This window comes from Pseudoalteromonas simplex, assembly GCF_015278155.1.
In the GTDB taxonomy this organism is placed as follows: domain Bacteria; phylum Pseudomonadota; class Gammaproteobacteria; order Enterobacterales; family Alteromonadaceae; genus Pseudoalteromonas; species Pseudoalteromonas simplex.
In genome coordinates, this window is sequence record NZ_JADILN010000002.1 from 576,714 (window position 1) to 692,056 (window position 115,343).

105 protein-coding genes, 1 tRNA gene and 1 other RNA gene (2 of these 107 cut by a window edge) are annotated in these 115,343 nt (G+C 41.5%); 55 read left to right on the forward strand and 52 right to left on the reverse strand.

Annotation, left to right across the window (positions count from 1 at the left end):
- Positions 1-866, reverse strand: partial view of an FAD-dependent oxidoreductase gene (locus IRQ78_RS06525; protein WP_194441635.1) — the 5' portion only. It extends 304 nt beyond the left edge of the window; the window shows 866 of its 1,170 coding nt (coding positions 1-866); its start codon is at positions 864-866; the stop codon falls past the left edge of the window.
- Between the two features lie 258 nt (positions 867-1,124).
- Between IRQ78_RS06525 and miaB the strand changes: the two genes are divergently transcribed.
- Genes miaB through lnt form a run of 5 tightly spaced genes read left to right on the forward strand, consistent with a single transcriptional unit; the run spans position 1,125 to position 6,559 of the window.
- Positions 1,125-2,570, forward strand: a complete 1,446-nt coding sequence (gene miaB / locus IRQ78_RS06530; protein WP_054551657.1) for a tRNA (N6-isopentenyl adenosine(37)-C2)-methylthiotransferase MiaB — start codon at positions 1,125-1,127, stop codon at positions 2,568-2,570.
- Positions 2,571-2,619: 49 nt separating this feature from the next.
- Complete coding sequence (locus IRQ78_RS06535) at positions 2,620-3,672, forward strand: PhoH family protein (protein ID WP_054551658.1); 1,053 nt, start codon at positions 2,620-2,622, stop codon at positions 3,670-3,672.
- A complete protein-coding gene (ybeY, locus tag IRQ78_RS06540; RefSeq protein WP_054551659.1) occupies positions 3,669-4,124 on the forward strand; it encodes an rRNA maturation RNase YbeY in 456 nt (151 codons plus the stop codon). The genes IRQ78_RS06535 and ybeY overlap by 4 nt, the downstream gene beginning before the upstream one ends.
- A 22-nt stretch (positions 4,125-4,146) precedes the next feature.
- Complete coding sequence (gene corC / locus IRQ78_RS06545) at positions 4,147-5,031, forward strand: CNNM family magnesium/cobalt transport protein CorC (protein WP_054551660.1); 885 nt, start codon at positions 4,147-4,149, stop codon at positions 5,029-5,031.
- A complete protein-coding gene (lnt, locus tag IRQ78_RS06550; protein ID WP_194441636.1) occupies positions 5,012-6,559 on the forward strand; it encodes an apolipoprotein N-acyltransferase in 1,548 nt (515 codons plus the stop codon). The genes corC and lnt overlap by 20 nt, the downstream gene beginning before the upstream one ends.
- 37 nt (positions 6,560-6,596) lie before the next feature.
- Here the strand turns inward: lnt and IRQ78_RS06555 are convergent, their stop codons facing one another.
- The 3 genes from IRQ78_RS06555 to IRQ78_RS06565 all read right to left on the reverse strand — a co-directional run bounded on the left by IRQ78_RS06555 (position 6,597) and on the right by IRQ78_RS06565 (position 10,000).
- Entirely contained in the window at positions 6,597-7,073 is a 477-nt protein-coding gene (locus IRQ78_RS06555; RefSeq protein ID WP_054551662.1) for an FKBP-type peptidyl-prolyl cis-trans isomerase, read from the reverse strand.
- The gene (locus tag IRQ78_RS06560; protein ID WP_054551663.1) at positions 7,070-9,472 is read right to left on the reverse strand and encodes a Lon protease family protein; all 2,403 of its coding nucleotides are present in this window, start codon (positions 9,470-9,472) and stop codon (positions 7,070-7,072) included. Before IRQ78_RS06560 ends, IRQ78_RS06555 begins: the two co-directional genes overlap by 4 nt.
- A gap of 69 nt (positions 9,473-9,541) precedes the next feature.
- A complete protein-coding gene (locus IRQ78_RS06565) occupies positions 9,542-10,000 on the reverse strand; it encodes a zinc ribbon-containing protein (protein WP_194441637.1) in 459 nt (152 codons plus the stop codon).
- A 186-nt stretch (positions 10,001-10,186) separates the two neighbouring features.
- On the opposite strand from IRQ78_RS06565, the gene leuS reads away from it, so the two are divergent.
- The 13 genes from leuS to lipA all read left to right on the forward strand — a co-directional run bounded on the left by leuS (position 10,187) and on the right by lipA (position 22,896).
- Positions 10,187-12,775 (forward strand): leucine--tRNA ligase, encoded by a 2,589-nt coding sequence (gene leuS, locus IRQ78_RS06570; RefSeq protein WP_194441638.1) that lies wholly within the window; start codon positions 10,187-10,189, stop codon positions 12,773-12,775.
- Between the two features lies 1 nt (position 12,776).
- Complete coding sequence (locus tag IRQ78_RS06575; RefSeq protein WP_055196911.1) at positions 12,777-13,265, forward strand: LPS-assembly lipoprotein LptE; 489 nt, start codon at positions 12,777-12,779, stop codon at positions 13,263-13,265.
- Positions 13,265-14,305 (forward strand): DNA polymerase III subunit delta, encoded by a 1,041-nt coding sequence (holA, locus tag IRQ78_RS06580; RefSeq protein ID WP_194441639.1) that lies wholly within the window; start codon positions 13,265-13,267, stop codon positions 14,303-14,305. Before IRQ78_RS06575 ends, holA begins: the two co-directional genes overlap by 1 nt.
- Positions 14,306-14,317: 12 nt before the next feature.
- Complete coding sequence (gene nadD, locus IRQ78_RS06585) at positions 14,318-14,953, forward strand: nicotinate-nucleotide adenylyltransferase (RefSeq protein WP_194441732.1); 636 nt, start codon at positions 14,318-14,320, stop codon at positions 14,951-14,953.
- Between the two features lie 56 nt (positions 14,954-15,009).
- A complete protein-coding gene (gene rsfS, locus IRQ78_RS06590; protein ID WP_054551669.1) occupies positions 15,010-15,327 on the forward strand; it encodes a ribosome silencing factor in 318 nt (105 codons plus the stop codon).
- Positions 15,328-15,354: 27 nt separating this feature from the next.
- A complete protein-coding gene (rlmH, locus tag IRQ78_RS06595; protein WP_036967350.1) occupies positions 15,355-15,825 on the forward strand; it encodes a 23S rRNA (pseudouridine(1915)-N(3))-methyltransferase RlmH in 471 nt (156 codons plus the stop codon).
- Positions 15,826-15,833: 8 nt separating this feature from the next.
- The gene (mrdA, locus tag IRQ78_RS06600) at positions 15,834-17,714 is read left to right on the forward strand and encodes a penicillin-binding protein 2 (protein ID WP_138602636.1); all 1,881 of its coding nucleotides are present in this window, start codon (positions 15,834-15,836) and stop codon (positions 17,712-17,714) included.
- Positions 17,711-18,817 (forward strand): rod shape-determining protein RodA, encoded by a 1,107-nt coding sequence (rodA, locus tag IRQ78_RS06605; protein ID WP_054551671.1) that lies wholly within the window; start codon positions 17,711-17,713, stop codon positions 18,815-18,817. The genes mrdA and rodA overlap by 4 nt, the downstream gene beginning before the upstream one ends.
- Entirely contained in the window at positions 18,817-19,584 is a 768-nt protein-coding gene (locus IRQ78_RS06610) for a septal ring lytic transglycosylase RlpA family protein (RefSeq protein WP_194441640.1), read from the forward strand. The genes rodA and IRQ78_RS06610 overlap by 1 nt, the downstream gene beginning before the upstream one ends.
- Before the next feature lie 54 nt (positions 19,585-19,638).
- Positions 19,639-20,799, forward strand: a complete 1,161-nt coding sequence (locus IRQ78_RS06615; RefSeq protein ID WP_054551673.1) for a serine hydrolase — start codon at positions 19,639-19,641, stop codon at positions 20,797-20,799.
- A 183-nt stretch (positions 20,800-20,982) separates the two neighbouring features.
- Positions 20,983-21,261, forward strand: a complete 279-nt coding sequence (gene ybeD / locus IRQ78_RS06620; protein ID WP_194441641.1) for a DUF493 family protein YbeD — start codon at positions 20,983-20,985, stop codon at positions 21,259-21,261.
- Between the two features lie 19 nt (positions 21,262-21,280).
- The gene (gene lipB, locus IRQ78_RS06625) at positions 21,281-21,934 is read left to right on the forward strand and encodes a lipoyl(octanoyl) transferase LipB (protein WP_082389180.1); all 654 of its coding nucleotides are present in this window, start codon (positions 21,281-21,283) and stop codon (positions 21,932-21,934) included.
- Positions 21,931-22,896, forward strand: coding sequence for a lipoyl synthase (gene lipA, locus IRQ78_RS06630; protein WP_054551675.1), 966 nt, complete (start codon positions 21,931-21,933; stop codon positions 22,894-22,896). Before lipB ends, lipA begins: the two co-directional genes overlap by 4 nt.
- A 57-nt stretch (positions 22,897-22,953) precedes the next feature.
- Here the strand turns inward: lipA and IRQ78_RS06635 are convergent, their stop codons facing one another.
- Positions 22,954-23,547: a TetR/AcrR family transcriptional regulator gene (locus IRQ78_RS06635; protein ID WP_062564346.1), complete on the reverse strand. Its 594-nt coding sequence runs from the start codon at positions 23,545-23,547 to the stop codon at positions 22,954-22,956.
- Between the two features lie 175 nt (positions 23,548-23,722).
- Here IRQ78_RS06635 and IRQ78_RS06640 point away from each other — a divergent pair, with 175 nt between their 5' ends.
- Positions 23,723-24,742: an MBL fold metallo-hydrolase gene (locus IRQ78_RS06640; protein WP_228482534.1), complete on the forward strand. Its 1,020-nt coding sequence runs from the start codon at positions 23,723-23,725 to the stop codon at positions 24,740-24,742.
- Positions 24,743-24,810: 68 nt separating this feature from the next.
- On the opposite strand, the gene IRQ78_RS06645 is transcribed toward IRQ78_RS06640, so the two are convergent.
- The gene (locus tag IRQ78_RS06645; protein WP_194441642.1) at positions 24,811-25,437 is read right to left on the reverse strand and encodes a lysozyme family protein; all 627 of its coding nucleotides are present in this window, start codon (positions 25,435-25,437) and stop codon (positions 24,811-24,813) included.
- A gap of 14 nt (positions 25,438-25,451) precedes the next feature.
- Positions 25,452-25,865 (reverse strand): lysozyme inhibitor LprI family protein, encoded by a 414-nt coding sequence (locus tag IRQ78_RS06650; protein WP_194441643.1) that lies wholly within the window; start codon positions 25,863-25,865, stop codon positions 25,452-25,454.
- Between the two features lie 243 nt (positions 25,866-26,108).
- On the opposite strand from IRQ78_RS06650, the gene IRQ78_RS06655 reads away from it, so the two are divergent.
- Positions 26,109-27,734: a M28 family metallopeptidase gene (locus tag IRQ78_RS06655; RefSeq protein WP_194441733.1), complete on the forward strand. Its 1,626-nt coding sequence runs from the start codon at positions 26,109-26,111 to the stop codon at positions 27,732-27,734.
- 69 nt (positions 27,735-27,803) lie between these two features.
- Here the strand turns inward: IRQ78_RS06655 and IRQ78_RS06660 are convergent, their stop codons facing one another.
- The 4 genes from IRQ78_RS06660 to fabB all read right to left on the reverse strand — a co-directional run bounded on the left by IRQ78_RS06660 (position 27,804) and on the right by fabB (position 35,968).
- Complete coding sequence (locus IRQ78_RS06660; RefSeq protein WP_194441644.1) at positions 27,804-32,129, reverse strand: FimV/HubP family polar landmark protein; 4,326 nt, start codon at positions 32,127-32,129, stop codon at positions 27,804-27,806.
- 321 nt (positions 32,130-32,450) lie between these two features.
- Complete coding sequence (locus IRQ78_RS06665) at positions 32,451-33,467, reverse strand: aspartate-semialdehyde dehydrogenase (RefSeq protein ID WP_054551679.1); 1,017 nt, start codon at positions 33,465-33,467, stop codon at positions 32,451-32,453.
- Positions 33,468-33,499: 32 nt separating this feature from the next.
- A complete protein-coding gene (locus tag IRQ78_RS06670; protein ID WP_194441645.1) occupies positions 33,500-34,621 on the reverse strand; it encodes a 4-phosphoerythronate dehydrogenase in 1,122 nt (373 codons plus the stop codon).
- Positions 34,622-34,753: 132 nt separating this feature from the next.
- Complete coding sequence (gene fabB / locus IRQ78_RS06675; protein ID WP_194441646.1) at positions 34,754-35,968, reverse strand: beta-ketoacyl-ACP synthase I; 1,215 nt, start codon at positions 35,966-35,968, stop codon at positions 34,754-34,756.
- 179 nt (positions 35,969-36,147) lie between these two features.
- Between fabB and mnmC the strand changes: the two genes are divergently transcribed.
- Positions 36,148-38,196 carry a bifunctional tRNA (5-methylaminomethyl-2-thiouridine)(34)-methyltransferase MnmD/FAD-dependent 5-carboxymethylaminomethyl-2-thiouridine(34) oxidoreductase MnmC gene (gene mnmC, locus IRQ78_RS06680; protein WP_194441647.1) on the forward strand — a complete coding sequence of 683 codons (2,049 nt, stop codon included), beginning with the start codon at positions 36,148-36,150 and terminating at the stop codon, positions 38,194-38,196.
- Between the two features lie 22 nt (positions 38,197-38,218).
- Here mnmC and IRQ78_RS06685 read toward each other — a convergent pair whose 3' ends face one another.
- Positions 38,219-39,676, reverse strand: coding sequence for an OmpA family protein (locus IRQ78_RS06685; protein ID WP_194441648.1), 1,458 nt, complete (start codon positions 39,674-39,676; stop codon positions 38,219-38,221).
- A 142-nt stretch (positions 39,677-39,818) separates the two neighbouring features.
- Here IRQ78_RS06685 and IRQ78_RS06690 point away from each other — a divergent pair, with 142 nt between their 5' ends.
- The 3 genes from IRQ78_RS06690 (at position 39,819) to IRQ78_RS06700 (ending at position 43,026) form a co-directional block, all read left to right on the forward strand.
- The gene (locus tag IRQ78_RS06690; RefSeq protein WP_194441649.1) at positions 39,819-40,454 is read left to right on the forward strand and encodes an SDR family oxidoreductase; all 636 of its coding nucleotides are present in this window, start codon (positions 39,819-39,821) and stop codon (positions 40,452-40,454) included.
- 249 nt (positions 40,455-40,703) lie between these two features.
- On the forward strand, positions 40,704-41,540 hold the full coding sequence (locus IRQ78_RS06695) for a substrate-binding periplasmic protein (RefSeq protein WP_194441650.1): 837 nt from the start codon (positions 40,704-40,706) through the stop codon (positions 41,538-41,540).
- 7 nt (positions 41,541-41,547) lie between these two features.
- On the forward strand, positions 41,548-43,026 hold the full coding sequence (locus IRQ78_RS06700; protein ID WP_194441651.1) for a methyl-accepting chemotaxis protein: 1,479 nt from the start codon (positions 41,548-41,550) through the stop codon (positions 43,024-43,026).
- Here IRQ78_RS06700 and IRQ78_RS06705 read toward each other — a convergent pair.
- Positions 43,016-43,789: a sulfite exporter TauE/SafE family protein gene (locus IRQ78_RS06705; protein ID WP_194441652.1), complete on the reverse strand. Its 774-nt coding sequence runs from the start codon at positions 43,787-43,789 to the stop codon at positions 43,016-43,018. The genes IRQ78_RS06700 and IRQ78_RS06705 overlap by 11 nt on opposite strands.
- Before the next feature lie 205 nt (positions 43,790-43,994).
- Between IRQ78_RS06705 and IRQ78_RS06710 the strand changes: the two genes are divergently transcribed.
- Positions 43,995-44,711 (forward strand): enoyl-CoA hydratase/isomerase family protein, encoded by a 717-nt coding sequence (locus tag IRQ78_RS06710; protein ID WP_194441653.1) that lies wholly within the window; start codon positions 43,995-43,997, stop codon positions 44,709-44,711.
- A gap of 87 nt (positions 44,712-44,798) precedes the next feature.
- On the opposite strand, the gene ssrA is transcribed toward IRQ78_RS06710, so the two are convergent.
- Positions 44,799-45,157: a transfer-messenger RNA gene (gene ssrA / locus IRQ78_RS06715) on the reverse strand.
- 277 nt (positions 45,158-45,434) lie between these two features.
- On the opposite strand from ssrA, the gene IRQ78_RS06720 reads away from it, so the two are divergent.
- Entirely contained in the window at positions 45,435-47,060 is a 1,626-nt protein-coding gene (locus IRQ78_RS06720; RefSeq protein ID WP_194441654.1) for a FapA family protein, read from the forward strand.
- On the opposite strand, the gene rnt is transcribed toward IRQ78_RS06720, so the two are convergent.
- Entirely contained in the window at positions 47,044-47,724 is a 681-nt protein-coding gene (gene rnt / locus IRQ78_RS06725; protein WP_138601594.1) for a ribonuclease T, read from the reverse strand. The two genes, IRQ78_RS06720 and rnt, sit on opposite strands and share 17 nt — an antisense overlap.
- Positions 47,725-47,940: 216 nt before the next feature.
- On the opposite strand from rnt, the gene IRQ78_RS06730 reads away from it, so the two are divergent.
- Entirely contained in the window at positions 47,941-48,819 is an 879-nt protein-coding gene (locus tag IRQ78_RS06730; protein ID WP_194441734.1) for a flagellar protein MotY, read from the forward strand.
- Positions 48,820-48,840: 21 nt separating this feature from the next.
- On the opposite strand, the gene IRQ78_RS06735 is transcribed toward IRQ78_RS06730, so the two are convergent.
- Positions 48,841-49,746 carry a DMT family transporter gene (locus tag IRQ78_RS06735; RefSeq protein WP_194441655.1) on the reverse strand — a complete coding sequence of 302 codons (906 nt, stop codon included), beginning with the start codon at positions 49,744-49,746 and terminating at the stop codon, positions 48,841-48,843.
- Between the two features lie 405 nt (positions 49,747-50,151).
- Here IRQ78_RS06735 and IRQ78_RS06740 point away from each other — a divergent pair, with 405 nt between their 5' ends.
- The gene (locus IRQ78_RS06740) at positions 50,152-51,354 is read left to right on the forward strand and encodes an aromatic amino acid transport family protein (protein WP_194441656.1); all 1,203 of its coding nucleotides are present in this window, start codon (positions 50,152-50,154) and stop codon (positions 51,352-51,354) included.
- Between the two features lie 223 nt (positions 51,355-51,577).
- On the opposite strand, the gene ggt is transcribed toward IRQ78_RS06740, so the two are convergent.
- Together ggt and IRQ78_RS06750 are read right to left on the reverse strand one after the other, a co-directional pair.
- Positions 51,578-53,236 carry a gamma-glutamyltransferase gene (gene ggt / locus IRQ78_RS06745; RefSeq protein ID WP_194441657.1) on the reverse strand — a complete coding sequence of 553 codons (1,659 nt, stop codon included), beginning with the start codon at positions 53,234-53,236 and terminating at the stop codon, positions 51,578-51,580.
- Positions 53,237-53,312: 76 nt separating this feature from the next.
- Entirely contained in the window at positions 53,313-53,858 is a 546-nt protein-coding gene (locus IRQ78_RS06750) for a GNAT family N-acetyltransferase (protein WP_194441658.1), read from the reverse strand.
- Between the two features lie 49 nt (positions 53,859-53,907).
- Here IRQ78_RS06750 and IRQ78_RS06755 point away from each other — a divergent pair, with 49 nt between their 5' ends.
- Positions 53,908-54,276 (forward strand): hypothetical protein, encoded by a 369-nt coding sequence (locus tag IRQ78_RS06755; protein ID WP_054551695.1) that lies wholly within the window; start codon positions 53,908-53,910, stop codon positions 54,274-54,276.
- Between the two features lie 41 nt (positions 54,277-54,317).
- Here IRQ78_RS06755 and IRQ78_RS06760 read toward each other — a convergent pair whose 3' ends face one another.
- Complete coding sequence (locus IRQ78_RS06760; protein ID WP_138601584.1) at positions 54,318-56,540, reverse strand: TonB-dependent receptor; 2,223 nt, start codon at positions 56,538-56,540, stop codon at positions 54,318-54,320.
- Positions 56,541-56,929: 389 nt separating this feature from the next.
- Here IRQ78_RS06760 and IRQ78_RS06765 point away from each other — a divergent pair, with 389 nt between their 5' ends.
- Positions 56,930-57,772, forward strand: coding sequence for a VOC family protein (locus IRQ78_RS06765; protein ID WP_194441659.1), 843 nt, complete (start codon positions 56,930-56,932; stop codon positions 57,770-57,772).
- Positions 57,772-57,924 carry a hypothetical protein gene (locus tag IRQ78_RS06770; RefSeq protein ID WP_194441660.1) on the forward strand — a complete coding sequence of 51 codons (153 nt, stop codon included), beginning with the start codon at positions 57,772-57,774 and terminating at the stop codon, positions 57,922-57,924. Before IRQ78_RS06765 ends, IRQ78_RS06770 begins: the two co-directional genes overlap by 1 nt.
- A 42-nt stretch (positions 57,925-57,966) precedes the next feature.
- Here the strand turns inward: IRQ78_RS06770 and IRQ78_RS06775 are convergent, their stop codons facing one another.
- From IRQ78_RS06775 to rlmE, 8 genes are all read right to left on the reverse strand, one after another.
- Complete coding sequence (locus tag IRQ78_RS06775; RefSeq protein ID WP_194441661.1) at positions 57,967-58,911, reverse strand: general glycosylation pathway protein; 945 nt, start codon at positions 58,909-58,911, stop codon at positions 57,967-57,969.
- A 197-nt stretch (positions 58,912-59,108) separates the two neighbouring features.
- Positions 59,109-59,193: transfer RNA gene (locus IRQ78_RS06780), tRNA-Leu, on the reverse strand.
- Positions 59,194-59,269: 76 nt separating this feature from the next.
- Entirely contained in the window at positions 59,270-59,617 is a 348-nt protein-coding gene (secG, locus tag IRQ78_RS06785; RefSeq protein WP_054551698.1) for a preprotein translocase subunit SecG, read from the reverse strand.
- A gap of 1 nt (position 59,618) precedes the next feature.
- On the reverse strand, positions 59,619-60,368 hold the full coding sequence (tpiA, locus tag IRQ78_RS06790) for a triose-phosphate isomerase (RefSeq protein ID WP_054551699.1): 750 nt from the start codon (positions 60,366-60,368) through the stop codon (positions 59,619-59,621).
- 69 nt (positions 60,369-60,437) lie between these two features.
- The gene (gene glmM / locus IRQ78_RS06795) at positions 60,438-61,793 is read right to left on the reverse strand and encodes a phosphoglucosamine mutase (protein ID WP_054551700.1); all 1,356 of its coding nucleotides are present in this window, start codon (positions 61,791-61,793) and stop codon (positions 60,438-60,440) included.
- Positions 61,786-62,634, reverse strand: a complete 849-nt coding sequence (folP, locus tag IRQ78_RS06800; RefSeq protein ID WP_194441662.1) for a dihydropteroate synthase — start codon at positions 62,632-62,634, stop codon at positions 61,786-61,788. Before folP ends, glmM begins: the two co-directional genes overlap by 8 nt.
- 114 nt (positions 62,635-62,748) lie before the next feature.
- On the reverse strand, positions 62,749-64,686 hold the full coding sequence (gene ftsH / locus IRQ78_RS06805; protein ID WP_054551702.1) for an ATP-dependent zinc metalloprotease FtsH: 1,938 nt from the start codon (positions 64,684-64,686) through the stop codon (positions 62,749-62,751).
- Between the two features lie 66 nt (positions 64,687-64,752).
- Complete coding sequence (gene rlmE / locus IRQ78_RS06810) at positions 64,753-65,382, reverse strand: 23S rRNA (uridine(2552)-2'-O)-methyltransferase RlmE (RefSeq protein WP_054551703.1); 630 nt, start codon at positions 65,380-65,382, stop codon at positions 64,753-64,755.
- 89 nt (positions 65,383-65,471) lie between these two features.
- On the opposite strand from rlmE, the gene yhbY reads away from it, so the two are divergent.
- Positions 65,472-65,768: a ribosome assembly RNA-binding protein YhbY gene (gene yhbY, locus IRQ78_RS06815; RefSeq protein WP_054551950.1), complete on the forward strand. Its 297-nt coding sequence runs from the start codon at positions 65,472-65,474 to the stop codon at positions 65,766-65,768.
- Positions 65,769-65,874: 106 nt separating this feature from the next.
- Here the strand turns inward: yhbY and IRQ78_RS06820 are convergent, their stop codons facing one another.
- Positions 65,875-67,023: a serine hydrolase domain-containing protein gene (locus tag IRQ78_RS06820; RefSeq protein WP_194441663.1), complete on the reverse strand. Its 1,149-nt coding sequence runs from the start codon at positions 67,021-67,023 to the stop codon at positions 65,875-65,877.
- 115 nt (positions 67,024-67,138) lie between these two features.
- Between IRQ78_RS06820 and IRQ78_RS06825 the strand changes: the two genes are divergently transcribed.
- From IRQ78_RS06825 to IRQ78_RS06850, 6 genes are all read left to right on the forward strand, one after another.
- Entirely contained in the window at positions 67,139-67,945 is an 807-nt protein-coding gene (locus tag IRQ78_RS06825; protein WP_166338987.1) for a hypothetical protein, read from the forward strand.
- Positions 67,946-68,108: 163 nt separating this feature from the next.
- Positions 68,109-68,948: a MipA/OmpV family protein gene (locus IRQ78_RS06830; protein ID WP_194441664.1), complete on the forward strand. Its 840-nt coding sequence runs from the start codon at positions 68,109-68,111 to the stop codon at positions 68,946-68,948.
- Positions 68,938-69,327, forward strand: a complete 390-nt coding sequence (locus IRQ78_RS06835; RefSeq protein WP_194441665.1) for a DUF3019 domain-containing protein — start codon at positions 68,938-68,940, stop codon at positions 69,325-69,327. The genes IRQ78_RS06830 and IRQ78_RS06835 overlap by 11 nt, the downstream gene beginning before the upstream one ends.
- Positions 69,328-69,340: 13 nt before the next feature.
- Positions 69,341-70,048: a response regulator transcription factor gene (locus tag IRQ78_RS06840; protein ID WP_054551708.1), complete on the forward strand. Its 708-nt coding sequence runs from the start codon at positions 69,341-69,343 to the stop codon at positions 70,046-70,048.
- A 12-nt stretch (positions 70,049-70,060) separates the two neighbouring features.
- Entirely contained in the window at positions 70,061-71,371 is a 1,311-nt protein-coding gene (locus IRQ78_RS06845) for a sensor histidine kinase (protein WP_194441666.1), read from the forward strand.
- A gap of 187 nt (positions 71,372-71,558) precedes the next feature.
- Entirely contained in the window at positions 71,559-72,911 is a 1,353-nt protein-coding gene (locus IRQ78_RS06850; RefSeq protein ID WP_194441667.1) for a sodium-dependent transporter, read from the forward strand.
- A gap of 31 nt (positions 72,912-72,942) precedes the next feature.
- Here IRQ78_RS06850 and IRQ78_RS06855 read toward each other — a convergent pair whose 3' ends face one another.
- On the reverse strand, positions 72,943-73,383 hold the full coding sequence (locus IRQ78_RS06855; RefSeq protein WP_054551951.1) for a GNAT family N-acetyltransferase: 441 nt from the start codon (positions 73,381-73,383) through the stop codon (positions 72,943-72,945).
- A gap of 66 nt (positions 73,384-73,449) precedes the next feature.
- Positions 73,450-74,193: a sporulation protein gene (locus IRQ78_RS06860; protein WP_054551711.1), complete on the reverse strand. Its 744-nt coding sequence runs from the start codon at positions 74,191-74,193 to the stop codon at positions 73,450-73,452.
- A 221-nt stretch (positions 74,194-74,414) separates the two neighbouring features.
- On the opposite strand from IRQ78_RS06860, the gene IRQ78_RS06865 reads away from it, so the two are divergent.
- The 3 genes from IRQ78_RS06865 to IRQ78_RS06875 all read left to right on the forward strand — a co-directional run bounded on the left by IRQ78_RS06865 (position 74,415) and on the right by IRQ78_RS06875 (position 76,908).
- The gene (locus IRQ78_RS06865; RefSeq protein ID WP_054551712.1) at positions 74,415-75,986 is read left to right on the forward strand and encodes a cation:proton antiporter family protein; all 1,572 of its coding nucleotides are present in this window, start codon (positions 74,415-74,417) and stop codon (positions 75,984-75,986) included.
- Positions 75,987-76,269: 283 nt separating this feature from the next.
- Entirely contained in the window at positions 76,270-76,551 is a 282-nt protein-coding gene (locus IRQ78_RS06870) for a hypothetical protein (RefSeq protein ID WP_054551713.1), read from the forward strand.
- 138 nt (positions 76,552-76,689) lie between these two features.
- The gene (locus IRQ78_RS06875; protein WP_054551714.1) at positions 76,690-76,908 is read left to right on the forward strand and encodes a DUF3820 family protein; all 219 of its coding nucleotides are present in this window, start codon (positions 76,690-76,692) and stop codon (positions 76,906-76,908) included.
- Positions 76,909-77,016: 108 nt separating this feature from the next.
- Here IRQ78_RS06875 and IRQ78_RS06880 read toward each other — a convergent pair whose 3' ends face one another.
- The 6 genes from IRQ78_RS06880 to ilvY all read right to left on the reverse strand — a co-directional run bounded on the left by IRQ78_RS06880 (position 77,017) and on the right by ilvY (position 82,502).
- Positions 77,017-78,264 carry an ATP-binding protein gene (locus IRQ78_RS06880; protein WP_054551715.1) on the reverse strand — a complete coding sequence of 416 codons (1,248 nt, stop codon included), beginning with the start codon at positions 78,262-78,264 and terminating at the stop codon, positions 77,017-77,019.
- 6 nt (positions 78,265-78,270) lie between these two features.
- Positions 78,271-78,963, reverse strand: a complete 693-nt coding sequence (locus IRQ78_RS06885) for a response regulator (protein WP_054551952.1) — start codon at positions 78,961-78,963, stop codon at positions 78,271-78,273.
- A gap of 14 nt (positions 78,964-78,977) precedes the next feature.
- Positions 78,978-79,364 carry a DUF3019 domain-containing protein gene (locus IRQ78_RS06890; RefSeq protein WP_054551716.1) on the reverse strand — a complete coding sequence of 129 codons (387 nt, stop codon included), beginning with the start codon at positions 79,362-79,364 and terminating at the stop codon, positions 78,978-78,980.
- 1 nt (position 79,365) lies between these two features.
- Entirely contained in the window at positions 79,366-80,145 is a 780-nt protein-coding gene (locus IRQ78_RS06895; protein ID WP_194441735.1) for a MipA/OmpV family protein, read from the reverse strand.
- Positions 80,146-80,370: 225 nt separating this feature from the next.
- Positions 80,371-81,420 (reverse strand): GGDEF domain-containing protein, encoded by a 1,050-nt coding sequence (locus tag IRQ78_RS06900; RefSeq protein ID WP_054551717.1) that lies wholly within the window; start codon positions 81,418-81,420, stop codon positions 80,371-80,373.
- Positions 81,421-81,599: 179 nt separating this feature from the next.
- A complete protein-coding gene (gene ilvY / locus IRQ78_RS06905; RefSeq protein WP_138601560.1) occupies positions 81,600-82,502 on the reverse strand; it encodes an HTH-type transcriptional activator IlvY in 903 nt (300 codons plus the stop codon).
- A gap of 146 nt (positions 82,503-82,648) precedes the next feature.
- On the opposite strand from ilvY, the gene ilvC reads away from it, so the two are divergent.
- From ilvC to IRQ78_RS06925, 4 genes are all read left to right on the forward strand, one after another.
- Positions 82,649-84,121 carry a ketol-acid reductoisomerase gene (gene ilvC, locus IRQ78_RS06910; protein WP_194441668.1) on the forward strand — a complete coding sequence of 491 codons (1,473 nt, stop codon included), beginning with the start codon at positions 82,649-82,651 and terminating at the stop codon, positions 84,119-84,121.
- A 144-nt stretch (positions 84,122-84,265) separates the two neighbouring features.
- Entirely contained in the window at positions 84,266-86,179 is a 1,914-nt protein-coding gene (locus IRQ78_RS06915; protein WP_194441669.1) for a methyl-accepting chemotaxis protein, read from the forward strand.
- 84 nt (positions 86,180-86,263) lie between these two features.
- A complete protein-coding gene (locus IRQ78_RS06920; RefSeq protein ID WP_194441670.1) occupies positions 86,264-87,448 on the forward strand; it encodes a tetratricopeptide repeat protein in 1,185 nt (394 codons plus the stop codon).
- Positions 87,435-88,301, forward strand: a complete 867-nt coding sequence (locus IRQ78_RS06925; protein ID WP_194441671.1) for a M20/M25/M40 family metallo-hydrolase — start codon at positions 87,435-87,437, stop codon at positions 88,299-88,301. The genes IRQ78_RS06920 and IRQ78_RS06925 overlap by 14 nt, the downstream gene beginning before the upstream one ends.
- Here the strand turns inward: IRQ78_RS06925 and IRQ78_RS06930 are convergent, their stop codons facing one another.
- The gene (locus tag IRQ78_RS06930) at positions 88,302-88,619 is read right to left on the reverse strand and encodes a GIY-YIG nuclease family protein (protein WP_054551723.1); all 318 of its coding nucleotides are present in this window, start codon (positions 88,617-88,619) and stop codon (positions 88,302-88,304) included.
- 117 nt (positions 88,620-88,736) lie between these two features.
- On the opposite strand from IRQ78_RS06930, the gene IRQ78_RS06935 reads away from it, so the two are divergent.
- A complete protein-coding gene (locus tag IRQ78_RS06935) occupies positions 88,737-89,099 on the forward strand; it encodes an outer membrane protein assembly factor BamE (RefSeq protein WP_054551724.1) in 363 nt (120 codons plus the stop codon).
- 41 nt (positions 89,100-89,140) lie between these two features.
- On the opposite strand, the gene IRQ78_RS06940 is transcribed toward IRQ78_RS06935, so the two are convergent.
- Entirely contained in the window at positions 89,141-89,467 is a 327-nt protein-coding gene (locus IRQ78_RS06940; RefSeq protein ID WP_054551725.1) for an RnfH family protein, read from the reverse strand.
- Entirely contained in the window at positions 89,464-89,904 is a 441-nt protein-coding gene (locus tag IRQ78_RS06945) for a type II toxin-antitoxin system RatA family toxin (RefSeq protein ID WP_054551726.1), read from the reverse strand. The genes IRQ78_RS06940 and IRQ78_RS06945 overlap by 4 nt, the downstream gene beginning before the upstream one ends.
- A gap of 133 nt (positions 89,905-90,037) precedes the next feature.
- Between IRQ78_RS06945 and smpB the strand changes: the two genes are divergently transcribed.
- Positions 90,038-90,517 carry an SsrA-binding protein SmpB gene (gene smpB, locus IRQ78_RS06950; RefSeq protein ID WP_054551727.1) on the forward strand — a complete coding sequence of 160 codons (480 nt, stop codon included), beginning with the start codon at positions 90,038-90,040 and terminating at the stop codon, positions 90,515-90,517.
- A gap of 265 nt (positions 90,518-90,782) precedes the next feature.
- A complete protein-coding gene (locus IRQ78_RS06955; RefSeq protein WP_228482563.1) occupies positions 90,783-93,308 on the forward strand; it encodes a TonB-dependent receptor in 2,526 nt (841 codons plus the stop codon).
- A gap of 68 nt (positions 93,309-93,376) precedes the next feature.
- On the opposite strand, the gene IRQ78_RS06960 is transcribed toward IRQ78_RS06955, so the two are convergent.
- Complete coding sequence (locus IRQ78_RS06960) at positions 93,377-93,982, reverse strand: peroxiredoxin C (protein WP_054551729.1); 606 nt, start codon at positions 93,980-93,982, stop codon at positions 93,377-93,379.
- 279 nt (positions 93,983-94,261) lie between these two features.
- On the opposite strand from IRQ78_RS06960, the gene IRQ78_RS06965 reads away from it, so the two are divergent.
- Positions 94,262-95,143, forward strand: a complete 882-nt coding sequence (locus IRQ78_RS06965) for an NAD-dependent epimerase/dehydratase family protein (protein WP_166339233.1) — start codon at positions 94,262-94,264, stop codon at positions 95,141-95,143.
- Positions 95,144-95,195: 52 nt separating this feature from the next.
- On the opposite strand, the gene fadR is transcribed toward IRQ78_RS06965, so the two are convergent.
- Positions 95,196-95,909 carry a fatty acid metabolism transcriptional regulator FadR gene (fadR, locus tag IRQ78_RS06970; protein ID WP_054561887.1) on the reverse strand — a complete coding sequence of 238 codons (714 nt, stop codon included), beginning with the start codon at positions 95,907-95,909 and terminating at the stop codon, positions 95,196-95,198.
- Between the two features lie 232 nt (positions 95,910-96,141).
- Here fadR and nhaB point away from each other — a divergent pair, with 232 nt between their 5' ends.
- Positions 96,142-97,722: a sodium/proton antiporter NhaB gene (nhaB, locus tag IRQ78_RS06975; RefSeq protein ID WP_054551954.1), complete on the forward strand. Its 1,581-nt coding sequence runs from the start codon at positions 96,142-96,144 to the stop codon at positions 97,720-97,722.
- Positions 97,723-97,811: 89 nt separating this feature from the next.
- Here nhaB and tyrA read toward each other — a convergent pair whose 3' ends face one another.
- From tyrA to ffh, 6 genes are all read right to left on the reverse strand, one after another.
- Positions 97,812-98,945, reverse strand: a complete 1,134-nt coding sequence (gene tyrA / locus IRQ78_RS06980) for a bifunctional chorismate mutase/prephenate dehydrogenase (RefSeq protein ID WP_194441672.1) — start codon at positions 98,943-98,945, stop codon at positions 97,812-97,814.
- Between the two features lie 268 nt (positions 98,946-99,213).
- Complete coding sequence (rplS, locus tag IRQ78_RS06985) at positions 99,214-99,573, reverse strand: 50S ribosomal protein L19 (protein WP_054551733.1); 360 nt, start codon at positions 99,571-99,573, stop codon at positions 99,214-99,216.
- A gap of 33 nt (positions 99,574-99,606) precedes the next feature.
- Positions 99,607-100,374 (reverse strand): tRNA (guanosine(37)-N1)-methyltransferase TrmD, encoded by a 768-nt coding sequence (gene trmD / locus IRQ78_RS06990; protein WP_054551734.1) that lies wholly within the window; start codon positions 100,372-100,374, stop codon positions 99,607-99,609.
- Positions 100,374-100,907, reverse strand: coding sequence for a ribosome maturation factor RimM (rimM, locus tag IRQ78_RS06995; RefSeq protein WP_054551735.1), 534 nt, complete (start codon positions 100,905-100,907; stop codon positions 100,374-100,376). Before rimM ends, trmD begins: the two co-directional genes overlap by 1 nt.
- 17 nt (positions 100,908-100,924) lie before the next feature.
- Positions 100,925-101,173, reverse strand: a complete 249-nt coding sequence (rpsP, locus tag IRQ78_RS07000; RefSeq protein WP_054551736.1) for a 30S ribosomal protein S16 — start codon at positions 101,171-101,173, stop codon at positions 100,925-100,927.
- A 240-nt stretch (positions 101,174-101,413) separates the two neighbouring features.
- Positions 101,414-102,790: a signal recognition particle protein gene (gene ffh / locus IRQ78_RS07005; protein ID WP_054551737.1), complete on the reverse strand. Its 1,377-nt coding sequence runs from the start codon at positions 102,788-102,790 to the stop codon at positions 101,414-101,416.
- 243 nt (positions 102,791-103,033) lie between these two features.
- On the opposite strand from ffh, the gene IRQ78_RS07010 reads away from it, so the two are divergent.
- The 3 genes from IRQ78_RS07010 (at position 103,034) to IRQ78_RS07020 (ending at position 106,171) form a co-directional block, all read left to right on the forward strand.
- A complete protein-coding gene (locus IRQ78_RS07010) occupies positions 103,034-103,837 on the forward strand; it encodes a cytochrome C assembly family protein (protein WP_054551738.1) in 804 nt (267 codons plus the stop codon).
- A gap of 61 nt (positions 103,838-103,898) precedes the next feature.
- Positions 103,899-105,167, forward strand: a complete 1,269-nt coding sequence (locus IRQ78_RS07015) for an HlyC/CorC family transporter (RefSeq protein ID WP_138601544.1) — start codon at positions 103,899-103,901, stop codon at positions 105,165-105,167.
- A 164-nt stretch (positions 105,168-105,331) separates the two neighbouring features.
- Complete coding sequence (locus IRQ78_RS07020) at positions 105,332-106,171, forward strand: mechanosensitive ion channel family protein (protein ID WP_194441673.1); 840 nt, start codon at positions 105,332-105,334, stop codon at positions 106,169-106,171.
- A 44-nt stretch (positions 106,172-106,215) separates the two neighbouring features.
- Here the strand turns inward: IRQ78_RS07020 and IRQ78_RS07025 are convergent, their stop codons facing one another.
- On the reverse strand, positions 106,216-106,824 hold the full coding sequence (locus IRQ78_RS07025) for a transglycosylase SLT domain-containing protein (protein WP_054551741.1): 609 nt from the start codon (positions 106,822-106,824) through the stop codon (positions 106,216-106,218).
- Between the two features lie 136 nt (positions 106,825-106,960).
- The gene (gshA, locus tag IRQ78_RS07030) at positions 106,961-108,535 is read right to left on the reverse strand and encodes a glutamate--cysteine ligase (RefSeq protein WP_054551742.1); all 1,575 of its coding nucleotides are present in this window, start codon (positions 108,533-108,535) and stop codon (positions 106,961-106,963) included.
- A gap of 386 nt (positions 108,536-108,921) precedes the next feature.
- Between gshA and IRQ78_RS07035 the strand changes: the two genes are divergently transcribed.
- Entirely contained in the window at positions 108,922-110,469 is a 1,548-nt protein-coding gene (locus tag IRQ78_RS07035; protein ID WP_194441674.1) for a PAS domain-containing methyl-accepting chemotaxis protein, read from the forward strand.
- Positions 110,470-110,528: 59 nt separating this feature from the next.
- Here the strand turns inward: IRQ78_RS07035 and clpB are convergent, their stop codons facing one another.
- The 3 genes from clpB to rluD form a co-directional block, all read right to left on the reverse strand.
- The gene (gene clpB / locus IRQ78_RS07040; protein ID WP_138616967.1) at positions 110,529-113,105 is read right to left on the reverse strand and encodes an ATP-dependent chaperone ClpB; all 2,577 of its coding nucleotides are present in this window, start codon (positions 113,103-113,105) and stop codon (positions 110,529-110,531) included.
- A gap of 108 nt (positions 113,106-113,213) precedes the next feature.
- On the reverse strand, positions 113,214-113,936 hold the full coding sequence (pgeF, locus tag IRQ78_RS07045; RefSeq protein WP_194441675.1) for a peptidoglycan editing factor PgeF: 723 nt from the start codon (positions 113,934-113,936) through the stop codon (positions 113,214-113,216).
- Positions 113,937-113,941: 5 nt separating this feature from the next.
- A complete protein-coding gene (gene rluD / locus IRQ78_RS07050; RefSeq protein WP_054551746.1) occupies positions 113,942-114,919 on the reverse strand; it encodes a 23S rRNA pseudouridine(1911/1915/1917) synthase RluD in 978 nt (325 codons plus the stop codon).
- Between the two features lie 129 nt (positions 114,920-115,048).
- Here rluD and IRQ78_RS07055 point away from each other — a divergent pair, with 129 nt between their 5' ends.
- Positions 115,049-115,343, forward strand: the beginning of a protein-coding gene (locus IRQ78_RS07055) for an outer membrane protein assembly factor BamD (RefSeq protein ID WP_054551747.1). The gene runs 464 nt beyond the window's last position; only the first 295 of its 759 coding nucleotides appear in the window; it begins with the start codon at positions 115,049-115,051; the stop codon falls past the right edge of the window.

The following is a 115,343-nucleotide window of genomic DNA, read 5'->3' on the forward strand; positions in this document are numbered from 1 at the left end:
GCCGAATCACCCACTAAAACTAAACGTCCGTGCGAGTAATCATTGGCATGTTGGCGTGCAAGTGGAAAAACAGCATGCTCAAGCAACTCAAAGTCGCCCGGTAATTCAGGAAAGTGTTCAATGAGTTTTGCTTTAAGTTGCTCATTCGACATTGTTTGCCACTGCTTTAAAACCGCAGCATCGTGATAACAAATTAAATTAGCATAAGGCGCTTGCATCGGTAGAAACGCTACGGGTCCGGTTGGCGTAAATTGTTGCCACGTTTTTACCTGCTGCGGGGCATCTAATTTGATTAACACGCCCATGCAATGCTGGCCATATTGCCAACCCGTTACACCTAAACCAGCTTTAGTTCGCAATTGTGACTGTCCGCCATCTGCAGCAACAACTAAATCAGCGGTATATTGAGTATCGCCATAATGTAAGGTGATTGAATCAGCCGTTTGAGTAATATCCGTAATGGCTGATAGTTGCTCTATCACTTCGATGTTGTACTTGGCGAATTGCTGCCAAAGACTTGCTTGAATTAATTTATTTTCGATTAAATGACCTAAATGCGTTTCGCCAATTTCATGGCAATCAAACAATAAATTCTCGCCTTGTTGCTGGTAGGCCTCTAGTTGTTGATAAGGTGCGATACGATTTTGTCTTAGTAGCGGCATTGCACCAAGCTCATCAAGTAAATTCTCTGAAAAACGATTAATAGCCGAAATGCGAATATCTACCTTATCTGAGCTTAAAATGTGATCAGCATCGATAAGGTGCTTTTCGATAACGGTGACATCCCTACCCTGCTTGGCCAGTTTTACAGCAGTAGCAGCACCTACCATGCCGCCACCGACAACAATTACCTTATTTTTATTCATTTAATATTCGCTCATTGGGCTATTTAAATACGGGATAAATTGTAACGTAATTCAATATTGCGTGTCAGTGCATTTACTGCTTATGAATTTCAAAACAGTGACTTGTTTGATTTCACACCACAAAGATAAAAACTATACTTGGATCTGTGCGGGTATCCAGCTAAAATACGCGTCCTTTAAGTCGGCATACTTGCCACTTAATCCTGTTTCTAACACATTTTTGTGTCACTACCGAATTGAAAACGAGGCTATATTTCAATGAGTAAAAAGCTGCATATTAAAACCTGGGGTTGTCAGATGAACGAGTACGACTCTCAGAAAATGGCTGATCTACTAGATGCGACTAACGGCTATCAGTTAACTGAAGAAGCTGAAGACGCTGACGTGATCTTACTCAATACCTGTTCAATCCGTGAAAAGGCACAAGAGAAAGTATTCCATCAGCTAGGCCGTTGGAAACTATTAAAAGACGACAAACCAGAGTTAATCATTGGTGTTGGTGGCTGTGTTGCATCACAAGAAGGTGACTCAATTCGTCAACGTGCACCGTTTGTTGATGTAATCTTTGGCCCGCAAACATTACACCGCTTACCAGAAATGATTAAGCAAGTGCAAAGTGGCGACAGCAGCTCGGTAGTTGACGTTTCATTCCCTGAGATTGAAAAGTTCGACCGTTTACCTGAGCCAAAAGCGGAAGGCCCAACTGCATTCGTATCAATTATGGAAGGTTGCTCTAAATACTGTACATTCTGCGTAGTACCTTATACGCGTGGTGAAGAAGTAAGCCGCCCACTTGATGACGTATTACTTGAAGTTGCCCAACTTGCAGAGCAAGGTGTTCGCGAAGTAAACCTACTTGGTCAAAACGTAAATGCGTATCGTGGTGAAACTCACGACGGTGAAATTTGTTACTTCTCTGATTTATTACGTTATGTCGCTGCGATTGACGGTATTGACCGCATTCGTTATACCACATCGCACCCAGTAGAATTTACGCCAGATATCATTGATGCGTACGCAGACGTACCTGAACTTGTTGACCACCTACACTTACCAGTGCAAAGTGGTTCAGACCGTGTTCTTAACCTTATGAAACGTGGTCACACTGCACTCGAGTACAAATCTACGATTCGTAAGTTACGTAAAATTCGCCCTAACCTAAGCATGTCTTCAGACTTCATCATTGGTTTCCCAGGCGAAAGCAAAGCGGACTTTGAAGCAACTATGAACCTTATCAATGACATTGGTTTTGATATGAGCTTTAGCTTCATCTACAGTGCGCGCCCTGGTACGCCTGCTGCTGATTTACCAGATGACGTAACAGAGCAAGAGAAAAAAGAACGTTTATACATTCTGCAAAACCGTATCACGCAAATGGCGCAGCAAATCAGCCGCCAAATGTTTGATACCGAACAGCGTATCCTCGTTGAAGGTCCTTCTAAGAAGAACCCAATGGAATTACGTGGCCGTACTGAGAACAACCGAGTGGTTAACTTTGAAGGCCCTCACTCAGTGATCGGTCAATTCGTTGATGTACGTATTACAGAAGCATTGCCAAACTCTTTACGTGGTGAATTAATTCGTACAGAATCAGAAATGAACTTACGCCGTGATGTGGCACCTTCAGCTATTTTAAACAAAGCTGCTGAAGCTGAGGCCGCTACGGCCCCTAACGAAATTGGCGTTGCTACTTTCGTACCTTAGGGTGACACTTGGTGCAGGCACAGCCTGCACCCATCAATAGGAAGCAATTTTGAGTAATCAGTTAAAAACATTAGAGATTTATTTAGAACCCGCCGACAACAAACGCCTATCATCTTTATGTGGTCCGTTTGACGAAAACATTAAGCAAATTGAACGCCGCCTTGGTGTTGAGATTGCACACCGTGATAATTTCTTCAGAGTAACTGGTAAACTGCACCTTGCAGCAGCGGCTGTTGAGATACTAAAAAACCTCTATATTGAAACTCAACCTATTCGCGGCCTGATTGGCGAAATTGAACCTGAAGCCGTACACTTGGCAATTAGCGAATCAAATGCGCTAGAGCAAGATGAAAACCCAGGTGTATATGGCAAAGACATGGTGATTAAAACTCGCCGTGGCGTTATTAAACCGCGCAATGATAATCAAGGCGTGTATGTTGCAAATATTTTGCATCACGATATTACCTTTGGTATTGGCCCAGCCGGTACAGGTAAAACTTATTTAGCGGTTGCTGCAGCTGTTGATGCCTTAGAGCGTCAAGAAATTCGCCGTATTTTATTAACTCGTCCTGCGGTTGAAGCTGGTGAAAAGCTAGGCTTTTTACCTGGTGACTTAAGCCAAAAAATCGACCCGTATTTACGCCCTTTATACGATGCATTATTTGAAATGCTGGGTTTTGAGCGTGTAGAAAAGCTAATTGAGAAAAACGTGATTGAAGTTGCGCCCCTTGCTTACATGCGTGGTCGTACGCTAAATGACGCGTTTATTATTCTCGATGAAAGCCAAAACACCACAGCAGAACAAATGAAAATGTTCTTAACCCGTATTGGTTTTAATTCAAAAGCGGTGATCACCGGTGATATTACACAAGTCGATTTACCGCGCGGTGCCCGCTCAGGCCTACGTCATGCCATCGAAGTATTAAACGGTGTCGATGAAATTAGCTTTAACTTCTTCCAATCACACGATGTGGTTCGCCACCCGGTTGTTGCTCGTATCGTTGAAGCTTATGAGCGAAACGATGAAGCAGAACGTTTAAAACGTGCAGAGAAACAACGTGCGAAAGAAGCGCAAGCAAACCAACAAGAAGCAAACTCGTGACCGAATTAGATTTACAAATAGCCTGTGAGTTTGACGACTTACCAAGCTTTGAACAATTCCAGCTATGGGCTGACAAAGCCCTTAGCAACTACCGTGAAGATGCAGAGCTGACTATAGTGATCAGCGATGAAGCACAAAGCCAGCAGCTCAACAATGATTACCGTGGCAAAGATAAACCGACTAATGTCTTATCTTTTCCATTTGAAGCACCACCGGGCATTGAGTTACCTTTAGTAGGTGATTTAATCATTTGTCCGGCTATTGTTTTAGCCGAATCAATTGAGCAAGAAAAAACCTTTCACGACCATTTTGCCCATATGGTTATCCATGGATGCTTGCATTTACTTGGATTTGACCATATAAAGGACGAAGATGCACTTGAAATGGAAAGCATAGAAAAGCAATTACTTGCCGATCTGAACATCGCTGACCCATATCGAGACGATATTTAAATTAACGGAGCAATTAGACGCAATGAGCGACGACAACTCGCAAACTAGCCAGGGTTCTTCTGGCAAAACGTGGCTGGGCCGCATAGCCCAAATGTTGCAAGGGGAACCCCAGAATAGAGAAGAGCTGGTAGAAGTAATTGCCGATGCGCAAGAACGCGACCTTATCGACCCTGAAACCAAAGATATGATTGAAGGGGTGCTAGGTGTATCAGAGCTGAAAGTGCGGGACATCATGATCCCACGCTCGCAAATGGTAACCTTAGAGGTTGATACACCATTAGAAGAGCTATTACCTATGATGGTTGATTCAACACATTCACGTTTTCCTGTGGTATGTGAAGACAAAGACCATGTTGAAGGTATTTTATTAGCAAAAGATTTATTACCACTGATCATCAACAAAGATGAGCAACTGCCTTCTTTACGTGAATATTTGCGTCCTGCAGTTGTAGTGCCTGAAAGTAAACGTGTAGACACTCTGCTTAATGAGTTCCGTCAACAACGTTACCACATGGCGATTGTTATTGATGAGTATGGTGGCGTGTCTGGTCTTGTGACCATCGAAGATATTCTTGAAATCATCGTGGGTGAAATCGAAGACGAGCACGATGAAAGTGAAGACCTACAAGATATTCGCCAAGTTGCAAAACACGTTTACGCTGTGCAAGCGTTGACTGAAGTTGATGACTTTAATGAGTATTTTAAAACCGGTTACAGCACCTCAGATGCTGACACCATAGGTGGTATTGTTTTACATGCATTTGGCCACATGCCAAGCCGTGGTGAAACAATCGAGGTAGAAGGCTTACAATTTAAAGTCACTAACGCAGATAACCGCCGTATCTTACAATTGCAAGTCACCATTCCAAAGGCTGATGATAACGACAGTGAAGAAACTGCTAACTAACCTAAGTCACCTTGCAAAAGATAAAAAAGCCTGGCTCGCACTTGTTGCGGGCCTCTTTTTAACCTTAAGTTACGCACCCTATAACCTATGGTTTATAACTTTTCTTTCCCTTGGTGCTCTACTCTACTGCATTAACCCTCTCGCAAACGGTAAATTAGCCGCTAAACAAAGTGCTAAATATGGCTTTATATTTGGTTTAGGTTGGTTTGGTGCAGGTATAAGCTGGGTACATGTATCAATAGCGACCTTTGGTGGTATGCCATTAATCGCATCACTTTCGTTAATGGTGCTGCTTTGTGCTTATTTAGCCCTTTATCCCGCATTAGCTACATGGCTGGCAACTCGCCTTGCTACAGGCCCATATAGCTTTATATGTTGGTTACTCGCCGCTATCGCAACCACAGAATACTTACGTGGCACATTGTTAACGGGCTTTCCGTGGCTGAGTTTTGGTTACACGCAAACAGACAGCCCACTTAATTTTTTAGCCCCAGTGATTGGTGAGTTTGGGATTACGCTTGTATGTATGTTAATTGCGTTTGCTTTATATCGCCTAGCTAGCAAAGATGGCAAACCACTTATCGCCTCTGTAGCCCTATTAGCTGGCTTATATACGATTGCAAGCAGCAACCAGCTACACTACCAAGATAAAACCATTAAAACTGTACTGGTGCAGGGTAATATTAAACAGCATCTTCGTTTTGAGCCGTCTGAGTTTTGGACGACTATGAGCAAATACCAAGATATGACTCGCCTGCATTGGAATGCTGATTTAATTGTTTGGCCAGAAGCTGCTGTGCCTGAGCTTGAAGCATTATCAACCGAGTATTTAACAGGCCTTGATAGTGCTGCAACGTTTAATGACACCGCGCTTATTACCGGTATCGTTGATTACCAATACGACACGCGTAACATTTTTAATACCTTAATAGTGCTTGGTAAAAAAGAACACGATGACAGTGAAGGCCACTATCAATATTTAGGTAAAAACCGCTACCAAAAGCATCAGTTATTACCCATTGGTGAGTTTGTGCCGTTTCAGGACTTCTTGCGCCCAATTGCGCCACTGTTTGATTTGCCTATGTCCTCCTTTACCCGTGGAGATGAAGTGCAAAACAATTTACGCGCAAATGGCTTAAACATTTTACCGGCTATTTGCTATGAAATTGCCTTTTCTGAGTTGGTTCGTGGTAATTATCGCAGTGACTCCGACATTTTATTCACGGTGAGTAACGATGCATGGTTCGGTGACTCACATGGCCCGCATCAGCACATGCAAATAGCGCGTATGCGCGCCTTAGAGTTACAGCGCCCGCTAATTCGCGTGACCAACAATGGTATTAGCGCCGTTTACGACCCTATCGCTAAATCACAATTAGCTATGCCACAATTTAAAGCGGATGTACTCGAAGCCAATATCACGTTAATTAAAGGCGATAGCATTTATAGTCAATATGGCAATTGGCCAGTATGGGCGGTAGTGATATTACTGAGCGCTGTGGGTGTATTTGTAAGGATTAAGAAATAACAATTAAAAAAGGCTTCATAATGAAGCCTTTTTACATTTAAGATTCTATCTTTATCAACTCTACATCAAATATAAGTAGCGAGCCTGCAGGAATGCTGCCGACGCGTTTACGGCCGTAAGCAAGCTGAGGCGGGATATAAAAGGTAAATTTATCTCCTTCGCTCATGAGTTGTAAGCCTTCGGTCCAGCCTGCAATGACTTGGTTTAAACCAAAGCTAATTGGTGAGTTTCTTACCACTGAACTGTCAAAAACACTGCCATCCATAAGCGTACCGTGATAGTGAACCTTTACTTTACTGGTTGCACTTGGCTTTGTGTCATTACCAGAACTTTGCTCAATTTTGTATTGCAGCCCAGATGCGGTTTCATGAATATCGTCGGCTTTACTATTATTCGCTAAAAAGTCCGCGGCGAGTTTTTCATTTTCAAGGGCTTGTAGCTTCGCTTTTTTACTATTTTTAAAGATTAAAAAACAAAAAATACCAATGATCAGTAAAAGTATTAAATTAATCATTCTGCGTCCTTCTCATCGTCATTGTCGCCATTTACGATATCTGCAATATTGGCAAGCCTTGCTAAGGCTAGCGCGTTAATAGAGCCTTCAGGGTAACCTTCTGCGGTCATTTCACCAGCGTCTTTATCCATTAATAAGCTCAGAGCTTGATCAACCGTTTCAACGGCATAAATATTAAAGCGCCCTTTTTCAACGGCATCGAGTACTTCGTCATCAAGCACTAAATTAACTTGGTTTGATTTAGGAATAATCACCCCTTGCTCACCGGTTAAGCCTCGCATTTTGCAAAGTTTGAAGAAGCCTTCTATTTTCTCGTTTACGCCACCAATTGATTGCACATCACCATGCTGGTTAATTGACCCTGTCAGTGCAATAGATTGGCTAATAGGTAAGTTCGTAATGGCTGATATAAGCGCGCACAGCTCTGCTAATGAGGCGCTATCACCGTCGATGTAGCCATAGCTTTGCTCTATTGCGATATTGGCACTGAGCGTTAGGCTAAATTGCTGAGCATACTTATTACCTAAGTAACCGGTTAACAGCATCACCCCTTTTGAGTGAATGGCTTTACCCAGCTCGGCTTCACGTTCAACGTCAATTACGCCATCTGCACCTGCGTATACAGTGGCTGTTATGCGTGCAGGTGTACCAAATGAGGTATCGCCAATATGCAGCACAGTTAAGCCATTTACTTTGCCCACTGCGTGACCTTCGGTTGCAATTAAAATTTGCCCCTCTTTGATATCACTCAGCATGGTTTCTGAAATTTGCCCTGTGCGGTATTGCTTACCAACAATGGCTTCATCTATGTGATGAGCATCAATCACTGTTTGGCCATCTTGTTTGGCATAAAAACTGGCTTCTGCCACTAACTCTAATACATCAGCAAAACGAGCTGAGAGTTTGTTATGGTGCTCAGCTTGGCGATAACTAAACTTTAGTAATCTTGCCATTGCAGCTTCATTTACGGTGCAATTAAGTGTTTGCTGACAATATTCAGTCACCTTGGTAATGAACTGATATTGCAGTTTATCGCTACTTGGTAAGTAATAATCAAAGTCAGCAAGTACACGGAATAACTCTGCAAACTCTTCGTCATATTCACCAATGGTGTAATAAAGGTCGCGAGAGCCTAGCAGCACTATTTTTACATCAAGAGGAATAAGCTGCGGACGTAACGTAAAGCTACTTCCCACAGAGCTGTCTTGATAGGGTAAGTCGTTTTTGATTTGATGCGTTTTTAGAGAAAGCTTAAGGCCATCCCACACTTGTGGGTTCGCCATGACTTTTTCAGCATCCATAATCAAATAGCCACCATTAGCACGGTGCAGTGCACCTGGCTGAATTGAACGGTAACTGGTGATAAGCGAGCCTTGTGAGGTCGCATATTCAATTTTGCCGAAAATATTGCCAAAGGTCGGGTTTGGCTCATACACCACAGGGGCTGCATCGCCCTCTTTGTATTCGACTAGAATATTTGGCGCAAAGAAGTCTGTGAGCATCCCTTTACGGTCAAAGTCTTCTTTATTTTCGTCGTTTTCATCATCGTCGAGCCATTCAAGTACCGCATCAATGATTTCTTCACGAATATCTTTTAAATAACGCAACACACCGATGTGCGTCGCGTATTTATGTTCAAGGGCTTTAATGAGTGGCTTAGTGGCAAGCTCAGCAGTTGATTTTTTAAGGTTACGCAGTTTTTCAGATGACTCTCGCTTCCAACGAGGAAGCTCAATTAATGCTTCGATTAACGCATCTTCAAGCTTTTCGATAACCTCATAAAATTCGATACGCAGTGGCTCATCAAGGGCTGAAAATTCACTGTCGCTCAGTTGTTTACCATTCACTAAAGGCGCAAATCCCACAACACCATTTTCTTCAATCAGTGCCACACTTTGCTCAAGTGCTGCAATTTCAACAGCAGTAATTGCCGCATCGTAAGTATCGGTAAACTCACGGTCGATTGACTTTTTCTTGCGTTGATAACCTGGGTTATCAAAAGCCGCTGGGAATGTATCGAGTACTTCGTCGATAAATGAATCTATATCGTCAGCTAACTGCTTTGATTGGCCTGCTTGCATAAATAACGCGATTGGCTCGCGGTGGTCATCATAGTTGTTAACATACAACCACTCATTAGGCGTTGGGCGGTCTTTTGAATGGGCTGTGAGTTTGTCTTTTACTAAGGTGTAACGACCATGAGCCGCTTCACCCATGACATAAACATTGTAACCCGGTAATTCCATTCCAAGTGAAAAGTCAAGGGCACTTTGTGCACGTTGCTGACCAATAAATGGCAACGCTTCTGGATATGGGTTTTGCATACAAGTCGCAACATGACTTGCTGCAATCTCAGGTGCTAACGCAGAAACAGGTAGTGGGATTAGTTTTTTTGTCATTCTAACTTCTTATTTCCCAGTCTTGACTGGGCATTATAGGTAACGCCCAGCACAAGCCTGCGTCACTGATTAAGGTTGTAATGCCTTACGGCGAAAATAAATACCGCCACATTCAGTACAAGGAGTAATTTGCGTAGCATGGTAAACATCGTAACTATGCTGACAATTTTTACATACTAATGTGCCCATGGCTATCCATTCTCCCTCTTGATAAACACCATTATGTTGAAAATCTTGATTTAAGGCTTGCCATTCGAGCTGGGTTTTATCTTCAATGTGCGATAACTCGTACCAAAGCGACTCTTTAAGCTCGAGCCATGCGAGTGAATCATAGTGACTGTCGTTTTCTTTAATGTGGTCGATATCGCGTTGTAGATAGTCACGATACTGATTGAGCTTTTCTTGTCCTAAGTCTTTAAGTGCTTGCTCTGATTCAACAAATTTTTCCATTGCATCTTTTATCTCATGATCTTTTACATCTTTGAGCCATGCACTTAAATCGCTAAGCCAAGATTTATAATCTGCCATCGTTTACTCCTTCAAAAATGATGAAAAATCAACCGTTATTCTAGTTGAGTATAGGTTAACCTGCCCTGAAAATATATTTCCTTGGAAAAATAACAAAAGCGCCTATTTGCCGCTGTGATTAGCATGTATTTTGGGTTATCCTTATCGACAATTTTTTATTAATTTGCAAGAAGTCTGGAATCGTAGATGCAAGAGCAATATAACCCGCAAGACATTGAGTCAAAAGTACAAGCCTATTGGGAAGAAAACCAAGTATTTAAAGTCACTGAAGATGAGAGCAAAGAAAAGTATTACTGCCTATCGATGTTCCCATACCCAAGCGGCCGACTCCACATGGGTCACGTTCGTAACTACACCATTGGTGACGTAGTATCACGCTTCCAACGCTTGCAAGGCAAAAACGTAATGCAACCTATGGGTTGGGATGCGTTTGGTCTACCAGCTGAAAATGCGGCAATCAAAAACAACACGGCCCCTGCTAAGTGGACTTACGAAAACATCGATTACATGCGTAACCAGTTAAAGCAACTAGGCTTTGGTTATGATTGGGATCGTGAAATCGCGACATGTCACCCAGAATACTACAAGTGGGAACAATGGTTCTTCACTAAGCTTTATGAAAAAGGCTTAGTTTACAAAAAGATGTCAACAGTTAACTGGGATCCAGTTGACCAAACTGTACTCGCTAACGAACAAGTTATTGATGGTCGTGGTTGGCGTTCAGGTGCCATTGTTGAGCAAAAAGAAATTCCACAATGGTTCATCAAAATCACTGATTACGCACAAGAGCTACTAGACGATTTAGATAAACTTGATCACTGGCCTGAGCAAGTTAAAACCATGCAGCGCAACTGGATTGGTCGTTCAGAAGGCTTAGAAATTGAATTTAAGCGTGCTGATAACGAAGATACATTCAGTGTTTATACAACGCGCCCAGATACCTTCATGGGTGTGACGTACGTAGCAGTTGCTGCCGGTCACCCAATTGCACAAGAAGCTGCTAAAAACAGCGACGCTGTAGCTATGTTTGTTGATGAGTGTAAAAACACGAAAATCGCAGAAGCAGACATGGCGACCATGGACAAAAAAGGCATTGCAACAGGCTTTTATGCAATTCACCCATTAACAGGTAAGCAAGTACCAATTTGGGTCGCTAACTTCGTATTAATGGATTACGGCTCAGGCGCTGTTATGGCTGTTCCTGCGCACGACCAACGTGACTACGAGTTTGCAACAGCGTATGGCCTTGAGATTGCTCAAGTTATCGCGCCAGCTGCAGGTTCTGAAGAAACGGTTGATTTAGACAACCAAGCATTCACTGAAAAAGGCGTGTTAGTTAACTCGGGTGAGTTCGATGGCCTTGAATTTGAAGCAGCGTTTAATGCCGTTGCAGACAAACTAGAAGCGCTGGGTGTAGGTGAGCGTAAAGTTAATTTCCGTCTACGTGACTGGGGTGTTAGCCGTCAGCGTTACTGGGGCTCTCCAATCCCAATGCTTAGCGACGAAAATGGTGATGAGCTTGCAGCAACAGAAGACATGCTTCCGGTTCGCTTACCAGAAGACGTAGTAATGAATGGTGTGACTTCACCAATCAAAGCTGATCCTGAGTGGGCTAAAACAACGGTAAATGGCGCGCCTGCATTCCACGAAACAGATACCTTCGATACCTTCATGGAATCGTCTTGGTACTACGCTCGTTACTGTAGCCCACGTTTTGACGAAGGCATGATCGAGCCAGGCGCTGCCAATTACTGGTTACCAGTAAACCAATACATTGGTGGTATTGAGCATGCAATCTTGCACTTACTTTACTCGCGTTTCTTCCACAAACTATTACGTGACTTTGGTTTAGTAAACTCAGATGAGCCATTTGAGCGCTTATTATGTCAAGGCATGGTACTAGCTGATACTTTCTATCGTAAAGATGAGAAAGGCGGTGATATCTGGATTTCACCAACAGACGTTCAAACTGAAACAGACGACAAAGGTCGTGTTGTTAAAGCGTGGCACAAAGAAGATGGCGAGCCGGTATTCTCTGCGGGCATGAGCAAAATGTCGAAATCGAAAAACAACGGTATCGACCCACAGCAAGTTATCGCCCAGTACGGTGCAGATACAGTGCGTTTATTCATGATGTTCACTGCACCACCAGAGCAAACTCTTGAATGGTCTGATTCAGGTGTTGAAGGTGCAATGCGTTTCTTAAAACGTATTTGGAAATACGCTGTTGATGTTGAAACAGTAGGTTATCAAGCGCTTGATAAATCAGCATTAAACAACGACCAAAAAGTTCTTCGTCGTGAACTTCATAAAGCAATTGCAAAAGTGACTGATGACGTTGAACGTCGTCAAACGTTCAACACTGCAATCGCTGCAATCATGGAAATTTCGAACAAGTTACTTAAAGCTCCACTTGCTGATAAACAAGATGTGGCAATTGCTAACGAAGCACTTGAAGCATTACTTATCATGCTTGCGCCTATCACACCGCACATGTGTCACCAGTTATGGCAAGACCTTGGCAAAGAAGGCGACATCTTAGATGCAGCATGGCCAACAGTTGATGAGTCAGCACTTGTTGAAGATGAGAAGCTAATCATTGTACAAGTTAACGGTAAGCTACGTGCTAAGTTAACAGTGCCTGCAGATGCAACCAAAGAGCAAGTTGAAGCATTAGCATTTGCTGAAGAAAACGTGACTAAGTTCACTGAAGGCGCGACTATCCGTAAAGTAATTTACGTACCTGGCAAACTACTTAACGTGGTTGCTAACTAAGATGGCAGCGCTTCAAGCACTGAAAAACGGACTAGCCCTTGCGCTAGTCTGTTTACTGCTGACAAGTTGTGGCTTTCACTTAAAGAAAGCCTCTAACTTGCCTGACGACTTGAAAGTAATCACCCTTGTTGGTGATGATGAAAAGTCAGCCTTATTCGAATTAGTCGAAAAAGAACTGATTGCGAGTAAAGTTGAGCTTAACCAAGTTGGTAAACATCCTGAGTTAAAGATTCATAAAGACCGCTTAGAGCGTCAAATTCTGTCATTGTTTGATAATGGTCAGGTTGCTGAATATGAACTTGCCTACAGCGTAAGCTATACACTGAAGCGCCCTGGACAAAAAGCGATTAATCAAAGCTTTGAATTGTATCGTAACTACCAAGACGACCCAGACAATGCCCTTGCAAAAGCAAAAGAGCTTGATTTGCTATTAGGCGAAATTCGTAAGCAAGCGAGTCGTCGTATTGTTCGTGAGTTATCACAACTGTAATGCGTTGTTATGCAAACCAGCTTCCTAGCCAGTTAAAAAAAGGCCTCGCGCCTTTTTACATGGTGTTTGGTGAAGAGCCTTATCAAATTGCGCAGTGCATCATGCAAATTCGCCAAGCAGCTAAACAGCAAGGCTTTGACGAGGTAATCAAATTTACCTTAATGCCGGGTTTTGATTGGCAAGAAATTGTTGCTCAATACCAAAGTATGTCACTGTTCAGCGCTCGTACCCTCATTGAGTTTGATTTAAACGAGCAAAAACCAGGTTCGCAAGGCAGCCAAATCTTTAAGCAGCTTGTTGAGCTTGCTAACCCCGATACTATTTTGGTTTTAAAAGGTGCCAAAGCCAGCCAAGATATTCAACGCAGTGCTTGGTTTAAAGCCCTCGATAAGCAAGGCTTATTTGTTCCTTGTTACCCATTAACAGGTAATCACCTGAGCCGCTGGTTAGATGAGCAATGCTACCGTTTAAACTTAAACCTTCATAACAACGCGAAACAAAGCTTAATTGATGCCACTGAAGGAAATTTACTTGCCTGTCATCAAGAGTTAGAAAAACTGTCTTTGCTTTATGGTAGTGAGCTAATTGACCAACAAGCTGTGATGCAAGGGCTACTAAATCAGTCAAAATTTGATATTTTTGATTTGAGTGATGCTTTATTAAATGGCCACGCCGAACAAGCAGTTAAAGTAATGACTAAGCTGGCTGCCGATAACACTGAAGCCATGAGTATTTTTTGGGCCATCAATAAAGAAGCAGCTAACTTACTGGCAATGCAACACGGGCGCTTGAATGGTGCCAATATGGCTGATTTATACAAAAAGTATAATATTTGGAAAAACCAACAAGCTGTTGTACAACAGGCCTTAAACCGCTTGAACATCCAAGTACTCGAACAAATTATCAAACAATTAGCTCAGTTTGATGCCGCATATAAACAAGGCAACCTTGTAGCCCCCTACCAAGCATTAATGCAAATATGCTTAGTGTTTTGCCAACCTGTGGCGATACCTTTACCTTGCCACCCGGTCTTTAACTAAGAGTAACAATTGATGATTGCTATTTTTGGTGGCACCTTTGATCCAATTCACTTAGGTCATATTAATATGGCCCAGCAGTGTGTTCAGCAGTGCCAACTCGATACCCTTTACTTCATGCCTTGTGCTATTCCTGCTCACAAAGCCAAGCCAGGAATAAGTGATGAGCATCGTATAAACATGCTAAAACTTGCGATTGACGACAATCCGCATTTTGCCATCGATTACCGTGAGCTAAACCGAGAAGGTGCGTCTTATTCTTTGCTGAGTTTAGAAGAGCTTCGTGCAGAAAACCCAGCCGAGCCGATTATGTTTTTAATCGGCATGGACTCATTCAATAGCCTAGATAAATGGTTTAAATGGCAAGAAGTTGTCAAACTTTGTCATATTGTGGTGTACCAGCGTCCGGGGCAGCACTGCCAAGTATCTGGTGAACTTGCAGCTTATAAAGAGAATGCCGTAACAGAGCAACTTAGCCAGCTACAACAAGCCCCTGCAGGTAAGTTATTCTTTTTAAATGGCTTACAAGTTAATGCCGCCTCAAGCGAAATAAGAAAAAAGCTGCATTTAAATAATGATATAGCGGAACTTTTACCTACCAATGTAAGTCACTATATTGCGCAGCATCATCTTTACCAAACAGATGAATAAATACTGCCTGCGTGATAAAATAACAAATTAAGATTATTTATTTTTGAGAAAACACTTTGGATTCTAAACAACTACTCGCATTTGCCCTTGATAAAGTCGACGATATGAAAGCCCGTGATGTGGTACAGCTTGATGTTCGTGGTAAGTCTGACATTACTGATTACATGTTAGTGTGCTCAGGTAACTCTAAACGCCATGTACAATCTATTGCTGATCATGTTGCTAAAGAAGCACGCCATGCTGGTGAAGAACCTCTCGGTTACGAAGGCCAAAACGAAGGTGAATGGGTGCTTGTAGACCTAGGTGATGTGGTTGTGCATGTTATGCAAGACCAAACTCGCGACTTCTATGATCTAGAGAAACTTTGGGGCTAACCCTTAGCAAGGACATAGGTAACCATTTTGAAAATACAATTGATTGCTGTTGGCACCAAAATGCCAGCATGGGTTGAAACCGGATTCACAGAATATCAACGTCGCTTCCCGCGTGATATGCCTCTTGAGCTAATTGAAATCCCCGCAGGTAAACGTGGTAAAAATGCGGATATCAAACGTATTTTACAACTTGAAGGCGAAAAGACCCTAGCTGCGATCCCTAAAGGTAACCGCATTGTAACGCTAGAGGTGACGGGTAAACCAATGGATACCCATCAGCTGGCAAAAAGTATGGAAAAGTGGCAGCTTGATGGTCGCGATGTTAGCTTATTGATTGGTGGACCTGAAGGCTTAGCACCTGAGTGTATTGCAGCGTCTGAGCAAAAGTGGTCATTATCAAACCTGACACTACCGCACCCGCTAGTGCGCATCATTGTTGCAGAAAGCCTATACCGAGGCTGGAGCTTGAATAACAACCACCCTTATCATCGCGAGTAGTAAAGCCAATGCGAAAACACAGACCCACGATTCGAGACCACTCGGCTGAAGCAAACTTGTTTGCTCGCCGAGCATTTGTGGGTTTTGTGTTTGTTACACTGTTAATTGGTGTGTTGTTATCTAACCTATACAACATCCAAGTTATCGAACATCAAGATTATCAAACACGTTCGAACGATAACCGCATCAAAGTTATTCCAATTGCCCCTAACCGTGGGCTTATTTACGACAGAAATGGCGTATTACTGGCTGAAAACAAACCAGTTTATAATTTAGAAGTAATACCCGAGGAAGTTGATAACCTTGAAGAGGCACTGAGCGAAGTTGAAAAAGTTATTAAAATAACTGAGCAACAAAAAGCTGACTTTCTAGATGACATTAAGCACAATCGCCGCTTTAAAAGCCAAGTATTAAAAGCCCGTTTAGACGAAACCGAAGTTGCAAAGTTCTCGGTTAATCAGCATAAGTTTCCTGGCTTTAGTATCGAAGCGCGTTTAGCTCGCTATTACCCTTATGGTGATACCCTTACCCATGCCCTAGGTTATGTTGCCAAACTCAACAAAAAAGAACTCACCAAACTGGAAGCAGAAGACCAAGCAACGAACTACCGTGCAACGCACGACATTGGTAAGCTGGGTATCGAAAAGTATTACGAAGAACTTCTTCATGGTGTGGTTGGTTCGCAGCGCGTTGAAGTGAATAACCGTGGCCGAGTTATCCGCACTTTAAGCCTCACGCCACCTGAGCCTGGTCACGACTTAGTACTTACTTTGGATATTGGCCTGCAACAAATTGCTCAACATGCCTTAAAAGATATGCGTGGTGCCATTGTAGTGCTTGATGCTAAAGATGGCGGCGTTTTAGCACTTTACTCCAACCCAAGTTATGACCCGAATTTATTTGTCCATGGTATCAGCAGCACAGATTACAAAAAGTTGTTAAACCCAGACCGACCGCTAATTAACCGAACCACGCAAGGCCGTTATGCACCTGCCTCAACGGTTAAGCCTCATATGTCAATTCTTGCCCTTGAAGAAGGACTGGTAACCGAGCAAACACAAATTTGGGATCCGGGCTTTTTCCAAATTCCTAACGTGGAGCACAAATGGCGAGACTGGAAACGTTGGGGCCATGGTCATGTTGATGTTTATCGTGCTATTGAAGAGTCATGCGATACCTATTTTTACGATGTTGCTTACCGTTTAGGGATCACCAAAATCAGCGACTTTATGACGCAGTTTGGCTTTGGCGAACTCTCTGGAATCGATATTCATGAAGAAACATCTGCCATTATGCCATCGCGAGAATGGAAAGAAGCCCGCTTTAGAGAATCATGGTGGCGCGGCGACACCATTTCAGTGGGTATCGGGCAAGGTTATTGGACCGCAACACCGATGCAAATAGCTAATGCAACCAACATCTTAGTGAACCGTGGACTCGATCATCCTCCGCACCTTGTACAAGTCGCTAAAAAAGAAAACGAAGTAACGCAAATTAATAATGATGAAAAGCCACCTGTAGTATTAAAAAATCCTCATCATTGGCAAATTGCGCTAGATGCGATGCACAACACCGTACATAAAGTCACAGGTACGGCGCATAAAGCTTTTAAAGGGGCGAATTACGACCCAGCTGGTAAAACAGGTACTGCTCAGGTTGTGAGTATTGCTCAAGGTGAGCGTTACGACGCAAAATCACTTAAAGAGCGCCAACGTGATAACGCTATCTATGTTGGTTTTGCACCCTATAACGATCCACAAATTGTGGTCTCTGTGGTGGTTGAAAACACCGGTGGTGGTAGTACAGTTGGTGCGCCTATTGCGCGTCAATTAATGGATTACTACTTTTCAGCGAACCCGATTCAAATAGCCCAAAGTGACGCGCCATGATCCCATTAAATAAAAAACGCTCAATTTGGCAGCGCCTACACCTCGATTTACCACTCCTTATCGCCCTTATGACGATGATGGTAGCCAGCCTTGCTATCGTTTACAGCGCTAGCGGCCAAGACTCTGCAATGATGATACGCCACGCAACACGTATGTTTGGCGCTATCCTAGGTATGTTTATACTCGCCCAGTTTTCGCCTAACACATTAAAGAGTATGGTTATTCCGCTCTACTGCGTGGGGCTTTTAATGCTGGTTGGGGTGTTGTTATTTGGGGTTAGTTCAAAAGGTGCACAGCGTTGGCTTGATTTAGGAGTGACCCGCTTCCAGCCGTCAGAGTTAATGAAAATAGCCGTGCCAATGATGGTTGCATGGTATATCGGGCGTAACCATTTACCGCCAAGAATCATTCATTTAATTATTGGCTTTGCGATTGTAATGGTGCCAACCATTTTAATTAAAGAACAACCCGACTTAGGCACCTCTATTTTGATTGCCAGTTCAGGGATATTTGTATTGTTTTTATCTGGGCTAAGTTGGCGTCTTATTGGCTTTTTATCTGCTACTGTTGGTTTGGCAGCATGGCCGTTTTGGCATTACGTAATGCTTGATTATCAAAAACAACGGGTACTGACCTTTTTAGATCCTGAAAGCGACCCGCTTGGCTCGGGTTACCACATTATTCAATCGAAAATTGCGATAGGTTCTGGCGGCATTGAAGGTAAAGGCTGGCTACAAGGCACCCAATCACAATTAGAGTTTTTACCTGAGCGTCATACCGATTTTATCTTTTCTGTACTGAGCGAAGAGTTTGGCCTGTTTGGGGTTTGTTTATTACTTTGTATGTACTTGTTTATTATTGGCCGTGGCTTATATATTGCGGTCAATGCGCAAGATGCGTTTGGTAAACTGCTTGCTGGCGCATTAACACTGACCTTCTTTGTTTATGTATTTGTAAATATTGGCATGGTTTCGGGCTTACTGCCTGTAGTAGGTGTTCCGTTACCTCTAATAAGCTATGGTGGCACCTCAATGGTGACCTTGATGGCCGGATTTGGCATTATCATGTCTATCGCCACCGATAAAAGGATGCTTTTAAAATAATGACACAGCGAGTCAATTACTTACTTATAACGTTATTTTCTGTGCTGCTAGCAGCATGTAGCTCTTCATCTCAGCAAGGCCGTTATGCTATGGAGCATGATGCAGCCCCGCTTCGAAAACCAACCGAACTTGAAATGCAAGATGCCATAGTCACCCCGGTTGTTAAAAGTGCAAGCGCTAGTCGCCCTTACGAAGTCCGTGGTAAACGCTACACGCCGATGTTAGATGAAACTGGCTACTCTGAAGAAGGCATTGCTTCGTGGTATGGTCGAAAGTTTCACAATTATCACACCTCAAACGGCGAAGTGTACGATATGTTTGCGATGACAGCAGCTCATAAAACGCTGCCGCTACCGAGCTTTGCCAGAGTAACAAATTTAGATAACGGAAAATCAGTAATTGTTCGCGTAAACGACCGAGGCCCATTTCATGATGACCGGATAATCGATTTATCTTATTCTGCGGCCTATAAATTAGGTTATTACCGACAAGGTACAGCCCGTGTTAAGGTTGAGGCTGTTACCCTTGCAAATTCTGCCCCTCGTTTAAGCTACATTCAGGTTGCAGCGGGAAGTACTCTTGCTAATGTTGAAGCGCTCGCGTTTCAACTTCGTCAGCAATATCATGTGCCAACAAACATTGTTGAAAAAGATGGAATCTATCGGTTACGTCTTGGTCCAATAAAAGATGCCGCAGAAGCACAAGCAGTTTTAGAAAAGCTAAAACAAAACCAATTTCAGAACGCGTTCTTGCTTTACAGTGAGTAAGACCTTTAGAATAGGTCAACGCAACATGTTTAACTTTAACCATTAATGAGTACGATGAAATCTATAAAATATAAAATCTTAAGTGGCGTTTGTGGCCTTGTTTGCACTGCTAGCGTATTTTCTGCAACAGCCCAAATTATCCCTGCCCCACCTCAAGTTAATGCGAAAGGTTATTTCTTGGTTGATTTCACCACAGGTAAAGTGATTGCCGAAGGCGAAGCAGATACAAAATTAGCACCGGCTAGTTTAACCAAAATGATGACCAGTTATGTAATTGGTACTGAAATCAAAGCAGGTAATATTGCACCAACTGATATGGTTACCGTCAGTGAAAAAGCCTGGGCAAAGAATTTCCCTGAATCATCAAAAATGTTTATCGAAGTCGGTAAGCAGATCAGCGTTGATGACTTAAACCACGGTATCATTATTCAATCGGGTAACGATGCCTGTGTAGCCATGGCTGAACACATTGCTGGTAGCGAAAGCGCATTTGCTGATTTAATGAATGCCCACGCTGAAAAACTTGGCATGACTAACAGCCACTTCGTAAATAGCCATGGTTTAGATACTAACGAACACTTCACGACACCACGTGATATGGCAACTTTAGGTGCTGCACTTATTCGCGATGTACCAGATGAGTACGAAGTATACGCGAAAAAATCATTCACTTTTAACGGCATCAAGCAATACAACCGTAACTCATTGTTATGGGATGAAAGCATGAACGTTGACGGTATTAAAACTGGCCATACATCAGAAGCGGGTTATAGCTTAGTAACTTCTGCAACTAAAGATGATATGCGTTTAATCGCGGTAGTAATGGGCACAGAAAGCGAACGTGCTCGTAAAGTTGAAAGCAAAAAACTATTGAACTACGGTTTCCGCTTTTTCGAAACAATCACGCCATATAAAGCAGGCGACAGCTTTGCTGAGCAACGTATTTGGATGGGTAACAAAGAAAACGTATCGTTAGGTATCTTAGAAGACACACCTATTACGATTCCACGTGGTCAGCGTAAAAACTTAAAAGCGAACTTCGAACTTGATAAAACATTAGAAGCACCGCTTGCTAAAGGCACTAAAGTAGGCACGCTATTCTTACAGCTTGAAGGTGAAGAAATTGCACAATATCCACTAGTTACACTTGAAGAAGTGGAAGAAGGCAGCTTCTTTAGCAAGATCTACGATTACCTACGTTTACAAATTCAGTAATCTGGTCATAAAGTTTATAAACGCCTTGCACCGCAAGGCGTTTTTTTTTGTCTGAAAAATGATAGAATGCGCCCCATATCAGTCGCGCTGGGTCGAGTGCGTCGTAATCTAAGTTTGCTTAACGCCAAGAAATGGCAGAGAACACCTCTATTAAGCACACTCACTGTTTGAGGAGTCACCGTCGTGGTTCAACCTGTAAAAAATACTAAGTTTGACGAGTATTTAGATTTCCCATGCCCATTCACATTTAAAATCATGGGCTTAGCTAACGTAAATCTAACAGATCAGATCCTAGAAAAGCTGCAACCAATTGCACCTGGCGATTATACGCCAAAGGTAAAACCAAGCAGCAAAGGTAATTACGAATCTGTAACGCTTGTCGCAACCGTTACAAGTAAAGAGCACATTGAAGAAATTTATAACGTGATCAGCAACATCGATGACGTACGTCACATGCTATAGGCCGATTACGGAGTAACTCGTGAGCGAAAGAGAATTAATCGTTCGTCAATTAGGTCGTCAGCGTTACATGCCAATTTGGCAAAAAATGCAATCTTTTACCGACACCCGTGATGAGCACACAGCAGATGAAATTTGGCTTGTAGAGCATGAGCCTGTATTTACGCAAGGCCAAGCAGGCAAAGCTGAGCACTTATTAAATACCGGTGATATCGAAGTGATCCAAGTGGATCGTGGTGGTCAAGTTACCTATCACGGACCAGGCCAACAAATGATGTATGTGCTATTCAACTTACGTCGTTTAAACATTGGTGTAAGGGAGCTAGTAACCTGGCTTGAAGAGTGCATTATTGATACGTTAAAAGACTACGACATTGATGCCTACGCGAAAGCGGACGCACCCGGTGTTTACGTTAACGACAGCAAAGTTGCCTCATTAGGCCTTCGCGTTCGCCGCGGTTGCTCTTTCCACGGTTTAGCACTAAATGTAAGTATGGATCTAAGTCCATTCTTACGTATTAATCCATGCGGCTATGCTGGTATGAACATGGTGCAAACTACCGATCTTAACGGTCCGCAAAACCTCGAGCAAGCAGGTGCAGGGCTTGTAAAACACATGATTAAAAAGCTTAATGCTACTGTGGTTAAGCACACTGAAGGGTTTGAAAACGAATGAATAAACCAGTCAAAATGGAACCAGGCGTAAAACTGCGTGATGCAGAAAAAATGGCTCTGATCCCAGTTAAAGTTTTACCGACTGAAAAAAATGAAATGCTGCGTAAGCCAGAGTGGCTAAAAATTCGCTTACCAAAATCAACTGAACGTATTGATGGTATTAAACAAGCGATGCGTAAACATGGTTTACACTCAGTGTGTGAAGAGGCTTCGTGCCCTAACCTATCTGAATGTTTCAACCATGGTACCGCGACTTTCATGATCTTAGGTGCTATTTGTACTCGTCGTTGTCCGTTCTGTGATGTTGCCCATGGCCGTCCATTAAAGCCAGACGCAGCTGAGCCAGAAAAGCTAGCGCTGACTATTAAAGACATGAAGCTAAGCTATGTTGTAATCACGTCAGTAGACCGTGATGATTTACGTGATGGTGGTGCACAGCACTTTGCTGACTGTATTCGTGAAATTCGTAAGCACAACCCAGAAATCACGATTGAAATTCTAGTACCTGACTTCCGTGGTCGTATGGACAGAGCCCTTGATATCTTAATCGAGACGCCGCCAGATGTATTTAACCACAACCTAGAAACAGCACCGCGTTTATACAAATTAGCGCGTCCAGGTGCTGACTATAAATGGTCACTTGAGTTGTTACGCCGCTTTAAAGAAGCACATCCAGATGTGAAAACTAAATCTGGTTTGATGGTAGGTTTAGGTGAAGAAATTAGCGAAATCGAAGAAGTATTACGTGATTTACGCGAGCATAACGTTGATATGCTAACGGTAGGTCAATACCTACAACCTTCTAAGCACCACTTACCGGTTAAACGCTATGTGCCGCCAGCAGAGTTTGATGCTTTAAAAGATTATGCAGACGAAATTGGCTTTACACATGCGGCCTGTGGTCCATTTGTTCGCTCAAGCTACCATGCTGACCAACAAGCAGCTGGTAAAGAAGTGAAGTAATACTTTTACAACTATTTAAAAGCCCGCATTAAGCGGGCTTTTTTATGTTCCAAAATATCAGCGCCCATAACGCGCTAAGAACATTTTTACAGTTTCGCTTATTACTTTGTTATCGGAGTCGCCTTCTTGGCGCTCAAAGCCATACAGCAACGGATAGAAGATCAGCGACTTTAACTGATACACAAACTGTTTTGCTGCAAACTCAACATCATCAATCGTTAAAACCTGTGCTTGCACACCTGCTTCTAAAAACGCCACCAGATCTTGCATACAGCCCATGTTATTACTGGCTAATGATTTTGCTAAATCAGGCTGCTGTAACATCTGCATGAAAGCGACTTTCGCTACTTTTAAAAACTCTTCAGAGGTCAAAAGTGCCACTTCTTGTTCAGCAATGCGTGTTAACTGCTGTGCAATTGGCACAGCGGCATCAAATACAACCGCTTGCTCTTGGCGGACTTTTTCAAACATAAACACTAGAATTGCTTGAAACAACACATCTTTATTTTCAAAGTGATTGTAGACGGTACGTTTTGAGGCACCCGCTAAGCTTGCAACCTGATCCATACTTGTATGCTCAACGCCCTGCTGAAAAAACAATGTTTCAGCTGCATTCAAAATATCTAATCGTTTTCTCTGTGATAATTTCATGGACCCCTCCGATAAGGGTTACTAGTGTAACGCAAAAATAAAAAATGCACTAGATAGTTTACTTTTATAGCAAACCATGAAAAACTACACCGTGTAGTTTACTTATGGTGACGATATGAAATTTCTAAAATGGCTCGCAATCGCCACTCTATGCATCGTGATAGGAGTGTTTATTATGAATAATCAATTAGCCGCTGAAGGCGTGAGTGATAACAGCCACTCTGCGCAGTTATCTGATGGCAAGTTCCACAATACTGCTGAGGTAGAAAGACCCAGCTTTAAGAAAACGCTAGGTATCTTCAAACGCTTTATTACTGAAAAGAAAATTGATGCAGAGCCAACAGGTGAACTGCCTATGCATTCTGTTTCTCATGCTCAGCTTGAGCGTTTATCTAATGACACAGTGCATTTTGTAAAATTAGGTCACTCCTCTATTTTAGCGAAAGTGTATGGCGAATACTGGCTATTTGATCCGGTATTTTCAGAGCGCGCTTCGCCTTTTTCATTCATGGGGCCAAAGCGCTTTCAGCCAACACCTATCAGCATTAAAGAGTTACCAAACATTGCCAAGGTATTTATTTCGCACAACCATTATGATCACTTAGATAAAGCGGCGATTAAACAGCTTGTTGATAAAACAGATTCTTTTTATGTGCCATTAGGAGTCGAAAACGACCTGAAAAAATGGGGAGTTGATGAACAAAAAGTCCATAGTTTTGATTGGTGGCAAGAGCAAAATATGGCAAATAGCCAAATTGTATTTACACCAACCCAGCACTTTTCTGGCCGAGGTTTAACAGATGGCAATAAAACTCTTTGGGGCTCTTGGGCTATTAAAGTAAATGACAAGCGCTTTTATTTTAGCGGTGACTCTGGTTATTTTGCTGGCTTTAAAGAAATTGGTAATCGCTATGGGCCATTTGATATCACTTTTATTGAAACCGGTGCTTACGACAAAGATTGGGCTGACATTCACATGACACCAGAACAATCAGTACAAGCTCACCTCGACTTACAAGGTGATGTGATGGTGCCAGTGCATAATGGAACATTCGATCTGGCCTTTCATGCTTGGTATGACCCACTTAAACGTGTCGCTAAAAAAGCAGGACAAGAGCAAGTATCACTGAGTACTCCGTTAGTTGGTGAGGTATTTAAAATTCAAGATACCGCCATTGAAAAAGCGTGGTGGTAATTACCTTCAATAAAAGCTGAGAATTAACTCAGCTTTTATTGAATAGTAGTTGAATATATAATTCCAGTTTAAGGCTTAAATACTGCGTTATTTTTAAAATACGAAATTCTTCTTTGAAACCTATCAGTAGGTACTCTTTGACTAATCCAGTGGTTTGGGTTTGCAAGAACTGATAAGAAGCCTTTAGTGTCATTATTTACAATGTATTTTTGGAGAAATTTTCGTGTTTTACCTGTGTAATCCCCCCTAAATTTAAGGTCAATTAGAATTTCTTTTAGAGCAGAGTCTAACTTCGACCACTCACATTTTCCGTATTTAGCGACTACATCTGCTTTTGTACAAATTCTTTTTGTTTCAGACAATTCTTCTAAATAGCTGATTTGAAATAAGTTAACCTGTTGCTGCTGAGAAATTTCAAAAGTGGAGAGTTTATTAGAAGATATGAAAAGCTTAGCTGAAGGCCCTATTAAACCCGAAGCTTTGGCTAACAAATTAGCATCAGTAACTTTTAATCCTGCTTTGATTAAATCTTGTTGAATTTGTAAAGCTGTCTTCATCTTCATATCATAACCACGCCCAATCGTTAATCCTGAGTTAGCGCTAGGAACATGCAGGACTCTGCTATGAAATGGCCCTTTTTCAGTTCCCTCTGATTCAAACGTGACTTTACCTAAGATTGGCTGTAGTGCACTCATGTTTTCTCCTTAAATTAAAGATTACTTGCTAACCACCGCAAATAACTTATCCTTTCATTCATTTTCATTTCGATACAAGAACTTAGTATTGAATGGTATCCACTTCCCTCTATTGAATCATATGCTTCAAGTTGACACTCAATTGTATGTGATTCTTCCCATAAAGTTTGTGATTTTTTAAATTTACCAGATAGCTCTGGTGATAATTCTGCGAAACGGGTATGTATCGTTTCGACCATCGACTCCATTGTCTTTTTAGCCGTTAATAAATTCCTATCCCCACATTTATCCATATCTTGTTGAGTTTTTTCACTCAAACAATTTAGACTGAAATATGGTTTATGGAGCTCCTCATAATTAACTTCTTGAGACCCGTTAACGTTGGAAGTGAAGCATGGTAAAAAAGCAAATAAAAATATGTATTTCATAGTCCCTCATTTGAAAACATTACTCAGGCTCAATTCTAGCAAATAATATTCTGTTTACTAGAGGCTTATGTGGCTATTACTTTATAATAAATAAGGAAAGTAGTTGTAGAATGAAACTTATCAAGAGAGTGTTCTGCATTATTACCCTTTCATCCTGAATAATTAGTTATTTGTAGACTCTTTCTGGACAGCCTCCCTTCGCGTCCCATATAGTGAAACCCTGTGCAATCAACCAGAAAAACTATGACAACTCACCTTAAGTATGCAAGCTTGGCACTTGCAATTGGTTTATTTGGCTGCTCTGAGCAACCAACAACAAGCACTGATAAACCAAACGCTGAAAGCAATGAAGCCGTAAACATTGCCAATGTACGCTCACATATTAAAACCCTCGCCTCTGATGAATTCTTAGGTCGTGGCCCTTTAACTGAAGGCGAAACGCTCACTATTAACTATTTAGCCGATGAATATAAAAAACTCGGCTTAAGCGGTAGTTTTAATGGCGAGTATTTACAGGCAGTTACTATGGCAAAACTCACCCCAGATCAAAACATGACCTTACAAGTGGGTGATTTAAGCTTTAATGCTGGCAGTGATTTTACCGCCCGTACCCAACAAATTAACCCTGAAATCAACATCGATGGCTCTGATGTTGTGTTTGTTGGCTATGGTATCAATGCACCTGAATATAATTGGGATGACTTTACAGATATTGATGTAAAAGACAAAACAATTATCGTGCTTGTTAATGATCCTGGTTTTGCCACCCAAGACGACGCGCTTTTCACCGGTAATGCTATGACCTACTACGGTCGTTGGACTTACAAATATGAAGAAGGTGCTCGCCAAGGTGCAAAAGCAGTATTTATCGTTCACGAAACTGCTCCTGCCGCATACCCTTGGGGCGTTGTAGAAAGCTCGAACACGGGTAGCAAATACACATTAATCGACCAAGATAAGAATGCTTCTGATATCCCTGTAATGGGTTGGATTGATGAGCAAGCGGCAAATGAAATTTTTGCTCAAGCAGGCCTTGATTATCAAACTGAAAAAGCCAACGCACTAAAAGCTGACTTTAAACCTGTCGACTTAAAAGCGAAAGCAGCGCTGACACTGAAAAGTGATATCTCTCAAGCGCAATCGCATAATGTTGTTGCAACGCTTAAAGGTAGCGAAACTCCTGATGAGTACATTGTAATTGGTGCGCACTGGGATCACTTTGGCATCAAGCAAACTGATGACGGCGTGAAAATCTACAATGGTGCTGTTGATAACGCATCAGGTAGCGCAGCAACGGTTGAAATAGCCCGTATTCTTACTGAAATGCATAAGAAAAAACCATTTAAACGCTCTATTATCTTTGCCAACTTTACGGCTGAAGAAACAGGGCTTATTGGCTCAGAGCAATTCGCAACTGGCGAGATTGTACCAACCAAGCAAATGGTCGCGCTGCTTAATATTGATGGTATGAACGTGCTAGACGGTGTTGACTACATATTACAATACGGTAAAGGCATGTCTGAAATGGAAGACTACCTTGCAGATGCAGCGAAAGCACAAGGTCGTCATGTAAAAATGGACCCGCGTCCTCAAAATGGTTTGTTCTTCCGCTCTGATCACTTCTCTCTAGCTAAGCAAGGGGTTCCTAGCTTATTGTTTATGAGTTTAGGTGATACAGATCCAGATTACATCGCGCACAAATATCATAAAGAAGCTGACGACTATTCAGCAGATTGGTCTATGGGTGGTGTTGAGCAAGATATCGAACTGATAGTTGATATTGCTGCCAAACTTGCTGATAACGGCGACTGGCCTAAGTGGAAAGCCGAGTCTGATTTCAAAACTCGTCGCTTACAAGACAAGCAATAACCTTCGCTTAGATACAAAAAACCGAGCTAGTTGAAGTTAGCTCGGTTTATTATTGGTTAGTTTTACTTATTACTCGCTAATTTTAGCTTTAAGTGATTGTGCTTCTTCTTGCACTTCCTCTGGGCCATTGGCAATAACATCTTCAATGGCTTGGAGCGCTGCATCAAAGTCGTCTATTTCGATATATGCCCGAGCTAAGTCCAGTTTTGCTGAGTAACCACCACTTTCGGCATCAACATCAGTTGGGTTATCACCTGCTAGTAAGTCATTAAAATCACTCAGCCCTACATCCATATCAACCTCATCATAAGGTTCGTGGTCGAGTGCTTCATCGTCACTTTGTTCAAGTAATGAATCGATATCTACAAACTCATCCGTTGAAGTAGTTTGCTCCTCAGTATCTAATGCCTGTACTTCAGGTGCAACTGGCTGTTCGCTTTCATCCTGTAAGTCTTCATTTAATAGCGCATTAAAATCAACATCGAACTCACTGGCATCAGCAATATCAGCTTCGTCTGGCTCTGCTAGTTCATTTAACAGCGCATCAAAGTCTGTTTGAGTAAGGTCAGCCATAAAATCATCATCGATTTCATCGTCTGACAGCTCACTTAAATCAACCTCGTCAGCTAAATTAGACTCGATATCAGCTAATGTTTGCTCAGCTTCTCGGGCATCATCAAGTTCAACATCGTCCAATTCGAATTCAGGGAACTCTTCTAATTCGTCTTGGCTATCAGCCACCTCATCGTCAATTAGCGCTTCGCTCGTTAACTCTGTTGTGCCTTCACTCTGTGATTGATCCGATAAGTCGTCCTCAGGGTCAAGAATGTCATCTTCTGTAAATTCATTATCAAGCAAGATCTCATCATCAAAATCATCGTCTAGCTGATCAAGCTCATTACCCGTTGCTAATGAGTTAGCAAGGTCTTGCTCTGCCTGACTTAACTGTAATGGTGCATCTTCATCTAACTCACCAGAAGTGTCTTCATCCAATTCAAAACCGGCTTCATCTAGCTCAAGCTCTGGATACTCTTCCAACTCTTGGCTAGGAGTCACCGTATCTTGCTGTAATGGCTCTTCGTCGGCGGTTAAATCAAATTCATCAGTTAGGTCTTCATCTGCTAGCGGATCATCGCCTAAATCAATTTCAACTTCTTCTATGTCTTGCTCTGGTTCATCAATTGACCAGTCTGGTGCTTCAACATAGTCATCTTCTTCACCAATTTCATTTAATAACTCATCGACACTTTTCAGTGACGGATCATCAAATTCGTCAAGACTATCATCTTCATCTAATAGCTCATCGCTATCTTCATTAAACTCTTGATTAAGCGCCTCATCGATATCAACTTCGTCACTATCATCCGCATCATCAACCAACTCAGATGCAATCGATTCAACATTCATGTCATCAACCGCTTGATCAGCATCGGCTAAATCTTCTAGCGACTCTTGTAGGTTCTCATCATGCTCTGCACTGTCACTCTGTTCATGACTTAAATCTGAGATCTGCGCTTCAGTGTCTTGCTTCAGCTCATTTGTTTGCTGAATAAGCTCTTCAAGCTCATCATCAACGTCAGAGTCCTGCTCATCACTAGCATCTTCATCAAGTAATGAGTCGATGTCATCGACATCTAAATCATGATCAAGCTCATCTTCGTCAATTAAGTCGTCTACACTAGGTTCTTCAATTGACTCTTCAACCAACTCTTCAGATTCAGGCTCTTCTTGAGCTTCATCTAATAGTGAGTCGATGTCATCGACATCTAGGGCATCATCAAGCTCATCTTCATCGATTAAATCGTCTGCACTTGGTTCTTCAATTGACTCTTCAACCAGCTCTTCAGGTTCAGGCTCTTCTTGAGCTTCATCTAATAGTGAGTCGATGTCATCGACATCTAGGGCTTCATCAAGCTCATCTTCATCGATTAAATCGTCTGCACTTGGTTCTTCTACAAGCTCTTCATGCTGCTCTTCAACAAGCTCTGCTTCAGGCTCTGTCTGAGCTTCATCTAATAATGAATCAATGTCATCGACATCTAAATCATCATCGAGCTCGTCTTCGTCGATTAAGTCATCTGCGCTTGGTTCTTCTGTAAGCTCTTCTGGCTGCTCCTCAACAAGCTCTGCTTCAGGCTCTGCTTGTGTCTCATCTAGCAATGAATCAATGTCATCAACATCGAGGGCATCATCAAGCTCGTCTTCGTCGATTAAATCGTCTGCGCTAGGTTCTTCTGCTAATTCTTCAGTTAACTCTTCAGGTTCCTGTATTTCTTCAGGCTGTTGCTCATCTTGAGCTTCATCTAATAATGAATCAATGTCATCAACATCTAAGTCATCATTAAGCTCATCTTCGTCGATTAAATCGTCTGCGCTAGGCTCTTCAATAAGCTCTTCAGGCTCTTGCTCTGCTTGTGCTTCATCTAGTAATGAATCAATGTCATCAACATCGAGAGCATCATCAAGCTCATCTTCATCGATTAAATCGTCTGCGCTAGGTTCTTCTGCTGGCGCTTCTTCTTGAACTTCATCTAATAGTGAGTCAATGTCATCAACATCTAGCGCATCATCAAGATCATCGTTTTCTAATGCATCGTTAGCTTCAGCGGCTGGCTCTTCTGTTTGTGCTTCATCGATTAAGCTGTCGATATCGAAATCATCTTCATCGATGAGTTCATCCGCGCTTGGTTCTTCGGCTGGCGCTTCTTCTTGAGCTTCATCTAATAGCGAGTCAATGTCATCAACATCCAGCGCATCATCAAGATCGTCGTTTTCTAATGCATCGTTAGCTTCGGCTGCTGGCTCGTCTGTTTGCGTTTCATCAATTAGGCTGTCGATATCGAAATCATCTTCATCGATGAGTTCTGCTTCTACGTTAGTTGTTGAGGCATCATTATTTTCATCGAGTAAGTCATCAATATCGTCTAGGTTTACGTCTTGATTAGAATCCGTGTTGTTTTGTTCATCAATTAAGCTATCAATGTCAAAATCATCTTCAGCGTCATCTTCTGCGAGCTCTTCACTAAGCGCTGCCATTTCATCATTAGCGTTATCTAACGAGTCACCTTCATCAGTATCAAATAGGTCATCAATGTCATCAGCACTTAAAATATCACCCGATGAATCTGCTGGAGACTGTTCACTATCTAGGTCTATTTCATCACCTAAACTGTCGTCATCGGTTTGATCGAAATCTTGCTGTAAAAATGCATCTAAATCATTATCGTCAGCGCTATTAGATGAATCATCGCTAAACTCAATATCATCACTTAAAAGCCCTTCTAGCTCATCTTGATTTAAAACACTGTCATCTTCATCGAAACTATCATCAATGCTGTCGTCAAAAATGATGTCATCATCTGGCAGCATGTCTTGGTCTAAGTCGTCATCTAAACGCACACTCAAGTCATCATTGTCTTCGACTGGATCAGGAACTAGTGGATCAGTTTCTATAATTGGTTCTAAATCATCATCAGCATTATAACTTGGGCTTTGAGGTAAAAATTCATCGTCATCGCTGGCATCTGTATCATCATTGGCGCTGTTGCGTTTTTTCAAAAACATCACAACGGCAGCAATGATCAGTAATGCCGGAATAAACATTAATGCACCGAGAACAAATGGGTTGCTCAGTAAACTCGAAAAACTAAACCCACTGTCCTCTTCAATCTTTTTTGCTCTTTGCTGCTCTATGATTTCATTTTGTTTAGTGATCAGTTCTTTCAGCTGCTTTTGAATTTCACTGTCTTGACCAAGCTGATCGCGAACGGTTTCAAGCTCTTTAGAAATACCACTCAGTTGTTTTTTGAGTTTGTTGTTCTCAGCTAAGATTTCTTCAACATTTTCAACCGACGATTTAAACTGCTTTTGAAGCTCGACTAGCTGCGTACCCTGCTCAGTTTTAATGGTGTTGATTTCTTGCTTAAGCTCTTGCTTTGCTTCGTCTACATCAACTTTACGGGCTTGGGTTACTTTCTTTTGCGATTCATTAATTTCAGCAGTAGTCAGCGTGCCGTTTTTCTTTTTCTCCCATAGCTCATCATCTTGTTCAGAACGCGCTTTTGCTAACGTTGGATTGACCGCGCGCATTTCTGCAATGGTTGGGATTTTTAGGTATGCGCCATCGCGCATATGGTTAAGGTTTTGGTCTAAAAATGACGATGGGTTTTTGTCATACAGAGCTTGCATGACCTGATAAATACTTACAGAGTTGTCAGGGCGAATTTTAGCGGCAATGCGCCACAGTGTATCGGTCGGTTTAATTGGACCAATAGAGCGCCCCTGCGCACCATAATCGACACCTTTAGGGCCTTTAAGTGTGGTGCCTTCATCAGAGTATGTCGGTGTTACCACCAATGCAGACGCTAATATGAAGAGTGTTGCTAAACCGCGCATGCTGATCCTTTATGTTTTAAATGTTAACGCAGCAACCTTGGTTGCTTAAACATCAAGTAATTCTTGCAGAATTGATTCTTAATTATGTTTTCTTGCAAGCTCTATTCCAGCTGCAAACTATAGCTTAGTTGCCTTGCAATATCTATTGCAACACCTTGATAGTAAATAGCTTAAATATTAGCGGCTGAGAGACTTTTTTATTGTTATCGTTAAGTTTATACGCTTTTACAACGTATGCGGCAATAATTTGGCAGTGAATTCACAAAAAAAGCGGCAAATTGCCGCTTTCTGTCAAATTTAGCTCAGCCTAAATCATCAGATTTATAAATAATTTGCGATAAGCTCTTCAGCAATCTGCACACTATTTGTTGCTGCACCTTTGCGCGTATTATCACTTACAACCCACATATTTAAACCATGTGGATGCGAAATATCAGCACGTAAACGCCCTACGTATACTGTATCGTTACCACTTGCATCAGACACAGCTGTTGGGTAATCAGCTAAGTCTTCAATAAACTCTACACCTGGTGCATCGTTTAATAGCTGCTTCACATGTTCGATATCTACTGGCATACGCGTTTCAATATTGATCGCTTCACTGTGACCAAAGAACACGGGAACACGAACACAGGTCGGGTTAACCACAACACTGTTATCACCTAAGATCTTTTGTGTTTCGTTAACCATTTTCATTTCTTCGCGGGTATAACCGTTATCTTCAAAACTGTCTATTTGTGGGATCACGTTAAAAGCAATTTGTTTAGGGAAAACGGCATTATCCATCGGACGCGCATTCATTAAGTTTGCTGTTTGCTTGGCTAGTTCATCAACGGCTTCTTTACCCGCCCCCGATACAGCTTGATAAGTTGATACGTTAATACGGTCAATGCCATAAGCATCATAAATTGGTTTTAACGCCACCAGCATTTGAATCGTTGAGCAGTTAGGGTTTGCAATGATGTTGCGATTTCTGAAATCCGCTAAGCTTGATGCATTCACTTCAGGAATAATGAGTGGCACATCGTAGTCATTACGAAAGTGTGAGGTATTATCAATTACCACACAGCCTGCGTCCGCCGCAATCGGTGCGTATTTTTCAGAGACACTGCCGCCTGCTGAAAATAAACCAATGTGAGCTTGGCTAAAATCAAACTCTTCAACATCGATTACTTCAATGCTCTCACCGCGAAATTGAATTTCTTCACCAGCACTACGGCTGCTTGCGAGTAAAAATAACTGGTCTACCGGAAACTTACGATCTTCTAACGTTTCGATAATCTGACGACCCACTAAACCTGTGGCACCTAATACGGCTACATTAAATTTTTGCGACATGTATTTTCCTCTTTTGAATAAAGCAAATGGCTTTATTCGTTAATTCTAAATCCCAGTGCAGCTAATGCGCCTTCGCATGCACTGTTGGCAGCCACCGACAACGTACTAAACTCGCGTCGTGGCGGGTAATTCTTACGTAAACTATCAAAGCCTTCGCTTGCTAATTTACTGCGTAAAATGCCATCGTCGCGTCGCACATCATAAATTAAGTGCACCAAGCGACCTATATCGTCTAGGTTAAAGGTTTCACCTAGCGTGACAGAATGGCTAATTGGCTCTGGTAAAAAATCGTCCAGAGACTTAAGCGCTGCGATGCCTTCAAGCTCACATACTTGCTGATACAGCATTTGTGTACCGCGGGCTTTGCCTTCAAGTGTATGCCCTGCAATATGTACGCTGGCATAACGTACATAATCAAGCAGAGGTGTCAGTATATTGGGTTCGTTTTCCCAAACATCAAGCACACAATCTAATTTTGCGCCTTGCTCAAACAATGCTAGCAATGCTTGGTTATCAATCACATCACCACGGCTTGCATTGATAATCGTCATGCCCGGCTTAAGTGCTTTTAAGCGTGTTTCGTCTAGCATGTGCAAGGTTTTATGTGGCCCTTGTTTAACCAATGGCACGTGAAAAGTCACAATATCAGCTTGGGCTAGTAATGTGTCTAACTCAATATGCTCTGCAAGCTCACCGGCTTCATGTTTTGGTGGATCACATAACAATACATTCATGCCTAGCAAGCTTAACTTATCACGTAAACAGCTACCTATACTGCCAACACCCACTATGCCGATGGTTTTGCCTTGTAACGAGCTGGCATTTTCTTGGCTCAAGGCATACAAGCAGCTAATAACATACTCAGCAACCGCCACAGCATTACAACCTGGTGCGCTGCTAAATGCGATATTTCGCTCAGCAAGTAACTCGGTATCAATGTGATCAACACCTATGGTTGCTGTGCCCACAAATTTTAATTTATCTGCTTGAGTGAGTAAGGCTTTATCTACATTGGTAACAGAGCGGGTTAACAAGAAATCGACCCCGACTAGCTGCTCGGGTTGAAGATTACGGCCATCAAATCGCTCAACATCACCAAAATCGGCAAAGTACTGCTCAACCAATGGCATATTTTGATCTGCAAGAATTTTCATTTGTGTGTCCGAGAGGCAGAAAGTGGCGCTATTGTAGCGAATTTATCAGTATTCGGATAGGTAACAACTAATACTTTATAACAAATGAAAAAGCCGAGCTATTGCTCGGCTTTAAGCAAATACTGGAGAGGTTTAACCTTTATATTTGCTCATTACTAATGTGGCGTTAGTGCCACCGAAACCGAAGCTGTTAGACATAACTGTATTTAGTTCAACGTCTTTACGCTCAGTTACAATATTTAGACCTTCAGCTTGCTCATCTAGTTCATCAATGTTGATAGATGGAGCAACAAAGTTATTCTCAAGCATTAATAGCGAGAAGATTGCTTCATGAACGCCTGCTGCACCTAGAGCGTGACCTGTCATCGCTTTGGTTGCACTGATCATTGGCGAGTTACCACCAAATACTTCTTGAATAGCGCCAAGCTCTTTCACATCACCAACAGGTGTTGAAGTACCGTGAGTATTTAAGTAATCAATACCGCCTTCAAGATCTTGCATTGCTTGCTTCATACAACGTACAGCGCCTTCACCTGATGGAGCTACCATGTCGTAGCCGTCAGACGTTGCACCGTAACCAGTGATTTCTGCATAAATGTGCGCACCACGAGCAAGTGCATGCTCAAGCTCTTCAACAACAACGATACCGCCACCACCAGAGATAACGAAACCGTCACGGTTTGCATCGTATGTACGTGATGCTTTCTCTGGTGTTTCATTGTACTTAGTAGACAATGCACCCATTGCATCGAATTCCATTGCTAGCGTCCAGTGAAGCTCTTCACCACCACCTGCAAAGATGACGTCTTGCTTACCTAATTGAATTTGCTCAACCGCATGACCGATACAGTGTGCAGATGTCGCACATGCAGAGCTTAGTGAGTAGTTAACACCTTTAATTTTAAATGGTGTTGCAAGACACGCCGAAGTCGTACTCGCCATAGTACGTGGTACCATGTAAGGACCAACACGTTTTACGCCTTTTTCACGTAAAATGTCAGCCGCTTCAACTTGCCATTTAGATGAACCACCACCTGAACCCACTAATAAACCAGTGCGCTCGCTTGAAACTTGATCTTCACTAAGGCCTGCATCTGCAATCGCTTGTGCCATAGAGATATAAGCGTATGCAGCAGCATCGCCCATAAAGCGCATTGCTTTACGATCAACAAACTCTTTAACATCAATATCGATTTTGCCAGATACGTTACTACGTAGGTTGTAGTCAGCAAACTCTTGGTTGAACGCGATACCACTACGGCCTTGTTTTAATGATTCTAATACTTCTTCTTTGTTGTTACCGATGCTTGAAACAACACCGATGCCCGTAATAACGGCTCTTCTCATGGGTAATTACCTTAGCTCTATACTAAATTGTGTTCTATTTTACGCTGAAATTACTTTCGAAGTGGTCAGCTTTCTAGCGTACACATGTACTCTGAATGTCTAGCTTATAAATAACGCCAGACTATTTCAAAGAAAACACGTAAAATAATGAAAAAAGTTTGTAGTTAATTAGTTAAACCATGATCAAAAACGCACATATTCATTTTAATCACCTTGGTACCCCTGTCGCCGATCAGTTTGACGATGTTTATTTCTCTAATGACGATGGCTTAGCCGAATCACATTATGTGTTTTATCAACAAAACCATATCCCGCAACGATTACAAAATCATGACCGTAACCACTTTGCAATTGCTGAAACAGGCTTTGGTACGGGGCTTAACTTTTTAAATACATGGCAGCACTTTGCTGCTCACCTTGATAGGCAGCATGCAGAGCAAGAAGTTCAAAATCAACCCGACCATAGTGGTAAAAAAAGTGTTACCCGCTTGCACTTTATCTCTTTTGAAAAGTTTCCAATTAAGCGTGATGACCTTGCTCAAGCACTCAAAGCTTGGCCTAGTTTAAGCAAGTATAGTGAGCAACTAATTGCTCAATACCCAATTAATTTAGCCGGCTGTCATCGCCTAGAATTTGCAGGCGGAAAACTAATACTCGACCTTTACTTTGGTGACGTGCAAGACAGCATTGACGCCATGAGCTACCCAAGCGAAGGAATTGTTGATGCTTGGTATTTAGATGGCTTTGCACCAAGTAAAAACCCAGATATGTGGCAACAGAGTTTGTTCAACAAGATGCGTGCTATCTCAAGATCAAATGCCACACTCGCCACTTTCACTGCCGCAGGCTTTGTCAGAAGAGGACTCATCGAAGCTGGCTTTAGCATGAGTAAAGCAAAAGGCTATGGTAAAAAACGCGAAATGCTAATTGGCGAGCTCACTGAGCCTAATGAGCAACAGTCAGGGCCAGCGTATTTTGCACATCAGCAAAGTGAACTGAGTAATGTGGCTGTTATTGGGGGTGGTATTGCCAGTAGCAGTGTACTGTATTCACTAGCAAAAAGAGGCCTAAAAGCCACGCTTTTTTGCCAAGATGAAGCACTTGCCATGGGCGCTTCTCACAATGTACAAGGGGCTGTTTATCCGCATTTGCAAGCGAAGAACTCACCGCACAGTGAAATGTTTGCTCATAGTTTTTTATATGCGATGCGTCTTTACCAACAATTACTTAATGATGGTTTTGACTACCCTCATAAGTGGTGTGGTGTATTACAGCACGCGGTTAAACAAGGTCTAGCTGATAAACATCAAAACCTTGCCGATAAAGAACTTTGGCCAGCTGAATTAATGCGTAATGTAAGCGCTGAAGAAGGCGACGAAATTGCCGGTGTAGAAACGGGCTACTCAGGCGTATTCTTTGCAAAAGGCGGCTGGGTAAATCCACCAGCCCTGGTTACAGCACTCTTTAATGCGGCAAATTCGTTAACTGCCACTACCAATAATAAAATGGACTGTCACTTTAATTGCCATATTGAAAAGCTCGAAAAAACCGCTGACGGCTGGTTACTACACAGCAAAGAGCAAACATTCGGGCCATTTAGCGATGTGATTAATTGTGCAGGTGAACACAGTGACCAGTTTAGCCAAACTCAAGCTCTACCTGTTGTTGGTGTGCGCGGCCAAGTCTCGCATGTGCAAGCAAGCGAGCAGTCAAAACGCTTAAAGACCGTGCTTTGCCATAAGGGCTATTTTACTCCTGAATATCAGGGCCATCATTGCATGGGCGCGACCTTTGAAAAAAACTCAAAAAGCCGTGAAGTTAAAGAGCAAGACAACCACATCAATCGCGAACAACTGTTAAGTTTTTACACAGACAGCGAGTTTGCAACGACCTTAGGTGAGATAACAGCCGCGAAAGCAGCTGTAAGGTGTACCTTCATTGACCATTTACCTATGGCTGGTGAATGGGCTGAACAAAGTGATTATGTAAGCGCGTTTGCTAATCTTCGCTTAGGCAAGCGTTATCAGTACCAAACGTTAACAAAACCTCAGCAAGGCTTGCATGTACTCACAGGCTTTGGTGCAAGAGGCCTGTGCAGTGCCCCCCTTTGTGCTGAACATTTAATTGCTTGTTTAAATAATGAACCAAGACCATTTAGCGAACGCGTGAGTCAAGCTATTCACCCCGCCCGCTTTATTGTTCGTGACCTAATTCGTAATAAAATTTAAGGGGCTAAAAAGCCCCTTTTGATTAATTACTTAATCGCTCAACTAGCTCTACGCGCCGATTTAACTGACGACCCAAATCGTTTTTATTATTGGCAGCTGGCGCATAAGGGCCTACACCATAACCAATTAAGCGCGACTCTTTAATGCCATATTGACTCACGAGCGCTTTAACAACCGCTTTTGCTCGTTTAGATGACAACCCTAAATTATATTCTGGGCTTCCTTTATCATCAGTATGACCAACAACGTACAAGTTTAAGCTGTTATTTTTATTTAAAACATCCGCAATCACTTTTAATGACTCGGCTGACTCAGGTTTAATGTCTGATTTATCATGGTCAAAGTAAATGCCATAAATGGCTGCTTTACCTTTTTGCTCTAGTTGCTTTAACACCTGATCCGGATTGGTTTTAACTAAATCTCCTTGTAAAGGCTCTGTTCGAATTATAACAAGTTGCACTCGCGTAGTGCCTTGGTAATTACCCACAAAAAATGCGACAAAGGTTGTTTGATTTTCTATGGTGTTTTTCATTAACTGATAACGCGGCTGACGATAATAGTTATAAACTTGTTTTACCGACAAGTGATCACCAAGTGCTTGTATTGCCTTACGGTCGTCACCACATGCTTGACGTTCGCAACTAAAAACCGTTTCAAAGCCTTCTTTTGTTAAGGCAGACACATAGTTATGAAAAACCTTAAGGGTTGATACTTTTCTAATTTCATAAGTAATACGAGTGATATCGCCTGTCACATCTTCGGCAGGTAGCGCTTTGTTTTTACCGTTGAATATTCCTGTTGGTAGTGAAAATTCTTCGTAATCAATTTGCTCGTAGTCTTCAATAAAACTACCAGGATATCGGCTAAGTAATGGATGATCGCTTGAGCCTCTAATATCGTCTTTAGGTGCTTTGGTAACTGGATTTGATTGCTGTTTTGCAAAAGCAGCTGTATTGGCTTGTATCAGACCTGTTTCAAGCTCCTTAATCGCAATTGAGCTACTCATAACACGCGTTTTACTGTTGTACTGGCCAACAAATAACGACACTGCAAACTCAGGCTTTTCACCTTTAGTGGCAAGCAGATAATAAGGCTTACGATGATAATTATAGAGCTGAAAGTAACCGACTTCCTCTGCAAAATCACTGCTGTCACCGCAAGCATCTAGCTGACAAGAGTAAACAATATTAAAGCCATCTGTGAGTAGAGCGTGTTTATAGTTTTCAAATACTTTGAGAGTGGCAACATTGTTTATTTCGTACAATGTGTGGTTTACATCGCCAATAAAGTCTGTGTAACTAAATCGCTCTGACGACTTTTTACTGTCATCAAACTGGCTCATTAATTTTGTCTGTTCGCCACTGAGTTTAACCGATTTTTCAACATCACTATTTGGGTAAGGCGATAGCCATTGATTAGCAGATACCGCATTGCAAAATGCTAATGTTATCACCACCAAAAGATTAAAATATATTTTCACTTTAAGTCCTTTTAATTGAGTTTGTACCTAATTCAATACTATGTCAAATAATACTTTTTTATTCAAAGTTTGCTTGTACCCCTTTAAAAATAAATCCACACCCCAAGGTCTTTAGTTACACAGCAATTAGAAGGAGTTTGATATGAAAACCTTAATCATTGGCGCAACGGGCCAAATAGGTAAAATGACCACCGAAAAAATGCTGGCAAGTGGCCATGACGTAGTGGCTCTGGTTAGAGACAAAAGCAAACTGACTGCGCTTGAAAGTAATCATTTAACGATTGTAGAGCAAGACCTCGAAAACGATTTTAGTCGTGCCTTCGAAGGGGTTGAACAAGTAATTTTTAGTGCTGGATCTGGTGGTGCAACAGGTGCAGATAAAACCTTACTGATAGATTTATGGGCCGCAGTTAAAGCGATTAATTATGCGGTAGATGCCAAGGTTAAGCACTTTATTATGGTGAGCTCAATCGGTGCTGATGCCCCAGACAACATTGAAAGCAGTATAAAACCGTATTTAGTTGCAAAGCACATGGCTGACCAACATTTAATCAATAGCGAATTAAATTACAGCATTGTCAGACCGGGCACGCTATTAGATGATGCAGCCACGGGGCGATTAACCACCACGCGCCCTGCAACGCGCCAAGATGCGGTTATCAACCGTGAAGATGTAGCAAATACCCTGCTATACCTTGCTGAACATACACCGAAAAAACCACAAGTGTTTGAATTGTTTAATGGTGATAAGTCAATCTATGACTTACTGGATGCCTAATTTAAACTATAAACCTTAGCTGGATAAAGTTAACTTTATCCAGCTCCCTCCTTAAATACCCACCCAAAAAATTAATTTTTTGTAAGTCGCAATGAATAAAAACTTTATATTTCAATGCTCTAATTATTTTTATTTTAAATTAGCTTACAAATAAGCATTGCTGTGCCCTATTTAATGATAAAGCAGTAATGACATGAAACGCCATATGGAATTAATATATTATTTACAAAAACACAACAATGATGTCCAATGCATTACACCCTCATTATTCTATGTCTGGCCTTTGCTTCTGTAAGTTATTCTCAAGAAGTTAAGATACAAAGTAATAGTAGTAACACTTCTTTACCCTATAAATTGTTAACCCAAGCAATTGAGCGAGCGGGTTTAAGCTACTCGCATCCATATAATAACTTTAAAGATATTACCGATGCTCGAATGTTAAACGACTTACAAAATAAGCAGCTTGACGTTATCTGGAGCATGACTTCAAGACAATTAGAGGAAGATTACCAAGCCGTTTATATTCCTTTGTTTCGTGGCTTACTTGGCATGCGAGTAGCATTAGTGAAAGCACAAAATCGCGAGCTGTTTAGCTCGGTAACTAGCTTGCAAGATTTAAAGCACTACACCGCAGGGCAAGGTAAAACCTGGCCAGACACTAAAATATTAAAAGCGAACCAACTGCCCGTTGTTACTACATTAAAATACCCTAACTTATTCCCAATGCTTGAGGGTGAGCGCTTTGATTATTTCCCACGTGGTGTAAATGAACCTTGGGATGAAATTGCCAATCATTCGGAGCTTGACCTCATTGTTGAGCCGCACTTGATCATAAAGTACACCGCACCTCTTTACTTTTTCGTCAATAAAAACAACCTTACACTACACCAACAACTAAGCGATGCCCTTAACGAGATGATCGATGATGGCACTTTTAACGCGATGTTTTTGGCAGACAGCCAAGTACAAACTGTTTTATCAAAAGCCAACTTGAGCTCGCGTCGCGTCATTGAGCTTGAAAACCCAACGTTATCGTCGAACACACCAAATAAAAATAGCCCTTTGTGGTTTAACCCATTTCAATGAGCGCATAATGAAATCACTAAAATATAAAATGACCTTAGCACTATCTTTGTGCCTTTTCTTAAGCATGATCTTCGTGATCAGCGCAAACTATCTGCTCGCAAAGTCGAGTCAAACACAACAATGGCAAGACGACATCACAGCCCTTAATGAGCAACTGCAGGTTATTTTAGCTGAGCCGGTATTCTCTTATGATGAGCCGTTAATCAATCAGATTATTAAAGCCTTTTCGCAAAACAAACATATACATAGCATTTCAGTGACAGACCATCGTAATAAGCTTCTTGCCTCAATCATCAAACAAACTAACAGCGCATCGGTTAGCAAAACTATTGATTTGCACTATTTAGATAATTTAATTGGCCACATTAAAATTGGTTATTCACAACAAGCGCTGCATAGCACCATTGCTAATTCGACACGCACTATGTTTATTACCCTGCTGGTCTCATTTATCACCCTAGGTACCGTGATTATTTATATCGTGCGGCTTTTAGTGATAAAACCAATCGATAGCGTAAACAGCCTTGTTGATGAAATTGTCAAAGGTGAAGGCGACCTTACAAAACGTATTAGCTATCAATCTAATGATGAAATTGGTTACTTGGTTAATGGCTTCAACCGATTTATAGCGCAAGTACAAGAAATAATTACAGAGTTAGGCAGCACTGCCAGCGAACTTGAAATGATTGCCAGCACAGTAAACGAAGCATCTGTTCGCTCAAAAAATGAGGCCGAACTTGGATACAACCGCACTGATTCAGCAACCAATGCGCTTAGTCAGTTAAGTGAAGCAACCAAAGAAATTGCTCAAGGAGCCAACCAAACCGCGCAGCAAACAACCGATGTACATCGCTTATGCCAACAAGGCGAACAAAACATGAATGCCAATGGCAATATTGTTGATGAGTTAACTGCACAACTAGACCACACTTCAAATGTAGTTAAACAATTAAACGCCAGCAGCAATGAAATTAGCCAAGTGCTCGATGTTATAAAAAGCATTGCCGAGCAAACCAATTTGCTGGCTCTAAATGCTGCTATTGAAGCGGCTCGTGCTGGTGAATCTGGTCGAGGCTTTACCGTGGTCGCCGATGAAGTAAGAGCGCTTGCTAGTAAAACCTATGATTCAACATCTGAGATTGAGTCGATTATTGTATCGCTACACAATAATACTTCTGATTGTGTAACCGCAACGGAGCAAAGTAAGTCACTGAGTGATAAAGTAAGCCAAGCGAATCAAAAAAGCCAAGCAGTGTTTAAAGATATTGCTAAACAAATCAATACCATTAATCAAATGAACGAGAGCGTGGCAGCAAGTTCTGAAGAGCAAACCAGTGTCACCGCTGATATATTAAATACTATGCAGCTTATTAACCAAGGCGCTAAGAGCCTATCACAAGAAGCTCAGCACCTTGATAACACCATAGGCCAGCTCAATGAATTAGAACGCGGCATCGTTGCTAAATTGGGTTTGTTTAAATACTAAAAGCCATGATCCCCTGCCACGCAAGTTGCAGGGAAAGCACCGATAACACTAAACGAAAAATTTTTTTAAATTTATCTGACGAAATGCGGTGCAATAACTTAAGGCCAAGCCAAGTACCTAAAGCACCGCTCAATATCATGAGCATAACCAGCGGCAACCACTGCCAAAATGCAAACCCCACAGCCCCATATAAAATCGCTTTTAAGGTATGTTGTACTGTCATGCAGCTTGAGAAAGTGGCGGTAAATTTAAGCTTATTATAATTATTGACATATAAGCAGCTGCCAACCAAAGGCCCACTTGCCCCTACAAACATCGAAATAAACGTGGTCCAAAGCCCTGCGAGAACACGCCATAACTTTGAAGTTTCTCTGAGTTTTGGCGTCACACCCCACAGTAAATAAAGCACAAAGGCAGCGACCACTATTTTCATTAATTCAAGGGGAATTGATGTGACAATCGTTGAGGCAACCAGCGCTCCTATGACTCCCCCTAAAGAGAAGTACACAAACATAGCACCATCAATATGTTTAAACGTGAACAAAAAGCGGTTTGCATTAGAGCCTAACTGCACTAACCCATGAACAGGAATAACCACACTCATAGGAAGCATGGATGCCATGATCACTAGCAGCATTAAGCCGCCACCCGCACCAAAAGCTGCTGAAATCATTGAAGTAAAGCCCGCAACCACAATGAGCATTATAGTGCTGATCGGGCTTAATAAATCTCCACCCAAAAACTGCCAACTGATCAAATCCATTGTTACGCTTTAAATAGTGTGTTTGAGCTAACGCTATCATGACTCACCACTATTAGCGATATATTGGAAAATAGTTTCGACTAAAAGACCATATCAACCAAAAGAGAAGTGCCCCTAAATTCACAACTGGTCAGACTTGTTGTTTATTTTGTTAAACCTATGGGTTATAACTATGCCCACAACACAATAAAATTGAAGGCACAGCATGACACTGATGAATGTAAGTACACAAGGATCTGTTGCTATCTTAACTATGACAACAGCTGAAAATCGCCATAATCCTGCTTTTGCAGAGGCTTTTTTAACTTGCCTTGACGAAATCGAACATAATCCTGAACACAAAGCACTCGTGATCACTTCAAGCAGCGAAAAATCATGGAGTTTGGGCATAGATACCGATTGGCTAATGCTGGCATTAAAAACACAAAAATTTGCAGAAGTAAGTGGCTTTATGCACTCGATGGATGCGGTATTTAAACGCCTATTACTCTTCCCAATGCCAGTAATTGCAGCAATTAATGGTCACGCGTTTGGTAATGGCGCCATTTTATCGTGTGCTTGCGATTTTAGGTTTATGCAAAGCGACCGTGGTTTCTTCTGCTTTCCAGAAGTTGACTTATCAATCCCGTTTTTACCGGGCATGCTCGCCTTTATTAAAAAAGCCATTCCAGACTATCGTTTTAACGAGATGATGCTAACTGGCCGCCGCGTTACCGCAGGCGAACTTGCCACGGATCATGTTATTGAACAAGCTTGCCCAGACAACGAAGCTTTATTTAATACCGCCCTCGAATTTGCCAGCCAGTTCGATAAAAAACGCGCGATTTTCGCCGAGCACAAAAAGCGCCTACACAAACACATCATCGACACCATTGATATAGAAAACAAACCGATTATTGATGCTGTTCAGTTGGTTGTTTGATTCTAGACTCTGGACTTCTTTAGAGGAGCTTTAGAAAAAAGTTTTAGCAATAAAAAAGGCCGCTCTGAGAGCAGCCTTTTTCATATTTGGTGGAGCTGGGGGGATTTGAACCCCCGTCCGAAAAGCCTCGACCTTTGGTACTACATGCTTAGTATCGTCTTTTAGTTAACCTTATACAGCTCGGACGAACACGATCTGCAAAGGCGAGGCCGCTTAATTTTAGCCCTTCAACCCCGGCCAGGGTTTCCGTAGCGAGTCCGTGTAGGGTGACACTTCAGAACCGGGTCCACAGACATACACCGGAGAAGTGCTAGCGGGCTATTATGCCGCTAGAGCGTAGTTATCGTCGTTTGCGATTACTTTAAATTGCGGCTTTTTTACGAGGCCAACCGCACCTCGACATGCACCTCGGGCGTCTTGAATTCCGTCGAATCCTAATCAGCCCCTGAATTTGGTATCTCATTCAGAGTGTTCGTGCAGTATAACTGAGTAGCCTGTTCAGACTCAAGGCATTAATCGGGAAATTTTTGCTAAGTGCCTTTGACTGCTGAAATTTCAAGCAGGAAAAGTCAGTTTTATACATATTTTCACATTTTAATCATACAAATCCTTAACATAGTACAAAAGTTGTGCTGAAATAGGAAACGTTGTTACCCTTCTCCAAAAATAACCTGTAACAACACATAACTATAATAACAGGCAGTTTTTTACAGGGCTTTTCAGATGTCGATGTTTTCATTCGATGAACAAAGTGGCTATGTCTCTTTGTGTGAGCATCCTAGGGATGCGGGTTTTCCTACTACGAGTTCTCAATTAATTGAATTACTTGAGCAGTCGCCTTATGCCAACTACGAATATATTGATGCCAATATAGGTAAGCTGTTCATCCCTAGCAGCCAATATCAAAGCCAATCGTTAGTGGTTGCTAAAGCCGTTGATGCTCAGCTTGAAGTAAAAGTCGATGCTAAAAACATGGTGGTTGAAGCAAGCCTAACAACAGCCCGTGGCGGTAAAATTGTTAGCATGGATATGGCGCAAGAGGTGCTTGCAGAGGCGGGAGTGATTAAAGGCATTAGTTTACGTGCCCTTGATACTTTTTTAGGCCAACAATTTAAGCAACCACCCGGCGCCCATTACAGCGCAATTGTTGCCCATGGCAGAATGCCTAAAGAAGGCACTGATGCTAAATTCGTGCGCTTATGCTCAACAGCACAAGACCGCGTTCTTAGCCCGCAAGCGACCTCAGGCGGTAAAGTCGACATGCGTAATTTAGGTGCCATTATTACCGTTAAACCCGGCACGCCATTAATGCAACGAGTGCCTGCAACACCTGGTGAAGATGGCTTTACGGTGTTTGGTGATGTGATGCCAGCTAAGTCCGGTAAAGACTTACCTCTTGAGCCATTTGAAGGAACGCGTATCGATCCAAACAATAGCAATATGTTAATTGCCGATGCTAAAGGCGTGCCTGTTGCCCTACCCCGCGGTATGCGCGTGGACGATGTATTGTGCTTTCATCATGTTGATGTAAGTACGGGCCATGTCGAATTTGATGGCAGTGTCATTATCAGTGGTGATGTAAAAGATGGAATGCGCGTCAAAGCAACGGGGGATATCACTGTATTAGGCTTTGTTGAATCAGCCACAATTGAAAGTAAAAGTGAAGTCACCGTGATGCTTGGGGCTGTTGGCAGAAAGCGTGAAAACGTTGAAAACTTTACCTGTAACATCACGGCTTCGCGCACTATCTCTGTTGGTTATGCTCAGTACTGCCATATAAAAACAGAGCAAGATTTATTCATTGAACGCCAAGCTTTGCATTGTGATTTAAGCGCTCGTCGCCTTATTCGCGTTGGCAAAGCCAATAACCCGCGAGGCAAAATTATTGGTGGCAATATTTTAGATGCGATGCGAATTGAAACCGGCGAGCTTGGTGCGCCATCAGGCACTAAAACACGGGTTTTCATTGCTCAGTACTGGCATGATTTACGCCAAAAGCAGCAGCAAATTAATGACTTTGAAAAGTTATTAGCAACAAAAGCAGCAGCTTTACAGCAAGCACGCAAAAAGGCCAATAAAATACCCGACCCAGCTCAACGGGCGCATTATATTAAAAAGATCACTGCCAGCGAGCAGCAGATTAAAATTAAAACAGCCAACACTAAGAAAAAGAAACACTTAGTGAAAATTAAGATTGCGCGCTTATTAGCAACAAGTCGCTTAAAAGTGAATGAATTAATGCATCCAGGGGTGGAGCTTAAGATAGCGCAAGAGAGTAAACAGTTTTCACGTATTTACCCTCCTAACATGGTGCGTTTTTTTGAAGGTAAGATCACTCAGTCGTTTTAACGGCTGAGTCTTGCTCCTCTTCTGTCGCTTCAGTTTCAGGCAATGGCCAACCGCCGAGTTGTTGCCAGCGATTAACGATTAAACAAAACAGTTCTGCTGTGCGTTCGGTATCATAAAGTGCTGAGTGAGCTTGTTTATTATCAAACTCAATCCCTGCCGCCCTACACGCTTTAGCTAATACTGTTTGCCCTAGTGCAAGGCCTGCCAATGATGTGGTATCAAAGCTAACAAATGGATGAAATGGCGTGCGCTTAATTTTACAACGCTCAATGGCGGCATTTAAAAAGCCGTGATCAAACGCTGCATTGTGTGCTACTACCACTGAACGCTGACAACCCGCTGCTTTTTGTGCCTTGCGCACAACCTTACAGATTTCTTTAATCGCTTCTTCTTCAGGCACTGCACCACGCAGCGCAGAAAAAGGATCAATACCATTAAACTCAATGGCCGCTTGTTCAATATTCGCGCCTTCAAATGGCTCAACATGAAAATGCACCGTATGATCAATACTTAACACGCCGTCGTCATCCATTTTAAGTACAGATGCAGCAATTTCTAATAACGCATCGGTCTCTTTGTTAAAACCTGCGGTTTCAACATCAATCACAACAGGAAAAAAGCCACGAAAGCGTTTTGCGAAAAGAGTTTGTTCAGTATTTTCCATAGTCTTCTTGGTTTGCCAGTGTAAGCTGGCTATTATGTCAAAAACCACGGCTACTCTGCTAGAGTAAATAGTGTGAAATCGCAGATTCTTACTTAGTTTTTAGGCATATTACTTGCTTTATATTAATCAGCTAGCCCTGTGTTTAGTATGCTGAAGCAATTAAACACAAAAATTGCCAATTATTTGGCATTGATGATTTGTTGGAGAATTACCGTGATGAAGCTTTCATTACTTCCTTTAAGCCTAGGCCTATTAACCTCAGTTGCAAGTATAAATGCGCATGCAGCCATGCGTGAGTATACCGCTAATGCTGATATGTCGAACTGGCAAATGGTTAAAACTTCTCGCTTAGAATGCCAATTAAATCATGAAGTTCCTTACTATGGTGAAGCAATTTTCAGTACCACTGCCAGTAAAAATAAAGACGTAAACTTTAACCTTGATATGGTCGTACGCCCAGACAACTACAGTATTGCTGGTCTAAAAGCCGTACCACCTAGTTGGCGTGCAGGTATGCCTGCTCGCGACTTAGCAAACATGAAGCTATTACGTAAGTTTGACGGCGAGCTTGGTAACAAAACTGCTTGGGAAATGCTGACCGAACTAGAAAAAGGTTACCAACCGACATTTTATTACCAAGACTGGCAAAACAGTGCCGATAAAATTGCCGTTGGTTTATCGAGTGTCAACTTTAAGCAAGCCTATTGGGCGTTTTTACAGTGCCGAGATGCAATGCTGCCATACAGCTTTGAAGATATTTCGTTCACAGTGATGAACTATGAGCCTAATACCAGCAAACTGACTAAATCATCACAAAAACGCTTAGATAAAATTGGCGAATACTTAAAGTACGACACCAACATCGAATCTATTTCAATATCTTCTTACACCGATAGCTACGGTGGTCGCTGGAATAACCTCGAATTATCAAAAAAACGTGCTAAAGCGATTAAGGATTACATTGTTAGCTTAGGGGTCGATGAAAGCAAAGTAGATTCCGATGGTTACGGTGAAAAGCGCCATGTTGCTAGCAACTACAACATTTTAGACCGAAACAAAAACCGTCGTTTAGTCATTCAAATTGCAAAAATGTAGCCGCCGAAGCGGCTACTAGCTTTAACTCATTTCTACCGACTTCACACGCTTAAAGCGCTTAAGCCACTTATCACCAAACTGAAAAAATGCGAGGCTAATCATAATGATGGTCGCGCCAACAATCAGAGCTTGGTCAATAGGCTCATCATTAAGCAAACCACCAATCGCAATTGCAAAACTTGGTGTGATCAGGGTTGTTAATGCGACCGTGCTGGCGTTCAACTTCTGCAATACATGAAAATACGCCAGCGCACCAATTAGTGAGCCAAACACGCCTAAGTAAACAATTGAGTACAGTGATTTTGAACTCCACATCTGGCTATTAAGTTGGCCATCTACCAGCAACCAAGTAATAAAAAACAGCGGGGTTACAAAAACCAACGCGCCAAATGTGGTGGCCATTGGATGAATAGCAATTCTTACCCGTTTGATCATCACACCGCTCAAACTAAAAAAGCACACTGCCATAAATACATATAACAGGCCACTAAGCTGCTCTACTCCCCCTTGAATATGGCGCTGGCTTACTAAAAATAAACCAATTAAGGCACAGCCAAGTGCGCCAAGCTTAATGGCGCTGAACTTAGGTTCGTTCAAGATCTTTTGCGCAAGTAAGCCCGATAAAATTGGCGCAAGACCAAACATCAATGATATTAACCCTGAAGGCACTGTTTTAGCGGCCATGTAGCTTAATAACATACCGCCAAAAATACCTATGCTTGAATAGCCATAAAGGAATAAAGCACGGCGATGCCAGGGCACTCGGATATTGGCAACAGCAACGACAAACGAAGCCAACACCAGCCCCACCAGCATGCGTAAAAACACAGCCAGGGTTGGTGCTACCGTTTCACTACTCCAAACAATACCCAGTGGTGTTGTTGACCAAATCACCACCATTAAAAAATATGAGGCTTTAACAGGCACTAGCTTATTCCTTTAAAAAGGCGAAAAAAGCGGAAGAAAATTTAAAAGGGAAATAACCAACCGCTTAGAACGCGGTTAGTAAAACTTACTTAATTAACCGCAGCAAATAACAGACCATACGACTGATGAGGTCAGGCGCATACAATTGTTTGTTGGTCGTTGGTTTAGCTGCATCATGGTATTTAATAAAGTAAGTTGAAGAAGCTTAAGAATCCGCCTAAATGGTGATTTTGTCAACACGAATACTCATGCTATTTGGCAAAAAGTTATTTGCTGATTTCAACTGCCTGTTTGCACATGTAAATCATAGGTTACATTTAATTTCTTTGATTTATAACAAAACTATTTAAGTTTTGTTAAACAAGTTATATCTTGCTTGCCTCTCACGAAGTTTAAGGGGCAAAAGTGCTTAAAAATAAAACAATAGGTAGCATGTTAATTGTTGCTGGCACCACCATAGGTGCAGGGATGCTGGCATTGCCTATCGCCTCCGCGGGGCTTGGTTTCACAACAGCGTTATCACTTATCTTACTTACATGGGTTTTAATGACCTACACAGCATTACTGATGCTAGAGCTACATCAATATGCCGACAGAGATGCAACCCTCAATACGTTAGCTAAGTCATGGTTAGGTAAACGTGGGCAATGGGTCGCTAACTTTTCAGTGATGTTTTTGTTTTACGCATTATGCGCTGCCTATATCGCAGGTGGTGGTGCGCAATTACAAGAAAAGCTCAACAATAGTTTATCGCTTTCTTTAGCGCCGCAAGTTGGCTCAGTTATTCTGGCTGTTGTGATTGGTACTGTGGTGACACTCGGTACCAGCAAAGTCGATAAGCTTAACCGCGTACTGTTCACGATTAAAGTATGCGCACTAGCCAGCTTATTTTATATGCTTACACCTTATGTTCACGGTCAACACTTACTTGAAATGCCGATTGAACAAGGTCTGATTTTATCTGCAATCCCGGTGGTGTTTACCTCGTTTGGTTTTCATGGCTCTATTCCGTCGATAGTGAAATACGTGGGTTTAGATATCAAAACACTTCGTAAAGTAATGGTGGCCGGTGCAGCTCTGCCTTTAGTGATTTACATTTTTTGGCAATTACTTAGCCAAGGCATGATGAGTCAAAGCGACTTACTACAAAGCCAAGGGTTACCCGGTTTTGTAAGCAGTGTTGCTAGCATTGCTCACAGCCCACATGTTGCCACCGCTGTGAACATTTTTGCTGATTTAGCATTAGCCACGTCTTTCTTAGGGGTGAGTTTAGGTTTGTTCGACTTTTTTGCTGATGCATTTAAAAAAGGTGATGGCAGTAAAGATCGTATCAAAACAGCCTTGATCACCTTTATTCCACCGCTAGGCTTTGCGCTATTCTATCCACAAGGGTTTATTATGGCACTTGGCTACGCCGCCATTGCGCTGGTTATTTTAGCGGTATTTTTACCGGTTGCTATGGTCTATAAGCAACGAAGCAGCAAACCTGATGTGGGTTACCAAGTTAAAGGCGGTAATATTGGCTTAGCACTGGCCGCCCTGTTTGGTGTGCTTATTATTAGTGCTCAAGGTTTACAAATGGCGGGGCTTATTCCAGCGATTGGTTAAACAGCCCATCAAAAAAAGCACCCTCGGGTGCTTTTTTTTGTACCTGTGTTTAAGGTGTAATGCCAATTCGCTTAATTAAGTAGTCTATTTTGAGGCAAGAAAACCTTGTTGATAACAAGGCAAAAATTTCGTTATTTAGTTGTTCTAAATGAGAAATTTTTAACGCAGGTAGCGACAGGTTTAATCCCTCAAAATGATTAAATATTATTGCGGATTGGTATAATTAAAACACCATCGCCTTACCTCGGCCTGATGCTTCAGAAGCTGCATCTAATTTACCGTCTTTATTGATGATCACATGCATATCACCAAAATGGCGTTCATCAAGTGTATAACCCATCTTCTCAAGCGCTGTAACAACCTTTGGTTCAAGACCTGTGTGGTATCTAATCACATTTTTAGGCCATAACTGGTGATGGAAGCGTGGGCTGTCTACCACTTGCTCTGCAGTCATATCAAATTCAACCGCATTTAAAATTGACTCATACACAGAGCTAATAATCGTGGTACCACCCGGAGAGCCAGTTACCATTTTAACTTTGTTATCCTGAAGTAGAATGGTGGGTGTCATTGAGCTCAACATGCGTTTATGAGGTTGGATTTCGTTAGCTTTACCACCAATTGCACCAAATACATTCATCACACCGGGTTTGGCACTAAAGTCATCCATTTCATCATTCAAAATGAACCCTGCGCCCGATACAACCACGCCGCTACCGAAGCTTAAGTTGATGGTCGTGGTATTCGCAACGGCATTGCCCCACTTATCTAGAATAGAAAAATGCGTTGTTTGCTCACTTTCGTGTAAACCAGGTTTGATGTTCTCGGTAGTTGAAATGGCATCTGGGCGAATTGTACTTGCACGATTACTAAGATAATCATCTGCAAGTAGAGCTGTTTTTGGCACCTCATAAAAATCTGGGTCACCTAAATATTCAGCTCTGTCGGCAAATACGCGTTTACCAACTTCAGCCAAAATATGAACATAGGTGGTTGAGTTGTGCTCAAGCGTTCCTTCTGGCTTTGCCAAGTCGTACATTTTTAGCCACTGTAAAATAGCAATACCACCTGAACTTGGCGGTGGTGATGTGAGCACTTCGTAACCGCGCCAATTACCTTTAATCGGTGTACGCGATTTAGCTTGATAAGCTTTTAAGTCTTGCTCAGTAATAATGCCGCCGTGTTGCTTCATAAACGTCGCAATGATCTTCGCTGTCTCACCTTCGTAGAAACCTGCTTTACCTTGATCGCGAATACGTTTCAGTGTGGCGGCAAGTTCCGGCTGCTTAAATACCTTATTTGCTTTGGCTTCAGCAAAGTAATCAGCAAAGTTAATGTTTACCGATTTTTTAGCCATTCGCGCAATGTAACGCTCGATACTCGCAGCTAACTTAGGGTGCACAATAAAGCCCTGTTCAGCTAATTTAACTGAAGGTTCTAGCAGAGTCTTCCACTCTAAGCTGCCGTGCTTTTGATGGGCAAGCCACATTCCAGCAACACTGCCCGGTACACCACTTGCATGAATACCATACACAGACATGTTATCAATAACATCGCCTTTATCATCAAGGTACATATCGCGATGAGCTGCAGCAGGGGCTGTTTCGCGGTAATCAATAAAATCACCTTTGCCATCTTTTTGTATAAGCATAAAACCGCCACCACCAATGTTACCGGCTTCTGGTAAAGTAACCGCTAATACAAACTGTGCTGCAATTGCCGCATCAACGGCGTTGCCGCCTTGCTCTAAAATAGCGCGCGCCGTATCACTGCTGTAGCTATCTGGCATAGCGACGGCCGCTTGCTTTGCAAAGCTTGATGGATGAAAAGATATCGCGGTAACGATCAACAAATGTGCCGCGTATTTGACTAAACTTGCCATGGTACTTCCTTTTTCTTGATGTTATTTTAACCATTTAGACATGTGAAACCCATAAGGTCAATTAGTTACGATTAACTTAGCTAAGCTGCTCTTTAGGACATGAATAAAGTACTGCAGGTAATTCACCTTGCTCATCTTGATGGGTATAGTTTTTTACAAACTTAAGGCCTAGTTTTTCCATCACCTTTATTGAGCCTGGGTTAGCTTTAAGTGCTGTGGCACTGAGCGACTTTATTTCTTTTGGCTCGCTTACGGCTTTAGCAATGGCAAGTGCCGCCTCAGACGCATAGCCTTTGCCCCAGCTCATTCTTTTAAAGCGCCAGCCAATTTCTAAATCACTAAAATCAGGCTGTTCAAAAAAGCCCATAGGCCTGACTAATACCCAGCCTATAAAAGTATTGCTCTCTATGATGTTTACTTGCCAAAGCCCCCAGCCTTTTTGCTCATTTCGATACGCATTCAAGCGTGGAATAAACACCTCTTTAATGGTCTGCATAGTGGATACTTTGCCGCGAGTGAGATGTTTCATTACCTCAGGGTCGTTATCGAGCTCATAAAGTAGCTCGGCATCATTTTCATCCATTAACCGAAAACTTAATCGTGCTGTTCTAGCTATATTCATTTTTTATTGCTTATACTGCTTAATAGTTAATTAACCATTAGAGAAAAATATGAACAAATTAGCAAGCTTAGTTTTATTAGGCTGTATTGCCTTAACAGGTTGTGATGACGCAGAGCAAGCCAAGAAAGATGCCAGCGAAGCAAAAGAGGAAGTAAAGCAAGCGCTAAATGATGCTTGGAGCGACGTAAAAGACGCCACCAATGAGTTTAACGACGACTCACTGCAAGAGTTACTCGAAGAAAGTAAAAAGATGGGCTTAAGCATGTATGATGACGGTAAAGAAATTGCCTTAGATGCATGGATTGAGAGTAAAGAAGCGGCTGGTGAGCTTTCTGAAAAAACCAAACAAAAAGCAAAAGAACTGGCTGAAGAATTAAGAGAAGCGCGCGAAAAACGCGAGCAAGAGAAAAATAATTAAAAAGAAAGGGCAAGTATTTACTTGCCCTTTTTTGTTAGTAATTAAAGCTCAAATTCTTTTTTGAATTTTAAGCCAAATTCACTGCGGTCGTTGCTGCGCATTACGCCAACAAAACCAGATTGTTGTAAACGACCCACATCGTATACTTCGTTTAACACGTTCTCACCGTAAAAAGTCACTTCAAAGTCACCGTTCGGGTTTAAGTAAGAGATGTTAAAGCCAACTAATTCACGAGAATCAATGTGTTCACTTTGGTTGTAAACTGATTGACCTTGCATATCGCTACGGTATGAGTAGTTAGCGTTTACTGCCACTGTGCCACCGTTACTTAAATCGATGAAATAAGAAGGTGCGACCATCACAGTCCAACGTGGTGTTAGTGCTGGTGAGTCGCCTTTACCAATACCTAATACACCGTCATCTACTTCTGTGATTTCTGAATCTAGGTAACCAATTGCGCTACGAAGCGTAAAGTCATCTGTAAATGCAATTGTTGTTTCAAGCTCGATACCTTGTGCTTTAGACTCACCCGCATTTTCTACGATAGTAACGAAACCGCCACCTGCAGTTGGATCTGAGAATGGTAATGCTAGGTCTGTGTAGTCAGTAACAAACACCGCAAGCATCATAGATACGTCTTCATGTACTTGACCTTTAAGGCCTAGCTCGTAGTTAATTGCTTTTGTTTCATCGAAAGAAACAAATTGATCAGGACCACCAAATGGACGCGGTGGGAAACCACCTGTTTGATAACCTTTTTGGATTTGGCCATACACGTTCATGTTATTGCTAAGCTGGTACGACGCATTTAAATCCCATGTTACCGCATCAAAATCAGCACTTACGTATTTACGTGTCGCAAACGTTGGGAATAAGGCATCGGCTTCTTTTTTATCTTTCGAATAACGAAGACCACCGCCCACAGTTAAATCGTCGCTTAGATCATAGCTTGCATTGATATAAGCTGCGTATGAGTTAGTTTCTTGGTTGATATCAAAGTAACCGTAATCACCAAAAGACGCTGTAGTACCATCATTCAGAAGACCATCAGGTGTGTTGAATGGGCTAAATACAAACGGACCAGAACTTGTGAAGCCATCTTCATTAAAGAAGTATAAGCCAGACACAAAGTCCATATTATCGAAGCTACCATTTAACTGGATTTCGAATGAATATTGATCTGCACCGCCTTCTTCAGGGAACTCTGATAAGTTAAGGGCAACAGCGTCATCATCAAGACCCCCTTCGTATTCTGAGCTACGGTAGCTTGTGATAAACTTAGCTGTATAGGTGTTATTGATATCCCAATCAGCTGTTAATGAAGTACCCCAGCCTGAGTAAGCCGTCGACTCAATACCCGCTACCGTCGTTGCTAAATCATCAGGATCGCTCGGTAACATGTCTTCTGTAAGTAATGGGAAATCACCATTGAATGGGTCATTCGGGTCAAGTGGCGCCGTTAGCTCAATTGTGTATGGTGATTGGCCTGATTCGTTATCAACACCATCAATTGAGAACACAAAAGATAAGTCGCTGTTTGCTTGCCATTTAAGCGCCATACGACCACTTAACTCTTGCTCTTCACCAATTTCTTTCTCTGGGTTAGCAAGGTTAATCGCTTCACCTACACCATCGCGTTGTTTATAAGACACGCTTGCCGACATGCTTACAGTGTCTGTAAGGCTGTTATTAAAGTAAACGTCACCGGCTAAACGACCACGGCTACCTACTTTTGCATTTGTAGTCACAATGCCTTCATCACCCGGTTGCTTAGTAATAATATTTACTGCACCACCTAATGTGTTGCGACCGTACAAAGTACCTTGTGGACCACGTAATACCTCTACACGCTCAACATTTGGTAATGATAAGTTAGAGCCCATTTGGCGACCAAGGTAAACGCCATCTAAGTAAACACCTACACCCGGATCAGTTGTGATCACATGGTCTTGTAAACCAATACCACGAATGAATACAGATGCATGTGCCGCATTACCTACACCGTAACGAGTGATGTTTAGGTTAGGTACGTATTTGCCAATGTCTTCTAGGTTACTCATGTTCGCTTTATCAATCAGGTTTTCACCGATTGATGTCACTGCTGTTGGCGACTCAAAAATGCTTTCTGTACGCTTACGCGCTGTTACTTCGATTTTTTCGAAAGCATCTTGTTTAGCAGTGGTTTTTTCTTGCTCAGCAAAGGCTGAAGTAGATAATGCAGCAACAATAGCTACAGTTAACTGTGAGAGGTGACGTAATTTCAATTAAAACTCCAAAGGATACCGTGTGTGTGTATTTTTACCCGTAAATTTCAGGCATAAAAAAAGACGCTTAGGTGTAAGCATCTTTCCTCTGGAGGGGTATTATATGTCAGTTTTGTGAAAATATGTATAATTTTTTTAATTTAATGCTGATTATATTAATTTAAACAATTAAATGTATGACAATTTGAATAATCTCTTCAATTAAATGACTATTGCAATTAAAATTATTGCACAAATTCAAAGAGTAACATAACAGCAGTATAAATTTATCCTATTCCCACGCATTTAGTAGTAGTTAGATTATTCTATCGTAACACTTCAATTTGATTGAATTTCAAACAAGTAATAGTCTATGCTTTTATTTGATCCCATTTTGCAAGGAGCAAATTTTGAAATTACTCACCCCCTTACGTGCTGCAATTTTAATAGCAGTCGCTGCGGTCTCATTGACCGGATGCCAGCTTACTTCAAGCGAACTACCCGCAATCAGTGATTCAGGAACAAAAAACTCAGGTCACGTAGTATGGCATGATTTGATCACACCAAATTTGTCACAATCGAAAGCATTTTATAGCAGTGTGTTTGGTTGGCAGTTTCAAGCCGTTAACGACAGCTATACGCTGGCATCATTAGACGGAAAATTAATTGCAGGTATGGCAGAACTTGATAATAAACAAAATGCCAGCCACTGGCTGAGCTTAATCAGTAGTAAAGACATCGCTGCCGTTAGTGAAAAAACTATCAAAGCCGGAGGAAAAGTCTTAGTAAGTAGTACCGAAATTAAAGGCCGTGGCACTATTGCTGTATTAGAAGATCCTCAAGGGGCTGTTTTTTCACTGATCAATACCGTTAATGGTGACCCTGAAACTCGTCAAACCGATAACGGCTGGATTTGGCAAGAAGTATGGAGTGATAACCCAGAGCAGAGCAAAGCCTTTTACCAATCACTTGGTAATTATTCAGCACAAAATAAACCGCTTAATAATGGCAATTACAGTTACTTAGCTTTAAATGGCACACCTGCGATTGGCTTTGTAAAAAAACCAGATGCCGAGATAGGCAACACATGGGTGAACTACATTAAAGTAGCCGATGTTGACGCGACCCTATTAAAAGTAACCGCCGCAGGCGGCATCGTATTGATGGCACCAAGTGACAAAGTACGAAGTGGCAGTGTCGCAATTATTCGTGATCCAGCCGGTGCTGGTATTGTTATTCAGGAGCAAATGTAATGAATAAAAAAATAATTCGCCTAGCTGCTCTTGCAGCTGCAATATTAACTTTAAATGCCTGCACCCCCTATGCAAGCCTAGATATTAATGCGCCATTTAAAGTAGGTCCTGTGTACGTTAACCCAAGTATTGGCATTGGCGGTACACTTTAATCAATTTCAGGGCGCTGCGTTTTAAACAAAGCGCCCTATTCATTAGTGTTTTACTTTTAAGCGTTGCACCTGGGTCAGCACATCTTCAGCTTTGGCGCCTAGGTAAACGTAAATTGCCAGTGCAATCAACAGACCTACCACAGCAAACATCATCAATACAGCAGGTATAACATACTCAGTTTGCCCGAGTGCTGCTTTAAACATGGTTAGTAAGGCTTCTATCGATACTGCAATCAAAATTGTTGAGATAAAGCGTGTGATCGTACGTCTTGTTGAGCTGTGGCGAAAAATATCCTTATGCATGAGGATTTCTTCTTCTAGAATTGTTTTACCTAAATCAAAAATAACCAACGCTAAAGTAACAAAGATAATAATAGTAAATGGTTTAAGCGGGTCTGACTGGGTGTCTTCGCTAATCACTAAGTCCACCATTCCAGCAAACACTTTATATAACAGATAGAACACCAAGCAAAACAAACAAGTGACAATCAAGCCATAACCTACCTTAAAGTAAGGTGTCATTCTGGCTCGTTTGGTGTCTCCCATAATAAATTCAATCAGTTCTGTTAAACACACATCGATAACCAAAAACTGCTGTTTATCGTTGCCTGAAGGGATTGTTTTGATCACTGAGATACAAAGATGCTTAGTCGCAGTCGAAATATACGGCGAAGTAAAATGCGGCACAAGTGTTGACGAAGCGAGTAAAAAATAAGGCCGAGCACTTAAGTCCTGTCCTGCTCCAATATGACCCAGTTTCTTGCTGTATTGACGCTTAAAGCAGACATTATCACCTTGCTGAATGCCTTGTTCATTCAAGCAATATTGCAATTCTAGAAATGGATATTGATTGACGAGCTGTTGATAGGCATGCTTGTTAGTCAACGATGCCTGAACGCTGGCAAGTATAGAAAGAAGCAGTTCATGAATAAGCTGTTGTTGCTCTTCATATCGTTCTATAGCACTTAAATAACTCATTCTGGCCATCTTGCTTCCTCAAAGTAGTGATATCAACTCTAGTTAAGCAAGGAAGACTCCAATTTTTATTTCAATTAATAATCAATTAGTTAATTTCGTGCACGGGAATGACATTAGAATAAAAGCACTATAAAGGTGCGCATTTTATTTTATGAAGCACTAAAACGAAAAAAGCTGTAACTCAGTGAGTTACAGCTTTTTAATTTTGGTGCGGATGGGGGGACTTGAACCCCCACGGCCGAAGCCACCACCCCCTCAAGATGGCGTGTCTACCAATTCCACCACATCCGCATACAATTCTGTATGTTGTTAAGCTTTAAGTTTACTTGAGGAATGAAAACTGCTTAACGCTAATTAGCAAAGCTAATTAGTTAGGTACGTCAGACGTTTTATCTTCTGTCGCAGGCACATCAGATTGTGCTGGCGTTACAGTTTCAACAGCTGGCGCAGCTTCTAGGTTTTCCCACTCATCAGTCTTTTTGATTTGACCTGCAGTAAGGTTACCTAGAACAATACTTAGTACGAAGAAGATCGTCGCTAAGATTGTTGTTGTTTTAGTCATGAAGTTACCAGCACCTGATGAGCCAAACACGGTACCAGAAGCGCCAGCACCAAATGATGAACCCATATCTGCGCCTTTACCTTGTTGGATTAAAACCATACCAACTAATGCTAAAGCAACAATTAAATAAACTACTAATAAAATTTCGTACATCTTATACGGTCCCTTTTGCACTTTCACAGATAGCAGTAAATGAATCTGCTTTAAGACTCGCGCCTCCAATAAGGCCGCCGTCTATATCTGGTTGTGCAAATAATAATTCGCTATTTTTTTCATTTACGCTACCACCATATAAGATGGTTAACTGCTGTGCTACATCGCTATCCGAAGAAGCAATCTTCTCACGGATAAATTTGTGCACAGCTTGCGCTTGCTCAGGAGAGGCAGTCTTACCTGTGCCAATGGCCCAAACGGGCTCGTATGCTACCACAGAATTCTTCAGTGCTGCTACACCTAATTTGCTAATTACAGCATCAATTTGAGCTGCAACCACTAATTCAGTTTCGTTTGCTTCACGTTGCTGCTCGCTTTCACCCACACATAGGATAGGAGTTAAGCCAACTTGCTGCGCTCGCGCAAACTTATCTGCAACAACGTCATCTGACTCACCGTAAATGCTACGACGCTCAGAATGGCCAACTAACGTATAAGCTGCGCCTAGGTCTTTGACTAGCTGAGCATCTACTTCACCCGTAAATGCGCCTGCTTGATTTTCAGAGACTGTTTGCGAACCAAACGTGACGTTTTGTTGCTGCAAAGAACTCAACAATGGGAATGGTGGAAACACCACTATATCCAGTTCATCCGTTTGAACATTTTTAATAGCAGTTGATAACTGTTCAACAAGCTCTAAAGAGCCGTTCATTTTCCAATTACCTGCGACCATCGGCTTACGTGTTGCCATTATTCCACTCCACATTTGAAAGCGGGCAAGATACTAACTCGACTTGCCCGAAGTTACAAGAGGTTATTGTTATGCCTCGGTTTGTTTGCTCACAGTTTCGACAACTTCAGCTATTTTGCGAGCACTATCAAGTACAACTTTTTCTTGCTCAGCTTCAACCATTACTCGAACAACAGGCTCTGTACCTGATTTTCGAAGTAATACTCGGCCTGTATCACCTAATTGCTCTTCAACATGCGCTACCATCTCAACTACAGCTTGATCTTGCGTTGGATCGGTACCTTGTGGGTAACGAACATTGATCATTTTCATTGGGTACTTTGTAAAACCTGCCCCTAAGTCTTGCAACGTTTTATTCTGTGCAACCATTGCCGCTAACACTTGCAAGCTTGAGATAATGCCGTCACCCGTGCTGATTAAATCAAGATTTAATACATGGCCTGAGCTCTCACCACCGATTTTCCAGCCATTTTCTTGCAGTAGTTCCATCACGTAGCGGTCGCCTACTTTACTACGAGCAAAGCCAATACCGCGCGCTTTTAATGCATTTTCAAGGCCCATGTTAGACATAACAGTGCCAACAACACCCCCACCTAAAATATCGTCATTAGCGGCTTGGCAAGCAATGATATAAACAATGTCATCACCATCAAATACACGACCATTGTGGTCAACCATCATTACTCGGTCACCATCACCATCGTAGGCAATACCAACATCAGCATTGTGTTCTAATACTTTGCGTTTAAGCGTTTCAACATGGGTTGCACCACACTCTAGGTTGATATTTACCCCGTTTGGCTCACAAGCATGACAGATAACGTCAGCACCTAACTCACGCATTACTGACGGTGCAATGTGGTATGTAGCACCATTTGCGCAATCGAGTACAATTTTTAAACCTTCAAGCGATAAGCCTTGTGGGAATTGGCTTTTACAAAATTCAATGTAACGACCATCAGCCGTTTCTAAACGACGCGCTTTACCAAGTTTGTCAGAGGCAACGCAGGTCATTGGCTCATCCATCATGGCTTCAATTTCAAGCTCAACATCATCTGGTAATTTTAAGCCTCTGCTTGAAAAGAATTTAATTCCGTTATCATGGTAGGGGTTATGAGATGCACTAATTACAATACCCGCTTCAGCACGGAACGTTTGCGTAAGATATGCAACCGCCGGCGTTGGCATTGGGCCTAACAAAACAACATCGATACCAGCGGCGATTAAGCCAGCTTCAAGTGATGTTTCAAGCATATAGCCAGAAATACGGGTGTCTTTACCAATAATGACTTTTTTGGTACCAATTTTTGATAAAACGCGACCTGCAGCCCAACCAAGCTTAAGCGCAAACTCTGGAGTGATTGGGAATTCACCCACCATGCCACGTACACCGTCCGTGCCAAAATATTTTCTTGTTTTACTCATTTGTAATTCCTTTAGTACATGCTTGCCAAACGCTAAGCACATCAACTGTTTCTTGTACGTCATGAACGCGAATGATTTTTGCACCGTTTTGTGCTGCTATCAGCGCGCCTGCAAGGCTTCCCGCTAAGCGTTCATTGGTATCTCTATTTAATAAGTTACCGATCATTGATTTACGAGATAATCCCGCAAGAACCGGTAATTTGAATTGGTTAAATACATCAAACTTATTTAAGATTTGGTAATTATGAGCCAGTGTTTTACCAAAGCCAAAACCTGGATCTAAAATAATACGTTCAGACTGAATGCCCGCTTGCTCACACACGGCTAAACGCTCTGCAAAGAATTCGTTAATATCAGCAAATAAATCATCATAATGTGGGTTACTTTGCATCGTACGAGGCTGACCTTGCATATGCATTAAACAAATTGCCACCTCAGGGTATTGTGCTAATACCTCTATTGCCCCTGGCTCTTGCAAAGATCTGACATCATTAATGATATCAGCCCCTGCAATTATCGCTTGGCGCATTACCTCACTTTTGCTGGTATCAATAGAAATAATACAGTCGCTGGATGCTCTTAGCGCTTTAACTAAAGGGATAACGCGTTCAAGCTCATCCTCAAGAGATACATCAGGTGCCCCAGGGCGGGTTGACTCACCACCTATATCAATTATTTTTGCGCCTTGATTTAATAACGTTTTAGCTTGTTTGACAGCGCTGTCGAGTTGACAATAACTACCACCATCAGAGAATGAATCAGGAGTGACATTTAAAATCCCCATAACAACAGGGGAATCGAGGCGTAAAATGCGACCTCGCGGTAATTTAAGAGCGGTCATTTTTACTTAAACTTCCATGCGTTTGCTTCACTGGACTCCACTGGAATAGTGAGCCAATTTTATGCTACAAAAAAGCCCCGGCATCCGGGGCTTTTGCTTTTTATATTCTAGCGATTATTCAGCTTTGTCATCAAGGCTTGTTTCATCCTTTTTTACTGAATCATCAGATTTAGTTTCATTAACTACAGGCTCAGCTTTCGCACTCGGCTTTTTATCGTCTGAACGGCGGTCATGAACATCACGTGGCTCACGTACAGGCTGACGTGCCATTAAGTCATCAATTTGACCCGCATCGATCGTCTCATACTTCATGAGTGCATCTTTCATCGCATGTAAGATATCAATGTTATCTTTAAGGATTTGCTCTGCACGTTGATAGTTACGGTCTGAGAATAAACGAACTTCGCTGTCGATAACTTTTGCTGTTTCATCAGACATGCTCATAGCACGGCTACCGCCGCCACCCATGTACATTTCGTTTTGATCTTCAGCGTAAAGTAACGGACCAAGTTTTTCACTGAGACCCCACTGGGTAACCATTTTACGAGCAATATCAGTTGCACGTTCAATATCGTTACTTGCACCGGTTGTCACTTTATCTTCACCGTAGATAAGTGCTTCAGCGATACGACCACCGTAAAGACTCGAGATCATTGACTCTAATAGCTCTTTTGAATGGCTTACACGATCTTGCTCTGGCAGGTACATAGTGACACCTAAAGCACGACCACGAGGAATGATAGACACTTTATAAACTGGATCATGTTCAGGCACCATGCGACCAACAATCGCGTGACCTGCTTCATGGTAAGCAGTCATTTCTTTTTCCTGCTCACTCATCACCATGGTCTTGCGCTCTGCACCCATCATGATTTTATCTTTTGCAGCGTCAAACTCTGCCATGCTTACAACGCGTTTGTTACCACGAGCTGCATATAACGCGGCTTCGTTAACTAAGTTTGCAAGGTCAGCACCAGAGAAACCAGGTGTACCACGTGCAATTACCGCAGCTTCAACGTTGTCACCTAATGGCACTTTACGCATGTGAACTTTAAGGATTTGTTCACGGCCTCGAATATCAGGAAGACCAACAACAACTTGACGGTCAAAACGGCCAGGACGTAATAACGCAGGGTCTAATACATCAGGGCGGTTCGTTGCAGCGATAACGATAATACCTTCATTACCTTCAAAGCCGTCCATTTCTACAAGCATCTGGTTTAGCGTTTGCTCACGCTCATCGTGACCACCACCCATGCCAGCGCCACGTTTACGGCCTACTGCATCGATTTCATCAATAAAGATGATACAAGGTGCTGCTTTTTTAGCTTGCTCGAACATGTCACGTACACGTGATGCACCAACACCAACAAACATTTCTACGAAATCAGAACCTGAAATTGTGAAAAACGGCACTTTAGCTTCACCAGCTACTGCTTTAGCTAGTAACGTTTTACCTGTACCAGGAGGACCAACCATCAACACACCTTTCGGGATGCTACCACCTAGCTTTTGGAATTTTGATGGGTCACGTAAAAAGTCTACAAGTTCAGTGACATCTTCTTTCGCTTCGTCACAACCAGCAACATCAGCAAACGTTGTTTTAACTTGGTCTTCACTCATCAGGCGCGCTTTACTCTTACCGAAAGACATCGCGCCTTTACCGCCACCGCCTTGCATTTGACGCATGAAGAAAATCCACACACCAATAAGCAGTAACATCGGGAACCAAGAGATTAAAATGCTGGCGAGGAATGACTGCTCTTCTGGCTTAACGCCTTTGACATTAACGTTGCTTTTTAAAAGATCATTCAAGATGTCTTTATCATACATAGGCATGATGGTTTGAAAGCGCTCACCATTTGTTTTAGTACCAGTAATCGTACCTGTGGTGCTTTCAATTGAGACTTCTTGGATAGCGCCACTGCGAGCGTCGCTAACAAATTGAGTGTAACTTGTTTGGCGATCTGCCTGATCACCACCATTAAAGCTCTGGAACACTGACATTAGCACTACTGCAATGACCAGCCAGAGTATTAGATTTTTCGCCATATCGCTCAAGGAGTTAACCTCTTGTATCCAATTAATTTAAATTCAACTTAACGCAGCACAACTGTACTACAGTTTGTAACCTGTCGCCACTATATATACTTCCCGAGAGCGGGCACGTGACGCATCGGGCTTTCTAATTTTCACTGCTTTAAAGCTATTACGTACTTCTTGTAAGTATTGATCAAATCCTTCACCTTGGAAGACTTTGACACAAAACGCACCATTTTTCTTTAAAACTTGGTGGCACATATCTAATGCTAATTCGACTAAATACATACTACCCGCTTGGTCCACTGATGTATTACCACTCATATTGGGTGCCATATCAGAAAAAACTACATCAACATTTTTTCCGTCAATACGTGTTAATAGTGCATCAAGTACCGCTTCTTCACGAAAGTCACCTTGCAAGAAATCAACACCTGCTAAGGAATCCATAGGCAAGATATCACAAGCAATAACCTGACCTTTATCACCAACCTTTTCAGCTAAATACTGTGACCAACTTCCTGGCGCAGCACCTAAATCAACCACCGTCATCGATGGTTTGATTAATTTATCTTTGTTTTGAATTTCGTCTAATTTGAATACCGCACGAGAGCGCCAACCTTTCTTTTGCGCTTCGTGAACATAAGGATCGTCGAAATGTTCCTTCAGCCAACGCTTAGAACTGGCTGAATGTTTTTTATTTGCCATAAAATTAATACGTAACTAATTAGTAATATTCTCTAGATGGCGTTAGAATACCCTTAATTCAAGCCATATTCAGCAAAATTTGTAACATGATGAAATTATCGAACAAACAAAAGCAGTTTTTAAAAGGCCAAGCGCACAGTTTAAAACCTGTTGTATTACTTGGTGCAAACGGATTAACCGAAGGCGTTTTAGTTGAAATCGAAAGCGCTCTAGAAATTCATGAGTTAATCAAAGTTAAAGTTCCTACAGATGAACGTGAAACTAAAACATTGATTTTTGATGCAATTGTTCGCGAGACAGGCGCAACAAAACTACAAACAATTGGTCATACAATTGTACTGTATCGTCAAAGCGAAGAGAAAAAGATTCAATTACCGCGCGGTTAATCCTGCCTTGTGGAGTTTCGAATCAGAAAAAGCCAGCAAATTTGCTGGCTTTTTTGTAGGCAAAAATAATTTTCCATTAATTTGTAACTAAACTTTTTTACCTAAGCTATTTTTGCTCTCGCGTGAATTTAAGAACCCGATTGATAAACTCGGTAGTAAGCTCGTTAATTAACCCAGTTTCGGCATTAAGAACTAAGCTAAACCCGATGTTTAGATGCGGAAATACAACAATATCGCTGCGATAACCTTGTACCCAACCGCTATGGTAGTAAAGCACTTCATCATCATAATCATAAACACGCCAACCTAATCCATAATAAGCATCTTTTACATGTTCACGCCAAACCCTACGACGAGTTTCTTTTTTAGTATGTGTGTAAGGGCGGGTTTGTTTGATCAATGCCTCGAGTGGTAATACGTCAGGGTATTGCCCTAACTGTGCATTCAACCAAATCGCCATGTCATTTGCGCTGGCGTTCACTCCTGCAGCCGCAGGCACTTTATAATAGTTTTTCTTCAAGCGTGATGTATACCATCGTTTTCTGCCGCGCACATGAGGGTGAGCATAATTATCATCTTTCACCATCCCCTCAAAACCAACACTCGCATCCGCCATTTTTAATGGTGCAAAAATATACTCCGAAATCCAGTGTGAGTAATCCATCTGTGTTGATTGATAAATCACAGAATCAATCAAGCTAAACATCACATTTTGATAACCGTAACATTCACTTGGTTTGCAGATAGGCTCAACAGTCAATAGCCGCTCGACAATATCTGGGTAGCTCATACGCGACTCAATTAGGTTATCGTATGCGTTAGGTACCAAGCCACTAGAGTGACTCAATATGTGATAAATTTTTAAGTCATCTTTATAAGCAGTATTAACAAAAGCAGGAATAAACTTACTGATAGGGTCATCAATATTAAACTCCCCTTGTGCTGCCAGTTTTGCGGTTAATGAACCCGCAAAGGTTTTTGAGACGGATGCCAATCGAAAGCGGGTATGTTTATCGACTCTGCGGCCTTTTTCTATTTTTGTTCGACCAATACCGTTAATAAAATCATCATGACCAATATTTACAATTGCCAATGAGCCACCTGGGATCCCTTTACTTTTTAGTTTTCGGGTGAGGTGTTTATTATAATCAGCAACGAATGTTTGCCATTGCTTATCACTCGAAGCAGCTTCACCACTAACAAAAAGCAGTGTTAAAGAAAAAAGAAAGGAAATTAAAAATAAGCTGTACTTCATTATTTATTTTTTTAAGTCTGTTTAGGAAGTTTCTTATAACATAATATCATGAACTTTTGCCTCGACTAACGTACAATACGCTTAATCTTAATTATTTATGGGTAGATTATTTTTTATGCGCTTATTCGTGCTTTTATTTTTTGTTTTAATTTCAGTCGGTTGCGCCCTTAAACCAGAGCCAGCGCCGTTACTTACAATGCCAAAAAAACCGAGCTTACAGAGCCAGCGTTTTCAAGTTGAGTATCAAACAGAGCATGCATCACCTAAAGTAAAATCGGTACAGCTACCAGCTCATACAGTAAGTAAAAATCAAACCGTCATGATAGTTGCCGACAAAACCAGTGTCACAGATACACTGTACTCTCAACTAACTGAGGCACTTACAGCTAAGCAGTTAAAAGTCGTAGCCGAAGGCGCACAAGCAGATTATACCCTATCTATCCATCAGCTTGATCTTGAGCTTATTGAAGAAACAGAATACCAATTGGTGAAACCCAAAAAGCCACTTTCTTTATTCGATGAAGTCGCCAAGCAATACCCTGTTCAACAATGTGCGACTATTTTAGGCCAAGTAAGTATGCGCCTAACTCATAAAAAAACAGGTGACGTTGTCTGGTTTGCAAAATCGTCAATTGATAGCGCAAGCTTTCACCGCGAGCCGCTAATCTACAGCTTTGAGCAACAACAACTAATAAAGAATGAACTTGAAGTAGCCAGTTTTGTGCATGAGCAAAATTCAGAGCAAGCACGTATGGCACGTGTGAATAAAGACGTGACGATACCTGAGTATCAGACCATTACACGCATGGACATGTTAAAAAAAGAACAAGGCCCGTGTACCCGCACTGAAGTTAGTGCTCTTACGCCTATGATGCAATACTATCTTAGCAGTATCTTAATCGATAAAATCAAAGTTCAATAAGTAACTTTCGCTGTTTGTCTGCCCATAGGCAAACAGCGCCCTTCACTATCTCCTCAACATCATTTCATTCGTCTGTTGCTACATTTTTTTACAGATTACAGGAACTCATTAACAATATACTATATGCTATTACCCTTTCTTACAGACAGACAAGGAAGCCACGTTGCGAGCTCAAAGTACCCTATTTTTAATATGTTTAACCTTGCTAAGTACCCCAAGCCTAGCAAGTAATCGCTATTATGCCGACAATACACTAGAGCCTAGCCAAGGCTTTGCATGGGATTGGGGCATAGGCGCTGGGTATTACATTGAAGACTCGTATTTAATAGGCATGGACTCTTACAATGATGGCTTTGAACCAGATATTCACCTTGCCGTTACTTACAACAATTTTTACCTTGATTATGATCAAAGCCAACTTAGTGGTGGTTTGACTCTGGGTTATAGTGTTATCGACAAATTTGAATGGGGCTTAGACGTAGTAGGCACAAATGTTCAATCTGGTTTTGATGATACAGGCTTAACTTTTTACGGGGACGAAGTCATCGCAGAACTCGAAGGTATAAAAAGCCGTAATTATGATTTTGATGTTGGCCTTCGCCTATCACGCCGTTTCGAAAACTCACAAATCTCATTTGAGTATTTACATGATGTTTCTGGTACCCACAACGGCTGGGTGATGAATTCATTTTTTAGTCAGATTATCCCTTGGCGAAATTGGGAGTTCCGCTCTGGTGTTGGCTTAAGTGCTTACTCTAATGATTTTACTGACTATTACTTTGGAATTTCACCATCAGAATCTTTATTAACACGCCCTGTCTATGATCCTGATACCTCGTACAGTTTAATTTTTGAATTCCATGCTGAATACCCTATAAATAGGCATTGGGTGTTTCTAACTGGCTGGCTTTCGACCTGGTTTTCTAAAGACATTCATCAAAGCCCAATTATTTCGCAAGAGTATCAGCATAAAGCCAAGGTAGGCGTGCGTTATGTTTTTTAAGTATTGTGTAACGTTAACAATATTATTTGCAAAACCCGTGTTTGCCCAAGATCAAGCAAATACAGATAATGCGTTAGTTGCATTGCCTGATACATGCGTAGCCTTACGTGAAGGTAGAAATTGCTTTGCCGAGGTGGATATAACCTGGCAACAACATAATACTGGCAATTACTGCTTACGCAACGCTCAAAGTAAGCACATCATGCAATGCTGGTTAATGCAACAAAAAGGGCTATTTAGATACCAGTTTGATTCTGCTGAAAATGTTGGTTTCGAGCTAATAAATAGTAATAACGGTAAAGTTGTCGCAAGCACAGAAATACAATTGCAATGGGTCTATAAAAATCGTCAGAAGAAACGACGTTGGCGATTGTTTTAACTAGGAGTGAATAATGGAACATTATGGGACCATCTTATTAGTTGAAGATGATATATCTCTTGCCAACTGGGTTGCAGAATATTTAATCGAACAAGGCTACCAAACAACACTATGTCAACGCGGTGACCAAGTTGTTGAGCAAGTACGTAAAACAAACCCAGACTTGGTTTTGTTAGATATTATGCTACCAGGACAAGACGGTATTAGTGTGTGCCGTGACTTAAGGCAGTTTTATCAAGCCCCAATTATTATGCTAACCGCTCGTGATGATGAAATGGATGAAGTGATTGGCCTTGAAGTGGGTGCAAGCGATTATATGATGAAGCCCGTTCGTCCCCGTGCATTATTAGCACGTATTAAAGCGGCACTGCGCTCTAAAACTGATACGCAAGAGTCAACAGCCAACTCTGAACTAATAAATGTGGGTAAGTTATCAATTAATACTGAATCACGTACCGTTTACTTGGCAGATGAAGAAGTTCATATTTCAAGTGCTGAATACCTTCTACTCCACTACTTAGCAAGTAATGCAGGCCAAGTTGTATCCCGCGACTCTGTGTTTAAAGCGACGAAAGGTCGAGAGTATGATGGCTTAGACAGAAGTGTGGATGTGCTCATTTCATCGTTACGTAAAAAATTTAATGATGACCCACAACACCCTGAAAAAATTAAAACCATCTGGGGCAAAGGCTATTTACTTGTTGCCACGGCATGGCAATAGCATTGAGCGCCTGTGAAAAAGTTTTATCTTTCGCTACTTGGTAGTGCTTTACTTTCAATCATTGTTTTGGGTTGGCTAATTGATGCTTTCAGTCAGCAAACCCAAGCTCCTCAAGATGTGTTTTCTAGCGAAACACAAATGATTAAAGGGTTTGCAAAACAAATCGCCAAGCTTGACGCTAAACAGCGCGAGCAAGCTATCACGGATATTAATCAAGACTTTGCAGTGCAACTTGAGTATCGCCCGACGCAATCGCTTGCGCTACCTCATTCATTGTTAGCACAAATGACCCAACCTAGCGGTCTGATCCTCGAAGATCAACAAGGCTACTATTTACTTTATAGTGAAGCCGCTTTAGGCACGCACCACTTAAAAATGCGTTTAGATAAAGACTTAACACACGAACAAGGCAACGATGTGTTACTCACCTTGTTGTTCTACGCTGGGTTATGCGTATTTATGGGCTTTATCATTGCGCCACTAGCTAAGCGTTTAACCGTTTTAAACGAAGCAGCAAAACGCTTTGCCAAAGGCGATTTAAAAAGTCGTATTCACTTATCTCATTTTACCTATATCAAAGATGTTGAGCTAACATTCAACCGTATGGCTAGCCAAATCGAAAAACTGCTTGATGAGAATAAGTTGATGGCATCGAGTTTATCTCACGATATTCGCACACCTATCGCCTGCTTGCGGTTTGGTCTTGAAGCAGCGCAAGATTGTAGTAGTGAAGAAAAGCGCCTTGAGTATCTTGCTCGCATGGAAAACGACTTAGATCAAATGGAGTCAATGCTAAAAAGTTATCTGGCATTTGCTACCCTTGAGCAAAAAGCGAATCAATTGACCTTCAATCATTCTGATTTAGAAACCTACATCCTTACACTCATTCATCAAATTGAACCTAAAGTAGAACAACATGGCTTACGCATTAATCACCGCGTTGAAGGGGGTGAGATCTTTGCAGATTTACACTGGTTAGCTCGGGCCATTGTTAATCTATTAAGTAATGCTTGCGACTTTGCTGAATCTGAAATTTTACTCAATGCAACCAGTACCAGTGAACTCGTTACCATAAAGATTGAAGATGACGGCCCGGGTGTTAGCGAGCAAAACTGGCAAAAAGTTTTTAGTCCATTTTTCCAAGAACAGACACACCGCAACCGAGATGGAGAAAGCTATGGGCTTGGCCTTGCTATCGCTGCGAAAGTGGTTGATTGGCATCATGGCACGGTCGAAATATCAAAAAGTAAGCAGCTAGGTGGCGCGTGTTTTACTTTATGTATACCCAAACCACCTCAAGGTGCGAGTTTCAGTTGGAATTAAAAGCGATTTAGGCAAGGCATTGATTGCAAGTAATAGGGGTTCTATTGTTAGAATCAATTGCACGAAATCTAAGCTGACAACTCGCACATATCGAAGAACAACGAAAATGCGGATGATTAACCCTTTTTATTTAGCGTTAATTCAAGTAGATTGTCAGCGCCGTCACAAATAGAGAAGTAACAACAATATGAGCGCATCACGTGGGGAGTTCAGCTCCCGCTTTGGATTTATTATGGCTGCAGCAGGCTCTGCTGTTGGCTTAGGAAATATTTGGGGTTTCCCAACACAAACTGCAAGTAATGGCGGTGCCGCATTTTTAGTGGCTTATTTAGTGTTAGCATTTTGTCTTGCTTATCCTGCTTTAATGGCTGAGTTAGTGATTGGTCGTCATGGTCAAGCTAATGCAGTTACTTCACTTCGAAAAGTAACAAATCAAGCATGGCAAAAAAAGTTTGCCTTCATAGTTGGCTTTGGCGGTATTATTTGTGCGGGCCTAATCCTAAGCTTCTATGCGATAGTGGCTGGCTGGATGCTGAGCGCTACACTTGAACCCGCAGCACAATTAGTGGGGCAAGAGCAAGCTAGCACTTGGCTTAGTGAGCAGTCACTATCAAGAAACCTTATATTTTCTGCTACATTTATTATTTTAACCGTTGCGATTATCTCTAAAGGCGTCGAAAACGGCATTGAAAAATGGTCGAAGCGCTTAATGCCTGCCCTGTTAGGTATTTTGTTTATGCTGATCATCTATGTAATGACTCAAGATGGCGCAATGGCAGGCCTAAAAGCGTATTTAGTGCCAGACTTTTCATCGATTTTAAACCCTGAGTTATTAGTGAATGCGTTAGGGCAAGCATTTTTCTCACTATCGCTTGGTACTAGTGTGATGATCATCTACGGCTCATACATCAGCAAAAAAGAGAACTTAGTATCGTTAGGCGCTTATGTGACTTTAATCGATGTGTTCATTGCATTTGTTGCCGGTTTACTTATTATTCCTGCGATGTATGTAGCCCAGGCACAAGGTGTTGAGATTTTCTCTGCAGAAGGTGCACTACTTTCAGAAGATACCTTAGTATTCCAAGTGCTACCGGCGCTTTTCACCAGCATGGGTGATGTGGGTATTTTTGTTGGTTTTGCTTTTTTCGCGTTAATGAGTATTGCAGCATTAACGTCATCAATTTCGATGCTAGAAGCACCTGTTTCTTATGCTGTTGAACGTTTTGCGCTAAAGCGAGTACAAGCGACTTGGATCATTGGCGGTATTATTGCCCTTATCAGTTTTACAATTGTCTTTAACCTAGGCACCTTGTTTGGCTTTGTGATCACCTTAACAACTAAGATTGGTCAACCTATTCTAGGCTTAATGTGTTGTATTTTTGTTGGTTGGATTTGGCATCGCGGGTCGTTACTAAAAGAAATTCAACAAGGGTGCCCAGAAGCTGCTAGTAGTTTCTTTTGGAAAGTATGGCCATGGTATATCAAGTTTATTTGCCCACTCGCCATTGCACTCGTATTCGCGAACTCTTTGTTAAGCTAGTAAGCATTTATGTTTGAAGTGGCCCCATAGGCTACTTCAAACACATATCCTGATGTGGAATACCATCTTCTAGGTAATCATCGCCCACATTTTCAAAACCAAATTGCTGATAAAACCCTGTTAGGTAACACTGAGCACCAATCATAATCGCTTTATCAGGCCAATGCCTCTTACATGTATCAATCGCGGTTTGCACTAGCTTGCTTGCGAGTCCTTCACCACGAAATTGCTCTGCTACCAGCACACGACCAAATGCGCTAAATTGCTCATTCTTTTTATAGCATCGTGCATAGGCTGCCACCTGCAGGCCTTTGAACAAGAACACATGTTGGGTCAGTTCATTGTTATCCACTTCGTCAATTTCTGGGTAAGGGCAAGTTTGCTCTACCACAAATACATCAACCCGCGCCCGTAAAATGGCAAATAACTCATCTTTACTGAGTTCGTTATAACTTTTAATAGAAAACATAATGCTCCTTAATGAAAACAAAAAACCCAGCCGTAGCTGGGTTTTAACTCGCTATTCAGTCGTTAATCTTTAAGCAAATAATCGCTCTAGCTGATCACACAGCTGCGACAGGTTTACATGATCATGCTCAATAGTTAAATCGACATAACCGTCCCCCCTAAAGGCACGGTCAAGCTCGATTAATACATGAGTTTTATGTGCTTCAGGCACAAATGATAGTTCAATCTCTTGTAAGCCAAATAGGCTTCGGCTATTTGGGCGATATTCAAGTTCTTGATAACAGCCTGAATGCGATTGAAAAGTAGGTGCTTTTAAATAACCCTTTTCTACATCTGCTTTCACTAAGCTAAAACCAAGTCTATCCATCGCTTCCATTAACGTGCTTACAGCGTCATTAGGATAAATGTGTAATGCATCACGGTCAGTCGGATCAAGGGCTAGATCAATGTCTAAGCCTGTTTCAAGCCAAACATGCGATTGGTTATAACCAGCGTTAATTTCAGTGATCGGGGTTTCAGAATGTAGGCGAGCTTCGAATGGGATATGCTTTTCAGCGCCCGCTGCAATCATGCCAATATCTGTAATTCGCCATTTTTCTATCACATGGTTTGTAAAATACTCACCGTCATCACTTTCAACTTTCACACGGGTCATAAGTGCTAGGTCTAAACCCGAAATTTCTTGATCAACATCACCACCTTTGATGACTATCACGGCATTAAATTTTTGACCAGGTTGTAAATGCTCTGTCTCAAGTACAGTGTCAACTTTTGCTGCACCAATACCTACTGATGCAAGGATTTTCTTAAACATCTATTCTCCTTAAGCCAGCTTCTTAGTTATGGCTTAAATTCCTTTGTTAATGCATCTTAACCACAATTAAAAGCTATTGTCAGCGAAAAAATGTTGCTTTTGGCGGATTAATCAATAAATCATGGATAAGTGCTTATTTTTTGAACTCTTCTTGCTCGATATTGTTTTCCAATAACGAATATTTCGCTACACTGCTAGCAAATGAAGCTAAAAGAACAATTATGGAACTTATCTACTTTGCTACCGCTTTCGTGTTTGGCTTTGCCATTTATCAATTAAAGCTACCTCCTCTCATCGGCTTTTTATTAGCAGGCTTTGCGCTTAATCTTTATGGCTATAAAACAACCGAACTACTAAATACATTAGCAAACCTCGGTGTAACACTATTACTTTTTAGCATAGGTCTAAAACTTAAAGTGTCTAATTTAATGAAACCGCAAGTGTGGGCGCCTGCCTCAATGCACATTGTTCTGAGCAGCACGCTGTTTAGTGGTTTTATGTTACTGCTAGGTGCCCTTGCACTGCCTTTATTTAGTGAACTTACTTGGCAAAGTGCATTGTTAGTCGGCTTTGCTTTTAGCTTTTCAAGTACCGTATTTGCCGTAAAAGTATTGGAAGAACGCGGTGAGATGGCAAGCCTGCATGGTAAAATCGCCATTGGCATTCTAGTTATGCAAGATATCTTCGCTGTTATCTTCTTAGCCATCAGTACAGGTAAAGCACCGAACATGTGGGCACTGGCATTATTAGTGGGATTGCCTATTTTACGTCCAGTGATGTTTTGGGTATTAAATCGCTCAAAACACGGTGAACTATTACCTTTATTCGGGTTTTTCTTTGCACTAGTTTTAGGTTACCAAGCATTTGAATTTGCAGGTCTTAAAGGTGATTTAGGTGCGTTGATTATCGGTATGATGTTCGCATCACACAAAAAAGCAGGTGAGTTATCAAAGTCATTACTGAATTTAAAAGATGTGTTACTGGTTGGCTTTTTCTTAAATATTGGTTTGAATGCCGAACTGACAAGTCACGCAGTGATTGTTGCACTTATCATTATACTCGTCTTGCCACTAAAAGTTGCACTTTATTATGTACTGACAAACGCATTTAAGTTACGTGCTCGTACTTCGTTATTAAGTGCATTTAGCTTAGCCAATTACAGTGAGTTTGGCCTGATCGTTTGCGCAGTTGCAGCTACCAGCAATTTAATTACTTCTGAATGGCTGGCAGTTATGGCTATTGCAGTTTCAATCACATTTGTTTTAGCCTCGCCTCTTAACAAACGATCAAATGAGATTTATGTCAAAATCGAACATTGGCTACTTAAATTTGAAAGTGACAGCCGTCTTGCTGAGGAACTACCTGTTAATTTAAATGATACTAAAATCGTGATATTTGGCATGGGCCGTATTGGCACGGGTGCTTATGAAACGATTAGCCAAACCCATCCAAATCTTGTCGCGGGTATTGATATCAAACCTGATGTAGTAGAAAAGCACATCAAACGTGGTCGTCGGGTATTACTCGCTGATGCAACAGACCCTGATTTTTGGCAACGTGTAAATCATTCACATGTAGGTATGGTAATGCTCGCTATGCCTAAACATATGCAGAATATTTTTGCTTTGGAGCAACTACGAGCCTCAGGTTATCAAGGACAAGTTACTGCAATTGCCAATTATCCAGATCAGCAAAAAGAACTAGAAGATATGGGCGTTGACTCTACTTATAACTTTTATTTAGAGGCAGGAAGTGGTTTTGCAGAGCATGTAAAGCAAAAACTTTTTTCTTAGCACCTAAAATAATTATTGGTACTTAAGGATTGTACCAATAATTATCTCTAAAATTTTCAGCAAGTTGCATAGTCAGGTTAAAACCACCTGTTTTTTAGTTCCCTTTATTAGGTCAACTCTATTTACAAAGCTTTACATGTAGATTAGCAATCACCAATAAAAAAAGAGTAGAATCCTAAGAGTACTAATAGCTTAGTATCTATTTTTAACACAAAGAAGTGACACAGTATAAGCATATAACGACTAGCATATGCGTAACTGTAAACTGATTAGGGTTGTTTCAATGAAGAATAAGTTTACCAACGAAGTTTTGGCAGACACGGATGATGCGCGTTCTGGGAAACTTTCAGACATTCAGCAGCAGCTTGATGAATTACAACAAAATGGCATGACCCCAATGGATATAAGGGCGGTGCTTTTTAACAAGATGCTCGATATCTATCAGGTACCTAATGATCACTTTCTGAGAGATGCAGAAACACCAGAAAGAATTGATGATCCGTCTATTGCATTGCAATTGCAACAGCTCGGTTTTTCAAAAAAACCTCGATATCAATTACACTAACTACTAGGCATTACTCTAGTAGTATCTATTCTGAGGGCCTACCTCCCTCACTAAATAGGCTGTTTCTTGCCCGTCACAGCCTATTTTCTCTCTTATTTTTACCGTATCATCTAACTTTAAAGTTTCTTTGAGATAAAGATGGATACAGCTGAACTCAAACGTGCCATAAATACTAAGATGCCATTTGGAAAGTATGCTGGCCGCCCTTTATTGTTACTCCCTGAGCCTTATTTAGTTTGGTTTAAACAGCAAGGATTTCCAGACTCTAAATTAGGAGCACAACTGGCGATGATGTATGAAGTGAAGCTAAATGGCCTAGAAAAAATGCTCATGCCATTATTAAATGAAAATAATTAAACTTTTTACGAACTTTTATAAATTGGTGCGGTCTATTACTTTGCTACTTGTTTATTTTTGGTTTTAATCTTTAAAAAGCGCCCTAGGCGCTTTTTTTATGCCTGCAATTTAGAGCGAGTTACTTTTAAATAAATGAATCGTAAATTTAGCTCCACCTAATGGTGAATCACACACCTCAGACTGCCCTTGATGCCAACTAACAATTTTAGCAACAATCGCAAGGCCTAAGCCAAAGCCGCCGGTTTTCTTGTCACGGCTTTTATCTAGACGAGTAAATGGCTTAAAAATACTTTGCCACTCAGACTTAGCTATCCCTGGGCCGTCGTCTTCAACACTTATTTGTATTGAATCACCCAACTCTTCAAGGCTGACATGAATTTTATGGTTTGCGTATTTTTGTGCATTGCCTAATAAATTCTGAATACAACGCGCCATAAAATGCTCGTCACACTCATAGTAAAGCTGCCTAGGCGCACTCACTGCTACATCGATATCAGTAGCAAATTCGAGCTTATTCACGACACTGTTAATAAGCGCTGTAAGGTCACACGAACGTGGCTTTAAGCTTGGTTGATGCGAATCAAGTCGTGCGTATTCAAGCATCTCAGACACTAGCGCTTCAAGCTCAGCAATATCAGCCTGCATATTATCTATATAACTATAAGATTTCTCATTTTCAATTTGCTCTTCAAGCATAGCAACGGCAAACTTTAAACGCGCCAACGGCGTTCTAAACTCATGAGAAACAGAAGAAGTCAGTTCTTGCTGCGCAGCTAGTAGGTACTGAATACGCTCTTGCATAGCATTAAGCGTGCCTGTAATTGGCAAAAAAAATGATTTAGATGCATCACGCAATTCGAAATCTTGCGAGCCGCCTACCGCCTCACAAGCTAAAGTGAGTTTGTTAAAGTCTCGCCAAAGTAACAAGCTCCAAAGACCAATAGGAAGACCAATAATGGCTAGTAATAAAAAATAGGGCCAAACAGAGCTAAAGTTAGGATTTGATATTGAGAGTGGACCAACTTGTAATAGCTGAGTCTCATTAATAGTAATGTACCAAATTACCTTCTGCTGCTGATTAAAAAGATACAGATAGTGATCATTTTGTAATTGTGTTTTGAGGTTTGTTGGTAGGGCGAGATCAGTTAAATCAATTAGCTCGCTATTAAACTCTTGCTGTAATTTAGCTAAGCCATTGTCAGTTTGACTTAATAGCCATAATGATTTACCAAACTCTTGATCTAGAGCGATTTGTTGCTGTGTGTCTTCATAGGGCCATAACTGCTCTATGACCCCACTAACAAGAAACAGAGAAACTATTATGTAAAGATATAAGCTAGCAAACAGTTTCCCCATTAATGATTACATATCCCATGCATCAGAAACGAACAGGTAACCTTGCCCCCAAACTGTTTTAATTCGGTATGGTTTATCACTGTTATCACCTAATTTCTTACGGATACGCGATACACGTACGTCAACGGTTCGGTCTAAACCATCATATTGACGACCAATCATATGTTGATGAACATGCTCACGACTTAACACTTCACCTGCATTTGAAGCAAGCAACCAAAGCAGCTCAAATTCATGAGAAGTCAGTGTAATTTCACTGCCTTTAAGTGTAACAATGCGGCTAGTTTTATCAATGGTTAAATCGCCAAAGCTAAGCTCTTCTGGTGCTTTGTTTGTAGCTTGACCACGGCGTAACAATGCGTTGATGCGCGCTAATAATACGCGTGGTTCTGCAGGCTTAATAACATAATCGTCTGCACCTAGTTCAAGCCCAATTACTTGATCAAAGTCTTCACCTTTTGCTGTAAGCATTAGAATTGGTAAGTTGAATTTATCGCGTACCTGACGGCAAACACTAAAGCCATCTTTACCCGGTAACATGACATCTAAAATCATTAAATCAACTGGATTGTTCTCAAGGTATTCGAAAACTTCATCGCCGCGTTCAAGGACCGCAACATCCAATCCATTATGCTGAAGGTAATCGCGTGTTAACTGCTGTAAGCCGAGATCATCTTCAACAAGTAAAATCTTTGCCATTGGTTGCTCCTGATTTAAAAAAAGCTCCACGGTGAACGTAACCTACGCCTCGTTGTTTTTGCTTCAGTGCTTTGCACCTCGACTTTTGTGGTCGCAACTTTGCTCCCCGTGTGCGGATTGACTAAGGAGTATATTGTTTCAACCTGAACCCGCGCTTTATGGCTATAAAGCCCATTATTACTATCAGTCCAGCATTGAATTTGCTGGTTATTTTGGTATAAACACAGATCTTGAGGTTGAGCAGTTTTCCAGCTAATTTTTAATTCAAGATCACAAAATTCGTGCTGTTGTAATACAACACACACTTTTGGTGTGATATCAAACTGAGTCGCTTGTGCATAGCTTGGGGGAGCCCAAATAACAGCAACAAACACACACAGACTAAAAACAAAATACTTCATATTAAAAAATATGATTGAATCCTATAAAAGCAGTCATCGAATACGTGTGTTCAAAAAGCGGACTGTCATCCACGGCTGAGTAGTCATAATATGCTAAATGAAAACGAAGAGAGTTAGACTCTCCTAGAGGCCAACGGGCGTCGATTTTAGCATAAGGTTGCCAGCTACTGCCAACCTCTATTTCTCCGTATGATGATTCTTCGGCCGATAAACCATAAAAATAATCATTTAATTCGTTCGATTTATACCAAACACCTAAGCTCGGTGCGATACTTAAACGACCTAACTGATGGTGAGATTGCCATTGTAAGGCACTGCGAGCCCCTTTATAAACCCCGGAGACATCAGCTAGAACCTGAACAGAGAATACATGATTACTGCGGATATAGTGATAGCTCAAGCCCGCATCTAAAGCCCAGCGTCTTTTTTTTACGTCATTTGTTGTGACAACAGACTTTTCAACTAATTCATCACTACTCGTTGATTCAACAACGAAGCTATTTGACGTTTGCAAGGCAAATACATTACTAGGATGAAAATCTATAAAAAAACGGGTCTCGGGGTTAAATTCAGTGACAATGTTAACAACATGTGTGTCGCTTTCATGAAGGGAATAGCCTAAGCGACCATTATCAAAAAACCATTGTTCACCATAAAAAGCAACCTCTGGTAGCAGTATTAAAGGTAAATTGTCACCTCCATGCAATGGGTTTGTAATTACCCCAGCCCCAGTATTAACACTTAAGTGCCACTGCTCAGTATCAATTTGTTGATTTGCCATACGGCTTTCACGTTCAGTGCGAGTAGAATCATCAGCATACGCTTGACCCACACATACTAGCGCCAAAGCATAGAAAACTACGCAGAACCTGATCGTTAGAAACTTCATTATTATTTTACGACCAAAGAAAATTTTGCAATGTCAGCATAATATCAAGATGTGAACAAACTGTCCTCAGCAGGTTACAAGTATTCACAAATTTGATACATATTTCGATTAAGTTTGTTACTCCTCGACAATCTCTATGCGATTGCGACCATGTTCTTTAGCTAAGTAAAGCGCCTTATCAGCTTTAGCAATGAGCTGTTCAGGGTTACTATTTTTAGCTTTTATCGCAATACCAAAACTAGCCGTTACTTGACTCAACACCTTATCAGAATTTGGCTTCTTGATTTGTAATTTAGCGATAGTTTGGCGAAGTAGCTGTGTGAAATTAGTCATATCACTAATACTTGCAAACTGGGCCGTAAAGCAAAACTCTTCACCACCGTAACGATAGACTTGGCCAATACTGGAAACATGCTTTAATAACTTAGCAGACACTGCTCGTAAAACTTGGTCCCCTTTTTGATGTCCAAAGTTATCATTAAATGATTTGAAATGATCAATATCTATCATGGTTAATACTGATACTTGAGCTAATTCATTGTTTTTACAAAAACGCTTTATATCCTCATCAAACTTGCCACGATTCAATAACCCTGTTAATGGATCTCTTTGCGCTTTATCTTTCGATCTAATCAACTCTTGTTTTAAGTCGGTAATTTCTGCATAAGCTTGTGCTAGTTGATTTTGAAAGTCCTGTGCCCTACTTTGTAAGGTCGCTGACTCATCACTTAGACGTTCTACACAATCAAGTACATCATCAAAGCCTGTTTCTTGGCTGATATCTGCATTTTTTAGTTTCAAATGGCATTCTTGAAGTGTTTGGTTAAACTCTGTTGAGTAATTTATTGCTTCATTGATGTCTTGATGTACCTTTCCAACAACATCATTAAAACCACCTGATAACTGATAAAACAATGCTAAGTCATCACTAGATAGAAACTGGTTGAACAGCGCTTTAGCATGCTCGTGGCTGCACGTTTTAAATTCATCAATAATTTTATCTAAAGCATCATTAAGTTCGGGGGTTTTATTGCTGACATACGCATACCAAATCGCATAATTTAGCGGTGTTATTGGCATCTTGTACTTAACCATGAGAGGAATAGCTTGTTTTAAACAGTGACTTGAATAACTTAGTGAATGCTCGGCTTGCGCAGAAAGTATCATGATTCTAGGCCATGAAAATTTTATTATTTTAAATTACGTTAACAACACCTTGAAAAAAAGCAATAAAAATGGATTTTATCCATTTAAAACCAGTAAAAAACACGAAAAATAAATACAAAAACCAATACTAAATAACTATCGAAAATTAAACCTTTTATACCAACATCAAATCGTTAACGCTAAATAGCTTGCTGAGTAAGTGATTGAGCAATGCTCCAGATAGCATTGAGCGCAGGATCATGGCGCTCTTTATTCAAAACAGCTAAACCAATTTCGAAACCAGCAACAGTCTGCTCAGCATCACTTACGATTTGCACTTTATCTTTAAGCGGACTGTTGTCCAAAACTATCTTTGGCACCATGGCAATACCTAAACCTAAGCTCACCATAGACACCATCGCTTCATGGCCTGCAACCTGAGCGTAAATTCGGCCGTGAATATTCTTTTTACGCCACCACTGCTCAAGACGTTGCCTTGATAACCCTTGCTCAGCAACAATAAACTCTAAATCTGACCAATCAATTTGTTCACTGGCAGAAAGCTTTTCACTGATCGGGCACGCTATTTTTGGTGCTATCAATACTAATGGTGAGTACCCGACACTGGTAAAGGCAATTTGCCCAGGTAGCTTTATAGGTTTTGCGGCAATTGCCATATCTTCATGGCCATCTAAAACACGGTTTATTGCAAGAGCGGGATCACCGGTATTAAGGGTAATTTCAATATATGGATGTTGCATTCGCAATTGCTCGAGTATTTGATGTAAAAAACTATATGAGGCAGTTACAGAACAATAAATACTGACATTGCCATAAACATGCTGTTGCGGCTCTTGCACATTAGCCTTAAAACGATGCCAGTTAGCCAGCGTCGCATTTGCGTACTCAATGAATGACTCACCTTCGCGAGTTAATTTGACAGTGCGATTATCCCGATTAAACAGCACTACCCCAACTTCTTCTTCAAGTTGCTTGATGTTGCGGCTCAAAGTTGGCGCACTGATATGGCAAAGCTCACTCGCTCTGGCAAAGTGTAGCGTCTTGGCTAACGCTAAAAAGTAATTAAGATGTTTGTGATCCACACCGCCACCATTTCATTTTATGAAATACTTTAATTCAAATATATCATTTTACGCAAGGTAAAAAATTGCATAGTGTTAATACATACAAAGAACACCACGTCGGTTCTTTGATTTTCTAACAAAATTGTATTTATAGGACACTAACAATGGCGAATTATTTTAATACTCTTCCTTTGAGAGAGCAGTTAGCGCAATTAGCGCAGTGTGAATTTATGGACCCAGCAGAGTTTGCTGATGGTGTAGACGCTTTAAAAGGGAAAAAACTCGTTATTGTCGGTTGTGGCGCACAAGGCCTTAACCAAGGTTTAAATTTACGTGACTCAGGCTTAGATGTTTCTTATACATTACGTGAATCAGCAATTACTGAGCGTCGTCAATCTTTCTTAAACGCATCTGAAAACGGTTTTACTGTAGGCACGTATGAAGAGCTTATTCCAACAGCAGATGTAGTTTTAAACTTAACACCTGATAAACAACATACGGCTGTTATTAATGCCATCATGCCATTAATGAAACAAGGTGCAACACTTGCTTATTCACACGGCTTCAACATTGTTGAAGAAGGCATGCAAATCCGTGAAGATCTAACTGTTATTATGGTTGCACCTAAGTGCCCTGGTTCAGAAGTACGTGAAGAGTACAAACGTGGCTTTGGCGTACCAACATTAATCGCGGTTCACCCAGAAAACGACCCTCAAGGCCATGGTTTAGCGCAAGCTAAAGCGTATGCAGCAGGTACCGGTGGTCATCGTGCGGGTGTACTAAAATCATCATTCATTGCAGAAGTTAAATCTGACTTAATGGGTGAGCAAACGATTCTATGTGGCATGTTACAAACAGGCTCACTGCTTTGCTTCGATAAAATGGTCGAAAAAGGCATTGATGCAAGTTATGCGTCAAAACTAATCCAATATGGTTGGGAAGTGATCACTGAAGCACTTAAGTATGGTGGTGTAACTAACATGCTTGACCGTTTATCAAACCCAGCAAAAGTGAAAGCATTTGAATTAAGTGAAGAGCTTAAAACAATCATGCGCCCACTTTATAACAAGCATATGGACGATATCATCAGCGGCGAATTCTCACGTGGTATGATGGCTGATTGGGCTGAAGATGATGCAAAATTACTCGCATGGCGCGCAGAAACTGCCGAAACTGCATTCGAAAAGCAACAAAATACCGACCAAGAAATCAGCGAGCAAGCATTCTTCGACCAAGGAATTTTAATGGTTGCAATGGTTAAAGCAGGTGTTGAGCTTGCCTTCGAAACCATGACTGCAGCAGGTATCATCGCAGAATCTGCTTACTATGAATCACTACACGAAACGCCGCTTATCGCAAACACTATTGCTCGTAAGAAGCTTTTCGAAATGAACCGAACTATTTCAGATACTGCAGAGTATGGCTGTTACTTATACAACCACGCGTGTTTACCACTTTTACAAGACTTTATGAAAGACATCGATACAGATGTGATTGGTAAAGGTCTTGATAGTGCAAGCAACCAAGTCGATAACCAAACCTTGATTGCCGTGAATAAAGCACTACGCGAGCACCCGGTTGAAATCATTGGTAGCAAACTACGTGGTTACATGTCAGCAATGAAGAAAATTGTTTAACCCTGGAAAGTAAGTTTCGCTTGTTAGAAACCAAGCCCAATTGCTTATATGCTTTGGGCTTTTTTTTTGTCCCTACATTGATTCGTCATCTGTAAAGTGTATGCTAAAATTACTGACTTAAATGTTGTAAACTAAGACACTTTCATGGCGTTAAATCAATTCACCATCACTAAAAAAATTACCCTACTTGGCAGTTCTATCGCCCTCATTGTTGCTGCGTTAATCGGCGCAACAGCGATATACAGTGCAAAACAAATCATTGAACAGCGAATGATTGAATCGGAACTACCGAGCAAACTACAAGCAATTGATAATTATATTACTCACGATATAAATCAAATGATCAGTGCAGCTGAGCAACTCTCCAGTAACGAGTTTGTATTAGAGTGGGCTAACTCTGGCAATACAGATGATAAAACACTGCTAAAAGAGCTTAACCGCCTTGTTACCCAGTACGATCTAGCAACGGCTTCTTGGGCTAACCGTGAAACAGCACAATATTGGAACCAAGACGGTTTCTTGCGCGTTTTAACTAAAGAGCAAGATGGTTGGTTTTTCGCGTTTACTAACACCGCACAACCCTTTTCGATCAGTATCTATCAAGAGTCACCGACTGATGTAAAAATGTTTGTGAACCACCAGCAAACTAATGGCATTGGTTTAGCAGGCCTTGCAAAAAGTATCGACGATATGCAGGGCATGCTTAAACGCTTTCAAATAGAAGAAACCGGTTTTGTATTTGTTGCAGATAAAAACGGCCTAATTCAGCTGCATAAAGACGAAAACAAAGTCGCTAAAGCTAAGTTGGATGACGTTTATAAAACGGGTATCACGCGTACTCTGCTAACGCAAAGCGACTTCAATTTACAAGAAATCAACCTTAATGGCGAAGCAACCTTAGTGGCGGCAAGCCCAATTAAAAACACTGATTTGTTTGTTATTGCCCAAGTGCCAAAGCACGAAGTGTTTTCGAGCATTCAAGTTTTACAATGGCAAATCATCAGCTTTGCGATTGTGATTGCGTTGATTGCAAGCTTTGCAGGTTTAGTACTGGCACGTACGCTTTCATCGCCGCTGTCGAAAATGGCTGAGTTGTTCACCCGTTTAGGCTCTGGTGATGCTAATTTAGCGTATAGACTTCCTGACTCTGAGCAACCTGAACTTGCAAACTTATCAGCGGGCTTTAACCAATTTATCTCTAAGATTGAAACTGCAATTAGCCAAGTTGCTCAAGAAAGTAGTGAAATTAGACAAAGCGCCGATCATGTGTTTCAGCAAGCACAAAAGAACTCAGTGGCGCTTGATAATCAAAAAGAGCAAACTATCTCGGTTGCTGCGGCGATTAATGAAATGGGTGCAACAGTGCAAGAAATTGCCTCAAGCGCAGCGAACACGGCTAAGCTCACTGAGAATAGCAAGCAGAACACTGAACAAAGCCATACTCAGGTAACGCAAAGTAAAGAAGCAATAATTGAATTGGCATGTGATATCGATAATATCACCGACCAAGTAAACGAGCTGGCAAACAAAACACAAGCGATTGCCAGTATTGTCGACTCTATCAGAGGGATTTCGGAGCAAACCAACCTATTAGCACTTAATGCGGCGATTGAGTCTGCTCGTGCGGGTGAGCACGGTCGAGGCTTTGCTGTTGTAGCTGATGAAGTTAGAGCGCTTGCAAATCGCACGTCGCAATCAACAACTGAAATTCAAACCATGATCAGTGAACTAACAAATACGTCTGATTTAGTGGTTAATCATATCAATCATTCGAAATCACAAGCTCAATTGAGCGTTGATGCAATGCAGAGTTCTGTTGAATTACTTAATGCCATTAACGATGCTGCCAATGAAATAAACGATATGGCAACCTTAATCGCAACTGCAACTGAAGAGCAAAGTAATGTAGTGGCAGATGTCGGTCGTAACATTGAGCAAATAAGTGACATAAGTGATAACGTTATGCGTGAACAAATTGATAGTGAACAAGCAATCAAAGACTTAGCAAACAGTGCGCAAACCCTTGATGACCTTGTTGCAACTTTTGATAAACGCTGACACGTTTTGTAACAGTTAACCCTGACCCTTTTTCATTCACGGCCTATACTTTAATGGTATTAGGCCAAGAATTAAGAGGGTCAAATGAAATTACCTAGCATTGTTTTCGCCTCAAGCTTTTGCTTATTAACAGCGTGTAGTAGTACAGAAAATAACACCGCCCCACCACCACTTGCTTTGGTGCAAAGTAATACGTTTACCCAAACCTCAGTTGAAACCCAACAAGAAATTTTTGCATTAAGCAAACATGTCAAACAACAACTTGACAGTACTTTTCCCAAAGATGGTCGATCATTGCAAAGTACTAAAGGCTTACTCAGGTTTCTATTACAAAATGGCGATGCGTCTTTATCTTATCAATCTGGTGCGACCTTAACGGCCAATCAAGCCTACGAAAATTTAAATGCTAACTGTTTATCGTTATCGATTTTAGCCTATAGCCTTGCTGACTATCTTGGCCTCGAAGGGCAATTTCAAAAAGTGCATATCCCAGAGTATTGGGCGCTGGATAGTGGTTTTAACTTACTCACAGGGCATATCAATTTGAAAGTGAGTGAATCAACAAAACAAGTGTTAAATCGTAAAGTTATATACCCTCAAGAGCGCTCTTTGGTGATAGACTTTGACCCTAACAGTCGCCAAGAGGCGTTTAAAACCAGCAACATCAACAAAGCCCGCATCACAGCGATGTTTTATAACAATAAGGGCGCAGCTGCGATGTTAAAACATGATTACGACACTGCTTTTAGCTATTACAAAGCAGCAGTTGATATTGATAGCAACTACTCAGGTGCATGGGGCAACCTTGGGGTATTATTCAGATTAACGAGTGACTACCAAAGTGCTGAAACAGCCTATCAGTATGCGATTAGTTTAGATCCTGACAACAACACCGCGCTAGGCAATTTAGCAAGACTCTATAACCTGACCGATCGTAAAGAGCAAGGCCAAGCTATATTAGCCATGCTTGACAAGAAACGCCGAGCAAACCCTTATTACCATATTTCTTTAGGTAATGATGCCTATACAACCAGCCGTTACCAAGATGCCATAAAACACTACAAAAAAGCCCGTGACTTAAATTCAACCCTGCATGATACTGATTTTGGTTTAGCCAGAACCTATTATCAATTGGGTGACTTAAAACTGGCTAAAAAGTATTTAACTATGGCAAACAATAAAGCTGACTTTGATCATGATAAACAGCGTTACGAAAGTAAATTACAAGCGCTTCGCTCGCATACTGCAAAACTTATTGATTATCGCTAGTGCTGCACTGATAAGCACAGGGCACGCTTTTGCCAATACAAACTTAGTACAAGACGTTATAACGCTAACATCGCCTCAATTTGCTGGGCGGAAAACGAATACCGAGGGCGCTAAATTAGCCGCCGATTTCATAGCAGAGCGCTTTGTCGCTCTTGGCTATTCAGTAAATGAACAAATTTTTACTTATCAATCAGGTTTCTTTAGTGAGGCGGTTGGGAGAAACATTGTTGCGATAAAAAATAGCCCTTGTGAAAAGTGTAAAAAAATTATTTTTACAGCCCATTACGACCACCTTGGGCAACAAGGCAGTCGGCTTTACCCGGGTGCCAATGATAACGCCAGCGGCGTTGCAGCTTTACTTTATTTAGCTGACCACTTTGCACAAAGCCCTCAACGCTATCAGTTAGTGTTTGTTGCAACCGATGCCGAAGAAAATGGCCTACATGGTAGCGATTACTTGGTATCGACACTTAATACAGACAAAATAAAACTTAACATTAATTTAGATATGCTTGTTGTGAATCCAAGAAAACCGCGTATCTATGCGTTTTTAGATAAGCAATCATTAGCGCACTATAAAGATGACATTAAAGCTTTGTCTGATGAGCAGCTAACCTTTATGGCAACTAGCTCGTCGGCGAGGCTAAATCGGTTATTTGATCTCAAAGTTAATTGGCGCAGAGCAAGCGACCATTATTCGTTTGCTAAAGCGAAGATCCCATACATTTACTTTGGTATCGGGCACGATAAACATCATCATCAAACTACCGATACAACGGAACATATCAACTTTATTTTATTTGAAGCTGCGATGAAGAAAATAGCTCTATTTATTGAAAAGCTTGCAAGTTAGCTACTTTGGTAGCTCAGAGGTTAAAACAAACTGCCTTTTTTGCGCTTTACTAAGCTTTTTTACGCTTATTTCAAGTTTAGTTGCTTCACTACGGTTACCCACTTGCTGTTGATAGATAAGTGTTAAAGGCCCCTTGCCTTTGAGGTTTTTAGCCCCTTTTCCCGCTTGATGCTGCATAAATCGCTTTTCAACATTGGTGGTGATCCCCGTATACCAATGACCCAAACGTGTTTGCACTATGTACAAATGCCACAGACTCTCTGAATTATCATTGTTTTTTATAGGCTGCTGTAAACTTTCTGGGTTTGCTGTGGTCAAATTTGTGCCTCTTGATTGTTAATCGCATTTGTGTAAAAACAATTACTGAAAAGGGTTTTACCTTCAGTGACTAATCGGTATCATGCAGTGTATAAAAAATAAGGATTCAAACAAATAATGCAGTCGTTTAAAACTTTTTCTTTTTGGTTAGTACTTACCCTTACTTTAAGTGCTACAGCAGGGTGTTCAAGCTGGGTTTACCGAATCAACATTCCTCAAGGTAACTTCTTAGAGCAATCAGATGTAGATAAGCTACGTGTTAATATGACGCGCGAGCAAGTACTGTATGTACTAGGCAAGCCAGTCGCTGAAGACTCATTTGATAAAAATACCTGGCACTACCTTTACGTATTCAATCTTGGTCGTAGCAACGAGCAACGTAAATCACTCACTATTAACTTCGAAAACGATAAGCTTGTTTCGTTATCGGGTGACTATGAACAACCTAGCGAATTTAATACGCCGCTTGAACAAGAGTAATAGCAGCGCAAATTATTAAGGGTAGCCTAGGCTACCCTTTTTTATGCCTTATTAAGCGGACGCCCGCCTGTAATTTTATTAGCTCGGCCCTCTTCTTTAGCTTTTTCAGCACGGCGCCTGCGTGCATCCTTTGGATCAGCAATAAGAGGTCGATAAATCTCAATACGATCGCCATCTTTTACTTCTTGATGCAGTTTACAAGTACGATTCCAAATCCCAAGCGTTAAATTATTTGCGTCTATTTCTGGGCACTTCTCGATAATGCCCGACTTAATCACCGCTTGCTCAGCGGTAGTACCTACAGGCACTTCGACCAGTAAACTGGTTGCTGTTGTTGGTAAGGCGAAAACCACTTCAACAGTGATCATGGGCGAACTCCATATACAGTTTTAGCGCGTTGAGTAAATGCATTAACCATATTCTTAGCGACTTCGTTAAATACTTTTCCGAAAGCCAGCTCAATAAGCTTACTAGCAAATTCAAACTCAAGATGCAGTTGCACTTTACAAGCTTTATCGTCCAGCGGTAAGAAATGCCATTTACCCTGTAGCTTTTTGAATGGGCCATCAACTAGGCGTAGCGCAACCGTTTGCTCATCAATAAAGGTATTTTCGGTAGTGAACCACTTTTTTAAACCTGCTTTCGATATTTCTAGACTAGCTGTCATACCACTGGCTTGTTGTGTAATGATTTTAGCATCAGAGCAATGTGGTAAAAACTCTGGATATGCATCTACATCATTCACTAAATCAAACATTTCTTTGCTGCTGTACATTACCAGCGCACTTTTTTCTATTTGCGGCATATTCACTCCCAACTTTGTCGGCGAATTTTAGCAAGCTTTGACTATTTACCCAAATATTAGTGACGCGAAAATTTCTGCAAAGCCTTAAAAAAGCGATGTAAAAACGCTGTTTTTACGTATAATATGAGCCACTATGGCTAAGAAAAAATCATCTAAATCGACAAGTAATACCATCGCGCTAAACAAAAAAGCACGTCATGAGTATTTTTTACACGATAAGTTCGAAGCAGGGGTTGAACTACAGGGCTGGGAAGTAAAAAGTATCCGAGCTGGTAAAGTAAACATCTCTGAGACTTATATTCACATTAAAAACGGCGAAGCATTTTTACTTGGCAGTCAAATTCAGCCTCTCAACAGTGCTTCTACTCACGTAATTTGCGATCCTTTAAGGTATCGTAAGTTACTTTTAAATAAGCGTGAAATCGATCGTCTTATCGGTGCTACAGAACGCGAAGGTTTTTCATTAATCGCAACTGCAATGTACTGGAAAAAATGCTGGGTGAAGTTGGAGTTCCACCTTGCTAAAGGTAAAAAGATGCACGACAAACGTGAAGACGGAAAAAATAAAGATTGGGCGCGTGAAAAAGAACGCCTGATGAAACATAAAGCTTAATTTATGAAATGAGCCTAACCTTTTTGTTAGGCTCGTACCCCCTACCAGTCCTGACTCTTACCACTTAAGAACCTTAACATCTTAATAAACCCATACTTTTTTGCTATTTCATTCACCGCTATTTACATGGTATCAATCTTTGTCGTGATTAATTCACAACACTTTCACAATTATACAAGGATTGAAATATATGAAGAACACCCATCGCTTTATACAACGACCTCTCTACGCATTTACAGTTGCCGCATTAGCAGGCACCAGTTTTATGTCTGTTGCTGCACAAGAAGATGGAGCTGAAAAGGTCGAGCGTATTGAAGTTACAGGTTCTCGCATCAAGCGCTCGGACATTGAAGGGCCATCACCGGTTCAATCAATCAGTCGTGCAGACATCGATAACATGGGCTACGACAACCTACAACAACTATTAGAGCGTATGCCTGTTGCCGGTAATGGTACTTTTTCTACTCGCGGTAATAACCAAGACTCTACAGCCAATGGTGCTGCAGCAGTCAGTCTTCGTGGCTTAGGCTCAGACGCTACATTGGTACTTATTAATGGCCGTCGTGTATCTATTAGCGCTTTTGCTGAGAGCATTACCAATTCATTCGTTGATATCAACTCAATTCCTGTCTCTGCGATTGAGCGTATCGATATTTTAAAGGATGGCGCATCAGCTATTTATGGTTCTGATGCAGTTGCTGGTGTAGTTAATATTATCTTAAAGAAAGATATTAACGGCCTAGAGGTAAACCTTGGATATGGCGGCACTGATGGTCCTAACTACGAAGAAAAAACAGCAAGTTTAGTATGGGGTACCAGTACAGAGAAAAGCAGCGCATCAATTATTATTGATTACTTTAACAACACAGCACTCTCATCTGATGAAATGGGCCGCCTAGGCACAGCCAACCAAGAACCATACGGTGGTATGGATTTTCGCTCATCGCGTGGCTTCCCGGGCTACTTCTATGTAGATGGTGAAAAAACCATTGATCCAGCCTGCCCAGCAGAAAATGCAACCGCAAGTGGCAGCTGCTTATTTGACTACGGCCCGTATGGTTACGTAACCCCAGCATCTGAGCGTGTCGGTGCTATCTCACAATTTGAATATAACTTCGACAATGGTATTTCAGCTTTCTTAGAGGTTGCAGTACAACATAATACGTCGCAAGCAGCAGGTGCACCGACCCCGCTTGATGAAGATGCAGGCCTTACAGTACCTGCAAGCCATCCTAACAACCCGTTTGGCCAAGATATCGAAATTGGTCGCTACAGAACCGTAGATGCCGGCCCTCGCCAATGGGATATTGAATCTGATACGCTTCGCTTTGTTGCCGGTCTAAAAGGTGAAATAAATGACTGGAGCTGGGAAGCAGCTGTTCAAAAAGGTCGCAGTGAATCAATGCAAACAGGTAATAGAAGCCAAGGTTGGGTGCGCACTGATTTCCTACAACAAGAAATCGATGCAGGTAACTATAATCCATTTGGTGGCACCTATAATGACCAGGCAGTGATTGACCGTATCACGACAAGCTTAGTGCGCCGTGGTGAGTCTCATATGACCTCATTTGATGCAAATATTAGTGGTGAAGCATTCAGCTTTGGCGATGATGTAGTAATGATGGCTGCAGGTATTGAATACCGTGAAGAAGATGTGAGCGATATTCCAGACGACCAATTCCAGCGTGGTTTAATTTTTGGTACTGAGTCTGTATCAGCCGCTGCTGAACGCGACCAATACGCAGCTTACATTGAGTTTTCAATTCCGCTGGCTGATAACCTAGAACTGCAACTAGCTGGTCGATACGATGACTACAGCGATTTTGGCTCAACTACAAACCCTAAAGTAGCTGTTCGCTGGGCACCAACTGATTCAATCACTGTTCGTGGTTCGTGGGCTCAAGGTTTCCGCGCGCCTTCACTGGCACAAATTGGTTTAGGTCCGTCGGAAGAAAGTCAATTCTTTGTAGATACTTACCGCTGTCAGGCAACAGGGCTTGACTGTAACGCTCTAGATTACAATATCCAATTTGCAGGTAACCCAAACCTTGAAGCTGAGGAGTCAGAGTCATGGAATGTTGGCTTTATCTGGGCACCAACCGCTGAATTTGGTTTTGGAATCGATGTATGGAGCATTACACAAGATAATAAGATTGACGAGCAAGAGTTCGGCCCTATCTATGATGAAAACTGTAATGATCAAAACAGCACAGTCTGCGTGCGTTTAGCACCACAAAATGGTCAAAGCTTAGGTGTGATCCAAAAAGTTTATAGCACCTTTGAAAACGTCTCATCACAAGAAGTATCAGGTGTCGATGTATCGGCTAACTACACACATGCGATGAACGATTACGGCTTCTTAAAATTCAATTTAGAATGGGCTTACCAAAACGAATTTAAGAAAGATGGCCGCGATTACACTGGCGAATATCGTTATCCTGAAAACCGTTGGATTTTCTCAACAAATTGGGAAATGGGTGACTTCAACACGAATGTGAACGTTAGTTACACGGGCGAGTTTGAAGATACGCCAGATATCGACTTTGACGGTAATTTAGACTTTGATAGCAACACATCACGTATGGTTGATTCACAAACGCTGGTTGATTTACAAACAGCGTATAATTTCTCAGAGAAAATCAAACTTTCTGTGGGTGTGAATAACGTGTTTGATGAAGATCCTCCGTTTGCAATCGGTGATGGCGATGGCGACTTATATGGCTATGTATCAAGCGTACATAACCCTCGTGGTCGTTATTTCTATACTAAACTAACGATGCGTTTTAATTAATCTTGTTGTGCTTAAAAACAAAAACCCGCCAATTGGCGGGTTTTTTAATTCTTTAACTAAGGCCTAAATTATAGGTCGCCTTCGTTTTCAGAAAGGAACTTAGCAACACCTTCAGGGCTCGCGTCCATACCTTTTTTGCCTTCAGTCCAACCAGCTGGACATACTTCACCGTGCTCGCTGTGGAACGCTAGCGCGTCAACCATGCGGATCATTTCGTCGATGTTACGGCCTAGAGGAAGGTCGTTAACTACTTGGTGACGTACGTTACCTTCTTCGTCGATTAGGAAAGAACCACGGAAAGCAACACCTGCTTCTGGGTGCTCAACATCGTATGCTTGACAGATTTCGTGTTTAACGTCTGCAACTAGTGCATATTTAACTTGACCAATACCACCGTCAGCAACGGCAGTGTTACGCCATGCATTGTGTGAGAATTGTGAATCGATAGAAACACCAATTACTTCAACGCCACGCTTTTGGAACTCTTCAAAACGCTTGTCGAAAGCGATTAACTCTGAAGGACAAACGAAAGTGAAGTCTAACGGGTAAAAGAAGATAACTGCTTTTTTACCTTTGATAGTTTCTTTTAGGTTGAAGTTTTCAACGATTTCACCGTTACCAAGAACAGCTGCTGCAGTAAAGTCTGGTGCCTGACGGCCAACTAATACACCCATTTTTATCTCCAAATATTTGAGTTTATTTCCAATTGCCTAAGCAATACTCACATAGATATGGTTACTAAAACGCAAAAACCAAGTGTAAGTATTGATAAATTGCAAGATAGTGTAATGAGGTTACAGACAAATGAACAATCGAAAAAAGCGATATGCCTAATCGGAAAAATTGATTTATTAAAATATTACGTAACTCTTGAAGCAAACAATCGCACAGAGCTGCAAAATCAGCAGCTAAAATCTGATAAAATATGCCGAGCTAAGCAACTAGGTAGAAAAATGAAAGTTTTGATCACAGGTTCAGCAGGTCGGGTTGGCCGTGCAATTTATATCAAGTTAATGAGCAATTATAATGTCGTTGGGATGGATAAAGCGCCCTGCTCTACAGCTGACTTTGTGGGTGATATTCGTGACCAACACTTAATTCAGAGAGCTCTTCAAGACATCGACGTGATAATCCATACAGCCGCTTTACATGCCCCTCATGTTGGCCTGCACTCTGACGACGATTTTTACACTATAAATGTGGAGGCGACAGAACAGCTGGCACTGTTAGGTATAGAAGCAGGCGTAAAACAGTTTATTTTTACCAGCACCACAGCGCTCTATGGTTCAGCTTCAACGCCATTAGGTCAAGCGGGTTGGGTAAACGAGGATATTATTCCAAAGCCAAAATCCATTTACCATAAAACTAAAATTGCCGCCGAAGCCAAGCTTGAAGCTATTTCAGTAAAGCACAAATTACCAATCACAGTATTACAGATGTCTCGCTGTTTTCCTGAACCTGCAGATACGATGGCGCTATTTCGTAATAGCCGTGGCATCGACGCTCGCGATGTTGCCAATGCTCATTTATGTGCAATCGAGAAAAAACTAAGTGGTTTTAATCGCTTTATTATTTCAGGCGTTACGCCTTATTCAAAAAAAGATTGCCAGTCGCTTTATAAGCAAGCAGATAAAGTCATTATTGAAAAAATCCCAGCATTAGCAGATGCATTCAAGGAGCGAGGCTGGCTATTACCAACGAGTTTAGACCGAGTATACGATTCAACTAGAGCGCAGCAGCAACTTGGCTGGCATCCCAAACATGATTTTAATAGTGTTTTAGCAATGCTTGATGATGAAAGCGCTGAAGTACTCCCGGTGCTTAAAAGTAACTAACAAAAAACCCAGCTTTTAGCTGGGTTCTTAAATGAATATTAATTACGGTCGCTTAGTCCATGATATCTTCTGGCATATCACCACGAATTTGTTGCCAAATTTCACCTGTTTGATGACCATATTTACGCATCATTGAAATCGCACCGTCGTGTTCACGACGCTCTGCCAGTTCTGTTAAATCTTTATAAAATTGACGCGCTAATTCACGAGTTCGAGAATCAGAGAAGTAGTGGCAGCCAATTTTTGAGTAGAAACCTTTAAAGCCATTTAGGATAAGAACGTAAATGCGGTTATTACCCGCAACTGCTAATTCATGGTGAACTTTATAATCGTAATCAGCAAATGCTTGCGCACTGTCTTCTAGCTCTTCACTTTGCGATAAAATTTCAATTACACGCTCAGGAGCAAGCTTAATAGCCGCACGGGTATAAATTGCGCTGATATTAGTGCGAGCAGAAAGTAATTGATCTGTAAGCTCTGGCATTTTGTCTTCATCTAGTCGCGCTAGCGTTTCTAAAATGTTCAGGCCCGAGGTTTCCCAGAAGTTATTTACACGGGTAGGTTTACCGTGCTGAATCGTTAGCCAGCCATCACGGGCTAGACGCTGAAGTACTTCACGTAAGGTTGTACGTGTAACACCTATCAGCTCAGATAATTCACGCTCAGCTGGAAGAATTGAGCCAGGCGGAAAGTCACCATTCCAAATAGATTCAACAATGTATTCTTCAGCAAAACCTGCTGGGCTTTTCGCTTTAAAAATTCTCATTCACTTTCCACTTGAGTTAGCAACTACTTTTACCGCATTTGGTGTTCAACTCACTGATTGTACCAGATGATAAGCAACTAACAAGTAAACTAACTCGGCAGTACATAAAAATCTATAAGATCTAGTTAAATAAATGGCTTCTTGGATTAAAAGTACATCAAATAACAATACTATCGATATAATCAATTTCTATTTATTAACAATAATAACCAGCACTGATATAGGTATGGCCATGCAGCAGCGCGTTTTACCAGCTCTATTTAAAAATTTTTTAGGAACTTCACCAAAGTGGTACAAATACACCATTATTGCGTTTTTACTAATCAACCCGGTGTTATTTCAACTTAATCCTTATCTGGCAGGATGGGTATTAGTGTTAGAGTTTATTTTTACACTCGCCATGGCACTTAAATGTTACCCGCTACAACCGGGTGGTTTACTGGCAATTGAAGCCTTGTTTATCGGCATGACAACAGCAGGTCAAGTTGAACATGAGATAGTACAGAATATCGATGTGATCCTGTTACTTATCTTTATGGTTGCTGGTATCTATTTTATGAAAGACTTACTTTTATATATCTTTACAAAGCTGGTTGTTTCGGTACGAAGTAAAACCGTATTATCCCTGTCGTTTACGATAGCTGCCGCATTTTTATCTGCCTTTTTAGATGCGTTAACGGTGATGGCCGTTGTTATTGCCGTCGCGATGGGCTTTTACAGTATTTACCACAAGGTAGCATCAGGCAAAGACTCCAGCAGTGAGCATGATATTAATGACGATAACCAAGTTCGCCCAGTCAATCGTCAAGAGCTTGAAGAGTTTCGTGCTTTTCTTCGTAATTTATTAATGCATGCATCCATAGGTACTGCCTTAGGCGGTGTTTGTACTATGGTAGGCGAGCCACAAAACTTGATCATTGCAGAGCGTGCAGGCTGGTTATTTGGCGAATTTTTCTTCCGAATGTTGCCTATTACTTTACCCGTTATGATTGCAGGTATTGCCACTACTTTCTTACTCGAAAAAACCAAAACCTTTGGTTACGGCGCAAAACTCCCTGCCCCCATCCACACGATTTTATCGGATCATGCTAAAAAGCTAGAGAAAAAACGCACTACACGCGACAAAGTAAACCTAGCGATTCAAGCTTTCATTGCTGTTTGGTTGATCATAGGTTTAGCCCTTCACTTAGCCACTGTTGGTTTAATTGGTTTGTCTGTTATTATTTTTGCCACGGCCAGTGCAGGTATTATTGAAGAGCACCAATTAGGTAAAGCATTTGAAGAAGCTCTACCATTCACAGCGTTACTTTGTGTATTCTTCTCAATTGTTGCAGTTATTATCGACCAGCATTTATTTACACCTGTGATCGCATGGGTACTTACTTTCGAAGGTCAGCTGCAACTGGTGATGTTCTTCATTGCCAACGGTATTCTGTCGATGGTCAGCGATAACGTGTTCGTGGGTACTGTGTATATCAATGAAGTGGCTGCTGCGTTACAGGCAGGTCAAATTACCCGTGATCAATTTGACCTATTAGCTGTGGCAATTAACACAGGTACTAATTTACCAAGTGTTGCTACGCCTAATGGACAAGCTGCCTTCTTATTCTTGCTTACATCAACATTAGCCCCTGTGTTAAGACTATCTTATGGACGCATGGTATACATGGCGCTACCTTATACCATAGTGTTGACGATTGTTGGCTTGAGCATGACCTTATTCAGCCTTTCAGATATGACTGACTTACTGTATCAATGGGGCTTAATCAATCACCATAGCGGTGCGTTACCTGGCTCATTAGGTGGTCATTAAAACGATTATTTAAAACAAAACATTTGAAACTAAAAAGCCCGCTTGATGCGGGCTTTTTTGATAGAGCTCTTTTTTGCTAGATTAGCTGTTTAATCAAGCACTTTCGCGTCGTTTGCTTTGTTGAGTAAGCTGCGGCTTTGCGTTAAGAAATGTGCAGTTGCATCAGAGAAGTATTCTTTTGCATCAGCAAATGCGGCAATCAATGATGCTTTATCCCCTGCTTTTAGCTTTTCTAGCGTGTCTGCAAAAGTATCTTGGTAGTTGGCAAGCAGTGCTTCTACATCGTCGAATTGTGCTAACATGATGTCAGAGTAAAGCTCTGGCGATTGGGCAAATAAGCGCCCGACCATCATTAACTCTAACTGATAAATGGGTGATGAGCAGCTGCGAAGCTCTGCAAGTGTATGGCTTTGCTTGGCAAGAAACTGGCCATATACAAAAGTTGTTAAGTGACGCATAACCTGAATGATCTGCATTGCTTCATCGTGTTTTTTAGCATCCATTTCAACTACTTGGCAGCCCCAAACTTGTAGTTGTGCCATTAACCCTTTAGCTACTTCATGATCTCGCCCTTCACACACGACCACCGTTTGTTTTACCCAATGTGAAATATCTGGGCCAAACATGGGGTGTAAGCCAACTACAGGGCCGCTATGAGCCGCCATAAGTGCTTTTAAAGGTTTTTGCTTAACAGAGGTAATATCAACCAGCAAACAGTCATCATCAAGTGTCGGTAGCGCTGCGACGACTTGCTCAAGTGCATTAATTGGCACACTGACAAGAACCAATTTTGCCCCTTTTAATATCGTCTCACTTTGTCCTTGCTGTGCTTTATCTAAAATACGCACTTCATAACCTGAACGAGTAAATTGTTGAGCAAATAACTGACCCATGGCACCTTCACCACCCACAATTACAATGGGTGATAATTGGGGTGCAACACAGGCAAGGCTACCTTGTTGGTTTTGATACGCTTCACGCATCATACGACGCAATATATCTTCAACTAACTCAGGGTTAACCCCTTGTGCGACAGCTTCTTGACGACGAGCTGCAAGTAACTCAGCCTCGCGATCTGGGGCATGTAATGGTGCTCCGATTTGTTGCTTAATTGCGCCTATTTTTTCTGTAATCCCATTACGCTTTGCCAGTAATGCCACCAATTGCGCATCACATTCATCTATTCCTGCTCTTAAATCAGCTAGATCATTCACTGTTACCACGTTACTACACCTCAAACCCTATAAACGTAAATATTTATATACAAAAAAGTAAAGCTTTTAATACAAATTATAGTAACAGGATAACAGCCAAAGCACAAAGCCCCAACGCTCTTGTAGCATAGCTTATAAAGGGATAAATAGGAGTAAGTAGATAAGTTAGAAGGGAGTATCTCTCAGAGGGGTAAATTATTTTTGTGGTATAAAAACCAAAACGGGTTGCAACCTAAGGCTGCAACCCGTTTTATTTTGCGTTGTAAAACAGCGCGTATTAGTTAAGTTTTTCTCTAATACGTGCAGATTTACCAGAACGCTCACGTAGATAGTAAAGTTTCGCACGGCGAACTGCACCGCGACGTTTAACTGAGATACTATCGATAAGAGGGCTGTGCGTTTGGAATACACGCTCAACACCTTCACCGCTCGAGATTTTACGAACTGTGAATGCTGAGTGAAGACCACGATTACGCTTAGCGATTACAACACCTTCAAAGGCCTGTAGACGCTCTTTGTTACCTTCTTTTACACGTACCTGTACAACTACTGTATCACCAGCGCCGAATGCTGGTACGTCTGTTTTAAGCTGCTCTTCTTCAAGCGCTTTAATAATATTTTGGTTTACTTTTGCCATTATATTTCTCACTTTCCTAGGTGTAACTGTCTTCTAGCCACAAGCTTGTTGGTACTCTTGCTGAAATTCAGCAAGGAGTGCCGCTTGCTCCTCAGTCAGAGCTAGGTTATGCAACAAGTCAGGACGACGAAGCCAAGTTCTACCAAGTGATTGCTTTGTGCGCCACTTAGCGATTTCTTGGTGGTTTCCGCTGAGTAATACAGCAGGCACCTGTTTATCATCCAATGTCTCTGGCCGTGTATAGTGAGGACAATCAAGCAAGCCATTCGAAAATGAATCCTGCTCAGCTGACTGGTTATGACCTAACACCCCTGGTACTAATCGTGCTACTGCATCAATTAGCGTCATCGCGGGTAGCTCACCACCACTTAAAATAAAATCACCAATTGACCATTCTTCGTCAACGTATGATTCTATGATTCGCTCATCTATACCTTCATAGCGACCTGCAATTAAAATCAGCTTTTCTGATTGTGCAAGCTCGCTTGCACCTTGCTGATCTAATTTGCGCCCTTGCGGGGACATATAAATTACTTTTGCACCATCACCTGCCGCTTTTTTGGCGTCAAGGATAGCTTGTTTCAATGGTTCAACCATCATTAACATGCCAGGACCGCCCCCGTAAGGACGATCATCCACAGTTCTATGCTTATCAGTGGCATAGTCACGTGGGTTCCAACAGTTAAAGTCGATTAGACCATTTTTAACTGCGCGACCTGTTACCCCTTGGGTGGTAATCGCATCAAACATGTCCGGGAAAAGGCTTATCACCCCTACCCATAGCGAACTCGTTTGTGACATTAAAACCCTGGGTCCCAGTCTACGGTAATTTCTCTTGCATCATGTTTAACTTCTTTAATAACAGAATCTGTTAAGAAAGGAATTAAACGCTCTGCTTGGCCAAATGCATCTTTTTTGTTTGCTTTCACAACCAAAACGTCATTTGACCCTGTCTCCATTAGGTCATCAACAGTGCCTAAGTTATAACCTTTATCAGTTATAACAGACATGCCGATCAGATCTCGCCAATAGAATTCACCTTGCGGTAATTCTGGTAGCTGCGCTGCATCTACTGAGATTTCTGCATTGGTTAAAGCCATTGCTTCGTCTCGGTCGTTTACTTGCGCAACTTTAGCGATAAAGCCTTTGTTGTGGCGACGCCAGTCGACCACTTCTAAGGTCTGCCATTTACCTTGTTGCCCTATCAACCATGGGCTGAAATCGAAGATCCCTTCGGGATCATCAGTAAATGAATGCACCTTAAGCCAGCCCTTTATACCATACGGGGCACCGAGCTTTCCTACTGTAATATACGAGGTGTTCTCTTGACTCATGGTTACTCTTACGCCTATTAAGCCGCTTTACGAGCGTCTTTAACTAACTTAGCTACGCGATCTGAAAGAGATGCGCCTTGACCTACCCAGTGATCAACACGAGATAAATCTAAACGTACTTTTTCTTCCTGACCAGAAGCGATTGGGTTAAAGAAACCTACTTTCTCGATGAAGCGACCGTCACGCGAGAAACGGCTATCCGCAACCACAATTTGATAGAAAGGGCGTTTTTTAGCGCCACCACGTTGCAAACGAATAGTTACCATACCGTCCTCTACATTAGATTGACTGTTTTCATTAATAAGATTTACTCCCCAATACGGGAAGCTGGGGAATTGTACGAGTTTTTTGCAACATTGCAAGTAAGAACTGCTGCAAAATGTAAGTTTAGTTGATTAAACACTGATCTGGGCTTTAAATCTTACATGCAGCTAACAACTACGCATAAATTATCTACAAAAAAAGGAGCTATATGCTCCTTTTTATACATTTAATAGACAGTACTATTAAAATTTAGGGCCACCACCCATCATCCCTGGTGGTAACATGCCTTTCATGCCGCGCATCATTTTCTTCATGCCACCTTTGCCTTTCATCTTCTTCATCATCTTCTGCATTTGCGTAAATTGCTTAAGCAGTTTATTGATTTCTTGCACCTGAGTACCAGAACCTGCTGCAATACGTTTTTTACGCGAGCCTTTGATGATTTCAGGACGGGCACGCTCTTTTGGCGTCATAGAGTTGATGATGGCTTCCATTTGTACGAAAGTTTTATCACCCATCTGGCCTTTTACAGCGTCTGGTAGGTTTTGCATGCCTGGCAGCTTATCAAGCATCGACATCATACCGCCCATATTCTTCATCTGACGAAGTTGCTCAGCAAAGTCATCTAATGTGAAGCCATCACCTTTAAATACTTTTTCGGCAACTTTAGCTGCTTTCTCTTTATCTACTTTCATTTCGACTTCTTCGATTAATGAAAGTACATCACCCATACCTAGGATACGAGAAGCAATACGGTCAGGGTGGAATGGTTCAAGAGCATCAGTGCGTTCACCCACACCCATAAACTTAATTGGCTTACCGGTAATATGACGAATCGATAATGCAGCACCACCACGGGCATCACCATCGGTCTTGGTTAAGATCACACCACTTAAAGGCAGTGCCTCATCAAATGCTTTTGCGGTGTTTGCCGCATCTTGACCTGTCATCGCATCAACAACGAATAAGGTTTCGATTGGGTTAATCGCGCTGTGAAGTGCTTTGATCTCGTCCATCATGTCGTTATCGACGTGTAAACGACCTGCAGTATCAACTAATACCACATCAATGAATTTTTTCTTCGCGTGAGAAATCGCATTGTTTGCGATATCAACCGGCTTTTGTGAAATGTCACTTGGGAAGAACTCAACACCCACTTCATCAGCCAGTGTTTCAAGCTGTTTGATTGCTGCCGGACGATAAACGTCGGCACTCACAACTAATACAGACTTCTTTTTACGTTCTTTTAAGAATTTAGCTAGTTTACCAACACTGGTCGTTTTACCAGCACCTTGTAAACCCGCCATCATCACTACCGCTGGCGGCTGTGCATTAAGGCTTAGCTCTTCGTTAGCTTCACCCATGGCTTTTTCAAGTTCTTCACGAACGATCTTAATAAAGACTTGGCCAGGGCTTAAGCTTTTTGTTACCTCAACACCTACGGCGCGTTCTTTAACTTGCTTAACGAATTCACGAACAACAGGTAATGCAACGTCCGCTTCCAAAAATGCCATGCGGACTTCGCGTAATGTATCTTTTATATTGTCTTCAGTTAGGCGTCCGCGGCCACTGATATTTTTTAAGGTTTTACCTAAGCGTTCTTGGAGATTCTCAAACATGTAAAGGTTCCGATAAAACGTGTTGCACCTGCAATGTACATAAATCAAACAAGTTTGGTGACAATACAGGCAATATTAAAATTTAATTCCTAGCAGTATACCGTAAATGGTGGTCGACAATACAGTGTTCAAGTGTGCAGTTTGAGTTTCTTTTTACAAACTCTATGCTTTTGCCTTGCTATAAAATACAATGGCATCAAAGAGACAAGGATTTATCGATATAAATTAAGTGGCCAAAACACGATGATTATTAGTTTAACTATTATTGCTAGTTTGTTTTATGTGTTAGCAACGTCACATGTGCTATCACGCCTTTTCCACAAACAAGGTCCAAGCCAAAAACTCACAGTGATTCTTAGCACTGTGGCTATCCTTGCTCATATGCTATTACTGGTTAATTCAGTTTTTCGTGCTGACGGCCAAGATTTAAGTATCGTCAACGTTGCTTTATTAACCTGTTGGGTCATTGTGGTATCGGTGACTGCTGTGTCTCTCAAATTCCCTGCGACTTTATTGTTGCCAGTTGTTTATGGTTTTGCTGCCTTACTGACTCTTGCCAGCTTGTTTATTCCGCATCATGTGATTTTGCAATCAATCGATGTCGAGCTTGGTTTAGTTACTCACATATCGTTATCACTGCTAGCCTATTGTGTTTTGATAATCTCAACACTTTATGCAGTCCAGTTCTACTTTATTGATAAGCGCCTCAAACGCAAAGACTTGGCAATTGTACACAGCCACCTCCCTCCTTTAATGGTGGTTGAGCGTCAGCTATATCAATTACTCACGCTGGGTACTATCTTACTGACTTTTGCTCTCCTTTCTGGGTTTATCTTCTTAGAGGGAATGTTTGCCAGTGAGTTTATCCACAAAACAGTCTTATCACTAATTGCTTGGCTCATTTTCACCGTGGTCACTGTAGGTCATTTACGCCAAGGCTGGCGTGGAAAGCCTGTGGTGTTTTCGATCATGATAGCCGCTTTTATCTTGTCACTTGCTTATTTTGGCAGCCGTTTCATCCAAGAAGTGGTTCTAAATAAGTTTTAACTTGACTCAGCAAGCTGTCTCTAGCTTAATATGCACTGATTTATAAAAAAAGGATCCATCCTTGGACGACATATCGACTAGTACCCTGTTTATTATATTGGGATTATTGATACTTATTTCTGCTTATTTTTCTGGTTCTGAAACTGGAATTATGTCAATCAACCGTATTCGCCTGCGTCATCTTGCTAAAGAAGATCACCGTGCAGCGAAGCGCGTCAGCAAACTATTAAGTCGCCCTGACAGACTCATTGGTCTGATCTTAATTGGTAATAACCTTGTAAATATCGCTGCAGCACAGGTTGCAACGATTATTGGTATTCGTTTGTATGGTGATCTCGGTATCGCTATTGCAACCGGCGCGCTAACGCTGGTTGTTTTAATCTTTGCCGAAGTAACGCCAAAAACACTTGCTGCGCTCTACCCAGAGAAGGTTGCTTTTCCAAGCTCAATTGTGCTCAAAGGCCTATTGAAAATCCTTTTCCCGTTTGTGGTTATCGTAAACTGGATGACTAACGGCATGTTACGCTTGTTTGGTATTACCACAGCACAAATTGAAGAGCACAGCTTAAGCAAAGAAGAATTAAAAACTGTGGTGAACGAATCAGGTGCACTATTACCTGCTCGCCACCAAAGTATGCTGACTTCAATTTTAGATTTAGAGCAAGTCACTGTTGAAGATATCATGATCCCACGCAACGAAATTGTTGCTATCGATATCAATGATGACTGGAAGCTTATCAGCCGCCAACTTACTCATGCACAACACACTCGCGTTTTGTTGTATCGTGATCAAATTGATGATGCTGTTGGCTTTATTCACTCACGTGATGCACTGCGCCTACTAACTAAAGAGCAGTTTGATAAACCATCACTACTGCGTGCAGTACGTGAAATTTACTTTATCCCTGAAGGCACATCACTGAACACGCAACTACTTAAGTTCCAGCAATCAAAAGAGCGTATTGGCTTAGTCGTGGATGAGTATGGTGATATTCAAGGTCTAGTAACACTTGAAGATATTCTTGAAGAAGTTGTGGGTGATTTCACTACAACTCAAACGCGTACACCGAGTGAAGAAGTAACAGAGCAAGATGATGGCTCAGTACTTGTTGATGGCGGTGCTAATATTCGTGATTTAAATAAAGAAATGGGTTGGGAGCTACCGATTGATGGCCCGAAAACGCTAAGTGGTTTAATTGTTGAATACTTAGAGGACATCCCTGACTCAAACCTAAGCTTGCGTATTGCCGGCTACCCTATTGAAGTTATTGAGATAAAAGAAAATATGGTGAAGTTAGTTAAAGTTATTCCAAGTAAACGCACTGACTGACTGCTAACTAAACTTAAACAAAAGGAGTAGCTTACTACTCCTTTTTGTTACTTATAGCTTAATTACCTCTGAAGATTCACATTTTAAAAGCTAACCCGCACAACCAAACACAAATTCCTCTACTATTATTTTCTTTTGCATATATTGATATAAAAGGGAAAATAATGGACGAAATATCAATCGAGAAAATCTATAACCAAGCCATTGAATTACTGATGCTTTACGGGCCGAAGTTTATTCTGGCAATTTTGGTTCTAATCATAGGTTGGTGGCTAATTGGTCGTATTGCCAATATGGCTGAAAAATCAATGAATAAGGTCAAATTCGAAGTTGGCCTTACGCACTTTTTAGTCTCTTTTATCTCAGTCATTCTAAAAATACTATTACTGATCTCTGTTGCTTCGATGATTGGTATAGAAACCACGTCATTTATTGCAATGCTAGGTGCCGCTGGCCTTGCGGTGGGCATGGCACTGCAAGGTAGCCTTGCTAACTTTGCAGGTGGCGTGCTTATTTTATTCTTTAAACCTTTTAAAGTGGGTGATGTAATCGAAGCACAAGGCTATATGGGGAAAGTTGTTGAAATACAAATTTTTGTCACCGTTTTACTCACCTACGACAATGAAAAAATCATTATCCCTAATGGCACGCTATCAAACGGCTGCGTTAAGAATAAGTTCGCAGAACCTCTACACCGTGTTGCAATCGAATTTGGTATTAGTTACGGAGATGATGTTCATAAAGCACGTGATGTGCTTATGAGCGTGCTTGATGATTATGATTTGGTATTAAAAGACATTGAAGATAAGAAACCATCTGTTCATGTTAGCCAGCACGGTGAAAGCCATATCGGCATGTTGGTATGGGCGTGGGTGGAGTCTGATAACTACTGGCCAGCGTATTTTGGCTTGTACGAGCGAGTTAAAATTGCCTTCGACGCTGCAGATATCACTATTCCATTCCCGCAAAGGGATGTTCATATTCACCAGTTTCCTGGTAAATAAAGAAAAAGAAGCCCGCTAATTGATGCGGGCTTTTTATTTATGTATTAACTAAATAAACGCTCAAACCAGTTCTTATCTAAATCTGCTTCACATTTTTTAAGTTGAGCGCCATAGCGGCTTGCTCGATGTTTAACTTTATTTGCAACACTCATTAGCCACTTCTTACTTTTGTAAGTGCCTCGCTTATAGCCGCCCCACCCTTCATGATAATTAAGGTACTGCGCATAGGCATCCCACTTTGATATACCATTTACTTTATGGGTTTTGTAAACGAACCAAGCCATAAAATCGATTGCATCGTCAAAATCATCTCTGTCTGCACCGCTATTACCTGTTTCGCGAATGTAATCAGACCATGTTGGGGTTTTTGCTTGTGAGTAGCCATATGCCGAGCTGGCACGGCCGATTGGAATTACCCACAAGAAGTACTCCATTGGCGGCGCTGCATCATGACGAAATGAACTTTCTTGATACATCATGCTCATCAGTACATGTTTTGGCGAGCCCCATTTTTCTTGTGCATCACGGGCATCGTAATACCAATCGGGTTTTTCTTCAAAAATTTTACAAATATCATGAGGTTGCTCAGGAGGAGCCGTTGCACAACCAGCCAATGATGCGGCCAGCGATAAAATAATTATACTTTTTTTCATTTTTTTATGGATCTCGCTGAACTTTTTCTCGTCAGGTCAGTCTGAACTTATGAATGCAGCAGTATAGCATTGTTTCATCCCTGAAGAATCTTTGACGCAGCCTCCCTAGGCTGCGTTTTTTTATGCCTACAACATACTAAGCTTTAGAAAAATAGTCATCTAAAAATGCAGTGAAAGATACACTGTCTGCCGCTTTAACTTCACGCTCTTTAAGCACCGAGTCAGCAGCTTGCTCTGCCAAAAATGCTTGATCATAAAATTGGTAATCTGCATCAAGGTGACTTTGCTTGTACTGCTGTGCAAGTGCTAAAGCGAAATGACCATTATCCTGGTTTTCATTTGCAAGTGCTGCTACATATCTACCAGAAAAGGTTTTACTAGGATCCTCGACCCAGGTTACCATTTCTTTTATAGTTTCAGAGTAATAGCTCACACCGTAAGCTTTATCCATGTACTGTGCTACTGGGTGTAATTTATCAAAAATAGCATGCGCCCACTCAGTTAAGCTAGTAGCCCGCCCCTCTTTTGTTAACATTAACTCTGGATCACGACCATCATTAACGACCGCATCTAAATTTGCAGTACTTAATTTTTGCTCTTGCCAATCCATTTCTGGAGATTCGCTTAATAGGCAATAGGTTAAGAAAACATCTAAGAAGCGAATTTGCTGTAGATCAATTCCAGTTTCACTAAACGGATTAACATCCAATGCACGTACTTCTATATATTCTATACCGCCACGTAACAACGCATCAGTCGGTGTTTCACCCGAAGCTGCATTACGCTTAGGACGAATTGGCGAGTAAAACTCGTTTTCGATTTGCAGTATGTTTTTGTTTAGCTGCTTTGGTTCGGCACTTTTATAATCATCAAGATGACCATACAAATCCGAAGATAAGTGGATTGCTTCTTTTAACCCAGCCACATATTCTTCTAATGAGTTATACATAACACGTAAAGACGATTGTGCACTATTTGTGTAGCCAAGATTGCCCAGACGTAGTGCTGTACCGACTTCTAAATAAAGCGTGCCTTTACCCAATTTTTTAAAGGGTAAATCTGTTTCACGCCCTTGTAGAAACGAATTACACAAAGCCGGTGAAGCACCAAACAAATAACTGATAAGCCAAAGCTCACGCTTAAAATTGCGGATCAGACCTAAATAACCTTGTGATATAAAGTCCGACAAGCTTACTTTACTTTCATTTAGCTGATATAAGCTCTGCCATAAGGTTTCAGGAAATGAAATATTAAAGTGAACACCAGCAATCGCTTGCATCATACTGCCATAACGATTTTTAAGGCCTTCACGATAAAGTGTTTTCATACGCCCTATATTTGAATCACCAAACTGCGCCAATACAATGTCGTCTTGATGCTCAATAAAACATGGCATACTAATCGGCCATAGAAGTTCATCATTCATATGTGACAATGTGAACTTTTGTAAGTCTTTTAGCTGGGCTAGGGTTTGCTCAGCTGATGTGCTCACTGGAGTGATAAATTCTAGCAAAGATTCAGAAAAGTCAGTCGTGATATGCTCATTAGTTAGCGCACTCCCCACGCCTTTTGGATGCCCCAGCTTTGATATGTGACCACTTGGTTTGATCCTTAAAGCTTCTCGCTCGATACCACGTTTAATCCCATTAATTGCGTTAGGAAATTGAGCTGTTAACGCTGCTAGCGTTTTATTTAAATCATGTTTTATCAAAAATGCTTCCTCGAGCCAGGTGGCTTTAATCCTAAGTGTATGGGGGCTAAAAATAATTACTCAAGAGCCAATTATAAGTTTCTGAAAAGTCCTTACACTGAAAGTTAATCTTGCCACTGTGAGTCATATTATACAATTGCTTTAGTGACCGCAGTGACGAGTATAAATTTTATTAGTGCAAACAAAGACCGAAACAAGATAACAATTCTTTCATCCAATACTAAAGAACTAGAGCAACCATATTTTTTCTGCTTCGTTATTGTTCTAGATCAATTCTCTTAAACAATTTTTAAAAGTTTAACAAAGATCAATCCTCAAGCTCTTCCCTTACATTTTTCTGAGTTTATAATCCGCGCACCATAAAAAAGTATATTTCAAGGACTCATATGCGTCGTGGGCAAGAAATCATTAATCAGGAAGTAACATACTCTGACAATCAAGAGCTTGTCTCTACCACTGACTTACGTGGTGTTATCACATACGTAAATAAGGAATTTTGTGCTATTGCTGGTTACAGCGAAGAAGAACTACTCGGAAAAAACCATAACATAGTACGCCACCCTGATATGCCTAAAGCGGCATTTAAAGAGATGTGGGAAAAACTAAAACAAGGTCACTCTTGGCGTGGCATGGTGAAGAACCGCTGCAAAGATGGTCGCTACTATTGGGTCGATGCGTTCGTAACGCCAATTTACGAACATGGGCAGTTAGTTGGCTATCAATCTGTACGTACCAAACCAACTGAGCAATTAAAGAGTCGTGCAAAAGCGCTCTACACTAAAATTAATGATGGTAAATCAATCGCATCATTGCGAGAGAATATTTCACTAAGACAAATAGTGTCTGCGATTTTATTGGTTGCAGGTATTGTTGCTTTAGCTGTGGCCGCGTCATGGATGATTGCTTTAGCCGCATGTACGCTTATAGCGCTACTTTTTGCTCTAAATTATGACGAACTGGTTGTTACGCCTAGCCATTTAAAGCAGCAACGTGCAGAGTTTGATTCAGTATCAAGGTATGTCTATTCAGGATCACATCCATTTAGCATTGCTGCCTTTAATCAGCAAATGCTGTTTGCAAAGCTCAGAACGGTGCTCGGTCGTGTTAAAGACTCTACTTACTCGTTTAAAAATATTGCCACCAGCTTAGATAAACAATCGTCACTAACTGAGCAAGGCATTGCTGCACAAAGTCAACGTTTGAGTGATATTGCCACAGCAATGACGCAAATGAGCGCAACGATTGGCGAAATTTCTGCTAATACTCATCATACAGCTGATAAGGTTAAGACAACTTATCAAAGCTGTAACGATATCAAACTGCATATTGAAGATAACAGTAGCATGGTGTCTGATCTAGCTAACCAAGTAGAGCAAGCTGCCACTACTGCTAACTCTCTTGCTAGTGAAGCTGACAAAATAGGCCAAGTAATGAGTGAGATTGAAGGCATTGCTGAACAAACAAACTTATTAGCGCTGAATGCCGCCATTGAAGCAGCACGTGCAGGTGAGCATGGCCGTGGTTTTGCGGTTGTAGCAGATGAAGTACGCGCACTTTCTTCACGTACTCAAAATGCGACAGCACAAATACACAGCTCAATTAAAGAAATTCAAGATACTTTATTTAGCTGGTCTAAAGTGATGCAATCAACTAAAGCGCAAGCAGATAGTTGTGTTGATACGACTGCTCACACTCAAACTGAGCTAGCGAGCATCTTCGCGCAAATTGATGAAATATCAGGCCTTGCGACTGAGATATCGACGGCTGCTGAGGAACAACAAGTTGTCAGCACCGATATTCGCGAAAATGTAGAAAGCATAAAAGGACACAGCGAAGAGAACTTAAAGCTTAGCTACAATGTGGCTAAAGATGCAGCGGGGCTTGTTGAAGGCTCACGAAAAGTTAACGATATGCTGTTAACCTTTAAAGTTTAAAGCTGATTAATACAAAAAAGCCGCATCATAAATGATGCGGCTTTTGTTTTTTAGGCAAATTAGCGACTCGAGAAAACAAGTCCATTCTCATCAGCATCAATATGAATGATGGCACCTGGCTGGTAATCACCACCTAATAATCGCTGTGCTAATGGGTTTTCAATGGTATGTTGAATAGCACGTTTTAAAGGCCTTGCACCATACACAGGATCAAAACCACTTTCTGCGATGCGGTCTAAAGCTGCATCTGTAACTTCAAGAATGTAGCCTTTTTCAGTTAATCGCTCACGTAGCTTACTTAACTGAATATCAGCAATTTCTTTAATGTGCTCATTAGCAAGTGGGTGGAATACCACGGTTTCGTCGATGCGGTTAATAAACTCAGGGCGGAACTGACTGACCAATACACCCATCACTTTTTCTTTCAACCCGGCATAATCATTTGAACCCGCTTGCTCTTGGATAATATCTGAACCCAAGTTAGAGGTCATGATGATCACCGTATTTTTAAAATCAACGGTGCGACCCTGACCATCTGTTAAGCGGCCATCATCAAGCACTTGCAGTAAGATGTTAAATACATCAGGGTGCGCTTTTTCGACCTCATCCAATAAAATGACTGAATACGGACGACGGCGTACAGCTTCAGTTAAATAGCCGCCCTCTTCATAGCCAACATAACCCGGAGGTGCACCGACTAAACGTGCCACCGAGTGTTTCTCCATAAACTCCGACATATCAATGCGCACCATGGCATCTTCAGTGTCAAACATAAAGCTGGCTAGTGCTTTTGTCAGCTCAGTTTTACCCACCCCTGTTGGGCCTAAGAATAGAAATGAACCGATTGGGCGATTTGGATCAGCAAGCCCAGCGCGAGAGCGACGAATTGCATTCGCAACAGCGACAACGGCTTCATCTTGACCAATCACTTTGTGATGTAATTGATCTTCCATTTGCAGTAGTTTTTCACGTTCACCTTGCAGCATTTTCGATACCGGAATGCCTGTCCAGCGCGATAAAATCTCCGCAATTTCGTCTTCACCTACTTGGTTTTTAAGCAAGCTCATTTCTTGCATTTCAGCTTGCGAAGCAAGGTCGAGTTTACGCTCAAGCTCAGGTATACGACCATATTGTAGTTCAGACATGCGCTGTAAATCACTAGCACGACGTGCCACTTCTAAATCAAGGCGCGCTTGCTCAAGCTCAGCTTTAATAACTTGCGTGCCTTGCAATGAGGCCTTCTCGGCATTCCACACTTCGTCTAGCTCGCGGTATTGAGCTTCAAGTTCAGTGATCAGCTCTTGCATTTCGGTGCGGCGCTTTTGACTCGCTTCGTCTTTTTCTTTCGCCAGCGCATTGTCTTCCAGTTTTAACTGAATAATACGACGTTCTAGCTTATCTAAAGACTCTGGTTTTGAGTCAATTTGCAAACGAATTGAAGAACCCGCTTCGTCAATTAAATCAATTGCTTTATCTGGTAGTTGGCGATCGCTGATGTAACGGTGCGACAACTGCGCCGCAGCAACAATAGCCGGATCGGTAATATCAACTGAGTGATGCAGCTCATAACGCTCTTTTAAACCACGTAAAATCGCAATGGTGTCTTCAACCGATGGTTCATCAACAAACACTTTTTGGAAACGACGCTCAAGTGCCGCATCTTTTTCGATGTATTGACGATACTCATCAAGGGTTGTGGCACCCACGCAATGTAACTCACCACGGGCAAGTGCAGGCTTTAACATATTACCCGCATCCATTGCACCGTCTGTTTTACCTGCGCCTACCATAGTATGAATTTCATCAATAAAAAGGATGACTTGACCTTCTTCTTTGGCAAGTTCATTCAATACTGATTTTAAACGCTCTTCAAATTCACCACGGTATTTAGCACCCGCAACCAAAGCACCTAAATCAAGCGATAATACTCGCTTGTTTTTTAAGCCTTCAGGTACTTCTCCATTGATAATTCGTTGCGCAAGGCCTTCGGCAATTGCCGTTTTACCTACACCCGGCTCACCAATTAACACCGGATTATTTTTAGTACGGCGTTGTAATACTTGGATAGTACGACGAATTTCGTCATCACGGCCAATAACGGGATCAAGCTTACCTTGCTCTGCTCGCTCAGTTAAATCGATAGTGAATTTTTTTAATGCCTGACGAGTTTCTTCAGCATTTGGGTCTTCTACTTTTTGGCCGCCACGAATGGCTTCAATTGCAGATTCAATCTTGCTAGAAGTAATATTAAGTGCTTTAAAAATGTCGCCTAAAGGGCCTTTATCATCACACGCGGCAAGGACAAATAACTCACTCGAAATGAATTTATCTTTTCGTTTTTGAGCATATTTATCGCATAAGTTAATTAACGAAATCAGGTTATTTGACAGCTGAACATCGCCACCAATGCCTTCAACTTTAAACAGTTTTTCGATTTCTTGGGATAACTTGGTATTTAATTCGTCAGCACTAACACCTGCTTGTGCAAGTAACGCACGCACACTTGAACCATTTTGCTGAAGCAATGAATACATTAAATGCACAGGCTCAATAAATTGATGATCGCGCCCAAGTGCTAATGACTGCGCATCTGAAAGCGCAGATTGAAATTTACTTGTAAATCTATCTAAACGCATAAGGGTTTACCTATTAAAAAATCTAATTGCTTAATTAATGGGTATGCTTAGTGATTTGTTCAAGTAAAAGAAGAAAATTTAATCGTATAAAATGCGTATAAAGGCGTATTAATTGCGCCAGATCAAGCTAGCCATTCGGCCTGTTTGTCCGTCGCGGCGATAAGAGAAAAACTGTGATTTATCAGTGACAGTACAGTACTCACCACCATATATTTTAACCACGCCTAATTGTGCCAGTTGCTGACGTGCCAGTAAGTAGATATCAGCCATGTATTTTTCATGTTTGGCTGTAAAGGCTTGTTGATGCACAGGGTTTTGTAAGTAAAAGCTATCTTTAACGTCTTGCCCGACTTCAAATTGCGAAGGACCAATAGCAGGGCCTAACCAAGCAATAATATCGTTTGCTGGCGCTTGAAAATGCGAAACCGTGTTTGCCAATATAGCTTGCGCTAAACCACGCCAGCCACCATGGACAGCTGCGACTTCATCCCCTGAACTCGAGCAAAGTAGTACCGGCAAACAGTCTGCGGTCATTATTGCAAGAGGCTGCTTCACTAAACGGGTGTAAAGCGCATCAGCAGCGCGTACTTGGCTTAAATCAGACTGCTCATCAATCACGATTACATCACTGCTATGTGTTTGGTTTAACCACACAGCAGGATTCGGCAGCTGATTTGTAAGTAAGGCGCGATTTGCAAGCACGGCTTGCTCATCATCACCAACATGTAAACCCACATTAAAACTATCAAAGGGTGCAACTGAAACACCGCCCTGTCGGATGGTGCTAAGTGCGCTAACTGTATTTGGGGCTGTCCATGCTGGTGTGATCATAACGCTTAAAACTCGATATTTGGGTTTGCTTTAGTATCAGCGCGTAATGCTTCTGTCATTGCAGCCATATCATCTGGAATTGGCGCTTGCCAAGTCATTAGCTCACCCGTAATTGGGTGTGCAATTGATAGCTTAACAGCATGTAATGCTTGGCGTTTAAAGTCGCGTAGCATTTGAAACAGTTCAGGTGTCGCGCCTTTAGGCGGACGCGGACGACCACCATAAAGTTGATCGCCAACTAATGGATGGTTTAAATAAGCCATGTGTACACGGATTTGGTGAGTACGGCCTGTTTCTAGGCGTAAACGTAAGCGTGTATGTGCTCTAAACTTTTCTGCAACACGGTAATGCGTAACCGCTGGTTTGCCCATTTCATGAACGGCCATGTGGGTACGTTTTGTTGCATGACGACCAATTGGTTTTTCAACCATGCCACCAGCAGTCATTGTGCCATTACAAATTGCTTCGTATTCACGAGTGAAGTTTTCACGCTTTTGTAACGCAGACACTAAATGTGTTTGTGCCGGAATAGTTTTCGCCACTACCATTAAACCTGTGGTGTCTTTATCTAGACGATGCACAATACCCGCACGAGGCACATTAATGATGTCTGGGTAATGGTGTAGCAAAGCATTTAATACCGTGCCATCTGGGTTACCCGCACCTGGATGAACGACTAATCCCATTGGTTTATTAATTACCAAAATATCATCGTCTTCATAAACGATGTTTAATTTGATATTTTGTGCCTCATATTCACGAGGGGCTTCGATGGTTGTTTCTACACTCACCATTTCGCCACCGAGTAGTTTTTCGCGCGGCGTGTTTAATATTTCGCCGTTTACAGTGATTTTATCATCCAAAATCCACGTTTTTATACGTGATCGAGAATAATCAGGGAACAATTGCGCTAATACTTGGTCTAGACGTTTACCGCCAAGGTCAATTGGAACCTCGGCTTGGAGAGAAATTTGCTCTGACATTAGTAACTTTACCCAATTTACCAGTGCAAGCTGTGCTCGACTGGGTTAGAATCGCTTTAATATAATACGTATAGTTTACTCGGTTTTCCTCACTTGGCCTAGCCGAAGACATCGAAGGTAAGAAATAAAATGATAAATAAAATAGGGAAACGTGCGTTCGCCATAGTTTTTTCAGTATCTGTACTTGGCTTAGGTGCCTGTTCATCAGCACCGGATCAAGAAGATATCCAACGCGTTCCTAATAAATCTGCGCAAGCTTTATATGAAGATGCAAAACAAACATTAGATTCTGGCTTATATGCGCGTGCAATTGAGCTATTAAGTGCGATTGATTCTCGCTACCCTTTTGGTCCTTTATCAAAACAAGTACAAATGGACTTAGTGTATGCGCATTATCAAGCAGGTAATACTGAGCAAGCACTCG

Excerpts from the sequence above, each read along its gene's own strand:
- miaB (WP_054551657.1), top strand. The coding sequence starts at position 1,125 with ATGAGTAAAAAGCTGCATATTAAAACCTGGGGTTGTCAGATGAACGAG.
- corC (WP_054551660.1), top strand. The coding sequence starts at position 4,147 with ATGAGCGACGACAACTCGCAAACTAGCCAGGGTTCTTCTGGCAAAACG.
- IRQ78_RS06555 (WP_054551662.1), bottom strand. The coding sequence starts at position 7,073 with ATGATTAATTTAATACTTTTACTGATCATTGGTATTTTTTGTTTTTTA.
- IRQ78_RS06560 (WP_054551663.1), bottom strand. The coding sequence starts at position 9,472 with ATGACAAAAAAACTAATCCCACTACCTGTTTCTGCGTTAGCACCTGAG.
- IRQ78_RS06565 (WP_194441637.1), bottom strand. The coding sequence starts at position 10,000 with ATGGCAGATTATAAATCTTGGCTTAGCGATTTAAGTGCATGGCTCAAA.
- leuS (WP_194441638.1), top strand. The coding sequence starts at position 10,187 with ATGCAAGAGCAATATAACCCGCAAGACATTGAGTCAAAAGTACAAGCC.
- IRQ78_RS06575 (WP_055196911.1), top strand. The coding sequence starts at position 12,777 with ATGGCAGCGCTTCAAGCACTGAAAAACGGACTAGCCCTTGCGCTAGTC.
- holA (WP_194441639.1), top strand. The coding sequence starts at position 13,265 with ATGCGTTGTTATGCAAACCAGCTTCCTAGCCAGTTAAAAAAAGGCCTC.
- nadD (WP_194441732.1), top strand. The coding sequence starts at position 14,318 with ATGATTGCTATTTTTGGTGGCACCTTTGATCCAATTCACTTAGGTCAT.
- mrdA (WP_138602636.1), top strand. The coding sequence starts at position 15,834 with ATGCGAAAACACAGACCCACGATTCGAGACCACTCGGCTGAAGCAAAC.
- rodA (WP_054551671.1), top strand. The coding sequence starts at position 17,711 with ATGATCCCATTAAATAAAAAACGCTCAATTTGGCAGCGCCTACACCTC.
- IRQ78_RS06610 (WP_194441640.1), top strand. The coding sequence starts at position 18,817 with ATGACACAGCGAGTCAATTACTTACTTATAACGTTATTTTCTGTGCTG.
- IRQ78_RS06615 (WP_054551673.1), top strand. The coding sequence starts at position 19,639 with ATGAAATCTATAAAATATAAAATCTTAAGTGGCGTTTGTGGCCTTGTT.
- lipA (WP_054551675.1), top strand. The coding sequence starts at position 21,931 with ATGAATAAACCAGTCAAAATGGAACCAGGCGTAAAACTGCGTGATGCA.
- IRQ78_RS06635 (WP_062564346.1), bottom strand. The coding sequence starts at position 23,547 with ATGAAATTATCACAGAGAAAACGATTAGATATTTTGAATGCAGCTGAA.
- IRQ78_RS06640 (WP_228482534.1), top strand. The coding sequence starts at position 23,723 with ATGAATAATCAATTAGCCGCTGAAGGCGTGAGTGATAACAGCCACTCT.
- IRQ78_RS06645 (WP_194441642.1), bottom strand. The coding sequence starts at position 25,437 with ATGAGTGCACTACAGCCAATCTTAGGTAAAGTCACGTTTGAATCAGAG.
- IRQ78_RS06650 (WP_194441643.1), bottom strand. The coding sequence starts at position 25,865 with ATGAAATACATATTTTTATTTGCTTTTTTACCATGCTTCACTTCCAAC.
- IRQ78_RS06655 (WP_194441733.1), top strand. The coding sequence starts at position 26,109 with ATGACAACTCACCTTAAGTATGCAAGCTTGGCACTTGCAATTGGTTTA.
- IRQ78_RS06660 (WP_194441644.1), bottom strand. The coding sequence starts at position 32,129 with ATGCGCGGTTTAGCAACACTCTTCATATTAGCGTCTGCATTGGTGGTA.
- IRQ78_RS06665 (WP_054551679.1), bottom strand. The coding sequence starts at position 33,467 with ATGTCGCAAAAATTTAATGTAGCCGTATTAGGTGCCACAGGTTTAGTG.
- IRQ78_RS06670 (WP_194441645.1), bottom strand. The coding sequence starts at position 34,621 with ATGAAAATTCTTGCAGATCAAAATATGCCATTGGTTGAGCAGTACTTT.
- fabB (WP_194441646.1), bottom strand. The coding sequence starts at position 35,968 with ATGAGAAGAGCCGTTATTACGGGCATCGGTGTTGTTTCAAGCATCGGT.
- mnmC (WP_194441647.1), top strand. The coding sequence starts at position 36,148 with ATGATCAAAAACGCACATATTCATTTTAATCACCTTGGTACCCCTGTC.
- IRQ78_RS06690 (WP_194441649.1), top strand. The coding sequence starts at position 39,819 with ATGAAAACCTTAATCATTGGCGCAACGGGCCAAATAGGTAAAATGACC.
- IRQ78_RS06695 (WP_194441650.1), top strand. The coding sequence starts at position 40,704 with ATGCATTACACCCTCATTATTCTATGTCTGGCCTTTGCTTCTGTAAGT.
- IRQ78_RS06700 (WP_194441651.1), top strand. The coding sequence starts at position 41,548 with ATGAAATCACTAAAATATAAAATGACCTTAGCACTATCTTTGTGCCTT.
- IRQ78_RS06705 (WP_194441652.1), bottom strand. The coding sequence starts at position 43,789 with ATGGATTTGATCAGTTGGCAGTTTTTGGGTGGAGATTTATTAAGCCCG.
- IRQ78_RS06710 (WP_194441653.1), top strand. The coding sequence starts at position 43,995 with ATGACACTGATGAATGTAAGTACACAAGGATCTGTTGCTATCTTAACT.
- IRQ78_RS06720 (WP_194441654.1), top strand. The coding sequence starts at position 45,435 with ATGTCGATGTTTTCATTCGATGAACAAAGTGGCTATGTCTCTTTGTGT.
- rnt (WP_138601594.1), bottom strand. The coding sequence starts at position 47,724 with ATGGAAAATACTGAACAAACTCTTTTCGCAAAACGCTTTCGTGGCTTT.
- IRQ78_RS06730 (WP_194441734.1), top strand. The coding sequence starts at position 47,941 with ATGAAGCTTTCATTACTTCCTTTAAGCCTAGGCCTATTAACCTCAGTT.
- ggt (WP_194441657.1), bottom strand. The coding sequence starts at position 53,236 with ATGGCAAGTTTAGTCAAATACGCGGCACATTTGTTGATCGTTACCGCG.
- IRQ78_RS06750 (WP_194441658.1), bottom strand. The coding sequence starts at position 53,858 with ATGAATATAGCTAGAACAGCACGATTAAGTTTTCGGTTAATGGATGAA.
- IRQ78_RS06755 (WP_054551695.1), top strand. The coding sequence starts at position 53,908 with ATGAACAAATTAGCAAGCTTAGTTTTATTAGGCTGTATTGCCTTAACA.
- IRQ78_RS06770 (WP_194441660.1), top strand. The coding sequence starts at position 57,772 with ATGAATAAAAAAATAATTCGCCTAGCTGCTCTTGCAGCTGCAATATTA.
- IRQ78_RS06775 (WP_194441661.1), bottom strand. The coding sequence starts at position 58,911 with ATGGCCAGAATGAGTTATTTAAGTGCTATAGAACGATATGAAGAGCAA.
- secG (WP_054551698.1), bottom strand. The coding sequence starts at position 59,617 with ATGTACGAAATTTTATTAGTAGTTTATTTAATTGTTGCTTTAGCATTA.
- tpiA (WP_054551699.1), bottom strand. The coding sequence starts at position 60,368 with ATGGCAACACGTAAGCCGATGGTCGCAGGTAATTGGAAAATGAACGGC.
- glmM (WP_054551700.1), bottom strand. The coding sequence starts at position 61,793 with ATGAGTAAAACAAGAAAATATTTTGGCACGGACGGTGTACGTGGCATG.
- folP (WP_194441662.1), bottom strand. The coding sequence starts at position 62,634 with ATGACCGCTCTTAAATTACCGCGAGGTCGCATTTTACGCCTCGATTCC.
- ftsH (WP_054551702.1), bottom strand. The coding sequence starts at position 64,686 with ATGGCGAAAAATCTAATACTCTGGCTGGTCATTGCAGTAGTGCTAATG.
- rlmE (WP_054551703.1), bottom strand. The coding sequence starts at position 65,382 with ATGGCAAATAAAAAACATTCAGCCAGTTCTAAGCGTTGGCTGAAGGAA.
- yhbY (WP_054551950.1), top strand. The coding sequence starts at position 65,472 with ATGAAATTATCGAACAAACAAAAGCAGTTTTTAAAAGGCCAAGCGCAC.
- IRQ78_RS06820 (WP_194441663.1), bottom strand. The coding sequence starts at position 67,023 with ATGAAGTACAGCTTATTTTTAATTTCCTTTCTTTTTTCTTTAACACTG.
- IRQ78_RS06825 (WP_166338987.1), top strand. The coding sequence starts at position 67,139 with ATGCGCTTATTCGTGCTTTTATTTTTTGTTTTAATTTCAGTCGGTTGC.
- IRQ78_RS06835 (WP_194441665.1), top strand. The coding sequence starts at position 68,938 with ATGTTTTTTAAGTATTGTGTAACGTTAACAATATTATTTGCAAAACCC.
- IRQ78_RS06840 (WP_054551708.1), top strand. The coding sequence starts at position 69,341 with ATGGAACATTATGGGACCATCTTATTAGTTGAAGATGATATATCTCTT.
- IRQ78_RS06850 (WP_194441667.1), top strand. The coding sequence starts at position 71,559 with ATGAGCGCATCACGTGGGGAGTTCAGCTCCCGCTTTGGATTTATTATG.
- IRQ78_RS06860 (WP_054551711.1), bottom strand. The coding sequence starts at position 74,193 with ATGTTTAAGAAAATCCTTGCATCAGTAGGTATTGGTGCAGCAAAAGTT.
- IRQ78_RS06865 (WP_054551712.1), top strand. The coding sequence starts at position 74,415 with ATGGAACTTATCTACTTTGCTACCGCTTTCGTGTTTGGCTTTGCCATT.
- IRQ78_RS06870 (WP_054551713.1), top strand. The coding sequence starts at position 76,270 with ATGAAGAATAAGTTTACCAACGAAGTTTTGGCAGACACGGATGATGCG.
- IRQ78_RS06875 (WP_054551714.1), top strand. The coding sequence starts at position 76,690 with ATGGATACAGCTGAACTCAAACGTGCCATAAATACTAAGATGCCATTT.
- IRQ78_RS06880 (WP_054551715.1), bottom strand. The coding sequence starts at position 78,264 with ATGGGGAAACTGTTTGCTAGCTTATATCTTTACATAATAGTTTCTCTG.
- IRQ78_RS06885 (WP_054551952.1), bottom strand. The coding sequence starts at position 78,963 with ATGGCAAAGATTTTACTTGTTGAAGATGATCTCGGCTTACAGCAGTTA.
- IRQ78_RS06890 (WP_054551716.1), bottom strand. The coding sequence starts at position 79,364 with ATGAAGTATTTTGTTTTTAGTCTGTGTGTGTTTGTTGCTGTTATTTGG.
- IRQ78_RS06895 (WP_194441735.1), bottom strand. The coding sequence starts at position 80,145 with ATGGCAAATCAACAAATTGATACTGAGCAGTGGCACTTAAGTGTTAAT.
- IRQ78_RS06900 (WP_054551717.1), bottom strand. The coding sequence starts at position 81,420 with ATGATACTTTCTGCGCAAGCCGAGCATTCACTAAGTTATTCAAGTCAC.
- ilvC (WP_194441668.1), top strand. The coding sequence starts at position 82,649 with ATGGCGAATTATTTTAATACTCTTCCTTTGAGAGAGCAGTTAGCGCAA.
- IRQ78_RS06915 (WP_194441669.1), top strand. The coding sequence starts at position 84,266 with ATGGCGTTAAATCAATTCACCATCACTAAAAAAATTACCCTACTTGGC.
- IRQ78_RS06920 (WP_194441670.1), top strand. The coding sequence starts at position 86,264 with ATGAAATTACCTAGCATTGTTTTCGCCTCAAGCTTTTGCTTATTAACA.
- IRQ78_RS06935 (WP_054551724.1), top strand. The coding sequence starts at position 88,737 with ATGCAGTCGTTTAAAACTTTTTCTTTTTGGTTAGTACTTACCCTTACT.
- IRQ78_RS06940 (WP_054551725.1), bottom strand. The coding sequence starts at position 89,467 with ATGATCACTGTTGAAGTGGTTTTCGCCTTACCAACAACAGCAACCAGT.
- IRQ78_RS06945 (WP_054551726.1), bottom strand. The coding sequence starts at position 89,904 with ATGCCGCAAATAGAAAAAAGTGCGCTGGTAATGTACAGCAGCAAAGAA.
- smpB (WP_054551727.1), top strand. The coding sequence starts at position 90,038 with ATGGCTAAGAAAAAATCATCTAAATCGACAAGTAATACCATCGCGCTA.
- IRQ78_RS06955 (WP_228482563.1), top strand. The coding sequence starts at position 90,783 with ATGTCTGTTGCTGCACAAGAAGATGGAGCTGAAAAGGTCGAGCGTATT.
- IRQ78_RS06960 (WP_054551729.1), bottom strand. The coding sequence starts at position 93,982 with ATGGGTGTATTAGTTGGCCGTCAGGCACCAGACTTTACTGCAGCAGCT.
- IRQ78_RS06965 (WP_166339233.1), top strand. The coding sequence starts at position 94,262 with ATGAAAGTTTTGATCACAGGTTCAGCAGGTCGGGTTGGCCGTGCAATT.
- fadR (WP_054561887.1), bottom strand. The coding sequence starts at position 95,909 with ATGAGAATTTTTAAAGCGAAAAGCCCAGCAGGTTTTGCTGAAGAATAC.
- nhaB (WP_054551954.1), top strand. The coding sequence starts at position 96,142 with ATGCAGCAGCGCGTTTTACCAGCTCTATTTAAAAATTTTTTAGGAACT.
- rplS (WP_054551733.1), bottom strand. The coding sequence starts at position 99,573 with ATGGCAAAAGTAAACCAAAATATTATTAAAGCGCTTGAAGAAGAGCAG.
- trmD (WP_054551734.1), bottom strand. The coding sequence starts at position 100,374 with ATGTCACAAACGAGTTCGCTATGGGTAGGGGTGATAAGCCTTTTCCCG.
- rimM (WP_054551735.1), bottom strand. The coding sequence starts at position 100,907 with ATGAGTCAAGAGAACACCTCGTATATTACAGTAGGAAAGCTCGGTGCC.
- rpsP (WP_054551736.1), bottom strand. The coding sequence starts at position 101,173 with ATGGTAACTATTCGTTTGCAACGTGGTGGCGCTAAAAAACGCCCTTTC.
- ffh (WP_054551737.1), bottom strand. The coding sequence starts at position 102,790 with ATGTTTGAGAATCTCCAAGAACGCTTAGGTAAAACCTTAAAAAATATC.
- IRQ78_RS07010 (WP_054551738.1), top strand. The coding sequence starts at position 103,034 with ATGATTATTAGTTTAACTATTATTGCTAGTTTGTTTTATGTGTTAGCA.
- IRQ78_RS07020 (WP_194441673.1), top strand. The coding sequence starts at position 105,332 with ATGGACGAAATATCAATCGAGAAAATCTATAACCAAGCCATTGAATTA.
- IRQ78_RS07025 (WP_054551741.1), bottom strand. The coding sequence starts at position 106,824 with ATGAAAAAAAGTATAATTATTTTATCGCTGGCCGCATCATTGGCTGGT.
- IRQ78_RS07035 (WP_194441674.1), top strand. The coding sequence starts at position 108,922 with ATGCGTCGTGGGCAAGAAATCATTAATCAGGAAGTAACATACTCTGAC.
- clpB (WP_138616967.1), bottom strand. The coding sequence starts at position 113,105 with ATGCGTTTAGATAGATTTACAAGTAAATTTCAATCTGCGCTTTCAGAT.
- pgeF (WP_194441675.1), bottom strand. The coding sequence starts at position 113,936 with ATGATCACACCAGCATGGACAGCCCCAAATACAGTTAGCGCACTTAGC.
- rluD (WP_054551746.1), bottom strand. The coding sequence starts at position 114,919 with ATGTCAGAGCAAATTTCTCTCCAAGCCGAGGTTCCAATTGACCTTGGC.